General features: G+C 41.3%; 106 protein-coding genes and 3 pseudogenes (1 of these 109 only partly in view). 46 read left to right on the top strand and 63 right to left on the bottom strand.

Annotated elements, in window-relative coordinates; all coding sequences use genetic code 11:
* On the top strand, positions 1-61 hold the 3' portion of the coding sequence (locus N475_RS09565) for a hypothetical protein (protein ID WP_081232406.1). The gene continues 431 nt to the left of window position 1, outside the view; the window shows 61 of its 492 coding nt (coding positions 432-492); its start codon lies off the left edge, out of view; it ends in the stop codon at positions 59-61.
* Positions 62-508: 447 nt separating this feature from the next.
* A complete protein-coding gene (locus N475_RS09555; RefSeq protein WP_063365147.1) occupies positions 509-1042 on the top strand; it encodes a hypothetical protein in 534 nt (177 codons plus the stop codon).
* Between the two features lie 21 nt (positions 1043-1063).
* Here N475_RS09555 and N475_RS09550 read toward each other — a convergent pair whose 3' ends face one another.
* From N475_RS09550 to N475_RS09505, 11 genes are read right to left on the bottom strand one after another with little or no spacing between them, the layout of a single operon-like run.
* A complete protein-coding gene (locus N475_RS09550; protein WP_063365146.1) occupies positions 1064-4006 on the bottom strand; it encodes a tape measure protein in 2943 nt (980 codons plus the stop codon).
* Complete coding sequence (locus N475_RS09545; protein WP_063365145.1) at positions 3966-4307, bottom strand: DUF1799 domain-containing protein; 342 nt, start codon at positions 4305-4307, stop codon at positions 3966-3968. Before N475_RS09545 ends, N475_RS09550 begins: the two co-directional genes overlap by 41 nt.
* Positions 4308-4327: 20 nt before the next feature.
* A complete protein-coding gene (locus tag N475_RS09540; protein ID WP_063365144.1) occupies positions 4328-4654 on the bottom strand; it encodes a hypothetical protein in 327 nt (108 codons plus the stop codon).
* A gap of 5 nt (positions 4655-4659) precedes the next feature.
* Positions 4660-5556 (bottom strand): hypothetical protein, encoded by an 897-nt coding sequence (locus N475_RS09535; RefSeq protein WP_063365143.1) that lies wholly within the window; start codon positions 5554-5556, stop codon positions 4660-4662.
* Positions 5553-5714 carry a hypothetical protein gene (locus tag N475_RS25440; protein WP_155732559.1) on the bottom strand — a complete coding sequence of 54 codons (162 nt, stop codon included), beginning with the start codon at positions 5712-5714 and terminating at the stop codon, positions 5553-5555. Before N475_RS25440 ends, N475_RS09535 begins: the two co-directional genes overlap by 4 nt.
* Complete coding sequence (locus N475_RS09530; protein WP_063365142.1) at positions 5711-6148, bottom strand: phage tail terminator protein; 438 nt, start codon at positions 6146-6148, stop codon at positions 5711-5713. The genes N475_RS25440 and N475_RS09530 overlap by 4 nt, the downstream gene beginning before the upstream one ends.
* A 14-nt stretch (positions 6149-6162) precedes the next feature.
* Positions 6163-6585 (bottom strand): phage virion morphogenesis protein, encoded by a 423-nt coding sequence (locus N475_RS09525; RefSeq protein ID WP_063365141.1) that lies wholly within the window; start codon positions 6583-6585, stop codon positions 6163-6165.
* 3 nt (positions 6586-6588) lie between these two features.
* Positions 6589-7059 carry a phage protein Gp36 family protein gene (locus N475_RS09520; RefSeq protein WP_063365140.1) on the bottom strand — a complete coding sequence of 157 codons (471 nt, stop codon included), beginning with the start codon at positions 7057-7059 and terminating at the stop codon, positions 6589-6591.
* A 57-nt stretch (positions 7060-7116) separates the two neighbouring features.
* Positions 7117-8049, bottom strand: a complete 933-nt coding sequence (locus N475_RS09515; protein WP_063365139.1) for a hypothetical protein — start codon at positions 8047-8049, stop codon at positions 7117-7119.
* A gap of 11 nt (positions 8050-8060) precedes the next feature.
* A complete protein-coding gene (locus N475_RS09510; RefSeq protein ID WP_063365138.1) occupies positions 8061-8441 on the bottom strand; it encodes a hypothetical protein in 381 nt (126 codons plus the stop codon).
* Complete coding sequence (locus N475_RS09505) at positions 8441-9607, bottom strand: hypothetical protein (protein WP_227008409.1); 1167 nt, start codon at positions 9605-9607, stop codon at positions 8441-8443. The genes N475_RS09510 and N475_RS09505 overlap by 1 nt, the downstream gene beginning before the upstream one ends.
* Positions 9608-9827: 220 nt before the next feature.
* On the opposite strand from N475_RS09505, the gene N475_RS09500 reads away from it, so the two are divergent.
* From N475_RS09500 to N475_RS09485, 4 genes are all read left to right on the top strand, one after another.
* Positions 9828-10694: a DUF4747 family protein gene (locus N475_RS09500; RefSeq protein WP_081232405.1), complete on the top strand. Its 867-nt coding sequence runs from the start codon at positions 9828-9830 to the stop codon at positions 10692-10694.
* A 13-nt stretch (positions 10695-10707) separates the two neighbouring features.
* Entirely contained in the window at positions 10708-11277 is a 570-nt protein-coding gene (locus tag N475_RS09495; protein ID WP_063365136.1) for a hypothetical protein, read from the top strand.
* Between the two features lie 391 nt (positions 11278-11668).
* Positions 11669-12745 carry a nucleoid-associated protein gene (locus N475_RS09490; protein WP_063365135.1) on the top strand — a complete coding sequence of 359 codons (1077 nt, stop codon included), beginning with the start codon at positions 11669-11671 and terminating at the stop codon, positions 12743-12745.
* Positions 12727-13932: a hypothetical protein gene (locus tag N475_RS09485; RefSeq protein WP_063365134.1), complete on the top strand. Its 1206-nt coding sequence runs from the start codon at positions 12727-12729 to the stop codon at positions 13930-13932. The genes N475_RS09490 and N475_RS09485 overlap by 19 nt, the downstream gene beginning before the upstream one ends.
* Positions 13933-14161: 229 nt before the next feature.
* Here the strand turns inward: N475_RS09485 and yecR are convergent, their stop codons facing one another.
* The 4 genes from yecR to N475_RS09465 all read right to left on the bottom strand — a co-directional run bounded on the left by yecR (position 14162) and on the right by N475_RS09465 (position 18313).
* On the bottom strand, positions 14162-14482 hold the full coding sequence (yecR, locus tag N475_RS09480) for a YecR family lipoprotein (protein WP_063365133.1): 321 nt from the start codon (positions 14480-14482) through the stop codon (positions 14162-14164).
* A 63-nt stretch (positions 14483-14545) separates the two neighbouring features.
* Positions 14546-17236 (bottom strand): sensor histidine kinase, encoded by a 2691-nt coding sequence (locus N475_RS09475; RefSeq protein ID WP_063365132.1) that lies wholly within the window; start codon positions 17234-17236, stop codon positions 14546-14548.
* A gap of 50 nt (positions 17237-17286) precedes the next feature.
* Positions 17287-17808: a hypothetical protein gene (locus N475_RS09470; protein ID WP_063365131.1), complete on the bottom strand. Its 522-nt coding sequence runs from the start codon at positions 17806-17808 to the stop codon at positions 17287-17289.
* 10 nt (positions 17809-17818) lie between these two features.
* Positions 17819-18313, bottom strand: a complete 495-nt coding sequence (locus tag N475_RS09465; RefSeq protein WP_063365130.1) for a hypothetical protein — start codon at positions 18311-18313, stop codon at positions 17819-17821.
* Positions 18314-18452: 139 nt separating this feature from the next.
* On the opposite strand from N475_RS09465, the gene N475_RS09460 reads away from it, so the two are divergent.
* The 10 genes from N475_RS09460 (at position 18453) to N475_RS09415 (ending at position 25837) form a co-directional block, all read left to right on the top strand.
* Positions 18453-18776, top strand: coding sequence for a hypothetical protein (locus N475_RS09460; RefSeq protein WP_063365129.1), 324 nt, complete (start codon positions 18453-18455; stop codon positions 18774-18776).
* 29 nt (positions 18777-18805) lie between these two features.
* Positions 18806-19228 (top strand): hypothetical protein, encoded by a 423-nt coding sequence (locus tag N475_RS09455; protein ID WP_063365128.1) that lies wholly within the window; start codon positions 18806-18808, stop codon positions 19226-19228.
* 61 nt (positions 19229-19289) lie between these two features.
* On the top strand, positions 19290-20189 hold the full coding sequence (locus N475_RS09450) for a hypothetical protein (protein WP_063365127.1): 900 nt from the start codon (positions 19290-19292) through the stop codon (positions 20187-20189).
* The gene (locus N475_RS09445) at positions 20189-21835 is read left to right on the top strand and encodes a Mu transposase C-terminal domain-containing protein (RefSeq protein WP_063365126.1); all 1647 of its coding nucleotides are present in this window, start codon (positions 20189-20191) and stop codon (positions 21833-21835) included. The genes N475_RS09450 and N475_RS09445 overlap by 1 nt, the downstream gene beginning before the upstream one ends.
* Positions 21828-23066: an AAA family ATPase gene (locus N475_RS09440; RefSeq protein WP_063365125.1), complete on the top strand. Its 1239-nt coding sequence runs from the start codon at positions 21828-21830 to the stop codon at positions 23064-23066. The genes N475_RS09445 and N475_RS09440 overlap by 8 nt, the downstream gene beginning before the upstream one ends.
* A gap of 47 nt (positions 23067-23113) precedes the next feature.
* A complete protein-coding gene (locus tag N475_RS09435; RefSeq protein WP_063365124.1) occupies positions 23114-23470 on the top strand; it encodes a hypothetical protein in 357 nt (118 codons plus the stop codon).
* The gene (locus tag N475_RS09430) at positions 23467-23853 is read left to right on the top strand and encodes a phage protein GemA/Gp16 family protein (RefSeq protein ID WP_063365123.1); all 387 of its coding nucleotides are present in this window, start codon (positions 23467-23469) and stop codon (positions 23851-23853) included. Before N475_RS09435 ends, N475_RS09430 begins: the two co-directional genes overlap by 4 nt.
* Positions 23846-24037, top strand: a complete 192-nt coding sequence (locus N475_RS09425) for a hypothetical protein (RefSeq protein ID WP_063365122.1) — start codon at positions 23846-23848, stop codon at positions 24035-24037. The genes N475_RS09430 and N475_RS09425 overlap by 8 nt, the downstream gene beginning before the upstream one ends.
* Positions 24030-24446 (top strand): Mor transcription activator family protein, encoded by a 417-nt coding sequence (locus N475_RS09420; protein WP_063365121.1) that lies wholly within the window; start codon positions 24030-24032, stop codon positions 24444-24446. Before N475_RS09425 ends, N475_RS09420 begins: the two co-directional genes overlap by 8 nt.
* Positions 24447-24550: 104 nt before the next feature.
* Positions 24551-25837, top strand: coding sequence for a HEPN domain-containing protein (locus N475_RS09415; RefSeq protein WP_063365120.1), 1287 nt, complete (start codon positions 24551-24553; stop codon positions 25835-25837).
* 316 nt (positions 25838-26153) lie between these two features.
* Here the strand turns inward: N475_RS09415 and N475_RS09410 are convergent, their stop codons facing one another.
* On the bottom strand, positions 26154-26765 hold the full coding sequence (locus N475_RS09410; protein WP_063365119.1) for a hypothetical protein: 612 nt from the start codon (positions 26763-26765) through the stop codon (positions 26154-26156).
* 227 nt (positions 26766-26992) lie between these two features.
* Between N475_RS09410 and N475_RS09405 the strand changes: the two genes are divergently transcribed.
* The 9 genes from N475_RS09405 to N475_RS09365 all read left to right on the top strand — a co-directional run bounded on the left by N475_RS09405 (position 26993) and on the right by N475_RS09365 (position 34771).
* Positions 26993-27409 carry a glycoside hydrolase family protein gene (locus tag N475_RS09405; RefSeq protein WP_063365118.1) on the top strand — a complete coding sequence of 139 codons (417 nt, stop codon included), beginning with the start codon at positions 26993-26995 and terminating at the stop codon, positions 27407-27409.
* Positions 27399-27650 (top strand): hypothetical protein, encoded by a 252-nt coding sequence (locus N475_RS09400; RefSeq protein WP_063365117.1) that lies wholly within the window; start codon positions 27399-27401, stop codon positions 27648-27650. Before N475_RS09405 ends, N475_RS09400 begins: the two co-directional genes overlap by 11 nt.
* A complete protein-coding gene (locus N475_RS09395) occupies positions 27650-28150 on the top strand; it encodes a DUF1804 family protein (RefSeq protein WP_063365116.1) in 501 nt (166 codons plus the stop codon). The genes N475_RS09400 and N475_RS09395 overlap by 1 nt, the downstream gene beginning before the upstream one ends.
* Complete coding sequence (locus tag N475_RS09390; RefSeq protein ID WP_063365115.1) at positions 28150-29889, top strand: hypothetical protein; 1740 nt, start codon at positions 28150-28152, stop codon at positions 29887-29889. Before N475_RS09395 ends, N475_RS09390 begins: the two co-directional genes overlap by 1 nt.
* On the top strand, positions 29882-31354 hold the full coding sequence (locus tag N475_RS09385; protein ID WP_063365114.1) for a phage portal protein family protein: 1473 nt from the start codon (positions 29882-29884) through the stop codon (positions 31352-31354). The genes N475_RS09390 and N475_RS09385 overlap by 8 nt, the downstream gene beginning before the upstream one ends.
* A 4-nt stretch (positions 31355-31358) precedes the next feature.
* Entirely contained in the window at positions 31359-31973 is a 615-nt protein-coding gene (locus N475_RS09380; RefSeq protein ID WP_063365113.1) for a DUF3164 family protein, read from the top strand.
* A 7-nt stretch (positions 31974-31980) separates the two neighbouring features.
* Positions 31981-32430 carry a hypothetical protein gene (locus N475_RS09375; RefSeq protein WP_063365112.1) on the top strand — a complete coding sequence of 150 codons (450 nt, stop codon included), beginning with the start codon at positions 31981-31983 and terminating at the stop codon, positions 32428-32430.
* Positions 32423-33565, top strand: coding sequence for a phage head morphogenesis protein (locus N475_RS09370; protein ID WP_063365111.1), 1143 nt, complete (start codon positions 32423-32425; stop codon positions 33563-33565). The genes N475_RS09375 and N475_RS09370 overlap by 8 nt, the downstream gene beginning before the upstream one ends.
* Before the next feature lie 363 nt (positions 33566-33928).
* Positions 33929-34771 carry a flavin monoamine oxidase family protein gene (locus N475_RS09365; RefSeq protein WP_081232404.1) on the top strand — a complete coding sequence of 281 codons (843 nt, stop codon included), beginning with the start codon at positions 33929-33931 and terminating at the stop codon, positions 34769-34771.
* A gap of 260 nt (positions 34772-35031) precedes the next feature.
* Here N475_RS09365 and N475_RS09360 read toward each other — a convergent pair whose 3' ends face one another.
* The 9 genes from N475_RS09360 to ggt all read right to left on the bottom strand — a co-directional run bounded on the left by N475_RS09360 (position 35032) and on the right by ggt (position 44153).
* Positions 35032-35544 (bottom strand): hypothetical protein, encoded by a 513-nt coding sequence (locus tag N475_RS09360; protein ID WP_063365109.1) that lies wholly within the window; start codon positions 35542-35544, stop codon positions 35032-35034.
* Positions 35545-35634: 90 nt separating this feature from the next.
* Complete coding sequence (locus N475_RS09355) at positions 35635-36207, bottom strand: MiaE family protein (protein WP_063365108.1); 573 nt, start codon at positions 36205-36207, stop codon at positions 35635-35637.
* Positions 36208-36290: 83 nt separating this feature from the next.
* Entirely contained in the window at positions 36291-36926 is a 636-nt protein-coding gene (locus N475_RS09350; protein ID WP_063365107.1) for a sulfotransferase, read from the bottom strand.
* Complete coding sequence (locus tag N475_RS09345; RefSeq protein WP_063365106.1) at positions 36923-37297, bottom strand: MAPEG family protein; 375 nt, start codon at positions 37295-37297, stop codon at positions 36923-36925. The genes N475_RS09350 and N475_RS09345 overlap by 4 nt, the downstream gene beginning before the upstream one ends.
* Before the next feature lie 96 nt (positions 37298-37393).
* On the bottom strand, positions 37394-38092 hold the full coding sequence (locus tag N475_RS09340; RefSeq protein WP_063357633.1) for an SIMPL domain-containing protein: 699 nt from the start codon (positions 38090-38092) through the stop codon (positions 37394-37396).
* A 149-nt stretch (positions 38093-38241) separates the two neighbouring features.
* Complete coding sequence (locus N475_RS09335; protein WP_063357632.1) at positions 38242-39048, bottom strand: hypothetical protein; 807 nt, start codon at positions 39046-39048, stop codon at positions 38242-38244.
* 510 nt (positions 39049-39558) lie between these two features.
* Complete coding sequence (locus tag N475_RS09330) at positions 39559-40389, bottom strand: ABC transporter substrate-binding protein (RefSeq protein ID WP_155732558.1); 831 nt, start codon at positions 40387-40389, stop codon at positions 39559-39561.
* 133 nt (positions 40390-40522) lie between these two features.
* Complete coding sequence (locus N475_RS09325) at positions 40523-42217, bottom strand: NAD-dependent malic enzyme (RefSeq protein WP_063357631.1); 1695 nt, start codon at positions 42215-42217, stop codon at positions 40523-40525.
* 172 nt (positions 42218-42389) lie between these two features.
* Positions 42390-44153, bottom strand: coding sequence for a gamma-glutamyltransferase (ggt, locus tag N475_RS09320; protein WP_063365170.1), 1764 nt, complete (start codon positions 44151-44153; stop codon positions 42390-42392).
* A gap of 88 nt (positions 44154-44241) precedes the next feature.
* Here ggt and rrtA point away from each other — a divergent pair, with 88 nt between their 5' ends.
* The gene (rrtA, locus tag N475_RS09315) at positions 44242-44835 is read left to right on the top strand and encodes a rhombosortase (RefSeq protein ID WP_063365105.1); all 594 of its coding nucleotides are present in this window, start codon (positions 44242-44244) and stop codon (positions 44833-44835) included.
* 42 nt (positions 44836-44877) lie between these two features.
* Here rrtA and N475_RS09310 read toward each other — a convergent pair whose 3' ends face one another.
* Together N475_RS09310 and N475_RS09305 are read right to left on the bottom strand one after the other, a co-directional pair.
* Positions 44878-46137: a hypothetical protein gene (locus tag N475_RS09310; RefSeq protein WP_063365104.1), complete on the bottom strand. Its 1260-nt coding sequence runs from the start codon at positions 46135-46137 to the stop codon at positions 44878-44880.
* Positions 46138-46271: 134 nt separating this feature from the next.
* On the bottom strand, positions 46272-47162 hold the full coding sequence (locus N475_RS09305) for a LysR family transcriptional regulator (protein ID WP_063365103.1): 891 nt from the start codon (positions 47160-47162) through the stop codon (positions 46272-46274).
* Positions 47163-47302: 140 nt separating this feature from the next.
* Between N475_RS09305 and N475_RS09300 the strand changes: the two genes are divergently transcribed.
* On the top strand, positions 47303-48286 hold the full coding sequence (locus N475_RS09300) for a zinc-dependent alcohol dehydrogenase family protein (RefSeq protein WP_063357627.1): 984 nt from the start codon (positions 47303-47305) through the stop codon (positions 48284-48286).
* Between the two features lie 64 nt (positions 48287-48350).
* Here the strand turns inward: N475_RS09300 and N475_RS09295 are convergent, their stop codons facing one another.
* The 4 genes from N475_RS09295 to purE all read right to left on the bottom strand — a co-directional run bounded on the left by N475_RS09295 (position 48351) and on the right by purE (position 53751).
* Complete coding sequence (locus N475_RS09295; RefSeq protein ID WP_193343314.1) at positions 48351-50837, bottom strand: prolyl oligopeptidase family serine peptidase; 2487 nt, start codon at positions 50835-50837, stop codon at positions 48351-48353.
* Positions 50838-51115: 278 nt separating this feature from the next.
* Positions 51116-52072 (bottom strand): YeiH family protein, encoded by a 957-nt coding sequence (locus N475_RS09290; protein WP_063365102.1) that lies wholly within the window; start codon positions 52070-52072, stop codon positions 51116-51118.
* Between the two features lie 46 nt (positions 52073-52118).
* Entirely contained in the window at positions 52119-53267 is a 1149-nt protein-coding gene (locus N475_RS09285; RefSeq protein WP_063357624.1) for a 5-(carboxyamino)imidazole ribonucleotide synthase, read from the bottom strand.
* A gap of 1 nt (position 53268) precedes the next feature.
* Positions 53269-53751 carry a 5-(carboxyamino)imidazole ribonucleotide mutase gene (gene purE, locus N475_RS09280; RefSeq protein ID WP_063357623.1) on the bottom strand — a complete coding sequence of 161 codons (483 nt, stop codon included), beginning with the start codon at positions 53749-53751 and terminating at the stop codon, positions 53269-53271.
* A gap of 547 nt (positions 53752-54298) precedes the next feature.
* Between purE and N475_RS09270 the strand changes: the two genes are divergently transcribed.
* Both N475_RS09270 and N475_RS09265 read left to right on the top strand, forming a co-directional pair.
* Positions 54299-54823, top strand: a complete 525-nt coding sequence (locus N475_RS09270; RefSeq protein WP_063357621.1) for a TetR/AcrR family transcriptional regulator — start codon at positions 54299-54301, stop codon at positions 54821-54823.
* A 101-nt stretch (positions 54824-54924) separates the two neighbouring features.
* A complete protein-coding gene (locus N475_RS09265) occupies positions 54925-56712 on the top strand; it encodes a sensor domain-containing diguanylate cyclase (protein ID WP_081215965.1) in 1788 nt (595 codons plus the stop codon).
* A 36-nt stretch (positions 56713-56748) separates the two neighbouring features.
* On the opposite strand, the gene N475_RS09260 is transcribed toward N475_RS09265, so the two are convergent.
* The 8 genes from N475_RS09260 to msrA all read right to left on the bottom strand — a co-directional run bounded on the left by N475_RS09260 (position 56749) and on the right by msrA (position 66069).
* Positions 56749-58365, bottom strand: coding sequence for a PepSY-associated TM helix domain-containing protein (locus N475_RS09260; protein ID WP_063365100.1), 1617 nt, complete (start codon positions 58363-58365; stop codon positions 56749-56751).
* Complete coding sequence (locus N475_RS09255; protein WP_063365099.1) at positions 58362-58670, bottom strand: hypothetical protein; 309 nt, start codon at positions 58668-58670, stop codon at positions 58362-58364. The genes N475_RS09260 and N475_RS09255 overlap by 4 nt, the downstream gene beginning before the upstream one ends.
* A 460-nt stretch (positions 58671-59130) precedes the next feature.
* Positions 59131-60501 (bottom strand): cytochrome P450, encoded by a 1371-nt coding sequence (locus N475_RS09245; protein WP_063365098.1) that lies wholly within the window; start codon positions 60499-60501, stop codon positions 59131-59133.
* Positions 60494-61750 (bottom strand): condensation domain-containing protein, encoded by a 1257-nt coding sequence (locus tag N475_RS09240; RefSeq protein WP_063357616.1) that lies wholly within the window; start codon positions 61748-61750, stop codon positions 60494-60496. Before N475_RS09240 ends, N475_RS09245 begins: the two co-directional genes overlap by 8 nt.
* 6 nt (positions 61751-61756) lie before the next feature.
* A complete protein-coding gene (locus N475_RS09235; protein WP_063365097.1) occupies positions 61757-62479 on the bottom strand; it encodes an SDR family NAD(P)-dependent oxidoreductase in 723 nt (240 codons plus the stop codon).
* The gene (locus N475_RS09230; protein ID WP_063365096.1) at positions 62476-63117 is read right to left on the bottom strand and encodes a cupin domain-containing protein; all 642 of its coding nucleotides are present in this window, start codon (positions 63115-63117) and stop codon (positions 62476-62478) included. The genes N475_RS09235 and N475_RS09230 overlap by 4 nt, the downstream gene beginning before the upstream one ends.
* Positions 63104-63757, bottom strand: coding sequence for a non-canonical purine NTP pyrophosphatase (locus N475_RS09225; protein WP_063365095.1), 654 nt, complete (start codon positions 63755-63757; stop codon positions 63104-63106). The genes N475_RS09230 and N475_RS09225 overlap by 14 nt, the downstream gene beginning before the upstream one ends.
* A gap of 1103 nt (positions 63758-64860) precedes the next feature.
* Positions 64861-66069, bottom strand: a complete 1209-nt coding sequence (gene msrA, locus N475_RS09215) for a peptide-methionine (S)-S-oxide reductase MsrA (protein WP_063357657.1) — start codon at positions 66067-66069, stop codon at positions 64861-64863.
* Between the two features lie 398 nt (positions 66070-66467).
* Here msrA and N475_RS09210 point away from each other — a divergent pair, with 398 nt between their 5' ends.
* The 8 genes from N475_RS09210 (at position 66468) to N475_RS09175 (ending at position 74619) form a co-directional block, all read left to right on the top strand.
* Positions 66468-67982: a leucyl aminopeptidase gene (locus N475_RS09210; RefSeq protein WP_063357611.1), complete on the top strand. Its 1515-nt coding sequence runs from the start codon at positions 66468-66470 to the stop codon at positions 67980-67982.
* Between the two features lie 168 nt (positions 67983-68150).
* Positions 68151-68807, top strand: a complete 657-nt coding sequence (pxpB, locus tag N475_RS09205; RefSeq protein ID WP_063357610.1) for a 5-oxoprolinase subunit PxpB — start codon at positions 68151-68153, stop codon at positions 68805-68807.
* A complete protein-coding gene (locus tag N475_RS09200) occupies positions 68801-69736 on the top strand; it encodes a 5-oxoprolinase subunit C family protein (RefSeq protein WP_063357609.1) in 936 nt (311 codons plus the stop codon). The genes pxpB and N475_RS09200 overlap by 7 nt, the downstream gene beginning before the upstream one ends.
* Positions 69733-70476, top strand: a complete 744-nt coding sequence (locus tag N475_RS09195; protein WP_063357608.1) for a DUF969 domain-containing protein — start codon at positions 69733-69735, stop codon at positions 70474-70476. The genes N475_RS09200 and N475_RS09195 overlap by 4 nt, the downstream gene beginning before the upstream one ends.
* The gene (locus N475_RS09190) at positions 70473-71495 is read left to right on the top strand and encodes a DUF979 domain-containing protein (protein ID WP_063357607.1); all 1023 of its coding nucleotides are present in this window, start codon (positions 70473-70475) and stop codon (positions 71493-71495) included. Before N475_RS09195 ends, N475_RS09190 begins: the two co-directional genes overlap by 4 nt.
* Positions 71488-72150 (top strand): pyroglutamyl-peptidase I, encoded by a 663-nt coding sequence (pcp, locus tag N475_RS09185; RefSeq protein WP_063357606.1) that lies wholly within the window; start codon positions 71488-71490, stop codon positions 72148-72150. Before N475_RS09190 ends, pcp begins: the two co-directional genes overlap by 8 nt.
* Positions 72151-72355: 205 nt before the next feature.
* Positions 72356-74026, top strand: coding sequence for an asparagine synthase B (gene asnB / locus N475_RS09180; protein WP_063365094.1), 1671 nt, complete (start codon positions 72356-72358; stop codon positions 74024-74026).
* A 119-nt stretch (positions 74027-74145) separates the two neighbouring features.
* Entirely contained in the window at positions 74146-74619 is a 474-nt protein-coding gene (locus tag N475_RS09175) for a peroxiredoxin (protein ID WP_063357604.1), read from the top strand.
* Positions 74620-74947: 328 nt separating this feature from the next.
* Here the strand turns inward: N475_RS09175 and N475_RS09170 are convergent, their stop codons facing one another.
* The gene (locus tag N475_RS09170; RefSeq protein ID WP_063357603.1) at positions 74948-75400 is read right to left on the bottom strand and encodes an Lrp/AsnC family transcriptional regulator; all 453 of its coding nucleotides are present in this window, start codon (positions 75398-75400) and stop codon (positions 74948-74950) included.
* A gap of 97 nt (positions 75401-75497) precedes the next feature.
* Here N475_RS09170 and N475_RS09165 point away from each other — a divergent pair, with 97 nt between their 5' ends.
* Positions 75498-76088 carry a LysE family translocator gene (locus N475_RS09165; protein WP_063365093.1) on the top strand — a complete coding sequence of 197 codons (591 nt, stop codon included), beginning with the start codon at positions 75498-75500 and terminating at the stop codon, positions 76086-76088.
* Positions 76089-76271: 183 nt separating this feature from the next.
* Here the strand turns inward: N475_RS09165 and N475_RS09160 are convergent, their stop codons facing one another.
* From N475_RS09160 to N475_RS09120, 9 genes are all read right to left on the bottom strand, one after another.
* Positions 76272-77138 carry an MBL fold metallo-hydrolase gene (locus tag N475_RS09160; protein ID WP_227008408.1) on the bottom strand — a complete coding sequence of 289 codons (867 nt, stop codon included), beginning with the start codon at positions 77136-77138 and terminating at the stop codon, positions 76272-76274.
* 144 nt (positions 77139-77282) lie between these two features.
* Positions 77283-79181 carry an ammonium transporter gene (gene amt / locus N475_RS09155; RefSeq protein WP_211270610.1) on the bottom strand — a complete coding sequence of 633 codons (1899 nt, stop codon included), beginning with the start codon at positions 79179-79181 and terminating at the stop codon, positions 77283-77285.
* A gap of 116 nt (positions 79182-79297) precedes the next feature.
* Positions 79298-81169, bottom strand: coding sequence for a DUF885 domain-containing protein (locus tag N475_RS09150; protein ID WP_063365092.1), 1872 nt, complete (start codon positions 81167-81169; stop codon positions 79298-79300).
* A gap of 204 nt (positions 81170-81373) precedes the next feature.
* Positions 81374-82000: a LysE family translocator gene (locus tag N475_RS09145; RefSeq protein ID WP_063357599.1), complete on the bottom strand. Its 627-nt coding sequence runs from the start codon at positions 81998-82000 to the stop codon at positions 81374-81376.
* A 119-nt stretch (positions 82001-82119) separates the two neighbouring features.
* Positions 82120-82554, bottom strand: a complete 435-nt coding sequence (locus N475_RS09140) for a GNAT family N-acetyltransferase (protein WP_063357598.1) — start codon at positions 82552-82554, stop codon at positions 82120-82122.
* Positions 82555-82582: 28 nt separating this feature from the next.
* Positions 82583-82972 (bottom strand): MmcQ/YjbR family DNA-binding protein, encoded by a 390-nt coding sequence (locus N475_RS09135; protein WP_063357597.1) that lies wholly within the window; start codon positions 82970-82972, stop codon positions 82583-82585.
* Positions 82972-83391, bottom strand: coding sequence for a DUF3574 domain-containing protein (locus N475_RS09130; protein ID WP_063365091.1), 420 nt, complete (start codon positions 83389-83391; stop codon positions 82972-82974). Before N475_RS09130 ends, N475_RS09135 begins: the two co-directional genes overlap by 1 nt.
* 229 nt (positions 83392-83620) lie before the next feature.
* Positions 83621-84124, bottom strand: a complete 504-nt coding sequence (gene def / locus N475_RS09125; RefSeq protein ID WP_063357595.1) for a peptide deformylase — start codon at positions 84122-84124, stop codon at positions 83621-83623.
* 193 nt (positions 84125-84317) lie between these two features.
* A complete protein-coding gene (locus tag N475_RS09120) occupies positions 84318-85313 on the bottom strand; it encodes a D-cysteine desulfhydrase family protein (RefSeq protein WP_063365090.1) in 996 nt (331 codons plus the stop codon).
* A gap of 209 nt (positions 85314-85522) precedes the next feature.
* Between N475_RS09120 and N475_RS09115 the strand changes: the two genes are divergently transcribed.
* Complete coding sequence (locus N475_RS09115; RefSeq protein ID WP_063365089.1) at positions 85523-86401, top strand: alpha/beta hydrolase; 879 nt, start codon at positions 85523-85525, stop codon at positions 86399-86401.
* 58 nt (positions 86402-86459) lie between these two features.
* Here N475_RS09115 and N475_RS09110 read toward each other — a convergent pair whose 3' ends face one another.
* Positions 86460-86873: a GFA family protein gene (locus N475_RS09110; RefSeq protein ID WP_063357592.1), complete on the bottom strand. Its 414-nt coding sequence runs from the start codon at positions 86871-86873 to the stop codon at positions 86460-86462.
* A 128-nt stretch (positions 86874-87001) separates the two neighbouring features.
* On the opposite strand from N475_RS09110, the gene N475_RS09105 reads away from it, so the two are divergent.
* The gene (locus N475_RS09105; protein WP_063365168.1) at positions 87002-89494 is read left to right on the top strand and encodes a cation:proton antiporter; all 2493 of its coding nucleotides are present in this window, start codon (positions 87002-87004) and stop codon (positions 89492-89494) included.
* A 51-nt stretch (positions 89495-89545) separates the two neighbouring features.
* Here N475_RS09105 and N475_RS09100 read toward each other — a convergent pair whose 3' ends face one another.
* Positions 89546-89833 carry a YciI family protein gene (locus N475_RS09100; RefSeq protein WP_063365088.1) on the bottom strand — a complete coding sequence of 96 codons (288 nt, stop codon included), beginning with the start codon at positions 89831-89833 and terminating at the stop codon, positions 89546-89548.
* Positions 89834-89922: 89 nt separating this feature from the next.
* On the opposite strand from N475_RS09100, the gene N475_RS09095 reads away from it, so the two are divergent.
* From N475_RS09095 to N475_RS25955, 4 genes are all read left to right on the top strand, one after another.
* Positions 89923-90252 (top strand): winged helix-turn-helix transcriptional regulator, encoded by a 330-nt coding sequence (locus N475_RS09095; RefSeq protein ID WP_063357590.1) that lies wholly within the window; start codon positions 89923-89925, stop codon positions 90250-90252.
* Between the two features lie 150 nt (positions 90253-90402).
* Complete coding sequence (locus N475_RS09090) at positions 90403-91680, top strand: FG-GAP repeat protein (RefSeq protein ID WP_081215964.1); 1278 nt, start codon at positions 90403-90405, stop codon at positions 91678-91680.
* A 520-nt stretch (positions 91681-92200) separates the two neighbouring features.
* On the top strand, positions 92201-93373 hold the full coding sequence (locus N475_RS09085; protein ID WP_211270609.1) for a caspase family protein: 1173 nt from the start codon (positions 92201-92203) through the stop codon (positions 93371-93373).
* A gap of 5 nt (positions 93374-93378) precedes the next feature.
* Complete coding sequence (locus N475_RS25955) at positions 93379-93951, top strand: hypothetical protein (RefSeq protein ID WP_193343312.1); 573 nt, start codon at positions 93379-93381, stop codon at positions 93949-93951.
* A 366-nt stretch (positions 93952-94317) separates the two neighbouring features.
* On the opposite strand, the gene N475_RS09080 is transcribed toward N475_RS25955, so the two are convergent.
* The 4 genes from N475_RS09080 to N475_RS09065 all read right to left on the bottom strand — a co-directional run bounded on the left by N475_RS09080 (position 94318) and on the right by N475_RS09065 (position 97037).
* On the bottom strand, positions 94318-94512 hold the full coding sequence (locus N475_RS09080; protein WP_063357136.1) for a hypothetical protein: 195 nt from the start codon (positions 94510-94512) through the stop codon (positions 94318-94320).
* Between the two features lie 174 nt (positions 94513-94686).
* Positions 94687-95268: a hypothetical protein gene (locus N475_RS09075; RefSeq protein WP_063365087.1), complete on the bottom strand. Its 582-nt coding sequence runs from the start codon at positions 95266-95268 to the stop codon at positions 94687-94689.
* Between the two features lie 492 nt (positions 95269-95760).
* A complete protein-coding gene (locus N475_RS09070; RefSeq protein WP_063365086.1) occupies positions 95761-96255 on the bottom strand; it encodes a 2-thiouracil desulfurase family protein in 495 nt (164 codons plus the stop codon).
* A 101-nt stretch (positions 96256-96356) separates the two neighbouring features.
* Positions 96357-97037: an alkylmercury lyase family protein gene (locus N475_RS09065; protein WP_227008403.1), complete on the bottom strand. Its 681-nt coding sequence runs from the start codon at positions 97035-97037 to the stop codon at positions 96357-96359.
* Positions 97038-97272: 235 nt separating this feature from the next.
* Here N475_RS09065 and N475_RS09060 point away from each other — a divergent pair, with 235 nt between their 5' ends.
* Complete coding sequence (locus N475_RS09060) at positions 97273-99276, top strand: alpha-amylase (protein WP_063365085.1); 2004 nt, start codon at positions 97273-97275, stop codon at positions 99274-99276.
* Positions 99277-99609: 333 nt separating this feature from the next.
* Here the strand turns inward: N475_RS09060 and N475_RS09055 are convergent.
* A pseudogene (locus tag N475_RS09055) lies at positions 99610-100122 on the bottom strand (putative oxygenase MesX); the annotation flags it as partial.
* A gap of 184 nt (positions 100123-100306) precedes the next feature.
* On the opposite strand from N475_RS09055, the pseudogene N475_RS26050 reads away from it, so the two are divergent.
* Positions 100307-100590, top strand: a pseudogene (locus N475_RS26050) (sulfite exporter TauE/SafE family protein); the annotation flags it as partial.
* Positions 100591-100708: 118 nt separating this feature from the next.
* On the opposite strand, the gene N475_RS09045 reads toward N475_RS26050, so the two are convergent.
* From N475_RS09045 to N475_RS09015, 7 genes and pseudogenes are all read right to left on the bottom strand, one after another.
* Positions 100709-101275, bottom strand: coding sequence for a hypothetical protein (locus N475_RS09045; protein ID WP_063357141.1), 567 nt, complete (start codon positions 101273-101275; stop codon positions 100709-100711).
* A 156-nt stretch (positions 101276-101431) separates the two neighbouring features.
* Positions 101432-103981: a glycoside hydrolase family 3 protein gene (locus tag N475_RS09040; protein WP_063365084.1), complete on the bottom strand. Its 2550-nt coding sequence runs from the start codon at positions 103979-103981 to the stop codon at positions 101432-101434.
* The gene (locus tag N475_RS09035) at positions 103981-105237 is read right to left on the bottom strand and encodes a sugar MFS transporter (RefSeq protein ID WP_081232403.1); all 1257 of its coding nucleotides are present in this window, start codon (positions 105235-105237) and stop codon (positions 103981-103983) included. The genes N475_RS09040 and N475_RS09035 overlap by 1 nt, the downstream gene beginning before the upstream one ends.
* A 93-nt stretch (positions 105238-105330) precedes the next feature.
* Positions 105331-108294, bottom strand: coding sequence for a TonB-dependent receptor (locus N475_RS09030; RefSeq protein ID WP_063365083.1), 2964 nt, complete (start codon positions 108292-108294; stop codon positions 105331-105333).
* 574 nt (positions 108295-108868) lie between these two features.
* A pseudogene (locus tag N475_RS09025) lies at positions 108869-111526 on the bottom strand (family 16 glycosylhydrolase); the annotation flags it as partial.
* Positions 111527-112163: 637 nt separating this feature from the next.
* Entirely contained in the window at positions 112164-114170 is a 2007-nt protein-coding gene (gene asnB, locus N475_RS09020) for an asparagine synthase (glutamine-hydrolyzing) (protein ID WP_063357145.1), read from the bottom strand.
* Between the two features lie 17 nt (positions 114171-114187).
* Entirely contained in the window at positions 114188-115261 is a 1074-nt protein-coding gene (locus N475_RS09015) for an aspartate/ornithine carbamoyltransferase family protein (protein ID WP_063357146.1), read from the bottom strand.
* Positions 115262-115343: the final 82 nt, after the last annotated feature.

Below are 115343 nucleotides of genomic sequence, written 5' to 3'. Positions count from 1 at the left end.
ATTTGGTCAAGCGGCAAGGGACGAGCTTATAGCAGCCTTAATAATGATCCCAGAAAAGTGAGAGCGCCCCATATATGTGCGATCGCCTTGTTATGTGAGTTATTAAAAATAGTTTAAGCCTTAGTCGTTAAGGGGGACTTTGGTGGATTTGATATTTGGAGTTTTATTCTCTTTGGTGGGGTTGATGACACTCCTATTTTTAGCTGTATACTGGAAAATAATATTCATATTTTTCGTAACAATGCTTACTGTTTGGGAGCCAAAACTAGGAGTGCCAATTACGTTTTGCTGTTCTTTCTTGTCGATTATTTGCATTGAATATAGGAACGTTGGCGCTAAGTTGTTTATTTCAGCCTTAAAATTCTCACTCTGTGTGACGATAGGTGCAATTGTTATTGGCTTTATTATCAATTCAGTTTTTGGTACTGGACCAGATAATACGTTGTGTTCTCTTGGCAATCCAACCGGTTGCTAATAATCCCATCGAAACTATTAATAAGGGGCTCAAATGACTAAATTTGAAATCGCAATAACGACATTGTTTACCGGATTTGTCATTGGTCAAACGACTGACTTTATAAAATACAAATGGCAAATAAGTAGGCAAAAAAAAGCTTTGAAGTCGGAAATTAAAAGTATCCAATCAGACTTTAGTGAAAAAGCTGAAAGGATAAAACAAGTTGCTTCGGAATTAACTAGATTTCACATTGGCTTTTCGGTTCCTGGAAAGATAAGCACTCATATCTTTGAAAAGTGTTACCCAGAAGTTGCGCCATACCTGTCTGAGAATGAAAGGAAGTCAATAATAACTATTTATAACCATGTTCAGCATTTCAATGATGAAGTCGCTAAAGAGGACAGGACGACACTAGAACAAGCACAGAGATCTTTGGTTAAAATGTACAGCCAAGTGGTATTTGGGTATGACACAGCTAGTCACTTTTTAGAAAATGGCGGAGATAAACTGTTTTTACAAGAAACTGATAAAATTGACAGAATCAACGATGAAATCCAAAAATTTGCCAATTCTTGGCTTTTGTAAAAACGGAAGAGAATGTGTTAGCTAACCAACACTCCTAATCGCCCTAAACACAGCCCCACGAGAGTTCACACTCTCAACAACAACAGCTTCAATCTGCCGAGCAATGTTTGCACCAATCACATTGCCTTGCTCGGCATTTGCCGCACCTTCTACTGTGATCTGATTGGTAATATTAAACACTACATTTTGGCCAGCGGTTTGGCGGTTACCTGCATTGTAGTGTCTTGCCATATGGCTGATTTCGACGTTTTGTTTAGGTGAAAGGACACGTTCACCGCGTTGCAGGATGTAGGTGCTTTCGTTTGGCACGTAGTCTAGGCCGCCGTGCGCGATACCAGCGGGTTGTTGTGATTTAATCATCCGAACTTGTTGCATACCCATGGCAATGGCCGCAGCTGCAGCGGCAGCACCAAGGGCGGGACCGACGATTGGAATAGGGGCCAATGCGGCAAATGAACCAGTTGCCGATTCATAGGTTTTGATTAGGGCTTGAGTGATAGCAAAGGCTTTGTAGAGTTTAAACGCGGTTTTACTTTGTCCTGCCATGGCTTTAAAACCTGCTGCACCAAGGCCGACTACTGCTGAGGTTTTCTCCCGCGCGTTTTTTGTCTCCCAGTTTGCAAACTGCATTAAGTGTTGTTGCATCGCACCGGTATTATGGGTGCGCGCCTGCATGAGCCGTTCTTGATGGGCGTATTCATCTGCTTCTCGTTGACTATAAAAACCCCTGGCTGCGTTTAGTTCTTGTTGGCGTTCTAGGTTTCGAATTTGATTGTCGGCGTTGTATTTGATTTCACCGACTTCATCATTTGCAGCAAGACCAAGCATGCTCCTGCGTTTGGCATCGATGCGCGCTTGTTGTTTGGCTTCTTCTACGCGTATTTGGCTATCATAAGCGGCGAGGGCTTCGCGGTTACTGAAGCCTTTGATTTGCGCGATGCGGTCTTCTAGTTCTTTGCGTAAATCATTGCGGCGTTTTTCTTCTGCTTGGTTTTGGATGCGCGTTTTTTCGGCTTCACGCTTTTTGATTAGGGCTTGTTGGTCAGCATCCAGTTTAGTATCGAGTTGCTTTAAAATGGCATCGTATTTGGCTTTGTTACCCAAGTCGTTTTCGCGCGCTTGCATGACCATTTCTTTGCGTTTTTTATAGCTGGCTTTGAGCCTGGCTTCTTCACCCAATAGTGAAAGCTGCAGCTGCTGAATGTTTTGGGGCAGAGCGTTTGTCGCTTGTTTGGCGTTATCTGCTATTTGCTTCCAGTCCAGCGCCTTTAGGTTTTGTTGTAGGTTTGCGGCTTGCGCTGCGGTTTTCATAGATTCGGCGCGGAGTTTTGTTTGCTCGTTGATGTAACGCTCAATGCCTGCAATTTGGTTTTGATAGGTGAACTTAGCGCGGTCACTGCCCGCATTATTCATTTGCTGGCGCAGCTGTTTAATGCGTTTGTATGCGTTTTCAATGTTGTTTGTGTAGTTGATGGTTTGTTTTGAAGCCGAGGCAATTTGTGCTTTAGCGCTGATATTACTCACTGAGTTAAAGGCGTCACCTAAGTCATAGAGGTGTGTTTCAAGTCTTTTTGAGCTGGTACTGGCTTTATCACCTTGAGTAGCAAAATAGGCAATGGCTAAACCAGCGGTCACGGCCAAACCAACAGGGCCACCCATGAGGCGCAATACACTGCCTAATGCTCTACTGGCAATTGAGGCTCTCGCAGCCGCTGCCGTATAAGCATTGGTTGCGGTTGTTAATGCGGCTTGTGTTGCCGTCGCACGCGTATTTGCCGCTGCGAGGCTTTGCGTGGCCATTTTTCTTACGTGCATATTACTCGCAAGTTGTACTTGCCGCCTTGCAGCGTCGCGCTCTTGTATTGCTTTCGCGTGCTCTGTTGCAGCCAATTGTTGATTGGCAGCCACAAGCTGTAGGTTGGCTTGCGCTGCTTTGTGTGACGCAATGACTTTCGACCCCATTATGGTGGTCGTTTTTGCTATGTTCCCTGCCAATTTACCACCCATAACAATAGCCAAAGCCGTTGCCGAGGTAGTTAACCCTTCAACCAGTTCTTTGTTTTCTCTTAGTTCTCGCATGCCAGCGGTCACAGCATTGGCCACTTCAACCACTGCAAAGCTAACTGGCTTTTCATACTCACGAATAAGACGCTGATACTCGTTGCTCATTTCAGCAAACGAGGCGTTTATTTTGCCTTCAGTCGCCTCAGCTGCGCCTGCATACTCATTGAGTGCTTTAATTAAATAGCGTTTAAACATTTGGCTGGTAATACGGCCATCGTTGACCAATTGCCTAAAACCACCTGCAGCCACGCCCGCTGCTTTATCAAGCTTTTGTAAAAGCCCGGGTAAAGGTTCCGTGACTTGGTTGAGTTCTTCGGCTCTTAGCACGCCTGCTGTCATACCTTGGGTCATACCAAACAAAGATTGCTCCAGCTGCACATTGCTTGCGCCTGTTTTAGCGGCGGCATTGGCCATACCTTCGAGAATTGCTTTACCTTGTGTTTGGGTCACAATGCCGGCTTGTTGCAAGTTGAGGATTTTTGAGTAGGAATCAGCGAGGGTGGTGTATTGCGTATTGAGCCTGTCTGCGGTTTCAAATAGATAGTTTTGTACTTGTTGGTATTCACGCGTAGAATCCGTTAACCCTTGCAGGCGTGTATCTAATTGCTGTGCTGCGCCTGTATCGCGAATAAACATGGCGGCAGTGCCAATGGATGCAACACCTGCGAGGGTCACTCCCAATAACTCATACCCTGATTGTAATAGGCCAAGTTGTCTACCCATGGCGGTTTGTTGCTGCATCACTTTTGTTTGGCTTACGCCTAAGCGCTGATTCGCAGCCACCTGATTTTGAATTGCATGAGGCAGGCGGTTTAAGTCCTGGACGTTTTTGTTGGTGCCTATGGTTACGGCTTTGCCGTCATACTTTAAGCGAAGCGCTAGGTTCAGTTGGTTTTTCATCGGGCCGCCTTAGTAGTCCTATTACAGTGCGCTCTAAGAATTGGAGCTTGTCAAAATCAGTGGGGGTAAGGGCAATGTCGCTATAGCGCCAAGCAATTTCAGCCCTGGCATAATCAAGGGCGAGCTCGATGCCGTCTTTGCAGTATTGCCATTGGGTATTGGCAGTTGAAAGCGCCTTAACCGCTGCCCAGTTTTGTGGGAGTACGTATAAATCTGCTTTGCTTTTTTCAACCTCAACCGGTGCACCGAAATGGGCTAAATCATCGTCTAAATGTTTGCTATGTGTTGCTAGGTCGCCCAAAAACCACCTAGCAACGTCGATTAGTTTTTTTCCTGTACTCGATACTGCGCATTAATACACTCGGCAGACAACCGCCCAGTAATGCCGCCAAAACACAGCATTTCATCTAACACGTCTTTTGAAAAGGTGATGTCTTTGCCTTCATCAATAAAGCCATCCCACCCAATCAGGAGTTGCTCAACGATGGCTTTATCCGTTGTGCTTTGCGGGTTGGTGAGCGTTTCAATGTCGTTTTCAGGCACCAATTTAATGTGTGCATTGAACTTAAATTCCACACCACCATATTCAAAATGAATGGGCGCATGGATGGTGGCGTCTTTTAACTTCGCTAATTTTTTTAATTTCATTTGGATCACTCAAATACTAAGGTTAATTCATCAAAGCCACTGTCTGAAGGCACCAGCTTTCCGTCCAGTTCGTAGCCTGTGAGCTCGCTTTCTAAGCTTGCATACTTGGGTGTGGGCATTTGAAAGCGTCCTAACAGCGTCACTTTATTGCCAGCACCTTGCCCGTGGTTAAACTCAAAAGGCTGAATGCTGCCAGCCAATTCAAACGGGTTGAAGATAGACAAAGAGTCACTGGTAACAGTTATGTTCGCCGTGGATTCATGACCGGTGATGAGGATTTCTTCATGATTGATTGCCCGGTCAAACACCACATTATTACCTACATCAACGGTGAGCTTGTGCAATGTGCGTGATAGACCATTTAACTTAAATGCACTGCTATTGTTTACACCCAGCGTTGAAGGCTTTTTCCAGCGAGACCAATCAACCGTTGGCGGGCCGCTAGATTGTATCGGCGCACTAAACAACCCTTTAAATTGCCAATTAACCATAGGCTGGCCTTTTTCCAAGTTAATGCTGAAGGTGCCAAGCATCTCAGTAATTTGATGGGTGTTTTGGCCAAAGCGCATAAGGCAGGTTGCTTTAGTAGCCGCACCTTTTGTGAATGTGACTGCGTTCGCGCTAGAGACTTGCACCATGCCGCATGCTAACAGCAAAGGCGCAATCGCCGGGGCCGAGCCTGCGCTGCCACTCATGGCCAGCGGTGTTTTAAAGTTCAGCGTCACGTGCTCGCCATAGATAATCTCAAGGCTTGCGCCAGAGTGAGCACGCTCAATTTCGTCTTTTTCGGTTTCGGCTTCAATGTTGAATTCAACCTCACTGGCATATATCGCATGGTTGCCTGTAAGGGTGGTCCCGAGAGAGTCGGCCATAATTAGCCTGTCTTTAAATCGCCAGCTCATTTGCTTGCTCCTGGTTTAATCGTGTCGCCATCGAGTACAAAAGCACCAGCGGCATTACTGCGATTGCCGCTTTGTTTAAGGGCCTGTTGTACTTGCTGTGCAATCTCCGTTGGGCTGCTCGATTTGGGTGGCAGGTCTGTTTCTTTGTTGGCTTTCATGTTGGTTCCTTGGTGTTGATGGTGATGTGCCCACTCACTGAAAACTGGCACTGGTAAATGAGGTTGTTGGTTTGGACGTTGAGCTCCACCATGCGACCGCGATGCAGCTTAATGGGCTCATAGGGCGCAAAAGTAAGGCCTGCGAGGGCCGTTTTGACTCGCTCGCGGAGTGTTTCAATTTGTTGGTCGGTTTTTCTATTTGCGCTGTGGCAAGGAATAACAATCATCACGGCAAATAGCTCCGTTACGGCGTATTCGTCTTGGCCTGTAATACTGTTGGTTGGCTGATAGTCTTCATCCAGCGGCAATACATACAGCAAAGGTGCGTGCACTGATTTACTGCGCGCCTGATTAAAGTCTTGTGCAAAACCCACCTTGGCAATGCGCGCGTTATTTAAAGCCTTTTCAATGTGGTTTAAATCAAAATTAAACATGCTTTAAGCTCCGTTTAAACCAGCCAGTCGGTAAGCGTTTCAACAATGGCTCCGGCTTGATATTGCTCGATGCCAATGATTGGTTGAGCAGGGAGCGTAATAGCATGGCCACGGCCTGTTTTGCCACCAAAGTGATGTATGGCAGCGTACTTCTCACCCAAGCCATGTATCAATTCATCGCCTTCAACCTTGTGTGTGACAGAGCCAGCTAAGTTACGTTGGTCGGTGAGCGTTAATCCTTTGCGCGCTTTTGCAGCTTCGGATTGTTCCCAGCGGGTGCCATCTGGTGCCAGTTCGTTTAAAAAGCGGGTGGTCACGTCCATATCTAAAAATGCGCCTATGTCATCCAATACATCTTCAGGGACTTGGCTTTTACGATTGAGCACTTGCAACTTCTCTAACGCATCGCCCGAGATATCAATGAATACGCCTGCCATGACTTAGTACCTTTGCCAATCAAAATTGCTCGCTAAAGGCTTGGTTTGAATAGGCCCAGACGCCATAGGCGAGGGCGCTTTAATTTGAATGGTCCCCGCCTCAATTTTACCAAGTTCTAACATGGCGTTTTTACGCCTGGTCATAAGCCCTTCGTCGGCATCGTTGTTACATAGCTCATAACGCATTAAGTCAGCGGCTAAACCCAATAAGGGAGAGGCATCCACTTCAGCCTGTGTGAGTTCAAGCTTTGCCACGTAACCCGCTATCGTGTTATTCACATTGGTAGAGGCGGTGTTAAACCAATTTAAAAGGGTGGTTTGAATGTCTGTTTCTGGTGTGGCCAACAAGGCTTTATTTAAATCATCTTCAGTGATTTGCTGGGCATCATACGCAAGGGCAAATGTGCCATTAGCAAACTCCAACAAGCGACTTAACCCAATTGTACTGATTGTGTGCTGTGCATTTACAAACATCGTGTTGTCCTTAAGGTAAAGGGGCCGAAGCCCCACAGGGAGTTAATGGCTAAGTGGTTAAGCTGTCAGTACATCGGTTAGTAGCACACCACACCCTTTGGCAATGATTTGCTCTTCGACTGATTCACCTACAATGACCTTGGTACCGCCACGTAAACCCGCAGATACCGGCTTGCTACCTGATTCACGGTTCTTGTAACGGGCAGTGAGTCCAAAGGTCATACGTTTGTTTTCAAAACTGGCCAGTGGGTCATGGTAGGTAAGCGCAAGGTTGTCGCCCCATGCACGCTCAAAGACTGGTGCTTTGCCTTTTTTAGCAATGTTTAACCGTGCTTGGCCAATATTGATATGCTCTATTTCAAGCGCTTCTTTTATGTAGGCCCAGGGCACTAGGCCTTCGTCTCCAGTCGTGCCGTTATAGCCTTTCAGTAGCTTTTTGTTGGTCCTAAGTGCGGTTGCCACTTTAAATGACATGGTCATGCAATTTGGGCGCATTAATGGCTCATCGAGTAAGTTGAGGAACCAACGCAATATATCCAGCTCAGGGTCATCTAGCTTTTTTAGGCCTGCCGTGCCAAGCTTTTTGTGAATACCAAAGTTATTGGGATCAGAGAACTTTTTAGCGACGCGTATTTCTCGCCCAAGCAATACCAAGTCCGTAATGTTTTCGGTTGCCACATTCAACGGGCTGTGGTTTGGTGGCGCGTTGGTGATATCGTCGTTTGGTACAACATCAGATAAACCATAATCAGTCACAGAGCCGGTTCTGTCGTCATAACCAAACTCAACTTGGTTTGGCTCTGACTTACGGCCAATCTTGGTATCTGGGACCGTGAACTTATCCGCTAGATTGTACTCACCCCATTTGTATTCGCGTCTGTTCACAGATGCGTAGGGTAGTAACCTATCGGCTATTAACTGACGATTGGTATAGGCAATTGCTATCGCAGTTTGCTGCACGTCGGGGGTAAATGGCATACCATCACTCATGGCAATGCTCCTTATTTAATGATCACAAATGGGGCGATATGAATATCGACAATGGTGCCCGCGTCGCCTTTTTCGAGTACCTTGCCAGCTACGTGGATTTCGGTATCTTCTGTATGAGCGGCTGGGTCTAAGGGTATTGCGCGGCCTTCGCTATCGCTCACAGCGTATTCACCGCCCGCAAAGTCGCCACCTAGCTCTATGGGTGCAAGCTGTGTCATGACCACATCAACGCGCAACTTTTTGTCTGTGCCTTGCTCAGTAACACCTAAAATGGGGCTTTGTATGCCTGTTGCATTGGTTGCCATAAAGTCGCCAATATCAGCCGCGACAAAACGGTTTGCAGGCAATGGGGTGTCAGACTCAAAGTTTCTAATTAATCCTGGTATGGCCATTAGTTTGACTCCTGCGTAACGTGGTCCATGGCTGTACTTAGGCTGATTGTCACGCCCTTATTCGCTTGCGCACTTTGATACTCCACAGCTCTTTGAGCCAGTGCATCAGCTGAGTTATCAATCTCGGTTTCGTCGTTGTCGTCTTTGCGGCTGAATTCTTTGGTAAGCCCACTTTGCTCGGGCAATGAAAGCAGCAAGGTTTTAAAGAACTCTGCGGGGTTGGCCGAAGAGGTTTGGTTGCCATCACTTGCAGCAAATTCAAACGTGCTTGCTGCACCTGTTTCAAGGTGGGCCATGAACTCGGCCAAACCGTCTGTTTTGGTGATACGCGGGGCGTTGCCACCATTGACCTTGGTATCAATAAACGTTTGCGCATCAAACTTACGTTGGTTGAATTCATGTTCAGCGTTACGCTTGTTCGCCGCGTCCAGTTTGGCCTGCAATGCTTTCTCGGTGTCGGTGGGTTCGTTTTTAGTTTTGTCACTCACTTCTAGTTCCTCTAAGTTATTTGAAGGGGCTGCGAATTCAGGGTTTGCAGCGAGTTCTTGACGCTGTTCGTGCTCAGCAAGCGTGACTTGCTCTTGCAGATATTCGGCTTCCCATTCAGAAAACACCTTATCTGCATGTTCAGCACCAAAGCGGTCAGTAAAAAAGGTTTTAAGATTCTTAACGAGGTGGACAACGGCCTTTGTTGTATCAATGGTCATTCGCTCGATGCGTTCACTGGCAGCAAACTCTAATATCACGCACTCTATACCGCTTTGCTCTTGGCTAAATTGCCATTTCATGCCATCTAATGCAGGGGCTTTACCACCTAAAAAGCCAATATGCGCAAGCTCATAACCGTCTTCACCCTTTGTGAGGCGAACAGAGCGGTTTGGGTATCGCTTGTTTTCAACCGCATTCGCAAAATCCTGATCTACTTCTTCTGCTTGCGCGAATAGCTTATCGCCTTCTACTTTGAGCGCACTGGCCCAGCCCCACGCTGGGTCATCGGTTTTAGGGTGACCAACCACCAATGGACTTTTTTGAGGTGAGAAATTTTTAACAACAGTATCTAGATCAGCAGCTGTAAATTCCTGTGTATTGCCGCTTGAATCGGTGTGCGTACCTGTACGAAAAATCTCAAACCAATTAAAAGAAGTATTTTGTTTGCTTGCCATCATGTTCACTCATTAAGAATCAATGAGCTCAGAATAGCGGGGGAGAAAAAGAAAATTAGGCGTAAAAGGTTTTACATATAAGGTAGTTAGAACAATTTAATAGACTAAACAGGCTTTTGCGATCGATCAACTTAAACAATAATAAATTCCTATTTGAATTGACTGTAATTAAATAAATCATGTAAATTTATCATTTAGTTAACTATAAATTCACGGTTATTTTATGAAAAAAAAGGTCGAGGTTGGCGTTATTAATATTACTATGCACCCCCATAGTCCTGAAAAGTATGTTGAATTAATAAGGAGTGCACGAAAGTTAGATAAGCCCATACACCTTATGGGAACTAGTTGGGCTGAGTTAACTGATGTTCATCAACTACAGTTCAGCGAAGATCAAATCAAGCCAATCTATGGTGATATATATAAATATATAAATTTTGATAAAGATTCAGAGTGGTTCAACAAAGAAACAAAGCAACACGCAACTGATAAGGAAAAAGAAAAAACGAGAGAAATAGAGCACCTTAGACCTAATTCAATTAGATTCACCTTTATGCTTTTCCCTGAGTTACATTTAATTGTTTATTCAGCATATGAGAACCAGAAAAGATTAACGCCAAAATTAGCAACCATTTTTTTTAACAAACTATTGAATCACCCATCTCTCTTTGAGGTGTACGGGCCAATCAATGTCACGCACATGCCAACGGAGAGTGTTGTAGAAGACATAATAAAGTTACCGAAAAAAAGAAAGCTTGAACTTGTTATCACTAGGCCGAACGCGTTAAAGAACACTGAGCAAAAATTCTTAGAAAAAATGAATGCTCAAAATGCCCAAAAAATAGAGCAAAATTACACTGCCGTGCCAGACACTTCTCTAAACGTTGATGAATCATTGAAAGAAAATATTCAGATTGCAGCTAAATACGGGCATGCTAAAGTGAGTGGTAGGGATGAGCACGACCATAGTGTTACAATTGATACCAAGCAAGTACCATTTTTAGCTTCTGATATATATGATGATAAAAACACTACTTCTATGGATGCATTTAGAAGGCTTGCAGAAACCGTTGTAGATTTTTTCAGATAATTCGAGAGAACCAGTGAGCCAATCAAAAGATGATAGCCAGTCCTTAAATATACTAACTCGTTATTGGCGCAATTATGGAGGCTTCAAAGCACTCCTAAAATCATATTATTTTTTATCAGCCGTTGTACTAAATATTTTGCTTTGGCCACACTGGACCACCCATGGTTGGTGGGAATCCGTACTTAATTATGTCCCCAACTTACTCGGGTTTTCCCTTGGTGGTTTTGCTTTATGGATGGCAATTGGAGACGAAAAATTCAGAACCTTCTTGGCTCAATACCACATTGCTAAAGATGGCAGCCTTAAAGAAACTACCACTGAGTTCTGCGACATCAATACAGTATTCGTGCATTTTTTGGTGCTACAGTTAGCTGCCATAGTATTTGCTCTGCTAAATCAAGCATATTCCGGATTTTACCTTTATGGCTTAATTCCTTGGTGTAAAGAAGTTGTCTGGGCTATTTGGGGAGTTTCCTACTTGTTTTTCACTTACTCTATAACGGCTACGTTAGCTGCTGTGTTGGGGATATACAGAGTCACTAACATGTATGAAATGTTCGTCAACTTTAATAAAGATGAATAGCAAGTGGTAACTTTCACCCGTAAAGTTACCACCCAAACCCGAAACAAGCCTGTAATCTAGGCTTAAACCATGTTTAAAACCGCTTTAAAAACGCCTCAGTTTGTTTAAACCAATTTGAAATGCGCAATCCTACGACACTATCACTAAAAGTGCCTAGAATTGCTTTCTGTGTGTTTTTTCTGATTCGAGGTAAATCTACTTTATATTTTTACTTTTAAACGAATTGATTACATTGCCTAGCTTACAAAGAACGAATAAAAACATTTATATATGTTTAATTTTTGTGTACATTTTATTTACACTAAAATCACAAGCTTTTAATCAAGGTAAGGATGACCTTCTATTTGCGCTGTATTTGAAGTCATTCTAATAACGTTTAAATAGGAAAAGCATGGCAATTAAGCATTTGATAGTTCACGTAGTGAAGCGTGATAAAGATGGCGAAAAGCTATTTACACAACACAAAGAAGAAGAGAATAAATTAGATGACAGCTCTTCAGTGCTCACTAATGGACTACTAGATATATTTAAAAGCGCACACCTAAACATAGGTGAGTTCGCATTAGATGGAGATACAGAGAGTACCCCTATCTTTGAGAAGCGCCTGTCTGAATACTACAAAGAAGACCACGACAAACTGCAATGTACAAATTTTGTTGAATTGACAACAAGGCTAGCAAAACACTTTGAACATGTGCTGGTACAAGACAGCCTACACTCAGTGAAAGGAGGTTACCTTGTATTTTACGAATATGAGCAAAGTGGCCATCAATGGCTTGCAGTTGCAATACTCACCAAAAGTGATGGCGTCGATATATCAAACAACTTGGAAGTAGTGCTCAGTCAAATTCTCGACTTAGGCAAGCTACAATTAGGGGCAACTGTTAACCTGACCCAGTGGCACGACCAGTTAACGAGTCGATACATTAAATTTAGAAAAGGAGTTGGCAAAGAGTTTCGTGACTATTTTGAAAAATTTGTTGGGTGTCAACGGGACAAAGATGCTGCTAAGCAAGAAACTCGGTTCTTAAAAGCCGCAATAGAGGGTTATTCGATTCAGTCTGGCTTTTCTAAGGAAGTTACCTCTCAAAAAGTAGAAAGAGCCCACTCACACATTAAAGAGTGCATTAAAGAAGGAACTACCGTCACGCTCACGGGCGTTGCTAACGCAGTATTCCCAAACGAGTCAAACGAGTTCTCTATTTATGCGAAGCAAGAGCACAATATCTCTGAAGAAGTAGCAATCGACAACTCAACATTGAATACCTATTTAAAAATATCCGGTAGAGGTAAAGGTATTTCTATCAGCTTTGATAGAGAATTGTTGGATAACGTAATAAAATATGAAGACGATAAGCTCATATTTGAACAAATCCCCGACTCATTAAGAAAAGATATTGAGCAAGAACTTGAAAAGCGAAAACAAGACCAAAAAGTACTAGAAGATAAATGTCAGCAAGCATCCTAGAAGTATATAGCCATGTATTTTCACGCTTAAAAAGCGTGGAGATACTTGATAAAGAAGTAAAAGGTAAGCTAAATCTCACTGAAGAATTGGCTAGTAACCTTATGGCCCTTGAAAAAGAAGGGCTTACTTCTGGTGCGTATAATTTTACCAAGCGAGGGAAGTCAGCTGGGACGGCTACCCTAGGTGAATTAAAACCAGGACATTATATTGATGATGTTGAGTTTGAAATTGATCTGTCCGGCTTCCATGAAACCGGTACGCTATTTGTTTGTAGAGACTGGAACGAATTCTTATCTTATTCAAATGTTATGGAGTCTCCCAAAAACCAAGTCTTTTTTACTTCTACGGGAGAGTTGTTAAGCGCTTCGTCTAAGATTACCAAATTCGAAAACTACCATTCTATGGTAGAGGCCTATCAATTTATAAAATCACTGGCCAATTCGACAGAAGGTGGTAATGACACCATCATTTATGAGCGGCCTCTTAAATTTGACTTTACTTTAACTGAAGCAGATTTAGAGCATCCAGTAAATATCGATGCACTTAAAAAGCTCCAAAAAAAGGACCTACACACCGAAGCAATCCATTGCCTGATATGCCAAGAGCTAGTGAGTTTTTTAAAAGATAAAGACGTAAAAAAACGGTTTAGCTACCTTGTTCAAAATATGGACTCATTAACCTCTAATATACTCTTAAGTTATCAGAGCTACGTTGAAAATTACACGTTTGATAAAGTTAGAAAAGAATATTTAGAGAAGCGGACTGAGTATATCAGCAAAGTACATGATACTTTCGATTCGGTTGCAACTAAGTTGCTCTCTCTTCCTGCTGGGGTTTGGTTTGCCACCTCTGAAATAGAAGTTATACCTGTTAAAACTGGGTTGGAAAGTTTTGAGTTCGTTAAGAATGTAGCGGTTTTATGTACCATGGTATTAGCGGTTATCTTACTTACAATAAACTTATTAGGTCAGTTTTCTAGCCTGAGAGCGATTCGTGGTGAATATACAGAAGTGTTTAAGAGCCTTGAACACAGTTTTGAAGAAGAGAAACAAAACATAAAAGAAGCCTTAGCAGGGATTGAAAGTGCCCGTACACAGGTATGTATTAAACTTGGCTTTTCAATATTCGCTTCAATTTCATTACTTGCCTTGGCCATTTGGATTTTTTGCAAGGCATATCCTTGGTGATACTACGCACGTAATAAAAAATTATAGGGTCACTAAAAGGTAAATGAAAAGTTACCGGGTAAATTAACAAATGAAACTTTCATTTATGACGAATAGATTAGTTTAGTTCACTGAGAGTAATCAAGAGTTTAATTCTTCTAGGCAGGCTAGGTAAGTTGTAGAACATTTTACAGTGAAATCAAAAAAGCCGCTAAATGCGGCTCGTTATTCAAGCAGCTTGTTAAGCAAGTTATTGTTGAAGTTGGCCAGTACACTGGTACTCTTTTGTAATCAACCAAGAGTTACAACCATTGGCCGATGGAGAATTACAGTTTTTTGTTACTCCACCGAACGCCTCTGCGCTTGAATACCCCCATGCCTGGCATCTTTTTGACGCTACTCTTATTGCTTGCTCTTCGCTTACCGTTGGCGATTCAAATAACCCGTGTTGATAAGAGAGCTTTACTGTACCGTCAGATTTACTTCCGCCTGTAGCAGACCAGTCTTTTTGAGTCGACATACAACCCGTTGCTAATAAAGCTACTAGTGATACAACCAAATGTTTTTTCATTTCTATTTTCTCCTCGTCCTATGAGTGCAGAGTTATTAGGTTGGACGTTAACCCTAATAATCATCACATCCTCTCCCTAATCTCTCTCTCAATGTCTTCCTTACTCTTTCTATCTCTCTCAATGAGCGGGAAGACGATCTGAATCTTGGTACCTTTGCGCGACGACTTAAGCTTAAACTTAGTTTTGTATGACTTGGCTACATCGCTCATTTTGTATAGGCCTTCGCCGAAGTGCAGGCGAGAACGTAGCGGTATGCCAATGCCGTCGTCTTCAATGTTTACGTGAATTTTAGATCTCAGCTTGTGCACGAATACGTTAACCTCAGTGCCTTCTGAGTGATGCACAGCGTTATGAAGGCCGTGATAAACAACGGCGTAAATGTCTTGTTCTAGCTGCGGGTCGAGTTTGATATTGCCAAGCACAACCTCAAAGTTAACTTTTACTTTGGCTTGCAGGCTTGATTGAACTTGCAATAAATCAACACCAGAGGTGAGCTTTTGATCTCCGAGGTAAGGGCCGTTGTTAACTATGGGCGCTACAAGCTCAGATATTTTATCTAGCTTAACTAAGCCCTCAGTAAACATAGTGTCATCACCGGAGCCAATAAGTACTTTAGCTTGCTCATTTAACATGGCTATTCGGCCAACATTACTGCTTTGGCGCTTGTATTCATTCTGGCGGTAAACCCGTCTGAATGATTGAATCCAAAAGTAGGTATAAAACGCTATCGCTGCCACCACAAACACCGCTATTGCAAAGTAAACACTGAATGCCTTTGGTGAGTTATACCACTCAGAGCGCACTTTAAACTCATATGTTGTGGGTTCGCTTACTGTATTACCGAGTACTTGGCGAAACTGAATTTGGTAGTTATTTGGCTTTAGGCCATTTAAGTGCAACTCGGCGCTATTAATTGGACGCCACTCATTGCCATTAAATTGATACTCAAAGTGTACACCTTCATTGTTTGCATACTGAAGGTTTGAAACCGACACAACCATCCATTCGCTATTTTCAATTTCGAGCGCATCATCTTTAAAATGAATACCGCTCGGGGTTTGTATAAAGCTCACTACGGGTGGCGCTAATTCGTGAAACTGTGTTTCGGTCAATTCTATAAATGCTTTGTCGCTAATCGCGATAAACTGGTCATCAACAATTCGTAAGCTGCCAACAATAAAGGAGTGGTTTTGCGTTTCTCTAATAAGCCTTGTAGCGTTGTATTCACTACTAAACACATGTATTCCGTTATTGGTTAATAAGTACAGCTTGTCTCTCGCTTCAACTATTTCTCTAATATGCGAAGGCGAGGGGATCTTAGTCCATTCATTGTTGTTTCTAACTAACAGCCCATCACCATATGTAGACATATACAATTGGCCGTTTAATTCTGCCGCGTCGGTGACTTTATGGTCTCCCTGGTACAACTGAGAAACCCCACTTTTGCCTACAACTTTATCCAGGCCTGCGGCAGTACTAATGTATATATCGCTACCAATTTGGGTCACGTTTAGGACTTCTTCACTGATCAAAACAGAGTTGATGGCATTAATATCTTCATACTCAAGCTTCGCGTTGAGGCCAACAATTGCGTCATCATTAGTCGCCAAATAGAGCTTTTCATCAATCACGGATGAATTTAAAACATATCCAGCATATATCTTATCTACTGTTTTAAGCTCTGGAGATACCGCAAATGAGCCAATACTAGTAGATACAATCAACTTTCCTGCAAAGTAAGAAAACGCTGTAACTTCAAACTCTTTACCTTGGCCAATCGCATCATTTACCCAAGTTACAGGCGCTTCATCTACATAAATGCCTTTCGTACTGCCAATCCACCAACTTTTGCCCACCCGCTCAATGAGGTTGTAAGCGGAGCCAAGCCTTAATGGTGTGGTGCGACTGCTACCTTCAACAACCCCAAATTCGTTGATGTTTAAACCCCAAAGTTGCTGGCTCTTATCAGCAAAAAGTGAGAGGTAAGATTTACTCGTTGAGCTAATGTCTGTTCTGGTTTTTTCTAACGTAGAAAGCGCTACTTCGTTTACTGTGTCACGGTCTGTGTAGTAAACAAAATAAGGGGGAACGTAAGTTAAATTACTCGCGTTAGAAATCTTCTCGTTTACGAGGGTAGTGTCTTGAAGGTGTGAATAATAACCCAGGTGATCATTGGCAAAGTAAACAGCACCGTGTGGGGTGACTTCTAAGTTACCTTTATTTACTTGCTTTGGTACTACGTTTTCAGCGTCTACTCGTTTTATGTGGTACAAGCCATCATTGGCTAATGCATATACACTTTCGTATCCAGTATCAATATCAAGGATATGCTCTTTACCAGACAACCTAACCGAAAACGTGCCTGTTACTAAGTCGTATTCAGTGATTCGGTTACGTTCTTGCGCAAATAATGAATCTTTGGTGATCTCGATGTTAGTCGCTGTCGTTTCTGCAAACTTTTTAGAGTTAAGCGTTTTAAGATCAATCGACCAAACCTGCCCCGATGTATATAAAACATAGGCTACGTCGGTTTTGCTGATCTCAATGTCATTAGCCAGCCCTTTAGGTAAATTTGAAAATTCACTTAAGTTTAAAATATGCTGACCATCGTATCTCAACAACCCTTTATGAGATGGAAAGTAAATAAAGTTATTGCTGTCTTGAGCTACGCTGCTTAAATGCTCTAAATCCAACGCGCAGGCTAAGCCACTTTGCATTGCTAGCGCTGCAATTATTGTCCTTGCTGGTAACATCGCTAAGAATTCCTTCCTGCTAAGGGGTGAACCTTCACCCCATAAATGCGTTATTGAACCTGTTGAGAATTATGGTTTCTTACACCACAACCAGCCAATACTACAGGTATTTGCGGTTTAGTTTCTGATGCTTGGTCCAAACTATTTGTTTCACTTATACTAACACGTGATAATAAATTGTTAAGTTTATTCGCTTTATTTGCTTTCCAATTGATGTCTTGCTCTCGTGGAGCGAGGATAAATAGGTAGGTTGGCTTACGTGGGTCCGAGGCATTTTGCTTAGTTTGCCAAGTATCCATAACCGCTTGGCCAGCGGCCTCGCCGTAAAGGTGGGTGTATGCAGCGGCGATTAACTTAGCGCCAGAGTCGCTCATTACCATAACTGCGGTGTTTTGGTAGTCGCTACCACAATCAAACGACACATCAACATTAAGTGTGCTGCCATCTGGTAGTAACAAATCGGTATTCATGTGCTGTACACGAGCTCTGTCTGGTAACGGTTCTAGAGCGAGAGAGGGGGCAGACAGCAATCCAAACGTGAGCATTGCTGTGGCAAGTTTTGTTTTAATCATAATCTATCCTTTAAAAGGCCATATAGAGCGCTCCTTCCGCAATGGTTTTAACCATGACTTCGTTAAAGTTATGCTCAAATGTTTTTTCGATTAACATTGGCCTTAACTTTTTACGGATCAGAAGTTCACGCTCTGCATCCAAGTTTTTAGGGTAAAGTAAATCATCTATTATCTGTTCAACAAGCGCGATTGCAGCTAGCGCATCTTCAGCACTATTTCTGCTTACTTCTTCACTCTTTGTTGGTTCTTTTTCTTCCGTAGAGCTACTGCCAGATGCTTGGTCTAATTCAATGCCAAACACCTCATCCAAGGAAATCTTATAGTGAATACAGCCGTTTACTATTGGTCCATAAGGCAAAGTACCTTTCTTTCTGGCCATAGCAACACCACTATGCGACAAACCTAACTTTTCAGAAAGTGCTCGATTACTCTTAACGCCAAGCTCTTTTCTCAAGCGTTCGATCACAAGATCAATCTCTGACTCTGAGATACTATCGATAACCATAGTTTACAGTCAATACCTTTCAATAATAAAAAACAAAATAACTTTCCAGTTGACAGTAAGGATATTTGTCACTAGCTTAATATACGAACACTGGCAAATATAGTTACCAATATTAATTTACAACACAGGTAAATCTAACATGACTTACACAACAATGTCATATGAAGACATAAAGAAAGAACTATCAAACAAAGACATACAGATTGAAGATATAGCTAAAGCGAAACGAGTCTCCAACTCACACGTCGCTAACGTCGCAAAAGGCGTTGTTCAATCTTTCGTTATCGCAGAGGCAATCTGTTTAGCGTTAAACAAGAAACGCACAGAAGTCTTCGGCGACAAATACCTTACCAAGCCAAAACGCGGCCCAAAAGATCGGTCGCATAGGCGCTCAGAAGTTATTAAGGCAATTCAAGCTGGCAAACCTGTGCCCGATCCAAGCATGAACCTGCCAGCTAACTAAGTCTAGGTTAATTTAAGGAGATTTTTACCATGTCTGAGAACCAAGATTCCATCAACATTTTAGATAGTGAGATTCCGCCTGATTGCGAAATACTCCATCACTTCAGCCAGTGCGTGAATGCGTGTATGCGTAGGTGTGGTTTTACTCGCCAAGGCTTAGCGCGGCGTATGAATGAAGCTTTAAAAGTAGAAGTGGTAGAGGTTGACGAAGGAAAGCTTAATAAGTGGTTTGCACCAAGCCAACCTGCATCGATGCCTATACAGTACCTACCAGCTTTATGTTGGGCGATTAAAAGTGTAGAGCCTGCCAATGTGCTACTCATGCCACTGATGTATAGCGCTTCAGACGAACGTGCCAAAAAACTGCAAGAAGCCTCTGAGTGTGAGGTGCAAATGCGCGAACTACAAGATAAGCGCGAATCCATTCTCGAAGAAGTCAAAATCAATACCTAATTTCGGAGCTTAAAACCATGCCTATCAAAGACCAAGATCTGCCTGAAATTCGGAGTTTGTTATGAGTTCTGACTTAGTGTGTCCTGAATCAGCAGAAGAGATCGAGTACCAAATAGGTCAGCTTGAATCTGTTTTGTATGTCGAACTACCTGCGACAATTGATGAATGTATGGACCAAGTCGCATTTTTAGCGAACAGACAATTCACTGACGCCGCAAAAATGGGCGTACTGTTGCTTTGGCTAAAGTCACAAACAGAACATGGACGTTTTAACTCTCTATTGCATGAAAAAAGCATCCATAGACGAACTGCGAGCAGGGCCATGGCGATAGCGAAAATGTTAAAAGCTTTGCCCAAAAACAAAGTGGACAAATTGTCCATTTTGAATATGAACACACACCAACTTAACGAACTTACTAAAGTGCCAATCGAAACGCTTAAAGAGCTCGACGATGAAGACTATGAAGTACTGGCCGAGACGTCGGGTAATGCCATTAAGCAGCAAGTTGCTGATTTGATGAAAGAGCGAGACGACCTACAAATAGCAGCAGCTCAAGCCATTAATGACTTGCAGCATGAAAAGCTGCGCAAGGTGCCGCAAGTACGTTTTGACATGCATGTGTTTATTAGTGAGATACGCAAAGACGCCATATGTAACACAGAGCTATTAAACGAAGCGCTTGTAAACACCATTACACAGATCACGCAATTGTGTGACAACCGCCAATTGGACTTAGATTCGCGCGTAAGTGCTGCGCAAGTACTGCATCACACCTGGGCTGCAATCTACACCCAAATAGGCACCGCGCTTGAGCGTTTAAGTGGCGAATTTGCTGGGCATATTGAAGGCATAGAGCACCTACCGAAATTTACCAAAGCTGAGTGGCAATACGTGGAAACCGAGCGTAACCGGCTGCTCGAACAATTTTTAGTAGAAAAGCAAAGCAAGGAGATTAAGTAATGCATCCTGCTGTGATTAGATTTAACAACTTACCAGCCATTGTGAGCCAAAGTGCATGGTCAGAGGCCAGCGACAAAGCACGCAAAACAGCACAAAACCGTACTGCACTGGTAAAGCATTGGCTCTCTAGTGGCTTAAGTGTTGATAAGGCAAGAACAGCACTTATTGAGTCAATAAATAGTGGGTTGGTAACACCCGCCATACACCAAGCTGTGACCGACCTTGGCAAAGTACCAACACGTGCAACAGCCTTTAATTGGGTTAATGCCTATAAACTTGAAGGCGTTGAAGGGTTACTACCCAAACATAAAGGCCGCATGCCCGCGCAGCCTAAATGGGCAGCAAGAGCGTTGGAGCTTTACCACTGTATTAACTCGCCCAGTTTTGCACTGGTTGCCGAAGACTTAAAAAAGCTGGGTTTTGACGCAACAGCAAGCCAAGTTAGGCGCTTTATTAATAGTATGCCGCACGAACTTGGCCCGCAAAGCCCTTACCGTATGGGCGCAAAGCTTTACCGCGAAAAGCACAAAGATTTTATTATCCGCTCGACTGCTCATATTGCCCCTGGCTTTATTTATAACGGCGACGGCCACCAAGTAGATGTGTATGTGGCTCACCCAAAGACAGGTAAAGCATGGCGCTTTGAGTTAACCGCGTTTCAAGATGTAGCAAGCCGCTGCATTGTGGGGTGGGAGATCAGCGAGTCTGAAAATGCCATTGCCACCATGACGGCGCTAACCCGTGCGATTCAAACCCATCAACACATTCCTAGCATGTTGTATGTCGATAACGGCAGTGGTTATAGGTCAAAAATGATGTCTGATGACTGCTGTGGTGTTTATGCCCAGTTTGATATTGAGGTCATTTTTGCCATACCCGGTAATGCCCGTGCCAAGTGGATAGAGCGCTTTTTTAAACATATGGAAGAGCACGTAGGTAAACGCTTTGAAAGCTACTGCGGCCCAGACCACAACGAGCGCGAAAAGCTCAAGCTGCTTAACGATGTTAAAAAAGGCAAGCGTGCGCTGCCATCTTTAGACCAATGGATTGCCGAGTTTAAAGCCTTTTTAGAGCACTACCACAACAGCCCACACCCAGAAATAAAGGGCAAAACCCGCATGCAAGTATGGGAAGAAGGGCTCATTCAAGAGCAGCCAGCAATAGCTGATTTTGTGGTCCTGCCAAGAACCAAAGTTAAAGTGGCCCGTGGCCAAATCAAACTACACAAACGCGTTTATACCGCTGATTACTTATTTCAATTTAACGGTAAAGAGCTGGTTGCAGGTTATGACTTGCACGACGACACCTACCTTGTGCTGTATGAGCAAACTGGCGAATTCATTATGAATTGCCGCATTAAAAACAAGGTTGAGGCATTACCAACAAGCCGAATTGAAGAAGCAGACCTTAAGCGACTGCAAGGCCAAGAAAAGCGTATTCAAAACCAGCTTTCTGAAAAGCGTGCAAGAGCCGACCAAAAACGTGTGATTGACGTAGACGCCGTTGAAGAACTGGCCGCAGACGTTGACGCCATTCCTGAAATTGAACCTGAAGTATTAAACATGGACCTCTCTGACTTTGAGGTTGAACACTTTGAAGCCGCTCAGGCCAATTACCAAATAGATTTAGGAGACCTTCATGAGTAATTTCACAAGCCATTACAGCGACGAGCAACAAATTCAAGTAAAGCTGATAAACGAAGAAATCGAGTTTTATGCCTTAGGGCCAGAAGACTACTGCCTAGGTTATGACTTAAACCAAGTAAATGCGGTACTGAATGGCAAGTCGCCAATAAACCCTAAAAAGCTATTGAGTGTTTTGTGGGCGCACTTTTTTGGTGACTTTGACCCTAAAGAGTTTAGTACTGAGAGCGGCTTTTCGGATTGTTACAACGCCAATGACAAGTTGCTTGTTGCGCGTATTAAAAAGCGCATGACCGATGAAGACATTGTAAACCAAGGGGTAAACAGCACTTATATTGCCAAGAAGATTAATAAGTCGGCCTCGACAATTAGTCAGTTGCTCTCTGGTAAGTATGCAGCAAGCCCAACTAAGTACTTACATGATATATACGCCATAGTCGCCCCCGCTGGGACCGATGCGGCAGATGATAGTGAAAGTGACGACAGACCCGTTATTACCATTCGCTACGGCGAAGTACCGTTTGTGCCTACCAGTGTTGCAAAGATGATTAGCATGGCGTGCGAACACGCGAGAGCAAGGCGGCGCTTTGCGGTGGTTGCTGGCCAAGCGGGGATAGGTAAAAGCAAAGGGCTAGAGCGCTACTGCGAAGAAAACTCACAAGCCATTTTGATTGTGGGCAGTGAGCAAACGACCAGTAAACATGTGATCGAAAACCTATGCAGTGCTTTAGGTTTACCACGCAAAGCCAGTGTGATTAAAAACATTGAAAACATCATAAGAACCATCGAGAACACCGAGCGCATCATTCTGTTAGATGAGGCCGACAAATGTAAGCCTAGTGCGTTAGACCCACTTAGAACCATTTCGGATGCTGCAAAGGTTGGGGTGTGTTTGATTGGCAATATTCAGCTAGTAGACAAACTGCAAACGAATGAGCGTTACGAGTTGATTTCGTCTCGAGTGTGCTTTTGGCCAAAACCCATTGGTGAAGTACCCGTAGAAGACATCAAAAACCTATTCAATGAACTTACCCAAGGCACCGTGCCGCTTGAGTCGAACGACGAGCAATGGTGGCAATGGTTGCATAAAAGGGTAGAGGGAAATTCGAGGCTCCTAGTCGAAAACCTGCTCCCTCATATCCTGAGTCACAGCCGGAAAAACCCAAACAAAAAGTTAGACAAGCTCTTGGTGAACTCAATCTTCGCCAATGTTCTGAATCAACAAGCTGTATAAAGCAACGAGCCTAGCTGCAACTGGGCTCATTAATTAAGGAAAACACCATGTTAAGAGTAAAGATATATCACCATACCTTTGGCGGTCATTTTGTATTAAACGACACGCTTACCGACCAACACATGCTGAGTGTTTTAGCCTCTGAGGACCCAAGCGGGACCATTTTAGATGGCGTAAACGGCAATGTACCAGCGGCGTTTTGTATTTTCCTAGGGCAAAGGTTATATCAGTGCAAGCAGATAGCCAAGGTTAATTTAGAGGTAAGTTTTACCAAAGAATTTACCAATCGTTTTGGGCACATAGCGACTTTATGCATTGATGACACCAAACCTTGGGACTTTGATATTGAGGAATTTGCGGTATTTCCAGAGCACCGAGTAGAACGTGTGGAGAATGCAGCATGAACCCTATGATTAAAGCAATCAAAACTGCGCAGCGAGCAGCAGGCATTGACCAGGTATGCCATGTGAAAAACGTTAAGCAAATTAGTGGCGGACTAACCAATAGCTGCACGGGGCTGACTCAAAACCAGCAACGCGCACTGCTCAAGCGCTATCAGCAAATGGTTCCTAAGCAAGAATTGCCAAAGCAACTCAAGCTAATTTATAGCCTTTGGGGCCAGCTGGCCCGCGCGGGAAAAGTGAAACAAGACTCAAAACAAGCATGTGATGCCTTTTGTGAGAAGTTTTGTGACGGTAAGCGCCTATATAATGCCGAAGGTCACTGGCAAGCAGTGACTGAGATATTAAAACAGTGGTTAAATCGTAAGGAGACGAATCATGCCTAAAGGCGAATCAATTGTTATCAACCCAGACAGGCCGCTTTTTGAAGAAGCGCAATACGACAACTTACCGCCAAGTATTAAGCGTATTGGTAAGCTTAGGACCAAATGGGATGAAACAAGAGAAATGCAGGCCGCATCAAATGAGTTCAGCATTGAGTCGCTCCTAGAGGAATTAGACGATGGCTGAGCATGAGTTAGATGTGTCTTTGCTACCACATGGGCTTAGATTATTTGTAGTAACTATGGGGCTGGATGATGCAGTAAAAGCCTTAAGTGAAGAGCAGGGCAACTTGTTTTTTATTCCCGATAAGCCAACGCCTAACCACGAATTTTGTAAGCGGTTTAGCGTTGATATGGCAAGGGCGTTATCTAACCATGCTGGTAGTACTTACCAAATACCAAAGTTGGACAAGATTTTAATCCAGCTAAGAAACATCAAGATAAGACAGGAGTTTAAGCAGGGCGCTTCTGTCCAAGATTTGGTTCGCCGCTATAAGTTGACCAGACAAATGATCAACATAATAGTGACCTCCGAAGCCAATGGCGCACCGATATTAGTAGGCGATGCGCACAAGCAAATGGAGTTGAAGTTGTAGGTGACAGCCCCAATATTTTTCAGTATTGGGGCCGCTCCATTTCAATTATTAGAATAACTAATATAAAATTCCTCGTCTCTATAAATATTACTGACGGCTTAAGGATGATTTCAGCACTTTCAAATATAGATCAAGATCAACTCAAGAAAGTTTCAACAAAAATGTTGGCTATTACCAGATGTGTTTTTCTTCAAAAAAACGATGCCCAAGAGATGCGCGAATTTAATTCAAATCACTTCTCTTGGTGGTATTCGTCTAAGTTCGATAAATACTCATTTGACCTGTCGATTATAGTCTGTAAACTACTTGGTTTAGCATGGGGGAGAGATTACGAGATAGTTAATAAGACTATTGAAGACTCATTGTACGAATCAGCTCAGAATAGACACCTTTTTTACACAGACGATATATTTCTGAAACAAAAAAAAACGTTGTTTGACTGTAAAGCTGTTGAAGACGCAACAAAATTTGGTTACTACCTAGCCGTCGGACTTATTATAAAGATGAAAGAATCATTGTTAGATTGGTGTGTCTTATACACTGCCCCTAGAATCTCTGGCGAATCTTTTAGCATTGCTTCTGAAAACCTTCATATTATCAATCGTTATGATAAAACTAAGTGGGATAGTCTTTTGAACAAAGGATTTCGTGTAGATTTTATCGACCCAGAATCAATGAATTACATAAATGGAGAACCTTCAAAACTTAGCCGATATAACTATGATTATATCTTCGTTTGTGAAGAAAAAGGGACTTTACAAGGGTCTAACTTTACGGCTTCAGTAAAATTGAGGATGCTTTTCTCTGTAGTGACCGCGATTTCAGAAGAACACCCTCGTATAAGATGCATGGAAGAGCCTCATTCATTATCTTTACAGCTAGCTCATTCGAGTAACTCATCTCACAGTATAACCACTAGAGTAATTGGTAAACTTTATCCTTACTTCGGTGAACAACTCATAATAACGCAACAAAGGGTTCAGAAAGTAAAGTTATGGTATGAACAGTTACGTAAACTTTCTAAGGAAGAACAAGATAAAATATCGAAATGTGCTCACTTTATTAATAAAGGTATGATGTCATCTGAGATAGAAGCATTTATCCATTTTTTTGTTTCCCTAGATGCTTTATTTGGTAAACAAGGTGAAGTTGAGAAATCAATTAAGATTGGCGTATCAAAGCTACCAAAAGAAGGTGGTTGGGATAAAAAAATAAAAGCATTGTTTAAATTAAGGAGCGACTTGGTTCATGGCGGCAGTCGTTTTATAGAGGAATGGGATGGGTACCTAAACTATAAATGTGAGCATAAATCTGAACCACGACAAGATGTTGAAAGCTTGGCTTACTTAGCTCTAGCCAAATGGCCGAGCATTGCCTTGTCTTTGAAGTAGGCTATTGAATTAGTTCCCAATTAACTTTAGCCTAAATCAGACCGCTGGTTTTTGTGAAACATTTTGACCTCATTTCCCACCTCTAATCATTCGGGTAGTACTTACCAAATACCAAAGGTGGTCAAGATTTTAGGCCAGCTTAGAAACACAAAATAAGACAGAAGTTTAAGTAGGGCGCTTCAATCCAAAATTTAGTAAGACGCTATAAGTTGACCAGACAATTGATCAACTTAATAGTGACCTCCGAAGCCGATGGCGCACCGATTTTGGTTGGCGATGCACACAAGCAAACGGAGTTTAAGTTGTAGGTTTGTGTTCAGCCTTCGTTGTTAGGTGTGGGGGCTGGTTCTGTTCCTAGTTCTTCAAGTACTTTGTTTACAAAGCTAGCATATGTGGACTTTGCTTTTTCACTATTTTGCTCGTGAATAGTTTTATACTCATCTGGGTCTATATCTAGACCAAGCTCAGCTCTCATACTTAAAATGATATCAGGCATTAGACTTGAAATTCGAATTGATTCATCAATACATTCTTTACTAAAAGCTAAGGTTCGGCGTTGAAATTTATCTTTGTTAATGTTTAGCTTGTCAATATAGCTTGGTGAAAAGTTTAGCTCCTCCAGCATCTTATCAGTCTCTTCTTGATCTTCTGGGGATTGCATTTTTAGTTTAAGTAGTTCTGCTACTTTTTCTTGGTGCTCTTTACACTTGACTGACAATTCATCTATGTGATTTTTTAGGTTTATTAAAGCTTGACGCTCCCAGATCAAATCTAAATGCTTGATAGCAATTTCTCCCCAAAACTGATTAATTGAGTTAACTGTTTCACTATCGCCAACCAATTGCACTTTTGCAATGCACTCAGAACAGTCTTTAGTTATATTAGAAAACTCATCATTTTCCTTGCTGAGTATGTGAAGAGAAGACACAACACTCCACTGATTATTGCACCTAGACCATATGGCGTCAAAATAGGTAGTAATTTTTCGAAGCTCATTGATGTTCCTTTCTGATATTTATAGATTGAGTCATTTTTGAATTTCAATTAATCTAGTTGAATTGTCTCTTAACATCAATTAAGTAAAACATTTTACACCTAAATTCCAACCTCTAATTTGCCAGACTAGCCATGTGATCAACCACATGTGGAAATGGCATGGAAAAACTAAAACAACAACTAATTGGCCATGAAGGATACGAGCATAAAGTCTATGTTTGCCCAGGTGGCTACCAATCGATAGGCGTTGGCAGAAACCTAGAGCACAGAGGGCTGACTGACGACGAAATCAATTACCTACTTAACAATGATATTGCCGATTTTACTGCCCAAGTAGAAAAGCACATTGATACCTCAAAATGTAACCCAGCCCGCAAAGCTGTTCTGATAAATATGGCCTTTAATCTTGGCATTCATGGCTTGTTAGCTTTTAAAAAAACCATCGCAGCTGTAGAGCGCGGTGACTGGGATAAAGCTGCAATTGAAATGTTCGATAGCCGCTGGGCTGTGCAAGTTGGTGAGCGAGCTGACCAGCTGGCTGAGCAAATGAAAACTGGGGAATGGTATGACGCCTGAACAAGAGAATCAGCTGTTCCAATCAATTGGCCAGATACAAGCTACTCAAACCTCTATATTAAACGAGGTCAGGCAGATTAAAACAGACCTCAATGCTCGCGTAGATAAGCTAGAAACACGCGTTGAGAAAATCGAAGACAAGGTAACGCACAACCGAATTAAAATTGCATCGATGGGTGGTGGCGCTGGGTTAGTCGTAGCCATAGCAGCTGAAGCGTTAAAACTCGGTGGGGGCTCTTGATGGCGCACCCAGAAGATAAAAAGAACGCGGTTAGACACAGCTATGTGAATGAGCTTTTGGCTTTATCGGTTGCAGCGATTAAACACACCGTTGCAGACAGCACAGCGAGGCGCTGGAAAAGTGAAGCCAAAGCGGCGGGTGACGATTGGGACTTAGCCAGAGCAGCCGCTCGCAAAGCAACGGGTCCTGCAGGTGAATTTACTCAAGACTTTATTGAAGAGTTTACCATTCAAACCAATGCGACCTTTGAGCTAATCAAACAAGACGAAGGGCTATCAATTGATGGTCGTATTAAAGCCCTTAATCAACTCAGTGATACATATACAAAAATCATGAAGCTCAGTGGCGGTAATAAGTCCATTGAAAAGCGTGCTGTTGCCGCCGATGTGCTTAAGAAACTCGCAAGCTTTGTATCTAAATATCACCCTGATTATGCGCAGCAATTGGTCGAGATTTTAACTGCGTTTGGTCCTCAACTTAGTAGCATGTTGGACGACTAATGGCCGATATCAGTAACAAAGAGTTCTTAGAAGAACTAGAACAAATTACAGCTGCGCTTAGGATTGATATTGAAGCTAAGCAACGCGATATTGACCCAAGCCCAGAAGCGATTTTAGAGCGAAGACAGCGCGTATTGGGCGGTGATTTTGAGTTCTTTGTTTATACCTATTTCCCGCATCATATGTGGCTAGATGAAGGCCAAAATCCCAGTGAGTTCCAGCAGTATTTTATGGATTGGTTTCCTGAAGCCATTGCTTTAGAAAACGGTTGGAAAAACTGGTTTGTAGCACCCCGAGGCGAAGGAAAATCAACACTTGGCGTTAAACTCGCACCTGTTTATGTCGCTGTTTTGGCGTTACTTCAAGACGAGGCAGTATGCAATGAACTAGGCCTTACAAAGCCTGAACTGTTTATAGATTACGCCATTTTGTTTGGCGCTGAAGCCAAAATGCCCGCTAAAACACTTGAGGTGGTTAAAACCGAGTTATTAAACAATGGTAACTTAATGCTCGACTTTCCGGAGGTTTGCCAAACATCACCCGTTTGGAAAATTGGTGAGTTTGTTACTGCACAAGGCGTTCGCTTCGAAAGCCGTGGTGCTGACCAGTCTGTTAGGGGCGCTTTCCATGGCGCAAGCCGCCCTAAGTTATTGCTGGCCGATGACATCATCACCGATAAAGAAGCACGCTCAGCAACTGAGCGGGATAGCCGCTGGGCTTTCCTTGAAGCCGCTGTACAGTACTTAGGCCCACCAGATGGTTCGGTTAAATTTTTAGGTGTTAACACCGTACTCAATAGCGACGACCCCATCTCTCGTGCAGAGCATGCACCTGGTCATTTAGTGCATAGGTTCAAGGCTATTTCACAGTTCCCAGAAAGAATGGATTTATGGGAGCAATGCCGTGAGCTTATGCTTTACAAAGACAAAGAGTTTGAGAAAAAGGCAGCAGCCAAAGGCCGAGCTGTTTCAAAAGAAGAAAAGCCCAGCTTTAAGTTTTGGCTCAAAAACAAAAGGCAGATGTCCAAAGCAGCTAAAACCAGTTGGCCTAGCGTACGGTCTCTGTATGACCTAATGGTGATGTGGGCATCGAACAAACGCGAATTTAATCGTGAAATGCAAGGTATAGCTAAATCAGACGAGGAACAAATTTTCTATCAATTTGAGTTTTGGGTAGACCGACTTAATCTCTGGAAACCATATGGTGCATGCGACCCATCAATGGGTAAAACCGCAAGTGCAGATCCAAGCGCATTAATGGTAGGTTTTTGGGCTCCTGAGCTTGCAAAACTGCATGTCGAACACGAAAGCCGCAAGGTACGTGGCCCAAGCAAATTACTAAACGATTTAATACGGCTGCAACGCGACTACAACTGCTTGGTATGGGGGTTTGAAAATAATAATGCGTTTGAATACATGCGCCAAAGCTACATAAAAGAAGGCCTTGAGCAAGGTATTGCATTACCACTTAGAGGCATAACTGCAACCGTGCCACAGGAAGAGCGGATCGAAAGCTTAGAGCCTTATATAACGAATTCACCAGCCCAAATTGCATTCCATAGCCGATGTAGGCAAACCATAGACGAGCTCGAAAACTGGCCTGATAAACAGAGTACCCACCATTACGATTTAAGCTGTGCACTCACACTACTGTGGATGGTTACAAGCACAGGCGCTGGCGGCATTCCAAAAGTGAGAAGTCGAAAAGTGACCAAACCAATAGGGGGCTATCATGTCTAAACCCCACCTTTCATACAAAGGCTATCGCGCACTACAAAAAGCCTTTTCGATGAGTAAAACAGACCCCGCTTTATGGGCGATGATGCGCGAATTGCCAAACCCCGACCCGATCTTACGAAAAGCGGGTAAAAGCTCGCTGATATATGACGAGATAGCCCGTGATGCACATGTAATCGGTGAATTACGCAGTTTGCGCTCTGGTATGTTCGCATTTAACGCGGAACTGGTGCCAGGTGGAGATGATTCAGCAAGCATGAAAAGTTATGAGATTGCCAAAGCATTAATGGCCTCAAGCCCAGCTAAAAATACACAGTGGATGGACATTGATTGGCACAACTACATCGCGATTTTACATGGCTTTGCGGTCACACATTTAGGCAAGTTTGAGAAAAGCGACAATGCCTGGATACCCAGTACGATTGAGCAATGGCCAGCAGGGCGCTTTGCTTTTAATTCAGATCACGAGCTCCTTGTTAAAACACGTGAACACCCAGAGGGTGAGCCCATCAATGAGGACCGCTGGACATGTGTTAGGCATATGCCAGAGGCCAAAAACCCCTATGGTATTGCGCTTTTAAGTAGCTGCTTTTGGCCTTGGATGTTTAAGCATGGTGGCTTTAAGTTTTTTGTTCAGTTGTGTGAGCGTTTTGGTGTGCCGTTTCCCGTTGGGAAATACCGCCCAGGCATGCAAGACAAAGATATAGATGAACTGGTTGAGGGTTTAGCAAAGCTGCTGACTGACGGTATTGCCGTCATCCCAGATGATTCGAGTTTAGACATTATCGAAAGCAAAATGTCGGGTGAGCCAGTCCAGTTGCAGCTTATCAATTTATGTAACTCAGAAATGAGTAAAGCGCTGACTTCTCAAACGCTTGCCACTGAGCAAAAAGCCGGTGCCCGTGCTGCCAGTGAAACACATGCTAAACGTGCAGGTGAAAATCAACGCGCTGATAGGGCGTTGGTTTCTGGCTATCGAAATCAACTACTCGAAACCATCCATAAAGTGAATTTTGATGGGGGTGAACCACCTAAATATGTCTGGCGAGACAAGAAAGAGATCAACCTAGAAACGGTTAACGTCATTCGTGAATCAGCCAAAATGGTGCCTGTTTCAGAGGACTACGTTTACAATACTTTGGGCATTCCAAAGCCTCAAAAAGGCGAAGAACTGTTAGAAATAAAAGACGATGGTCAAGGCATCGCTAGCGCACCAAAGCAAGACTTTTCGAGTGACAAACAGGGCGCTGACATCCCTAATTTTGATGAGTTTGACCAGGCAACTGACGCCGAAATAAAGAAGATTTTTGAGTTTGCCAAACAAGCAAACAACCTCGACGAACTAAAACAAAACATCCTCAATGAGTTCCCAAATATATCTAATTCAGCCTTAGCAGAAGTAGCCACAAAGGCCCTTGAATTGGAGGTTTTACAAGGAATGAGTGAGGCAAATCAACAGGAGATTTAACCTTATGAATGCGATTCCCGAAGGCTTTTTAAAAGATGGTAAAGGCAATTTAGTTGCACTCGCGAACGTGAAGCAAACTGACCTAATAAAGGATGAATTTGTCAAAAAAGCCATTGAACTTGCAGAGAAACAGCAACAAGCGCTCGCCGATTTTAAGCACCAACAAATGGAAGAAGCTGACGACTTTTTAGAGCTGCTCGCACAAGAGCATGGTGTAAATTTAGGGGGCAAAAAAGGCAATTTAACACTGCGTTCTTTTGACCATTCATTGTCTGTGAAAATACAAATTCAGGAGCGAATTGAACTGGGTCCTGAGCTACAAATCGCCAAAGAAATGATAGATAAATGCATTAGCGAATGGACTGAAGGCGGCAATCAAAACATCAAAGCGATCGTCAATAAAGTGTTCTCAACTGACAAGCAAGGCACCATCAATCCGCAGCGTATTTTGAGTCTTCGTAAGCTAGAAATTCAAGACGAAACAGGCAAATGGCAAAAGGCCATGGACATCATTGCTGAGTCTGTAAACACAATTGATAGCTGTCGATTTATCCGGTTTTACAAGCGAGATGAGCAGGGCGCTGATCAAGCAATTTCTCTAGATATAGCTAAATTGTGAGGCTGATATGACCATTAATAAAGAAGCATGGGATGTAATTACAGAACACCTTGCAGGCCTTTTTCCAACAGTCGAGTTCCAACTGGGCAGTTATATAATTAAGGTAAAGCGCAGCTTTCCTACTGAGTCAACATCAACGTTAGCTGTTTATATTGACGACTTCATTAAAGGTGAGTGGATACACAATACTGAAAATCGGCCTACTTGCATTGAATCTGTTTGGAAGAAAAAAACTAGAGCATATTACACCCCCAAACAGGTCAAAAGGCTTGAGAAGGATTTCGGCAAAAGAGATGCAAAAAAGTACTTCCCAAACTTACATAACAAATATGAATATCTTCACCCATATTTTTCGACATCAAACGTACTAGTAAATCAATTCAAGAAAATTGAAGGCCTTAAATTGCTCTCAATTGATTGCGAATCTTACGAAGAATATGTAAGTCATCATGCCTGATACAACACCTCAATATGGCCAACTCGTAAAATTCGACGAGGCCATTTCAAATCTAAAATCAAAAGTTCAAATACCAACGGAGTCATATAAAGATTTACTAGGCCACATTCATGCCCGTGCATTTACCGTTGCCGGTGCAACTAAAACTGAATTGTTAAACGACTTATATAAAGCCGTACTTGCAGCGATTGAAAATGGCGAGACGATCACAGAATTTAGAGCGCGCTTTGATAAAGCAGTTTCAAAACATGGTTGGTCATACAATGGAAAACGCGGTTGGCGTACTCAAGTAATTTATCAAAACAATAAAAACACCGCGCGAGCTGCTGGCCGATGGCAACAGCAAGAACGATTAAAACATCGCAGGCCATATCTTTTATATTTAACTGCAGGAGACTCGCGAGTAAGACCGCAACATAATGCTTGGAATTATATACTTTTACCAATTGAACATAATTTCTGGAACACGCATTATCCGCCGAACGGCTGGAACTGCAGGTGTAAAGTAGTGAGCTTAAGTGATGCCGACATCAAACGTATGGGGTTAACTGTTACACCAGATTCCGCACTTAAGAATTATCAAAAACCATTTACTGAAGTTGACCCAACAACCGGTGAAGAACTGGAGCGATTGCCAGGCATTGATCTCGGTTGGGATTACAATCCAGGTCTGGCATGGTTGGGCGCAGACAAAGCAACGGGCCAGATGTTAGCGAAACTCGATCACCAAATAAGAGAGGTCGCCACACCGATTTTTAATAACGCTATTAATGAAGGCCAAAGTTATTTTAAATCTCAAGTTGCGACGATTGCAGCTAAGCAGTCACTTGGTAAAGCAGAGTCTGGAACAAAATTGACGCTAGGGCACTTACATCCAAATTTATTTAAAACCGTTTTGGATATTGCGCCCGAAACAAAAAGCACTTTGGTAGTTATCGATGAAGCCATGATAAAAACGGCGATTCAATTAATTGGGTTTGAGCAAACCACACAGTTAATGAAGCTAATTCAAACTCAAGCCGATTCCACATTTAACCAAAGTGTTGTGCAGTACGTGGTAAATGGAATTTTGATTACCGTTGAGGTTGGCTCGGATATGAATCGCGTGGTCGCTGTTAAACAAGTTGATGTTTAAAGCGTATTTAAAGTCAGTTTAAAGGGCGTTTAAACGTTTTTAAAAATGGCGATTATTAGTCTAATTCTAAACGTATTGTGAGCAGGAATGAGCGCAGAATGATATGGAATGAGCGGGTTTTGTCTAAAAACAAATGTATTTTTGGTTTTTGGGATTTTGACTCGAAAATTTCAGAGGTCCAGTGATTATGGGGCTTTCAGAGGAATCGAAAGTTGAATTTCATAGTTTGGTTAATTCTAGAAATGAACGACCCCTTACAGCAGGATAAAGCATACGACTGAGTTTGCAAACTTTCCAATTCCTTTAGGTGCAGAGTGGATTCATGTAGACACAAAAGTTCTAAAGGAAATAGTTGATAATGATTTGGTTGATATTGATATAAAAACGACGATGTATGATCCGGGAGTTGACTATGTTCTCTACGAAGGAGAACGACTTAGCCTAGATACATTTGGGGTGATAGAAGATAGTAAGTTTGTTAACTCGACTTGGTTTGACTTTTTTAAACGCTACATTGTACCGTCTGTTGAGGAACATATTATATTTGATTCTATTGTTACTAAAATTGATTACTCAAATGAAGAAATCAAAGTAGCAACGTCGAATTCAATTGATTCTGCATCTCGAGTTATTGTGACTGTTCCTGTTAAAGTACTACAGCAAAACATGATTACGTTTGTTCCTAAGTTGCCACTTAGAAAACAAAATGCGATTGATAAAGTAAGTGTCTGGGGTGGGATTAAAACATTTATCGAATTTTCAGAAAAGTTTTACCCAGCACTTATTGGTTTTGAAGTTAACGCATCGTCCGGAGAAAAGTTGTATTATGATGTTGCATATGGACAAGTCACAACTCAACATATTCTAGGACTGTTTGCTGTTGGCAATGAGTCATCTCCCTATGTTGAATTAAGTGACGACAAATTAATAAAATACATTCTAGATGAACTAGATACGTTGTTTGATGGCAAAGCAACGGAGCACTATATTAAACATATTTCCCAAAACTGGAATGAAGAGCCAAACGTACATAGCGCCTATGTATCTAACAACGAGAGTTGGCGGACAGTAAAAGAACTTGGAGCAAATGTAGATGGGCGATTATTTTTTGCTGGCGAGGCATATACAGATGGTAAAGATTGGGGGTCGGTTCATGCTGCGGTGTATTCAGCGAAGCAAGCAGTTAAAGAAATTGTCCATTCGTAATTCATAAAATGGCAACGCCTCATTAATGTCCGATACCGTCTAGTATAGGACATAGCACACTCAAAAAACATTGCTGTACGTTCATATGGTAAGGGTATAAGTTTGACACTTATTGCATTTATATGATTTAACATAATATAAATTATAGGATGTAAAGTGTGTTAGACTTGTACTTTTAACTATGAGACCTAATACCTTCTTTTTGACATCACTTAAGTCAAAAATATCTTCGAACTTTCCTCCAATACTAAACTGCATTTTCACAAGTCTTTATTTTTATCAGCGTCCTTATACTTATGAATTTTACTACTCTTGAATTTCCAAGCACTACTTAACCAATCAGATAAAAATATAGCAAACTGTTTCCTGTTGACTGGTAATGATTTACAAAGCCAAAAATATACTTCACAGTCTTGAGCAGCATCTTCACTTGGATCTATATAAACGCTACCAAAACATTTCTTAGAATCAATACTGATGACTGAATAAGCAAAAGCTTTTTCTGATTCAAATTCCAAATGGTGAACGCGCAAACTATTTAAGTTTTGTTGAAAAGTCATTTTTGGGTCTGGCCAAGGATCGTTGTCTCCAAAAATACCCGTCAGTCTATCCATGTTTAACAAAACAGCTGAATAATCAATCTCCGCAACAGAAGCGTTAAGAGGTACCAGCTTCAATTGATGAGCTATGTTTTTAATATCTGTTATTTTAAAAATATGATTTTGTGGGACTTGTACTTTATTACGTGATAAATGTTTTGAAAATTCTTGCATCACTACATCCAAACTTAAACAAATAGCTCTATTTAACATAAATAAGAGCGCGTATGTTTTTTATTCTATACGTGCTCTTTTCGTGAGCATTTAGTGTAATGCAGCACTAAATGGGATGCTTTCACAAATTTGCGCTTCAGCAATTAATATTTCTTCTAGTCTTGCGTCAATCACCGCTTTGTCAAAATATTCATACCCTAGCTCGACAAATAGGTTCTTATGCTTTTCTTCAGACTTTGCAATTGCCACGTAGAAATCTTTATCTTTGCCTTCAGGTAGAGCTTCGGCAACCAACGAAAATCTCTCGTGTCCTCTTGCTTCAATTACAGCTGCAACCAACAAACGATCAATTAAGAATTCATCACTACCTTGGCGAAACAAACCTCGCATCTTTTTGATATATGGGTCTTGCTTGTCATTTCCTAATGCCAGCCCTCTTTCATTAATTAATTTTAAAACTTGCTTAAAATGTATCATCTCTTCAATTGCAAGATCAGCCATTGCTTTAACAAGTTTTGTTCTATCAGGGTAATGGCCTAGCATAGACATAGCCATGCCCGAAGCTTTCTTTTCTGCGGCAGCATGATCTTGTAAAAAAGTAACAAAATCTTCCATTACTTTATGAGTCCACTCAAATGGTGTGTGGTACTTTAATTCAAACATTCTCTATTATTCTCAATAAGGATTAATGGCTCTATTGTACTCAACACAGCTCAATTTTTTAAGTTACATTTTAGTATCGGACATTACTTTTTAAAGCAATAAAGAGTAGAGTCTTTGTCTACTTTCCCAAGCCGAGTTGACTCTACTTTTAGTGGATGCCTGATTTCATTCCAGGCTGTGACCTTTCCCATTTTATTTAAATGAGGAATATCTATATTTGATACATTCAAAAACTCAGCTAATTTTTGACCACTATCTTCATGGGCCAAATTTACAAACAGGCAGTCAGCATTTGTTTTATTTATAAATGAAGTAACATTAAGCTTATGATTGTTATAACAATTGATTAGATACGTATCATCTAAAATGTTGTCAGCATTCAGGTTTGGAAAGGTGTTCAAATAGCAGCGCTTGAGAGTCTCATTAAAGCCCCCTCCTTGCTCAATTAGCTTAGGTAGCATCCGAGTTAGAAGTCTTTGAATAGATGGCACCCACAAAGACAGATCCCTCTCGAGATAGATAAAACGACTGTTTGGAAATAATTGATAGAGCTTTTCAAAGTCGTTAAACACTGGTGTATCGGCGATAAGTTGAGCGCTTTTAATGGCGCTCTTTGTATATGCGGTATGAGCTGTTTTAAAGCCCAAACCTAAGCTTGCTACGCAAAGACTCGTTGTGCCTGTTCGTGGCAAGCCTAAAACAAAGTATTTGTTTTTCATGAAAAGTATAAAAAGCCATTAAATAGCGCTAAGCCTATGAGCGTTAAAAATGTCATAAGCATTCCTATCACTCGAGTTTGTATGTAAGACTTATTTAGTGCCAAAGCGTGTAAAAATCTACCAATTAGAAATGTGCTAGCAAAAATAATCAACCAAACCGAACTTACATTTTGATACTCGAGGATAAAAATCAAAATAACTGCTAAAGGTGTATATTCAATAAAATTGGCATGAGCGCGAATTGCAGTAATTAAATCACTGTGACCAGCATCCCCAATTCCAACTTTATATCGTCTTCTAAGCTTTATCACATCAAGACTGAGTTTAATGTAAAAGAGAGTACAAATTGCAGCAAATAAACCTGTAAACATGATGATATCCCCTATTCAATTTCCATATATATAATTAGTAATTATTGTATAGGGGATTGTAGATTTATTGGCAGCTAAATAGAACCAATTTTATAATTAATCTATGTAATAAACCGCGTAAACTTCGGCTTTTAGTGTTGTGTCACCTACATTATAGGCATCTTTCACACTCATTGTTTCTGCAGCCATCATTTTTCCTCTTGCATATGGTTGAACAGGTACGTTCATTGGAGAAAATGAGACTGAATACAAATCACCAACTTTGACACCAAACCCGTCTGCTAATTCTTTAGCGCCCAGTCTTGCCTGTTTAATTGCAGACGCTTTTAGCTTTTTCATTACCTCTTCTTTGTCTTCAACAATAAATTGAGTATTGTTAAACTGATTGATGCCACTATCGACAAACGCTTGTAAAAGCTCAGGATATCTTTCAACTTCTTTTAATCTTAAAGTTAAATTTCTCGATACTTTAAAGCCGTCAAACTCTTCTACGTTAGTGGTCCTATTGTATCGAGTTTGTTTATATACATTCAGTTGTTCAGCGTAAATATGTTTGCTCTCAACTCCAAAGCGTTTTGCAATTTCTATTGCGCGCGCCATTACATCATCTACTTTTGATTTCGCAAACTGCAGATTTTTGTTCTTTTCATTAATCGCTACATTCACAATTGCAGTATCAGGCGCTACAGCCTGCTCAGCATAACCTTTTACATATAAATGTGGTGAAGTAGGAAGGCTTCCTGCAATTGCGGAAGTGCTTAATAAAACAGACATAACGGCAGTAACTAATCGCATGGGTGCTCCAAATATACTCTAGACAGTTTACTATTATGGACCCTATTGAAACATATACCCATTAATCAACCCTGAATAACCATTAATCCCTTTAAGCGCTCTAAACAAAAAAGGGCCAGTAAGGCCCTTAAGGTTGAGTTTTGGACAAATTACTTGTAGCTAGTGTGGTCAACTACTAAGTTAATGTCGTTTTCTCCTGTAATTTCCCAAACAGTAAGACGCTCAGTCGTACCAGCTGGGTTGTTGCAAGAAACTTCTTGTCTAAAAATGCGCGAATTTGACTTATATAACACGTCACTTACCGCAAAGTGGTTAGTGTGGAAAAGCGGCGTTGAGTCATAGCCATTAAACACTTTTGAGTAAGAACCTTCGCCTGCTGTTGCAGTACAATAGCCATCTTTAGTGCCGTTATTGATATGAAGCGACGAAGTGTAACTTACCTCGTTGTACCAACCTGCTCCGCCGCAGTGTTGTGCAGGACCACTGCAATCTGGCTTGTTCCATGGACCAACGCCTACTAGCTGTGCATCCCAAGTAATTTTTGGTAGTGCTGGAATTTTGTGTTTAACTACAAATTGTTCGCCACTCGCTGATTCACAATTCATCGCTAATACGCGAGTACGTTGTAGTTGCTCGTCAGTGAAGTTACCTTGTAGGAAGATTGAATCAACAGTATACGCTTGTGCTCCACCAGGAGTTGTGCCAACTGGAGCAATTACTTGACCTGTTATTTCGTCGTAAACAACACCAGTCTCACATTTGTCGTAAGCATCGTTACGGAACAACCAACCATTAAATGTACGAGCGTGCAAAGAATCAGTAACGATACGATTCACTACACCTGCTGTGTACTTTGACTCACGATTGTATCCATCTAAATCTTCTACTGTAACGCTAGCTACTGCGCTATCTACTGCTAGTAAAGAAACCATGGCTGCGAGAAGTTGGATTTTCATTTTTTATTCCCTATATAACTTTAAGTTACTAAAATAGTCCTTTCAAAATAATGAAAGGTGTTTGCTAGAAATTAATAAGCGATTGCTCTTAATCTTGTTTAAATCACGTCGAGTTATTGCATGCTCGGCGTTAAGTTCGAGATGAAATTTAGCGGTAAAAAATTTGACTGTAAATGGCATAAAAATATGATGATGAGCTGTTCTAAAAGGTAAAGCGAAGTTAAATTTGAAATATTATTTTCGTGATAAAAAAGAAAGAAAAACCAATTATGAAATAAGAAAAAGCCTATTTTTCATTGTCTTAAGTGAGAAGATAAGGAAAAGGACACAAATATGTATATTCTGGAATTGTTAGTTTTATAAAATTGAATAAGTATTGTGATTATGATCTAATTATACGATCTTCGCAGTTTGTTTATAAAACACTTGCCAAATTAAATTAAAAAATAATATTGAGACCTTGACTCATAATATTTAGTAATGTGTTCAAACTCAACTACCTTTAACAACTCAATCTTTTTCAGTTTTTTGTATTCCGTAGGCGTTTTTTAATGAGTTAGAAATGAAGACTTCTTCTTGAGGTAGAAATAAATTTGCGTGGGCACTAATAACTTGATCTTGTATAAGTGGCTTTTGCAAAGCTCGTTCGAATAAATCTACAGCTTGCCTACCAAGCTTTGAGTCAGAGCAAGCAATGTAGCCAAAAATTGTTGCATGTGTGTCGCCTATTGCATGAAATGAGATATCCTTTAGAACATCTTCTGATGGATAGTCGTTTACAAATACCGAACTATATTCAATTACGCCATCCAAACGCCCTTGTACAAGCATTTTTCGCAAACGAAATGCACTATCATTGCCTTCACCTATAAACAGGCGATCTGCATTTGTTTTGATAAAGTCATCTATTTCGAGTCCGTAGGAGCGGCCCTTTGTAACCCCAATTCTTAACCCTAGTGAGAGTGCTTTTTCAAGCGTTACTTCGGCCGATACAAATTTTTTATTTCTTAAAATAAGCCGGTTTGAAGGAAAAGCCATTAATGGGAGTGTAACGAAAAGTGCTTTTGCTTCTCGCTCTGGGGTTTTAACTTTATTGTATAGACAAATGTTGTCGTGATGCTCTAACTCTCGCCACTCACGCAAGCGACTTGCTGGGATAAAGTCTATCGCCATTTCCCCTTTTAGACTTCGAGCAATAATAAGTAATAATTGGGTTGCCAAGTCCCCAGGAGATTCCCCAAAAGATGGATTGTAGTCAGAAAGAATTTCTATCTTGATAGGCTTTGCAAATGCAATTGTTGAAACGGACAATAAGAGGGGAAACAAAATTTTTAACAGCATACAACTTCCTACTTGGAGCATTCCATGCTGCGATACACCCTTTAAGTGTAGCTAGAAAGTCAATCTTACGCTAATTCTTAAATATTTTACCCTAAAAAAGTAAAAAGCCCCTTTAGTCAGGGGCTTTTTTGGATTAGATACTACAACGCTTGTAGTTTCTATACTCAGGCATCCAATAATTCTTGTCTATCGAACTCCAAATCAGTTCATCAGGCATATCAAGTGCAACGCCTTCTTCCATAGCTTTTCTTGCTACTGTAAATGCAATACGCTTACTTAGTTGCTCAATCTCAATCAGCGATGGCAATAAGCTACCTTTGCCAGTGTTAGCCCAAGGCGACGATTCAGCAAGCGTTTCACTTGCCACCATCAGCATTGACTCAGTAATGCGAGATGCTTTAGCTGCTAGCACTCCTAAACCAATTCCAGGGAATATATAACTGTTATTACACTGTGGGATAACGTAACTGTTACCATTATATTCAACTGGCTCAAATGGACTACCAGTTGCTACAATCGCATTGCCTTCTGTCCATGTAATTACGTCTTTAGGGTGTGCTTCAACCTGACGAGATGGATTGCTCAGAGGGAAAATTATTGGCTTATTACAACCTGAGTGCATCGCTTTGATTACTTGCTCAGTAAATAACCCTGGCTGTCCTGAAACACCAATTAGAATATCAGGCTTAGCACAATGCATTACGTCGAGAAGTGAAGCAAACTCACCACTGTAATTCCAGCTCTCCAAATTTTCGTTTGATTGAACAAGTGCAGCTTGGAAGTCACGCAAACCTTCCATACCTTCTGTAAGTAGGCCATATCTATCAACCATAAATATCTGGCTACGTGCCTGTGCGTCAGAAATACCTTCAGATACCATTTGAGCAATGATTTGCTCTGCAATACCACACCCTGCGGAGCCTGCACCAACAAAAACAACTTTTTGATCGGATAGCTTAGCCCCTTTAACACGACAAGCTGCCAATAAAGAGCCAACTGTTACCGATGCAGTACCTTGAATGTCATCATTGAAACAGCAAATTTCATCGCGGTATCTTTTAAGTAATGGCATTGCATTTGGTTGAGCGAAATCTTCAAATTGAAGTAGCACGTTTGGCCAGCGGCGCTTAACGGCTTTAATGAAAAGATCTAGAAACTCATCGTACTCTTCTTGGCTAATGCGTTTGTGTCTTGCGCCCATGTACATTGGGTCGTTTAGCAGTTTCTCGTTATTGGTACCAACATCAAGCATTACTGGCAAAGTGTATGCTGGACTAATACCGCCACATACTGTGTATAGAGACAATTTACCAATTGGAATACCCATACCGCCGATACCCTGATCGCCTAGACCAAGAATACGTTCGCCGTCAGTTACAACGATAACCTTTACTTTGCCTTTTGTTGCATTACGCAAAATATCATCGATGTGATGTCGATCTTCATACGAAATAAACAAGCCACGAGAACTACGATAAATGTCAGAGAACTTTTCACACGCGTCACCTACAGTAGGCGTGTAAATGATTGGCATCATTTCTTCAAGGTGATCTCTAACTAAACGATAGTAAAGCGTTTCGTTGTTATCTTGAATCGCACGTAAGTAAATATGCTTATTTAGGTTGTCTTTAAAACTTGAAAATTGCTGGTAACAACGTTCTACCTGCTCCTCAATTGTTTCGTAACGAGGAGGAACTAAACCGGCTAGGTTAAAGTTTTCACGCTCACGCTGGCTAAATGCACTGCCTTTGTTAAGAAGAGGCGTTTCCAATAATGTTGGGCCAGAATATGGGATGTAGAGGTAATTAGGATCGGTTTGTTTAGTCATATTTACAAGCTGTGACTCTTAATTTTTAATATAAGGGATAATTATTGCCTAAGTACACAAATTTTCAATGACTTTAGTGCACGTCAGACCAATAAAACGACCCTGTAAACGGATTAGCAAAGCGTAAACAGGGTCGTACATTATAACTGAATAATATTGAATATCCTACGTTTTACTCGCTAGATTCTCCAAGCGCTACACCTTCTCTTCGAGGATCTGCCCCGCCAAACAAAAGTCCCTCTTTTATTTCAATTGCGTGAATGCCAGAGTTTAAGTCAGATATCCTCACAGTGTGTCCTTTTGATTCAAGCCAAGGTTTGATTGCCTTTAAGCCGGTGCCTTTTTCAAGTGTCGTATATTTATTTCGATTAGTAATACGTGGCAAATTGATCGCTTGCTGAGGGGTTAATCCCCAATCAATCACACCAATCACTGTTTGCGCTACATAATTAATAATTCTGCTACCACCTGGTGAACCAACAACAAGCTTTAAACTGCCGTCTTTGTTAAACACCATAACCGGAGACATGGAGCTTCGTGGTCGTTTATTTGGTTCTACCCTATTTGCTACCCACTGCCCACCAACTTTGGGAGAAAGAGAAAAGTCAGTTAATTGGTTGTTCAGTAAATACCCATTAACCATGACTGTTGAGCCAAAACCCATTTCAATTGAACTGGTCATTGAGACAGCGTTACCTGCGCTATCCACAATTGACAAATGCGACGTAGATGGTAATTCGAAACTATCGTCTTTAGCATAAGCGACTTCACCCATTGTTGGGTCGCCAACAGGAAAGTTAGGATTGTCTCGGTCGCTAATGAGTTTGGACCTTGACTTCAGATATACCGGATTGAGTAACCCTTGAGTGGGCACATTTACAAAATCTGGGTCTGCAATAAAGTAGTTCCTATCAGTGAATGCTAGCCTAGAAGCTTGTGTAAACAGGTGCACAGCTTCCGGCGAGTTAGGCTTATACTGAGCAAGTTTTTTACCTTCAAGCAATTTTAAGATTTGCAGTACCGTTAATCCACCACTACTTGGCGGCGCCATGGAGCACACTTTATATTCGTGGTATGACGTACAAACTGGTGCTCGCTCTTTACTTGTATAATTTGCTAGGTCAGTCATTGACAATAAACCAGGTGCAATTTCAGACTGTTGAACAGCTCTAACCATGTCCTCAGCGTACTTTCCTTCATAAAAAGCCTTAGGACCAAACTCAGCAATTTCTTTGTATATTTTAGCCAGTTCTGGATTTTTAACTATGGTGCCGATAGCTAAAGGCTTACCATTTGGGTAAAAATAATCTTTCGCGGGAGAAAGCTTCGTAAGACCAGGGTTAAACTCTTTTTTCAATAGCATATGTAGTCTTGGAGAAACAGCGAACCCTTTTTCAGAAAGCGCAATTGCCGGCTTAAATAGTTTTCTCCATTTCAGTTTCCCATATTTGTCATGGGCTTGCTTCATCGCATGAATTATACCCGGAACGCCAACTGAACGCCCTCCTACAACTGCTTCTAACCACCTGACAGGTTTGCCTTCTTTATCTAAAAACAGTTTATGGTTTGCTTTTTGTGGTGCAGTTTCACGGCCGTCAAATGTCGTAAGGTAATCATTATTTTTGTCATAGTGAAGAATGAACGCGCCTCCTCCAATACCTGATGACTGAGGTTCAACTAATGTCAAAACAAGTTGCGCAGCGATAGCTGCATCAATTGCATTACCACCTTGTTGCAACATTAACTGTCCTGCTTTGCTCGCATGTGGATTAGCCGCAACAACCATGTACTTTTCGGATATTTTTTCCTTTTTTAAAGTAAAGCCAGTGGAAGCTTCTGGTTCTCTTACTTCGCGTGCTTTGGCTGGCTCAGCTTGTACAACTGCAGGAAGTGCTGAGGCTAATAAAAAGGCAATGAGTGAGCGCTTGTATTTCATATTCATATTTATTAATTTTCAATCGTCGTTGGCATCATAAAAGTTAACAGGCACAATATGTAAAAATAGATAATATTGTGAACACAGAATGTTTGGTTTAAACCTGCCCTTAAGTCGAAACTATATACTCCCACCAATTGTTCTTTCGGTTATTGCCATATTGCTTATGGCTCTTGATCTGAGAGATATGCTTGAATTTCATCGCCAACTTATTAGTGAAGGCGAATTTTGGCGTATTTTAAGTAGCCAATATATACACACTAATTGGACTCATTTGGGTTTAAATCTAATTGGCATACTGTTTATTTGGATACTTCATGCTGAGCACACCTCTACGTCTCGTTATTTTACCCACATTATTTTACTGGGTATCTGGACGGGAGTTGGTATTTGGCTATTTTGTCCTGATATCAAAGTATACACGGGCCTCAGTGGATTGCTACATGGAATTATCGTCTGGGGAGCATTAAAAGATATTCAAACAAAAGAGCCCACTGGTGTACTTTTATTCTTAGGCATTGCCGGAAAGCTTGCGTGGGAACAGTATGCAGGGCCTAGCGCTGAAGTCGGTAACTTGATTAATTCGCGCGTTGCTATCGAGTCACATTTGATTGGTGCTATTGGTGGCGTGGTTTTGGCGATCCCTCTTTTCAAGGAAAAATTTGGTTTAGCTAAAAATTAAAATTTCAGCGGCCTTTTAAAAATAAAGGCCGCCTTACAAGTGTTAGTCAGAAATAATCTCAAACAACCTACCGTTTACCCCCAACCCCTTAGAATCCCACACAACTAAATGAAGCTTATCGCTCACTTTGGAAATAGAGTGGAAATTTTGATTATCTTGTACAGTTTGCTCTATGGGAAATACAGAAGACTCGTCAATGTAATCATTTTGCAAAAACTCTACTATCTTACCTTTTACACCGATTTTTTCTGGGTATCCATATTGTGTCCAAATGAATAATACCTCATTGTCATTTACGACGCTCAAATCAACTGGCTCAGAGCCTTGGACAAAATGATCTGAAATCATGAATTCAGATGCAAAGTTTATAATTCCTGTGTTTGTTAAACTACCAATGCGACCAGAAGCATACATTTGGTTATTCCCACTGCCATTTTGTTTATAGCCTTTCCAAGAAAACACGAGCCTGTTGTCGCTAAGCACAAGTATATTTGGATAAAATTGAGCACGAACCTGTTCCTGATTTACAGTAAATTCATTTTCAAACTTAACGCTACCCAATGTTGAAAAGTCTGCAACTCTAGCTGCAATACCAGAACCCTGACTGTCTGCACTTGGATCATTTGTTATCCAAGTGAAAACAACTCTATCGTTAGCCATTGCTGCAACGCGAGGCGCATTTTGAACACTCTGAGATAGTTGGTTAACTTGAAAGTTATCGTGTTCTACAAAAACTCCGTTAGCATTGACTACACCAACAGATGCTGAGATTCCAAAAATTTGCTCATCGTAGCCAGTCCAAGCAACCACCAGTCTACCATCAGACAACACCGCTGCGTCTGGTTGTGGTACAGATGATTGCTTCGAAATAATCTTCTGCTCGGGTCCTAAGTGCCAGCTACCGTTGGGGTCAATGGTTAAAACTCTTAAATACACTTCATAAGTGTTACTCCAGATAACAGCTACACGTCCATCATTCAACAGCTTAGTTTCCGCAGGAGTCCATCCTCCTAGTCTATAGCTATCTGAAATGTTGTTAACGCTTCCAAGCGAAATACTGTTGTCTAAATTAATGGTCCCTACTCTGCCTTTAACTTTATATGGGTAGGAAGAATCGGCCCATGAGAACAAGACTCGATTTCCATCTAAAGCAACAACATTGGGCTTGACTCCCTTACTCCATTCCCCCTCTGTCACTAGGAATTCGTCAAACGCGTTTACTTCAGATGCTTTAGTAACAGGTGAAAGATATATAAAACAAGCTACAAGGATATACAAAAAGGTTGTGTTTAATATATACATTGAATTTCTCCATTAGTGTTCCTTACTACATGATGAATTTCGCTTAAAAACATATCTTCAGGCTCTATAATCACTATCGAACCTAATTAAGGTAAGCTTGCAAATTCTATGTTCTAAACATGACAGTTATGTTTTTATGACTGGATATTATTGCTCAAAAAGTCTAAAAACGCCCTCGTTTTTGGCGCAACTAGTTCTCGCTTTAAGTAAATAGCGTATGTAGAACTAAGCGTTTCATAGGGACTAAATGTGTATTGGGGTAATATTTGAATCAAAGTCCCTATTTCTAATTCTCGCTTAACTGCCCAGTGAGGGATCAGTGCTAGTCCTGCACAATTCAAAATTAACTGCTTTTGCCCGTTGACTGAGTTAATCGACAAACTGTCTCCAATTGAAATTTTTTTAGAGGGATTGTTGAGCCAATACCAATCTTTCCAGCCTCGATAGCTATACTTAATGCAGGTAAAACGTTCAAGTTCCTCTGGCGAATTTGGAATACCGTTAGCTTTTATATAATCTGGGCTCGCACAAATCACAAAGTTGTTTGCCATTAAATGTTTTGAAATCAAACTAGAATCTGGAAGCCTGCCACTTCTAATTGCGATATCTATATTTTCGTCAACAAGGTCGACAACTCTTTCTGTCAGTTCAATTTCAATTGCGATATTAGGGTATTGCTGTTTAAAGTGCGGGATTAGAGGCAAGACCACATATTCTCCGAATCCAACAGTCATGCTTAATCTTAAAGTCCCTTTTGGGTTCTCCTGCAGTTCATTAATAACATGTTTTGCTTCTTCCAGCTCTGCAACAACTCTATGCGTGTACTCATAGTACTTAGCACCTGCTTCAGTGAGTCCGATATTTTTGGTTGTCCTGTTTAAAAGTCGAACTCCAAGTTCGTTCTCGAGTGCATCCAGCTGCCTTGATATAGATGATGGTTGCACATCTAAATACTTGCTAGCTAGTGAAATGCTTTTCTTTTCTACAACATAGTTAAAATAAATAAGCCTATTTATAGTGCTCATACTTTTGCTTTTAATTAATGATAACTGTAATAGCCTAATGCTACTTTGCTTTTAAGACAAAAGTTATTTGCGCTTTAGCGCATGGATTGAGAGCGTGGCAATCAATACACTTACTTTCAAATTAGTGAAGAGGATACAAAATGAAAGCGATGGTAATTACAGAGCTAGGTGATAGCAACGTCTTTAATTTACAAGAGCGCGAGACCCCAAAGGTTAAACCCAATCATATTTTGATTGAAGTAAAAGCCACGAGTGTCAACCCTTTAGATACGATGCTACGCGCTACACAAACACCTTGGTCTGAAAACTTACCTGAAATATTACACGGTGATGTAGCTGGTATTGTCGCCGATGTAGGTGAAAACGTGAAAAGCTTTAAAATCGGTGATGAAGTATATGGCTGTGCAGGTGGTATTGCTGGAATTAATGGCGCACTAGCACAATATATGTTGGTAGACGCAAGCTTGATGGCCCTTAAACCTAAAACGCTGTCGATGAAACAAGCCGCAGCACTCCCGCTTGTTTCTATTACCGCTTGGGAAGCCTTACACGACAAACTAAAAGTTGGACCGCAGGACAATATTCTAATTCATGGCGCAACTGGTGGTGTTGGCCATATTGCTGTACAACTAGCAAAAGTATTTGGTGCAGTTGTTTCGGCAACTGTGACACCTCGCAATCTAGAAGTAGCTAACACGCTCAATGCCGACAATATCATTAATATTGAAGAGCAGTCAGTAGCTGACTATGTAAAATTGTATACTCAAGGTGTTGGCTTTGATGCTGTATTTGATACGGTCGCTGGAGAAAATATTCAGCGAAGCTTTGAAGCAGCGCGCTTTAACGGTGATGTTGCAACGATTCTACCCGTCGAAGACACCTTGCAAGTAGCACTAAAAAGTTTGAGTTTTCACAGTGTTTTAATGCTTATTCCGCTGGTTCACGGTATCAACCGTGCTTACCACGGGCAAATATTATCAAATATCGCCAATCTTGTGGATGCAGGAAAAATTAAGCCACTAGTTGATCCGAGTGACTTTTCTATTTGGGAAGTTGCCAAAGCTCATGAACATTATCACTCAGGTCGGGCAGTTGGAAAAATCACGATGACAATGAAAAACTAAGCTCCGTTACCGCGACTGACTTTGGAAGAATGTAAAAAGCCAGCTTAAAGCTGGCTTTTTAGTTTTATAGGTTCTCTTTGAACAGCTTATAGATACGGCGGTATTCGTCTAACCAACTTGAAGGTTGAACGAATCCATGAGGTTCTACTGGGTAGATTGCCGTTTCATAGTTTTCTTTCTCTAACTCTATTAAACGCTGCACTAAACGTACAACGTCTTGGAAAAACACGTTGTCATCTATCATTGGTGCGTTAATAAGCATTGGCTTATTAAGGCCTTCCGCGAAATAAATAGGAGAACTACGCTTGTATGCAATTGGATCATCTTGTGGGCGGTTAAGGATGTTTGAAGTATATGGGTCATTGTAATAAGCCCAATCCGTAACCGGTCTAAGCGCCGCACCAGCTTGGAACAATTCAGGCTGAGTGAAAAGCGCCATAAATGTCATGAAGCCACCGTATGAGCCGCCGTAAGTACCAACAGAACCTTCATCGACGTTGACATTTTGCGCCATCCACTTTACGCCATCTGCCAAGTCTTGAATCTCAGGCGTACCCATCTGGCGATAAATTGCTGTTCTCCAATCACGACCATAGCCTTTAGACGCGCGGTAATCCATATCCATTACGACGTATCCTTCACTTGCTAGAAGAGAATGGAACATAAACTCGCGGAAGTAGACAGACCAACCCATATGAGAGTTCTGTAAATAGCCTGCACCATGGTTAAAAATAACTGCCTTACGCTTTTTGCCTGTTTCACCAGGCTTATAGTCTGCTGGGTAGTATACTTTTGCGTAGATTGGCTCGTCCGTATGGCTAGATGGTACTGCTACAATCTTCGGAGCAATGAGCTTTTTATTAAGGAAGTTATCTGAAACTGTGTTCGTTAAACGCTTAGGTTGAGTGTCTGGCTTCGCATCAGCAACATAAAGCTCAGTTGGCATCATGATGGTTGAATGCCTAAGTAATAGCTTAGATTCATCTGGGCTTAGCGTGAAATCAGTCATACCGTTTAAATCGGTAATCGCTTCTTTTTTCTTGGTTGCTACATCGACAGAGTAAACTTCGTAAATACCAGGGTGATCGACGTTCGCTTTAAAGAAAAACTTGTTGTTATCTTTTGTAAGCTTTGGATCTGATACAACAAACTTACCTGACGTTAGTTGTGTCGCCTTGCCGTTAACTGGCTTTACATATAAGTGGCTATAGCCACTTTCTTCTGACAAGAAGTAAAGTGAATCTTCACCATTCAGCCAGCCAAAGTCATTGTATGCATAGTTAACCCATGCACTGTCATGCAGCCTGTGTTGCGGAGTTAATTCACCTTTTTCAAAATCCATTGTAGTAAGCCAACGGTCTTTGTTATCCCATGCTTTAAACATCAAAGCAACTTGGTCACCTTCACTATTCCATTGAATTGGAGATTGAGACCAGTACCAGTCACGCATAAGTTTAATCGCACGAGGTGATTTTTCAGATTTATAGCTCTCACCTATTGCTTCAGCGTTTTCTTTTCTAACAGAAGCAAGAACATCTTCGTCAAAGCCAGGTAACGTTTCAAAGCCAACTGATTTTTGTTTGTCGGTTGCCAAATCGACATAGATAACTTCAACTTCCACAGGCTTGTTGTCTGCTACACGGCTACGAGCTGGAACTGGGTCGATGTTGCCATCTTGACCAATGTAGTTAGGCATCATGTCTTTTTCTGTCGCTTGTGAATAAACGTTATGCTCACTAACAACGACAATCAACTTGTCCCCTTTAGGAGATAGACTTGCCTCTACAAGGTTATTACCTTCACCAATATATATGTGCTTGTTTGCAATCGACTGATTCTGTTTTTCTATATCGGCTTTGCGCGCTTCAGCGTCTAATGCATTTTTGTGTGTCAGAGCAACGTAATCGATAAGTTTGTGCTGTTCTTTAGCAATATACGTATCAGGCTCTTGAGTCCCTTTTGGTTTATTGCCGTTATGAATCTTAACTAACTCAGTTGATAAACCAGTCTCAACATTTACAGAAAAGAATGTATTGTCTACGCGATAAGCCAATTCGCCAGACAACATAAACTGTACAATACGTTCTTGCGCAGAAGTCTTTGTTAATTGCTTAATTTTATTAGTGCGAAGATCTTTTACAAAGATATTACCTTTGAAAGTATAAGCTTGGAAGCGACCGTTAGTTGAGTAAATCGCATTGCCATTACCAACTTCGTGTAGGTTACTTAGTGTAACTTGTTTAATACCTTTAGCGCTATCGATGGCAAACTTATCTCTTAGCTGATTTCCTTTTTGCTTTTGGTCGAAATAAATTGTACTGCTATCTGCACCCCAAAATGCATTTTCGGGAGTACGGCTTATCCAATCTGGATCGGCCATTGCCTGCTCAAGTGTTATGTTTTCACTACCAAAGTCTAATGGGGTTTGTACAACTGGCGCTACCACTGGCGCAATTGAGGTAGCAACCTCTGTATCTGAAGTTTGACTTGTTGTTTGACAGCCTGTCAGCAGTAAGCCTGCAACAGCAATGCTCAAAAGGGATTTTTTCATCAGCGCTCTTCTTTTAATTTATAAATCTGGTTAATTTAATCAGAAGTTCGAGCAACATTCGACTGCTTTAAGACAAATAAACAAAGTTTTTAGCTTGTTTGCAGAGTTTGGGTTGGGGGAGATATTTTTTAAACAAAAAAAGGCCAGTATAGCTACTGGCCAAATACTCTCTGCGCTCACATAGTCGTTGATGGACAACGAGTATGAATTGAGGCATATCCAAGCCTCAATAACTCTGACTGGGGCAAAATTAAAAAGTTCAAAAAAATTTAGTAATTTTATTTAATAAATCCGTCAAAGATGAGCAATAGCAAAATTGAGCTCACGATAATCCATAAAACTGTTGCCATAGCAAATGGTTGCCAACCACATTGTTTAAGGACTTGTTTGGAAATACCTGCGCCAATTAAAAATAGCGTGCCTACTAATAGCTCTTTGCCAATCACGTAACATGTATGCCAAATCGCTTCAAATTCCGGCAGCAGCGTATTGATTGCGGCAGCCATCAAGAACCCAATAATAAACAGAGGAATACTTGCACGCTCTTCAGAGCGCCAAAACACGCCTGCCAACGCAGTATATGGAACTATCCACATCGCTCTGGTTAATTTAATCGTAGTTGCCATTGCAAGCGCTACCGGACCATATGCTGCTGCTGCACCAACAACGCTACTAGTGTCGTGAATAGCCTGCGCGCTCCACAGCGCAAATTGGCTCTCGGTTAATTCAAAATAGTGACCCAGCCAAGGAAATATTAATAACCCTATTGCGTTTAAAGAGAATACGATTGCTAATGCGACGGCGATTTCATCTTGCTTGGCCTTGATCACAGGCGCCATCGCTGCAATCGCGCTACCACCACAAATTGCTGTGCCAAATGAAATGAGTGTACCGGTATTTCTACTCAGTTTGAAAAGCTGGCTTAAGATTTCCCCTAGTCCAATTATAGCGGTAATACTGACGATAGTAAGAACCAGAGAGCTTCGGCTCACCTCTATGACCTGCATGACATCAACGTTAAAACCCAAACCTACCACAGAGATTTTGAGCAGCCATTTCGACAACGTCGCACTTTGCTGTTCAAATGGATTTTTGAAAAAAAGAGCAAAGCCTATTCCCAAAAATAGCGCTAAGGCAGAACCCACAAAAGGAGTTACACAAATTAAAAATAGTATTACGAATGAAATTCTAACTATCAAAGACTCATTTGAATTTAAGAAGTTGCTCTTTTGCATATCAGTTACACTTGTAATAAAAAAGCCGAGCTTTCGCTCGGCTTTTTTAGTTAAGAATTAACGCGTGACTTGTGTCCAGCACACCAGGGTAGTCATCCTCTGGCAGAATTTCTGCAAGCTCCGATAGCCGTTCACCTAGCTGATGAAGGTTATCTGCTGAGATATTAATATGCCCCATTTTTCTACCAGGTTTTGCTTCTTTACCATACCAGTGGCTCGTACAACCAGGAACCGTCAAAACAGAATGAGGGATTGATGCCTGACCAAGCACATTAATCATTGCTGTGGGACGAATTAGGCTTGTGCACCCTATTGGTAAACCAGTAATAGCACGCATATGATTTTCGAACTGGCTTGTATGGCTACCTTGTTGAGTCCAGTGGCCAGAGTTGTGAACTCGAGGAGCAATTTCATTGACTAAAAGCTGACCATCCACGTCAAAAAACTCAATCGCTAGTACGCCAACGTAATTAAGCTCAGTTGCGAGCTTCTCAAACGCAGATTCAGCTTGACCTTGAATTGCAGCCTTTTCTTTGCCTGCTATTGATAAAGTCAATACACCGTTTGTGTGCTGATTTTCGGTTAAGGGATAAACCTTACAGTTGCCGCCTTTATCTCTAACTCCAATGATAGAAACTTCTCTATCAAATGGGATCATCTTCTCAGCGATAATTGAGTGAGGTGCAGCCTCAGTGCCAGATGCAATAAAGCCTTCCATTTCAGACCAAATTTGATCAATCTGATCCGCAGATTTTAATCTCCATTGGCCCTTACCGTCATATCCTGCTTGGCATGTCTTTATAACTAGCGGCATACCCAGTTTGTCTGCGGCATCTATGAAGTGGCTTTTTTCAGTTATCAAAGCATATGGAGCACAAGGCACTTGCGCTTTGTCTAAAAGAGCCTTTTCTTTGCTGCGGTCTCCGCCTGTGGCGATAGATTGAGCACCAGGATAGAATTTTCCGCTTGATTCGCATAAAGCCAACACATCTTCTGGAATATGCTCGAATTCGGCAGTGATGGCGTATGCACGCTCTACTTCTTGCTCAAGAGTCGTGTTTGATACTTCAAAAGTTACAGGGTTAATAACTTGCTTTGAGCTAACATCATAAGCCAGTACTTCGATACCAAGATGAGTCGAAGAAAGACTCATCATTCTTGCCAGTTGCCCAGCACCTAATACTAAGACTTTCATATTATTCTGCTGGATTTGGGTTAGCTAAGATAGTTTCTGTTTGCGCTTTACGGAATGCTTCAACTTTTTCAAAAATCTCAGGCTGTTGACAACCTAGGATTTGAGCTGCTAATAAGCCTGCGTTCGCTGCACCAGCATCACCGATTGCCAACGTACCAACTGCCACACCTTTGGGCATTTGACAAATTGATAACAACGAGTCTACCCCATTTAGTGTTTTTGATTTTACAGGTACACCCAGAACAGGAAGGCTCGTAAATGCAGCTGCCATACCAGGAAGATGTGCTGCGCCGCCTGCGCCTGCAATGATTATTTTAATACCACGCTCTGCTGCCGTTGATGCATAATCGGCCAATAATTGAGGAGTGCGATGAGCTGAAACAACTTTCGTCTCATATTCGATACCAAATTTATCTAACATATCCGCCGCATGTTGCATTGTAGGCCAATCTGATTTTGAACCCATAATAATGCCAACCGTCATAATAATTCCTCAATTCTAAATTAAACGATACTTACTACAGCGCTGAAGGGGTTGCGCCGAAATCGCGAGTATTATACCCGAGAGGAAAGTTAAAGCGAACCGCATAAAGATAAAAAACCGCAAAGTGCGGTTTTAGATTATAAATAGCTGGGAATTCTTCGGTTTTTCCCAATTCCCACTCTTGATCGAGTATTGTCTATGCCATTCTCTCTTGGTTATTGTTTTCTTCTTTGTTTGAACTCGAAAACGCCTGCTTCCAATGTTCTTTGAAATCGCTTGGTCCCAGTATCAAATAAAGTAAAGCAAGCCCTCCGGGTAAGAGGACAACCTTAAGCGCAGGACCTAAAACATAGCTATAGAAAAATATAAAAGGTAAAAAAATTAAAGAACCCAAAATCCGCATTATCATCAAATTATCTCCACTATAAATTGAGCGCGCTCAAATAATTTAATGAGCACGCTCAATTTAGTCAAGTTAAAGATATATTAATTACAATCTTGACGTTTTGTGGTATCCTCTCAATACTTTTCAAAACATTGATTTAATATGAAAAAAAGAGAAAAAACAGCACAAAAAATTCTTGATGTTAGCTGGCAGTTATTTCAAGAACTGGGCTACTCAGAAACAACAACCAGACAGATAGCAGCACAAGCTTCTGTAGCCACAGGTACTGTTTTTAGTCATTTCCCTAATAAGATCGATATTTTGAAACAAGCTATGCATCAGCAAATCGACTCAGTTATTGCTAAAGCCCATGCTGAAAATGAGCAGTCTAGCCCTAGACTTAGGTTGCGGCACTACGCTAAATATCTGTACAGTTTTTATTGTGAGAACAGAGCCTTCAGCAAAGAACTACTTAAAGATCTAATGTGGCATAGCCAGTATTTCGAACAGCAAGTAGACAGCTTTAAACAGATGCTTTTTGAAGGGCACAAATACGACGATACAAAGGCCTCAGCCATGATGGATTGCTACTTCATGACATTACTTTATGGCCTAAACAATGAGCATCTATCCCCTGTTCAAATGGTTTCAATTTTAACTTCAAAACTACAAATGATTCATACCTAAAATCTAGATTGATGTGTTCTCTATTACCAAATTAGATTGCCCAATCTTAAATCCCTTTCTAAGCTTAAACGAGCGCCGTAAGACAAAAATTAATTTCTATTGTGAAAGTACTACTAGTGTTTTTACTGTGCTGCGGTTGGGTTGTTAGTGGCAGTGAGTTTATAAATACTAGCCAAACCAATAAGTACGTAAACCTCAGCTCTCAAAGTAAATATATACAGGACAATAACTTTGGTATTGTTGACGTACTGTCATTGCCTAAAGCAGCTTGGTTCGAAAACAACGCCGACAATTTAAACCTAGGCTACACAGCTCAAAGTTACTGGGTAAAAGTCAACTTTGTATTACCTAAAAACACGCAGCCCCACATAATTGAAATAGCTTACCCAGTATTGGATAGCCTCAAGCTTTACTTGATGGCCGAAGACACAGTAATCAGTTATGCAAAGTTAGGCGACAAACAAGCATTTTCAGATAGGCTGATTCAACACCACAACTACTTGGTACCAATAGAATCAGATATATCTGGCGCACATGCTCTATATATAAAAGTTAACTCTTCAAGTGCCCTTCAATTGCCAATTCGTCTATGGACTGTACAAAAGTTTTATGAAACTGATCAGTTCAATATGTTGTTTTTAGGCATTTATTTTGGATTAATGAGTGTTATGGCAATCTATAACTTGCTCATGTACTTCTCTTTACGGGATAAGACCCAACTCTACTATGTTGTCTATGTAAGTGCGATTATCGCTTTTTATATGAGTTTGTCTGGGCTTGGGTTCAGATACCTTTGGCAAAACAGTTTATGGTGGAATGATCAATCTATTTTATTCTTTCTAATCGCAGCCGTATTAGCTGGTACGTTGTTTATTGTCAGGCTGCTAGAGCTTAAAAAAAATAGTAGAACGCTATACTACGGCTGTGTCTTCATCGCAGTCATTGGCATCATGCTATTGTTTTTATCGATGTATTTTTCGTACGGCGTTATGATCAGAGTCATCATCGTATATGCATCTCTGGCATGTTTATGGGGAGTCATAACCAGAACTGTTAGGCTATTCGAAGGTTCTCATTTTTCCACATATTATTCGCTTGCTTGGAATGCCGCTTTATGTGGAGGTATCATTCTCGCAGCAAATAAATTCAACTTTTTGCCTAGCAACTGGTTTACAGAACACGCATTGACCATTGGTACTTCAATCGAAGTTGCCTGTTTATCTTTCGCCATGGCTGAACGTATTAATTCTGAAAGAAAGAAACGCTTTATTGCACAAGCAAAGAGTATGTCAGAAATAAGAAAAGCCAATCAATTACTTGAAATTGAAGTGGAGTCTAGAACGAGAGAGCTTCAAGATGCATATGATAAATTAAAGCATACATCTAGAATTGATGAACTCACACAAGTTTTCAATCGCCGCAGTCTCAATGAAGCGCTTAATACAGAATGCTTGCGAGCCAAAAGATTTGGTCACTCAATAAGCGTTCTAATGGTAGATATAGACCACTTCAAAAAGGTCAATGATACATATGGCCATCAATGTGGCGATAAGTGCCTCTCTCAGGTTGCCAATGTATTGAAAGGTGCGTGTACCAGAGCGGGAGATACAGTAGCTAGATACGGCGGCGAAGAGTTTTGTATTTTATTGCCGGAATGCAATGAACATGACGCATTGGAACTTGGAGAAATCATTCGCAAGCGAACGCAAGCCACTGCTGTAAGGTTTGAAGACCGAATGATAAAAATGACGGTAAGTATTGGTGTTACCACTGGATGGGGACGTGACCTAGAACCCCACAAGCTTATAAAGCAAGCAGACTTGGCACTCTATTTTGCAAAACAACATGGCAGAAACCAAGTATCATTAGGCTCTACATTAGATACATAGCAAATGGCGAGTCCTTAACCCGCCATTTGAGTTTAGTTAAGCTAAGCTCGCTGATGGCTGTTCAGAAGTATATTTAGAGCAATACCAAATGCTATTTTTTTCTCCTTCGTATACCCTTTTCTTGACCTTTTTCGCAGCTAACATACTCGCAATTGCAAAGCCAATGGACCCAATTTCGACCCCATAATCAGATGCAGACGTTGGTAACCAAATACCAGTTTGCGGTATAAAGCCAATCAAAGAGGTTATTGGTATCATCAAACAAAGTGCCGCAAGTCCATAAAACCCAAAAATGCTAAATCTTGCAGCACCAAATTTGAACGCAGTAAGTATTGAAGTCAGGAAAAGAGCGTAATAGACCCACATGTACGCGACATTGATATTCCAATCGCCGAGCATTAACCATTTACTCGCAGCAAATGCCCCGGCAATGCCAATTGCGCAACCCAAGCAAACACCCGCAGTAAGATTTGCCATAAAGTGACTAGACTTGCTTTGCTCAGTACTTTGCTTTTTACGGCGTTTCTCCAACCAGATTAAGTTACCGCTATAGAATAAAAACGCACCACCAAGACCCATAATAAAGTACAACCAACGCCCTAGTTCCCCACCATAACTGCCAAAGTGCAGGCCAAAAAACGTTGTTACAACAGCCCCCCAAATGCCCTGTTGCCCATTCCCATTAGTTACACTGCTGGTATCAATTTCCAAAGTATATGGATTCATAAATAAAAAATCATTGTGTGGACCTCTCATAAAAGATTTGTCATTTACTATCGAAATGCTTGCAGAGGGATGCTCTCCAGTTAACCCCCGAAAATTGATGCTAAGGATCGAAAAACCGGGCGCATATTGAGCTACTTTGGCATGAATCTCATTTAAAGTAGGCAAATCTTCTAGTTCATAACGAACTTCATGGTGTTTATCCTCACCTCCGAAAAGCGGTTTATTACCATAAACTTGACTTAAGCCACTGTAAAATAAATCATGAAATGAAAAAACAACTACGGTTATCGCTATAATGATATGAAATGGTAAACTGGCGATACCGACTAAATTATGACTGTCTAACCAAAATCGATTGGCTCCCTTTTCTTTTCTTAATGCAAAAAAACTCTTCACAAGACTAGGTAACAAGAAGATGAGGCCAGACATTAACGCAATAAAATATAAAAACGCAGCAATACCTAAAATGTAAACTCCAGCTTGGTCATGACCTATTTCTCCCACAATGCCTGCACTGCGATGTAAATAGTCAACTAACATAGAGAGTTCATTAACGTGTTTTAGTTCCGTAACTAGCTGTCCATTTTCATCCAAAGTGCCATGCCACATTTTATCGTCGAGGGAAAAACCACGAGCTGAACCACTGCCATACCAGTATATGGGCGAACTATTAGATTCATAGCTAATCGTGACATTTTTCACGGTCTCAGGATAGTCAGCAAAAACTTGGTTTAAAAGCTCATTATGTAGTTCAGGGCGTATTTGTTGCAGTTGATAATCAGGAGGCGTTGCCCAATCGTCTATCGCGTTACTAAACATAGTCAAAGAGCCGGCAAAAAAACCAATAAATAGCAATAGCCCAGCGGTTATCCCGGTCCAAGTATGTATCGTTTGATAGGTTCTCAAAACATCCGATTTTATCTTCATAGCATTTCCCTTAATATCGCAATGATTATGAGAGATGTGCAGGCTGCTCCCCCCAACCAAGTCCAGGCTTGTCGACTTGTTTTAAATAAATACACAAAGCTCAGTATGAGTAGCCAAATTGGAGTAATAATCCACATGTTAAATTGCGTTTTCCATAACCTTTGTTCTTCTGTAATTTGCTGAGTTAGTCCATCTGGACCGAGCCAAGCAAAGATACCGACGATACCAATACTTAGAAAAAAACCAGCAAAGATACCTGCCAAAGTTTTACCCCACCAATGCGGTTCTATTTTTTTGCAATTCATAAACTTAACTCCTTTTCAGCAATAAAATTGCGAGAGGAATGAAAAATAGAGCTACCATTAAAATCATTAAAAACAGGAAGATGCCTGCTGACAATGTGAAATAAAACAGAGCATTAATAACACCTAAAAATATCAACCCTAAACCAACCTTTTTTAAATTTTGGTTAAGTGGTTTGTTCAATAAGCGCTGATGGCGATTAGCTAAATACAAAAATAACGTACCTGTCACTACAAAAAGTACGATAAGAAAAGAATACAAGTGCGAGCTCCCAGTCCTTAGTAGTCATATTAGAGTCATAGAGCAATTATATACATAATAGGAACTAGAGTGCACGACAAACTGTAGTGATAATGGTTTTTATTTGTATTAATTAAAATGAATCAATGCAGTATCAGGATTTCAAAATTGAAAACATATAAGCCAATATATCGAAGTCGTACAAGTTGGACAAAAACACAATCAAACTGAACTTTTAGAAAATGCAGATACCTTGTCTAATTCAAAACTTTTATTAACTTTCATCGTCATTCCGCCGAAATTTGAAAGCGATGCATGTGCTTGAATGTTTATAGGGTCAACTGACTTATCAATAAACTCAACTCTTGCTACTCTAATAAATGTGACCAATACAGTAAGTATTTCCCGCAACGCAAAGTGTTGGCCAATACAATTTCTGTGGCCTGCGCCAAAAGGGATATATGCACCCTTTTTATAATCAGCTCCTTCCCATCTTCGTGCATCAAATTGGCTCGGTTTATTGAAGTTACTCTCTAGTCGCTGTACAACAAAGGGAGAAATAAAAACTCTATCATTTTTTTTAAACTCAAAGCCGCCTATCACAACGTTTTGTGCCGCTTTTCTCGCGCCAATAAGCCATACAGGCGGAAACAGCCGCAGTACTTCTTTTATAAAGGCATGGGTTTTGGGGTAGTTGCTCAGAGTAAGCGGAACGTCTGATTTGGTACCAATAATTTCTTGGTAGACATTTTGCGCTTGCCGTTCAAATTTAGCTAAACAATACCAACTCCAGAGTAAGGTATTTGAAGTAGTTTCATGACCGACAATAAAAAATGATACAAGATGATCTTTTATATTTTCGTTTGTCAGAGAGTGTCCCGCATCATCTGTAGCCTCCATTAACGAGGACAATAAGTCGCCATGATCCTTCAAAGGCATACTTCGTCTTTTAATAATTATCTCTTCAACAATATCATCAATGACTTTTCTCGCCCTTTTGATCTGTAAATTTAGCGGTGAAGGAAACCACGCTGGAAAGTTAACAAACCCTTCGAAATTTTTACTAACCAGTGCATTTAACTTGCTGATAGATTTGGACACATCTGTTGTTCTTTGTAAATCTTCTTTATCTAACCCAAAGAGTGTTTTGCATGTTATTTGAAGAGATAAACGTTCCATCTCTCTTGCGATGTTCACCGTTTGCCCATGGTTCAACTTATCAATACTGTCTTGAGCATATTTTTCAAAAATCGTTTGATAGCCAACAATGCGGCGATGCATAAAGGAGGGTTGTGCAACTTTCCTGAGTGGCTTATGTGTCTGTTGATCTGCCGTAACAATACCTTGACCTACAATCTTACTCAAGATGTCTGTATCCCTCTTTGCCTTGGGAAACAGCTTAACTTGCGCGATTAACATCTCTTGGATTATTTCAGGGTTTGAAATCAAAACCACTTTGAATGGACCAAGTTTAAATTGTAAAACGTCGCCAAACTTTTCAGCGAGACTGAGTAAAAAAATAGCCGGGCTTTGCATGAAGGTTCGCCCAAGTGACTTTACTTCTTGTTTTGAAACAACAGGGATCTTATTCATTTTCTAATACAGTATTCGTTATCGTATCAAACAGACATTTGATGTGTGCCTTTACTTGGGACTCTGTTATGTTTGCCGGGTTATATTCGATTAAAAAGTCAATATGATCAACACCATGAAAATTAACAATATTGAGTTGTAAAGGCAGGATATGATGTAGGTGCGACTCGTAGCTAAAAGATTCTGGCAATCCCGGTTCTTCACTCAGTTTTTCAAGTTCTAAATAGCCAAACCTGAACTCACTTAAAGGCATAGGACTCGGAACGTTGAGCTCATCGTATAATAACTCTGGCGGTAACTTTTTATGACGATATGCCTGCTTTAGCTGAGCAGCGACCTTTTTTGTGAGTTCTATTATCCCCAGTTCTATTTCTATATCAAACTCATGGACTAGCATGTTCGCTTTAAAAACAATGAGATCTGATTCATTTTTCTTTCTACCATGAACTGGCAAACCAATTCTTATTCGGTTGCTGTCTTTTAGAGGAAAATCGATATTCAATTGCTTCATCCATAGTGTCAACAGGAAGGTAGAGAGATTTACTTTTTGGCGGCTGATACACTCGGTCAAGCCCTGAAATTTTTGTCTTGGCAACGAAAACTGAATTGCCTTACTCTGATGTTTATTGGCTTTAGAAAATAGCCTATATTCCATTGGCTCACTTAAGTGTGACAGCCAATAAGCTCTATCTTTTTCATATTGTTTAGAGTTTAAGTATTGTAACTGCTCTTTTGCCAAGTCAACAAAGCTGACAGTTGTATTTTGTGGCAAGGTGCCATTTTCGTAATACTCCACGATCTGCCTTAGGTAAGCAAATGCACTATACCCATCACAAATTAAATGATTAGCCAGAAACACCAACCAAACTTTGTCATTAGGTAGTAACAGTAATTCATTTCTATGAAGCGGAAAATTAAAAGGACTAATTGGTATAGTAAACAACCTTATTATCGTATCATTTGCCCTTTGAAATGCCTGCTTTTCACTGAGCTCTGATAAATCAGTAACGAGAAAGCTCGGATCTTGCTCATCACTTTCGTGCTGAACTATGCCCTGCGCTGTTTGTGCGAAATAGAGCTTAAAACTTTGATGACAAGCCATAATCTCGCGTTGAGCGTTAATCAGTTTTTGTGAGTCAATTTTTTCAAAACGGATCACACCACCTACATTTGCGATAGGTAAATCTGGTGTATTTGAGCAAAAAGACAACATCATATTTTGTAACAGCGTAATTGGTATATTTTTCATATCTTTTTAGTTTAGTGTCAACCCGCCATCAATTTTGATGACACTGCCTGTAGTCCAAGGCTGGTTTAGAAGGTTTATAAGTACGGAAGCGACTTCATTGGCTTGTCCCAAGCCAAATGGATGTATTTGTTCGAGCTGCTCTAGTCGATGTTTTTTATCTAAATCATCAGCTCTTGGTTTTACGAGCATAGAGGTGTTCACGCAGCCAAGAGAAACTGCGTTGACTCTAATTTTTTTTTCTGCGCCGGCTAAAGCTGACGCTTTTGTGATCTGCTCAAGCCCGGCTTTAGATGCGCTATATATAGCACTAGTAGATATCGGTTTCTCCGCTAGAGTAGAACTAAGAAGGAGAATAGAGCTCTCCTTTGGCATATGCATAATGGCTTGCTCGCACAAGATGAATGCTGAAATTAAGTTCACATTTATTTGCTCAATCACTGAGCTTAGCTTTGTACTGCCAAATTGTTCGTGGTGACAGACACCAGCCGCATAAACCAAGGCATTAATTTCTCCAACACTTGCTTGAATTGATAAAAGCAAATCGGCTACTTCATCTATTTTTGATAGGTCACAACTCCAAGCAGTAAAGTTAGCATAGCTATTTAGTTCGTGCGTTGAGTTTATCGACCTACTCAACCCTACGACATTGTGCCCTGCTTTTAACAACAATAGACAGGTTTCATAACCTATTCCCGAGCTAGCGCCGGTAACTAAAACTGTTTGTTTCATGCACCAGCCTCACCAGTAAATTCTTTTGACTTAAGATCATCTTGAAGGTTTGCAACGATAATTTCGTCACTGGGTATAAACTTGGGAGAGTCTATACAAAGCACTGTTGCTACTTTATCGCCCCGATTTTGGTACCCGTGAATAACCCCTTTTGGCCAAGAAAACGCGTTGCCCGCTACTATTGGCTTATTGTCCAAATACAGCCCACTGTCCAAAATGAGTTCATGCTCTTCCATCTCCAGATGTATATGATTAGGTATCGATTTTCCCGGCTCGATATTCAGCAGATATACGCCAAACTGTGCTTCTTCAAATAAGATATCGACTTTGCCAAAAGCCTGAGACTCAAATTCAACATGCCCTCTTACGAAACTTTTATAAAAAGGTATTTCATCCGTTTTAAATTTGATTTCTATCTCAGCTTGTTCAATGCAATTACTCCTGCAAAACACTAAATTAGCGGTGATGTCAGAAAGTTTTTGAACGGTAATCGTTGCAATGTTCTCACACAAAAAATGTAGTTGTGCTTGGAGTTCCATTCGGTTCAAGGAAGAAAATGAATTTTTGGAACGTAAATCAATACAGATCTCACCGACATTGGCAATAAACAGAGCTATTGACTGGTTAGAGCACTGCATAATTACCTCCTAAAGATTGTGTTTGGCTGATAGCAACAGGAGGAGTTTTGAACAGTTGCTTTGTTAGTAAGTGAAACGCCCTGGCACGAGGTATCAGCATATCCCTTTGAGGTAAAGCATATTCAGCTAGCGTTTTCGTCCCACCAGAGGGAATAAAAATAGGTTCAAACCCTATATTATTTTTACCTTTTGCGCGCCAACTGATAGTGCCCCATACTTCCCCTAAAAATGAATAAACAGGACCATCAGGAAAAGCCAGGCTCAAGGCACATACCATGCTAGCTCGTCGATTATTCACCGATTCTAAACGTTCAAGCACATGATCTATTGCTTGATTGTACCCACCTGCCTGCCTCGCCCACCTTGCTGTATGTAAACCAGGTTGGCCATTGAGTGCATCAATACACAACCCGCTGTCGTCTGCTAGCGCTGCACACCTACTTATGTTGGCTGCACTTGTTGCCTTTTGTTCTGCGTTTTCAATAAACGAATTGCCGCTTTCCTCGGGTTCAGTTAACCCTAGCGATTTAGAAGAAGTTATATCCTTAGAGTATGGCTTCATTAGGTTATACAACTCAGAAATCTTACCGCAATTATGGCTTGCAATCACAAGGTGTTCGTACATAAGTTGGTGACTCATAGGAGTCCTCAAATAGGCATAAAAAGATGTAAACCTGAGATTAGAAAGGAACTGTGGAAGAAATATGTAAACTTGATGTTTAAAATATTAAGTTATATAAACCAAGATCTCTGTTAACGCCGCACCTGTATAGGTAAAGTCAACAGAGACCTCATTTATTGAAGTTAAAATTGACTCTAACTTCTTTAGACAAAAACTTTTTGAAAGGAAAACAAACAAAATAAAAATTAATAAGTGTCTGGGTAAACATAGCAGTGAAAAAGTAAACGAATCTGAAGTTTTCAGTTATTTCATACCCTCTTAATATAAATTGCGCAAAGCAAAGCGTCAGGTTACTTATTAAAAAATACGCAAAAACTTTTGATGTAAAACAGACTTTTATGCGGGTTAATTTATGCAGTGCAAACAGAGAGATCGCAACAAGTGTTGAAACACTCATTTTGGCCATATAAAAAACTTTTCTTCTTTCTAAGTAGTGTAAATCTAGTGAGATAATAAACCTATCAACAAAAAGGCTCACAACCCAATTTATTAATACAAGAAACACCACTAAGCTCCAACACATTTGCTCGTGATATCTCAATTCAGCTTTGCTTTCACGACCAGTATTAGTGGACTGCTTATACCATTTCAAGAAAAAATATGGCAAAAATAAAAAGAGTAGGAATATAAATATGCAATTTGCATAGTAAGATGTACTCCTAAATAATTCAAACGAATCTAGCAAACCAGCTACCCTAATCCAAATCGTTTACGCTAATGGACTTAATTGCACCATGAGCAACATGGAAAATAATAGTAACAAAAACAAAGAGAAACGCAATTGAATAGATGTTATTTGTTTACGAGTTCTAAAAAATTTCAATAGCTACAACAATGGCGTTGTTAAATTTATAGAATAGCTAAAACAACTGAAAGAAAATTTACGAACAAACACAATGTTAGCGCAAGTATGCTTTAGTGGAAACAACCTAAATTGGAAAGTGTATTATGAATAAATATTAAATTAATGCAGTTCGTAAACTCAATAAATAAACCCTGAAAATACAGTAAAGGTTGAGGCCAAGCCGTTACTGGCAAAGCCCCATCATACTGTAAATATATCAACTTCGTTTTTTAAAATCTAAAACAGTCGCATTGATGCAATATCTATCTGTGCCATTTGGTCCTTCTTTTTTGAAAACATGCCCTAAATGTATACCTGATGATTTTGAGCGTATTTCAGTCCTTACCATCCCGTGACTTAAATCTTTGTGATATGTCACACTATTTTTTACCGGATATTTAAAAGATAGCCAACCAGTTCCAGAGTTAAACCTATCTTTTGTATCAAATAAAGGGGCACCGCTCAACTTGTCAACAAACACTCCATCAGGTGTATTTTTGAAGATATCGTATTGCTTACAAAAAGGCCTTTCAGTTCCCTTTTGGAATGCTATATCAAATGCTTCTGAGTCTCCTAGCTTAAATGCGCCAAGTACTTTATAAAATGTTTCGCGATCCATGTACCCCTGAAAACCCTTAACTTCTTTTCCATTTTCAATCAGGATAATGGTTGGAGTTGCCCAAGTAGCAGACATTATATCTAGCCCTTTCAACTGATCAGCATATCGATAATGCAGTGGAATCGACCCTTGGTAATCATTTACAACTGTACTTTTAAACTTTTCGCAGTAAGGACAATAACTTCTCGAATCTAGAACAACAATATGCTTTCCCTGTGTCAGTTCGCTGTTGTCCACAACTGCTTCAGTACTTGCTTGGTCAAATGTCACCCCGGTACTGTGATCTGGACAATAACCATTGGGGTTTTTAGCTAGATAATTCTGGTGGTACTCTTCAGCAGGGTAAAATCTTGTTAATGGCTTGATTTTAGTCTGTATATCCCCATATCCGCTTTTTTGTAGCAACATTTGATATTCAGACTTAAGAGAAAAGGCTGTTTCTTTTTGCTCATTATTCTCAAATAAGATAATTGACCGATATTGCGTTCCTACATCGTTACCTTGACGATTTTTTTGCGTTGGATCGTGACTTTCAAAATACGCCTTAAGTAGCTTTTCTGTTGAAAGCATATTGGCGTTATAAGTGACCTTAACTACCTCTGCATAATTGTTATTATCAAATCGCCTTTGCGAGCTGATGATGTTTTTGTAGGTTGCTTTAAAGCCTTTACCATCAGCATAACCCGACTCAGCATCAATCACACCTGTCATTGCTTCGTAGCGCTTTTCAGGCCCCCAAAAACACCCCGAACCAAGCACAATACTCTGTACATTTACACTCGCATTGTCCATTTTGGGTTTTGGCATCTCAGTGCCAAAAGTACTAAAAGTGAAACCGCCTAGTAAAAAAGCAACTATCAGATTACTCTTCACACATATGCTCCTTAATTTTGTTTATCTGACTAATCAGACCGTATAGCGAGAAATTCCATTTCAATTTCTCTTTGTAATTTTGGGCTCAAATCTTACTTTGACCAATTGTTAAAGCTAAACCATGAGGAATTACACGTGTTACCTCATATTTTGTTATTTGAATTCATCTGCCAACAACAAATACAATTGGTTGCTACAATCAACACATAACCAATTAGGAGTCGCTGCCCTTGCAACTCACCCTAGAATCCGAGCAGTTCAACGACATTCAATTAATATGCTATTGAAAATAAGGTAAAACGTTGTCACTCAATATCCAGAGGATTTTTATAATGTCTATTATTTCTCGTCTTTCAACTGTTGCTATTGCATTAGGTGCTTCACTATCTGCGCACGCAGCTGATATTCAATTCACTTCAAAGCTACAAGATGCAAAGTCATTGGTTGTTTTTAAAGCCGAAGACCAAAAAGCTTCATTCAAGTTTTTAGACAAAGCAACTAGAACACAACTGTCTAAAGCGATAGAAACAGAAAACTTTGAAGGTAAGTTTGGCAAGACTGTAGAAGTAATAGCTCCAGTTTCCTCTGACTATGCGCGTATTTTAGTTGTAGGTCTTGGTAAAGAAGACGAGCTAAATGCTAGCAAAATGACAAAGTTAGGTGGCAACCTGCACGCTAAACTTGAAGATAAAAAGTCGGAAACAGTTGCAATTTCTTTTGAAAGCTTTGAAGGTGAAGTTAATAACTCTGAACTAGCAGCGCAGCTAGCTCACGGTATTAACCTGCGAGACCATACTTTTGAAGTTTACAAAAAGGAACCAAATACTTTTAACATTAGTTACAGCATAGACGTAGATAGCAAACGTAAAGCGGCAAAAGAGTATTTAACACTTGAACATATTCAATCAGGCGTATTTTTGGCACGTGATTTAACATCAGAAATCGCGTCTGAAATGACACCGGTAGACTTTGCAAATGCTGCAAAGCAACTTGAACAATACGGCGTTGAAGTAAAAGTATTAGAACCTGCTGAAATCAAAGAACTTGGTATGGGTGCTCTAGAAGCAGTTGGCCGCGGTAGTGCACAAGGGTCTAGACTTGTTATCGCACACTACAAAGGAAACAATGACACCCCAATCGCATTAGTTGGTAAAGGTATTACGTTCGATTCAGGTGGTTACAATGTTAAAACCGGTAAATCTATCGCTCTAATGAAAGTAGACATGGCAGGTGCTGCGGCTGTACTAGGTACGGTGCAAGCAATGGCAAAAGCTAAAGCTGACGTCAACGTTGTTGCAGTTATGCCTATGGCTGCGAACATGGTTTCTGAAAATTCGTTTGCACCAGGAGACGTATTACGTACAGCAGAAGGACTAAGTGTTGAAGTTCTAAATACGGATGCCGAAGGTAGATTAATTCTAAGCGATGCCCTTTGGTATGCACGCCAGTTCTACAAACCTGAAATTATGGTCGACTTAGCAACACTAACTGGCTCAAAGATCAGAGCGGTAGGCAACAACTATTCGGCAATTTTTTCTGAAGACGACCAATTAGTTAAAGAGTTTACACTGGCGGGTAAAACTGTAAATGAACAGGTGTGGCGCCTTCCACTTGGTTACAAAGACGCATTAAAGTCAGATATTGCAGACTTAACTAACATAGGTTCTTATGGGCCTGGTGCGACAACAGCGGCAACGTTTTTGCAGCAATTCGTTGGCGACACTCGCTGGGTTCACATTGATATTGCTGGAAATGCAATCTCTAAAAAAACCAAAGACGAGGTGCCTGCAGGCGGCACTGGCTATGGTGTAAGAATCCTAAGTGAGTGGCTGTTAAGCGGCAACTAATCTAGCTAAAAAGGCCATGCTAAATGCATGGCCTTTTTGTATGTGTTATACCCTTTTATCGTATGGTCACACTTCTTCCAAAAATGTATATTGAACGCGCAAGAAAAATGTAATGACAACGTAAATATAATTATAAAGTCGTGTTCTAATCACTGTAAAGACTATTGAATGACAAACAACAAGACCTATATATTGGGCGAACGTGCACTCGTTATAGAAATTGCCCAATCGACCCTTACACCACAGCAGCAAAACAAGTTATTTGCTCTACACACTTGGATGCGCGAGCAAAAGGTATTTATCGATATAGTACCTGCGAAAACAACCATTACCGGTTACTTAATGCATTCACAAGACCCAGAGTTTTGGCTAGAGCAAATGCAAGTAGCTTGGGAAAACATCGAACCACAAGAGTTCAAACCGACTACACACGAAATTATCACACATTATGGTGGTCAATATGGCCCGGATTTAGAGGAAGTAGCACAGCTATTAACCTTGTCTGCGGCACAGGTTATCGAGTTACATTCATCTTGTACTTATCAGGTTAAGTTTTTAGGCTTTTTACCTGGCTTTGCCTACTTAGGTGACTTAGATAAACAGCTTCAGCTGCCAAGGTTGGCTTCCCCACGGACACATGTACCCAAGGGTTCTGTGGCTATTGCAGAAGACCTTACGGCCATATATCCGAGTGAATCTCCAGGAGGCTGGAGACTCATTGGTCACACAAGTACAAATTTATTTGATCATCAATTAGACACACCTAGTATTTTTCAACCGGGAGATATTGTGAAGTTTATACCCAGCAAGGAGAGCGCATGTTAAAAACTCTTAAGGGAGGCATTCAAGCTTGCGTACAAGATTTAGGTCGTTCAGGTTACAGGCATTTAGGCGTTTCTCAAGCAGGTGTACTAGACCCTCTCGCAATGCAATATGCAAATACATTATTGCATAACCCTGAATACACATCAGTAATTGAAATCACAGTAGGTCTTTGCCAATTCGAGTTTTTATTGGATACAAATTTTTCGATCACTGGCGCAGATCTAGGCGCTAAATTGAATGGACAGAACCTAGACAGTAATTGGCGGTATGCTGTAAAGGCTGGAGACATACTCAGTTTTAGTTCTAGCAAGGATGGACTAAGGGCCTATTTAGCAGTGCAAGGGGGTTTTCAATTAGATGCTGTTCTTAATTCCTACTCTACAGATCTTCAAGCTGGGTTTGGAGGTTTAGCAGGTCACCAATTAAAAGATGGTGATGTACTTAGCTACGAGTCATTCCCCCCACTGTCTAAAGTTGGGGCTGCACTGCCGAAATATAACAATAGAATTAGAGTGTTAGAAGGCCCTCATTGTGAATTGATTGGCTCATCTAAATTACAAACATTCATCGCGCAACAATGGCAAGTTCTTCCGCAAAGCAACAGAATGGGTGTTCGACTAGAAGGCGAGCAAGACTTAAGTCATACACAAAGTATACCCAGCCAAGCTGTAATGCCGGGCATCATTCAATTGCCCCCTAACGGAAAACCCATTATTCTGGGTAATGATTGCCAAACCACCGGGGGATACCCAATCATTGCACAGGTGATCGAAGCAGATTTAAGACATCTAAGCCAGTTGGTCGCAGGGCAAAGTTGTACATTTGAGCTTGTGACAAGAGAAGAAGCCAAACAAGCCACCGAGCTTCAGGCTAAGCATCTAGCTCAGCTCAAGATCGCCATAAACAATAACGATAAGAATACAAAATGAGTGAACTTAATTTATTACCCCTAACGGGGATACTTGTTGTCGTATTAGGCTTTGCCTTTCGCTTCAACCCATTACTCGTAGTCACTGCTGCTGGCCTAATTACTGGCTGGGCAGTTGATTTAAACTTTGCTGAGTTGCTAGCCACATTTGGTGAAAAATTCATGAACTCGAGACAGCTGGCAAGTTTTCTTTTGATCTTGCCTGTCATCGCAATTTTAGAGAGGTATGGTCTACAAAATAGAGCCAAAAGCTGGATAGCTAGCATTAAAGGCGCCACCACGGCTCGTATCTTAAGCGTTTATTTCGTTGTTAGGGAAACCTCAGCTGCCCTTGGGTTGCTCAGCCTAGCAGGTCAAGCACAAACGGTACGACCATTATTAGCGCCTATGGCGCTTGGCGCTGCTGCCAATGTACACGGCGATTTACCTAAAGAAGTCAAAGATATGATCAGCGCACATTCAGCAGCTTGCGACAATATCGCGGTGTTCTTTGGTGAAGATATATTTATCGCTTTTGGCGCTGTACTTTTGATGGATGCGTTCTTAAAAGAAAACGGTATCGCAGGCATCGAACCGTTACATATTGGCTTATGGGCCATTCCTACAGCTATCGCTGCGCTGATTGTTCATTTATTTAGACTCGCACGACTCGAAGCAAAAATTTGTAATAAGATTGCCGAGCTTAGGAATACCCCTACAAATTACAGTGATAAATCAATCGACAGTAAGGAAACAGCATGAGCGCAGTAAGTACTGGTGCACAACAGGCTCAGCCAGCAATACTATCAATTGATAATATTTATTTGTTGATCGGCTTTGTTGTGTTGTTCTTGGTAGTTAAGACTCTACAAGATAAAAAGCACCCAAAACGCTTAACTACAGCGTTATTTTGGATGTTGTTTGGCAATGTCTTTTTATTTGGCGACTTATCGATTGCTCTGTTAGGTGAAACAATCACCTATCAATGGGTTGGGATCAGTGTATTGCTTATCGCTGCCCTAGCCGGTTTGGGCTTGGTCTCAATGGGTACTTACAACATGCCAAATGACGAGGAACTTGAAAAACACGCACAGAGTATAGGTAACAAATTATTTGTACCTGCTGTTTTAATACCTATTATTACTGTCGTATGCACTCTGTTTTTGGGCGGACTTAATTTCGGCGGGATATTTTTACTCGACCAAAACCATTTAACACTGGCATCACTTACCCTCGCTTGCGGTGGCGCTTTGCTTGTTGCATGGAAGTTTACATCTGGAAGCCCGTTTATGGCGCTAAGTGAGTCAAGACGATTAGTCGACTCGATTGGTTGGGCCGCTATTTTACCTCAAATGCTCGCTATGTTGGGTGGCGTTTTTATCGTTGCTAATACTGGTACTGCCATACAAGACATTGTGACGCTGTTTATCTCACCAGACAATCGGTTTATGCTTGTCGTGTTGTACTGCGTAGGAATGGCACTGTTTACAATGATAATGGGTAATGCTTTTGCTGCATTCCCTGTAATGACAGCTGGCATCGCGGTGCCATTTTTGATCCAAGGACATGGCGCTAGCCCGGCCCCACTCGTAGCAATTGGAATGTACTCAGGCTATTGCGGTACTTTAATGACCCCAATGGCTGCTAATTTTAACATTGTACCTGCTGCACTTTTAGACTTAAAAGACAAATATCAAGTTATCAAAGTTCAAATACCAACTGCAATTGCGCTGTTGATTATAAATATCTTCCTCATGTATGGAGTGATTTTTAATGACTAATACAAACCATCCTACGGTTTTGATCACTGGCTTTGAGCCTTTTGGTGGAGAAAAAGTAAATCCTTCATGGCAAGCCGTACAGCAGCTAGAGGGGCTGATAATTGAAGGCCACATCGTAATTACAAGAGAGCTTCCTTGTGAATTTGATACATCTTTAGAAGCGCTATACAACAACATTGCCCTACACGACCCTGCACTTGTTTTGTGCGTAGGTCAAGCTGGGGGCAGAAGCGATATTAGTATTGAGCGCATTGCTATCAATATCAATGATGCTCGTATTCAAGACAATGCAGGCCACCAGCCAATAGACACTCCTGTAGTTAAAGGCGGGCCAGATGCCATATTTGCCAAGTTACCAATTAAGCATATGCTATGGGACTTACATGAAGCACTGATCCCTGCCAGTATCTCAAATACAGCAGGGACTTATGTTTGCAACCATGTTATGTATGGGCTTTGTCATTACATTGATAGTCACAAACAAAACTTAAAAGGCGGTTTTGTCCACATCCCCTATTTACCAAGCCAAGCAGTGCACCACAGTGGTGCACCAAGCATGACACAAACAACCGTTATTTCTGCGCTAAAATCCATGATTTCGTCCGCTTTAAGGCACGATCAGGATCTCGCAATTGCAGCGGGAACTACACACTAACCTCACATATACCGTTTTGGTGCAAACAAGCACCAAAATGGTCTTACTTTCCCTTTCTTTAGTTGCTAATTTTGTGTGTGACTTATACAAAGTTTTCTGATAGTTATATCTTTAAAGCAGTTAAAAAATATCACTACAACCATACTGCTGCGTATAAATAAATCTATGTGGTACATCATCATACACAAACAGGAATGAGGGTAATATGTGTTCAATATTTGGTGTTTTAGAACTAAAAAGTTCACCGGACAAGTTAAGATCGCAAGCAATTGAAATGTCAAAAAAGTTAAGGCATAGGGGGCCCGACTGGTCTGGTGTTTACTCCAGTGACAAGGCTATATTAGTCCATGAAAGATTAGCTATAGTTGGTGTTTCAAGCGGTGCCCAGCCTTTGTACAACCCAGAAAAAACCAACGTTTTAGCCGTCAATGGGGAAATTTACAATCACAAAGATTTAGCTGAAACCTTAACGGTGCCATTTGAGTTTCAAACTGAGTCTGATTGCGAAATCATTTTAGCCTTGTACAAACAGAAAGGCCCTGAATTTTTGGATGAGCTAAATGGTATTTTTGCGTTTTGTCTTTACGACGAAGAAAATGATGCATATTTAATTGGCCGCGATCATATTGGGATCATCCCTCTATACACAGGTAGAGATCAGCACGGTAACTTTTATGTTGCCAGTGAGATGAAAGCACTCACACCAATTTGCAATCAAATAGAAGAATTTCCCCCTGGCCACTATCTATATTCAAAAGAAGGATCTTACCATAAGTACTACCATCGGGACTGGCAAAGTTTTGATTCTGTTAAGGACAACCCTGCCAGTGTGCAAGATGTAAAAAATGGGTTAGAGTCTGCGGTTAAGCGCCAGCTAATGTGTGATGTGCCCTACGGTGTATTGCTTTCAGGTGGACTAGACTCCTCTGTTATTTCAGCTATAACGCAGCAGTATGCAGCTAAACGAATTGAAGACAATGACGCCAGTGACGCTTGGTGGCCTAAACTTCACTCCTTTTCAATTGGTTTAGAAGGTTCGCCTGATTTAGCAGCTGCACAAAAGGTTGCGGATCGTATAGGTACTATTCACCACCCAATCCATTTTACAGTTCAACAAGGTTTAGATGCCCTGCGAGAAGTGGTATATCACCTAGAAACGTATGACGTGACGACAATTCGCGCCTCAACCCCCATGTATTTAATGGCTAGATGTATTAAAGCTATGGGCATTAAAATGGTGCTATCTGGTGAAGGTGCAGATGAGCTATTTGGTGGCTATTTATACTTCCACAAGGCGCCAAATAGCAAAGAGTTTCATGAAGAACTCAATCGCAAGGTGTCAAAGCTGCACATGTTTGATTGCTTACGTGCAAACAAATCAATGGCTGCTTGGGGCGTTGAAGCACGCGTCCCATTCTTAGACAAAGAGTTTGTTGATGTTGCGATGCGTACCAACCCCGAATATAAAATGTGTAAAGATGGCCGTATCGAAAAACACATTATCCGAGAGGCGTTTGACGGTTATTTACCGGATGATGTGTTATGGCGACAAAAAGAGCAATTTTCGGACGGTGTTGGATATTCTTGGATAGACTCATTGCGAGAGTATGTTGACGGACAAGTTTCGGATCAAGACTTAGCGAATGCACATTACCGCTTCCCGATTAATACCCCTGACAGTAAAGAAGCATTTTTTTATCGCACGATATTTGAAGAGCACTTTCCAGGAGAAGCAGCGGCTAAATGTGTCCCCCACGGTAAATCTGTCGCGTGCTCCACTCCTGAAGCATTAGCTTGGGATAAGAGCTTTGAAGAAAATGCCGACCCTTCAGGGCGTGCAGCTAATGTACACAACGACGCATATCACAGCGATTAAGATTTGGCCTGCAAAACACCATTGCAGGCAACCTTTTATCATAACCCTGTTTATTGTCGGTGTTTATGTCCTTTGTAAAGTAATAAACTAGCGTAAATCTAATTTAAAGAGAAAAACATATGATTGAACAAGGCCAAAAGATTCCTGCGTCAACCTTATCTGAATTAACGGCAGAAGGCATGCAAACGCTTTCAACAGACACCCTATTTGCAAACAAAAAGGTTGTTGTATTCGCGGTTCCTGGCGCTTTTACGCCCACTTGCTCAGCGTCACACTTACCGGGCTTTGTCACATTGGCCGACAAAATCAAAGCGAAAGGTGTCGATGAAATTTTCTGTGTATCTGTAAACGATGCATTCGTCATGAAGTTTTGGGGCGAGGCACACAATGCAGATGAAATTAGAATGTTGGGCGATGGTGATGCAAGCTTCACAAAAGCACTTGGTTTAGAAATGGACACAGAGGGATTTGGTGGTGTGCGATCACAGCGCTATGCAATGATTGTAGAAAATGGCGTTGTAACACAGCTGAACTTAGAAGCGCCAAAATCTTTTGAAGTCAGTAAAGCTGAGGTTATTTTAACGCTTCTATAAGCCCATCCAACAGCCACTTTGCGTGATTGAGTGGCTGTTTCATTATTTCATGTTGGCCACGTAAATGAGGCCAACATGCACCGCTCACATTTGGTATAAATAGAAGTGTTAAACTTAGGTATTTCACTTTGTCTTTTACCTTTTTACGCATATAACTGTGGCACGTGACGAGCTGAGGCTTTGTACATTAAAAGGCTTATTCGGCATGGATTAATACTTCCCAAGTGCTTTGTATCAATTAAACAAAGGAAGTGCACAATGATTCACTTTACTTAGTTTGGCTTCGCCATCAGGTAAGCAACCCAACAAGTTAAACTAGATGGCACATTTACGCTCGGTCATCTTTAGTTGACTCCATGACGACATGAGTCGTAATGTTGCTAACTTGGGGGATTGCCCCAAGCACATCTGCATGAAATGCTTTGTACGCTTGCAAATTGCGCGTTTCCACCCTTAATAAGTATTCAAAGGTGCCTGTGACGTTGTGGCACTCTTTCACCTCTAACGCACGTTCAATTGCTGCTTCAAATGCGCTTTGCGACTCCATTGAGTGATCTCTTAATCCAACACCGACATACGCAATAAACTCAACGCCTAATAAGGCACTATCTAAGACAGCCCGATAACCCTTGATAAGTCCCTTGGATTCCAACTCTTGTACTCGGCGCAAGCACGCCGAGGGGGAAAGCCCTATCTTTTCTGCAAGGTCTACGTTTGAAATGCGACCATCCACCAAAAGCGCCTGCAATATAATTTCGTTATATCTATCCATAGCCACCATTTATTGTTTTATTGGTTCAATTTACCAGCTAATACGCTGAACAATTGTGCATCAATACGAATAAAATTGCTCTAACAATATCCAAAGAGTATACACAATGACTATAGAATTGCTATCTGCTTTCGCACTATTTGCATTTGTATCTTCAATTTCACCGGGCCCAAATAATTTAATCCTGTTGAGTTCAGGCATTGCTTATGGTACCAAACGGAGCCTCTCTCTGTTATTTGGTATCAATATTGGGTTTATGGCCATGATCTTGGCAATCGGTTTGGGTATTGGAGAACTGTTTGCGACTTCACCTAATCTATATACATGGTTAAAGTGGATAAGTACTATTTATCTGTTATATCTAGCCTACAAAGTGGCTCGTTCATCAACCATCCAAACTCAGCAGCCTCATAAAGCCCCCATGACTTTTACTCAGGCCGCACTTTTTCAATGGGTCAACCCCAAGGCTTGGTCCATGGCATTATCTGCGATTGCAGTATATGCGCCTTCCACCAGCATGGAATCGACAGTACTTATTGCCGCCGTTTTTGCGGCAATTAATCTACCTTGTATTTTATCTTGGTTATTGGCCGGCGATAAGCTCTCAGAGCTTCTTAACGATGAAAAGAGCGTGCAGTATTTAAATTATTTCCTGGCTCTATTGCTGGTTGTTTCTGTACTTCCTACAATATTTTGAAACGGCCAGTGATTATCGTAGAGGACGCTCACTATCGAGCGCCTCTAAACTACCCAGTTGACTATCCCAATGGCTAACCGCTTGTTACAAACTATCCTGACTACGCTTCAAAGGCGATACACTATAGTGATGGCAATTCTTCGGCCACCTTTGATTAATCACCTATCTTTTCCATAGGTACACTTAAAGTGCGCTAGATGCCCACCTGAAAATATTACTTATCGACTTTTGTAACGTACTCATCGGCTGCACAACAAATGAATTGAATACCATTTTCTGCGCCTCTTCACTTTGCTGAAGCTTTGCATTTAATGTGATTAAGTCCTGCACTGATAGCGGGAGTGCAGTTTCGTTAGGCTGATAAGTGGTGCCTATGGGGTAATATTTTCCAGGTTCTTGCGACATTTCGATATGGCCTCCTAAGATCACCTTAACTTCATTTTGTTTTACAAATTCAGTCAGCTTATTAATGCTTTGCCGGTATGCTTGCCAATCTTTTACGTAAATCAAACCTGGGTATAATGTATCTCCTGTAATGAGCCATTTATTATTGTGATCATAAATCGTGATGGCCTCTTCCTGATGCCCCGGTGTCGGTATTAACGTAACTTTTCTGTCGCCCAAGTCCAAAGTAACTTGTCCATGCGGCCAATCATTCACCCCTAAAAACTTGATTACCTGATCTAGTTTTGGTGCGATCACTTGGGTGTTGTTCAAGCCCAGAAAACTTGAGTCGCCTTGATGATGATCGCTATGACTGTGCGAGTGGAGCACTATGACTTCTTTATCTTCAAAGCTACTGTGCTTCATGATTTCTTTTGTCGCTTTAGCAAAAGAAAAACCGCTTTCATCAGGCAACGCACCAGTATCGATTACCAGCACTTTCTCACTGCCTACTAATACATAACTAAATGGGGCCTCAAATGTCAGGCATTTGTTCTGTCGAACAATAGTTGAGCGAGTATCGTAGTGAAAAACATCTAAAACCGGATGATTATCTTGAGCACAATCTTCAGCGCCATGATGCCAAGGTACTGCACCTAATGACAAAGCAGCCGGTTGATGTAATTTAAACGTTGGCCGCTCAAGCAGTTCTGATTTTCACATACTTGTGCTACTACACCCAGATATGAGTAGGCAGGTAAAGAGCGCTTTTATTTTCATTATTAGTCCTATTTTTCTTATTCGGATTACTTATTCCTCCCCAGCAAAAATAACTTGGTTTCTTCCCGCTGCTTTAGCACGGAATAATGCCATATCTGCATCATCAAACAATTGCTGAGGGTTGACCTCTTGGTCCGATGCCCAAGTAGCGCCTCCTATACTGACAGTAACAAACTCGTCTTTACCGCCACTATGCGGTATTTCTAGTGCTCGTACCGCTGCTCGAATATCCTGTGCGATACTCGTCGCAGTTTTTTGACTCGTATTGGGCAAAATAATGGCAAATTCTTCTCCACCTATACGTGCTAACAAGCCTTTTTTAACTCTTAACTTACTTGATAGTGCTTGGCAGACATTTTGTAAGCAATAATCACCGAGCTGATGACCATAATGGTCGTTGTATTGCTTAAAGTTGTCTACATCAATGACCAATAGGCAAAAGCTCGTCTTTTGCTTTTGCGCTAATTCAAAGGTTTCTGCCATTACTTGCTCGTAAACCCGCCTATTCGCAATTCCGGTCAATGGATCTAAACTGGCAAGTCGCAGCAACTCGTCCTCTCTAGCTTTAAAGTGTTTGCTTGTATGGTCTAACAAGTAGTTATAGGTCATACACAAAGAAGCGTTATTAGATCCATGCTCCACATTGAGATGCTTTAGACTACTTTCACTATTTGCAATTTTGTCGAACTGTTCCATCAAATCAATGAGCTCATCTTTCATGCCATGCTCACCAAAATTCAAACCAATAGTTTCCGTTTGGGCTGAAACACGTAAAGGATGAATCTGATTAACTAGCCATAAAAACCCAAAACCAATAGAGCAAACCCAAACCGCGCAAGCAAAAACGCCTGTTAGTTGTACAATAAGTTGTTCTGTGTGGGTATTAAGCTGTAATTTTTCTAATGGTACAAATAGAGCGACAGAGATTGTACCCCAAATTCCCCCACCTAAATGCACTGGAACCGCACTAACTACATCATCTATATTTAATTTTTCCAGCAGATCAGCCAACAGAACACTAATGCATCCGGAAATCGCCCCAATGACGATTGCCGAAGGTAAATTGACTAAATCTGCACTGGCTGATATTGCGACAAGGCCGGCTAATAGCCCATTGAGCACATAGCGTATCCCTTGCATCGAATGTAAATTCCAAGACAATAAGAGCGCACTCACGCCACCAGCACATGCTGACAGTGCCGTATTTGAAAATACCCTTGCAAGCTCTGTACTAGGACTACTTACACTCCCTCCGTTAAATCCAAACCAGCCGATAAACAACAAAAACGTACCTAGAGCTGATAAAGGTAGGTTTTGACAAAACATTTCTTTTGGTTCACCTTCTCGGGTGAACCTACCGAGTCTCGGCCCAACAATTATCAGCGCTATCAATGCTATCCAACCGCCCACAGAATGAACAACTGTCGCACCTGCATAATCGATGAAACCAAGCTCTAATAACCACCCTAGCGGGAACTGCTCAAAGTGCTTTCCGTGCCAAATCCAATGACCAACCACAGGGAATAAAACAGTAGCGGTAAGAAAAGAACAAATTATGTAACCAGAGAATCGCATTCGTTCAGCGACAGCCCCCGACAAGATGGTCGCTGCGGTACCACAGAACATCATTTGAAACAGGAAATAAGCTAAAACAGAGGGATCATCAAAACTGTCTAATGCAAATTGGCTCGTACCAAAATAGCCATTTGCACTTGCACCATACATGAGCCCATATCCAATCAACCAAAAACAAACACCGCTTATACAAAAATCAGCAACATTTTTTAAGGCAACATTGATATTATTTTTGTTACGAACTAGGCCACTTTCTAAACAGGTAAACCCCGGTTGCATTAGTAGCACAAGCGCTGTACATAATAGCGTCCATGTAATGGAGATTGTTTGTGGGTCTATCTCGATGTTTTGCAAAGATACCCTAGCCTGTTAATTTGAGGAGTATTAAAGGAGCTTAGCCAAGCTCCTTTAATTTCTCCACTTGTACTGGGCTTTATATACTTTCTCTATGTAGTTTGGATACTTAGATGCTATTTGCCTTTTCGCGCTTCCACCCAATTGTTTACGCGCTTCTCCAGAATTGACAGAGGCATACCTCCACCACCAAGAATCGTGTCATGGAAACCTCTTATATCAAACTTGCTACCAAGCTCTTTCTTGGCATTTTCACGCATTTCTAAAATCTTGTTCATACCAATCTTATATGATGTAGCCTGACCAGGCATAATCATATAACGATGCACCTCAGAACGAATTGACGTTTCTTGAATCGGTGTATTTTCTTTGAAATACGCCACAGATTGCTCTTCTGTCCATCCTTTGGCATGTATTCCTGTGTCAACTACGAGCCTGACAGCACGCCACATTTCATTAACTAGGCGGCCGAAGTCACTGTATACATCCTGATATGCGCCCATTTCTTTCGCCAATAGCTCCGAGTATAAACCCCAGCCTTCTGAATAAGCGGTAAACATGGCTTTGGTCCTAAATTCAGGGATCCCTTCTAGCTCCTGAGCAATAGACAATTGCATATGATGGCCAGGGTTACCTTCATGATACGCAATGGCTTCCATGTTGTTTTTTGGCATGCTCGTCATGTCGATTAGATGTGCGTAATAAACGCCTGGTCGTGACCCATCTTTCGTGCCTGGCATATAATGCTGTGCAGCGCCAGGGCGCTCTCTAAATGGCTCTACCCTTTTAACTACCAGCTTAGATTTAGGCAAAATACCAAAATAGTCTGGTAACTTTTCATTAATCGTGTCTAGATAGGCAATCGAATCATCAATGTATCCTTGTCTGCCTGCATCATTGTTTTCATAAAAGAATTGCTCATCGGTACGGAAGAATTTAAAGAAAGCTTGAAGGTCGCCTTCAAATTGAACCTGGTCAACAATTTTAAGCATCTCTTTTTTAATTCTAGCAACTTCTTCTATGCCAATTTGATGGATTTCATCGGCAGTAAGATCTGTAGATGTTTGGTTAGCCAGTCGGTAATTATAAAACGCCTGACCATTTGGTTGTTCGCCAACCCCATAACCATCTTGTTGCTTGAGGTTTTTGATATCTTGTTCAAACCAACTTACTATTTGTGAATAGCTCTGTTTGTATTCTTTTATTAAAGCTTTTTTAGTATCTTCAAGTAAGCGGTCTGCTACAGCCTGAGTAATCACTTTGTTTTCAACCAACTTGGCAACTTTACCTTTTGCATCGGCCCATAGCGGTGCATCTTTTTCGCTTTGTGTGAAAGGTGCCCCTGTGATCATCGCTTTTGACTGTTCAATCACACCATCATATGCAAACTTTGGTGGGCGAACTCGTGACTTTGCCCGCTCTTGTGTTTGTGATAGCAGTTCATTCAAAGCGTTTGAAAGTGCAATTAAACGCTTATTGTAATCTTCCATATCTTGTAGAGTATCCACTTTGTGGAAATTCATCATAAATGTCGTTGCCCAAGATTGGATGCCGTACATATGCGTAAATATGTAGCTATTGTTTATAAACTCTTGCTGCTTTTTCTGCTGCTCATACTCGTATATCCAGAGGTCATAAGATATTTGAGCTTCGGCATCAAGCTTACTGTAATCAAATTGTGACCTTAACTCTGCAACAGTACCAGCTAGCCAAGCTAGTTGACGTCGAGCGCCTTGTATCGTCACATCGTCAATTTCGCTGTATTTATCTTTTCGACCGTACATAGTCATGCGCATTGGGCTCATTTGTAGCTGCTGTTCATATTTTTCAGCAAACCATTGATTTATTCTTTGTGTCTCTTTTTCAACGCTACTAAGCACCACAGGTGCTTCTTGGTGCGTTTGCTGGTTAATATGGTTTTGTGACACTTTAGCCTGACAGCCTGCTAGAACAGCGACCACTGACAGCGCAACCAAAGATTTATACATTTATTATTCTCCTGACTCTTTTTTAGATACAGTAATGTTAAAACTGCGACTCGCCAATACCTAACCTGCTGTAAAATGTAACGAATCATTAAAGTTGAAATACAATTAAATGGTTATCTTTGTTTAAGGAGGGGATTAAATAAAAAAGGGTAACCGAAGTTACCCTACAAGAGCTTACTAGCTCAGTTTACTTAACTAAATTGACTACCGTTGTTTCATGAACGCCACCGCCAATCCAGCGGATACAAAAGTAAACCCTGCTGACACATTTAATCCACTTATCAACTTGGGTTTGCTTTGTAAAACTCGCTTAAGGCGATGCGAAAAAATACCCATTAGAGAAAACCCAATAGCTGTCATCATTGCAAACCAGAGACCATAAACAATCATCTGAACAGATACACTCCCTAGTGCTGGATTAACAAACTGCGGTATAAAAGCCATTACGAACAGACCTGGTTTAGGGTTCAATGCCGCCGATAAAAAACCAGTCATAAAAATACTACCAAGTGGCTTTTTCTCAACGTTTTCAATCGCAATCAAATCTCGCCTACGCAATACTTTAATACCCAACCAAATTAGATAGCTGGCACCAATAATTTTCACGATGTAAAACGCGACAACTGACGTTTGAATAAGCAATGTCAGGCCTGCTGTTGCTGCGACAACATGAAATAGAATGCCCATTCCTGAGGCAGAGCCTGATACACACGCAGCTAATTTACCCTGACTTAAGCCTCTCGCGATTGCTAAGATGTTGTCTGGTCCTGGAGATAAAATCAGTAAGATACATGCCGATGTATACGCTAAAAAGACTTCTATGGGGAACATTACAACCTTTCCTTGTAAATATTTAATCTATTCGAACAAAAAGAGACGTTAAAGTTCCAATCAAAATCAGGAATTGTGCAATTGAAGGTGTTGGATCAACGACTCTGACCCCATTGATTCTAAAGATACTTAATATATTGCTTTGATGTTTTACGCTCCGCAAAGCCAATTTGCTTGTAAAATTGATGTGACCCATCGCGATTCACATTTGAGCTGACAATGACTTTATCTAGTTGCCTAGCCTTTGCCCATTCGAGTACGCTTTGCACTAATTGTTTACCAACACCTAACCCTCTAGCAGAATCAGATACAACCAACCCTGTAATCTCTGCTCTATCACCTCCTTCAAGCGTAAGTCGGTGTTCTATTACAACCCACCCTAAAACCAGAGTATTTTCGTTTTGCGCTACTAACACTTTATATTTATCCGATGATAAAAGTTTTGCTAATCGCTTCGCTAGTTCACCTTCTGTGCTGTGGTAACCCAGTTGCGAAGTCAGCTCTGTAAGCTTTTCTGTATCATCCATTGTTGCTTGCCTTACAATCAACTCCATCGTCTCATATCCTTTATATATTGATAATTTAAGTATCAAGATGCGGAAGTATTGAACGTTGTTCTGTTTTTCGCATCTTTTGAACAACCAACAAAAACGAATTATCAATCATACGCTCAATTTCGCCTTGTGGAATGGAGCCGTCTAAAATAACCGTATTCCACAGCCGTTTGTTCATATGGTAGCCGGGTATAACAGCATCAAAGATGTCTCTCAAAGCTTGTGCTTCATCAGGGTCGCACTTAAGATTTAACCACCAATGGGTCTCGTTTAGCTTATTTGCATTCATTTTTGCCAAAGATAAAGTTGCAAACATCTTATCTTTTACTTTGTAAACATCCACTTCCGGACCAAAGGGTTGGCTAACACTTGCATATGGTTTTGTCATTAAGTATTGATGTACTGCCTTGCTGTCCATTACGAAGGCTCCTTTGAGACAAACATTATTTTTTCTACCCCTAACTGAACAATTAGAACTGAATCTTGGTTAAACATCTCACAGTATTTGCTAGCAAGTGATTTAGCCGCAGTAATGTCTTTAGGTGTCACTTCATACAAAGTGACAATTTTGGAGCCTTCCTTTTTACCTTTGTAATAGCCAGCACCAGTCACCAAATTGAATCCAGTAAATGTTTTGGCAAGATGTTTGGTCTCAAACTCATGCCATTGCGCATTAGTTATCACACCACCAGTTGGCTTTGATAAACCAAAATACATTTGAAGACCTTGGTGGCGACTTGATTCAACAAGTTGCTGTTCTGACTGAGTGTAAGAGCTTACGGAACAGCCAGAAAGAAATACCAAAACGAGAAAAACAGACAGCGTGCGAACCATCATTATGAGCTCCTTTCTTCAAGCTAAATTCAAAATTACTTAGATGTATGCTTTGCTATGTTGCTACATTAACCGTTCATATACCAGCGTCAATCAATTGAGTGTTTTAGTACATATCTAAGAAAGCTTTTGTTTGATGTTGACAATGCTCATGTAGAAGCTGAAAGCAAAAAGCCAGTTCTAAACTGGCTTTTAAAATATTTAATCATTAATTTGGGCGATGAAACTTACTTTAGGCATGAAGTTTTAGATATTTCTTCACCTTTTTCATGGCCATTTTTTGCTTTAAAGGCGACAAATAATCAATAAAAAGATTGCCGTGTAAATGGTCTATTTCATGTTGCATTACAATAGCCAAAAACTCATCACTCTCAATTTCTATTGAATCGCCATTTCTGTCTTGCGCTGTAACTTTTACCGAAGTATAACGCTCAACTTCAGCAAAATAGTCGGGTACAGACAAGCACCCTTCTTGGCCTTTTTCTTTGTTTTGTCCCTCACTTACTTCGGGGTTAACCAGAATTAATGGGTCATTGCGTTCGTCGGAAATATCTATAACCACAACGGCTTCTTCTCTACCGACCTGGGTAGCCGCCAAACCAATGCCATTGCTAGTCGCATACATGGTTTCCAGCAAATCATCAATTAGAGTCTGAATACTCTCGATGTTGTCTACTTTTTTTGCTTTGATTTTAAGTCGCGGATCTGGTGCAGTTAAAATTTCTAAAACAGCCATAATATATACATTCTCTTATATCCTTTAAACTATGCAGTTTTGCATAGTTTGAGTAATCTAATAAATGCGTTGGGTCCGTGTAATTCAAGGCTTTGCTAGCTATGATTACCATCAGTGGATCAAGCTGAAGACCGGATTATACTATGGTTCGGCCAGATAAATACAACTCATTTATCGTGGCCTTGATTATTAGTCAGTTGTCTAGTTTGTTTGCATAGGAAAACAGTGATGGCGCGCCACCTGTGTGCCAGAACAACACCTGCTTTGAGTTGCCAAGTTGGCCTTTTTTTATTTTATCTATTAGTGCCGCCATTGCACGACCTGTATAAACAGGATCTAGCAAAATCCCCTCTGTACGTGCTAAAAGCTCGATCGCATGCCGCTCTGGCGCACCAAATATCCCGTATCCATCGCCCAGATACTGATCGTCCAAAAACACATCGCTTAGCCCATAGCGTTGCTCCAATCTTAGAAAACCGCTCGTTTTATTCGCAAGTTCAAGTACCTGTGATTTAAACGAGGTGGTATTTACCTCATCTTTATCGATTTGCACACCCACAAGCTTATGAGTAGCGTTTAAAATTGAATTTGCCAGCATTAAACCTGCATGAGTGCCCCCTGAGCTAGATGCAAAAAATACATGGCTCAAGTTATAGTCCTGTATTTGAGTCGCCAGTTCCAAACCAGCACTAATAAAACCACAGGCTCCCAATTCATTGGACCCTCCATAAGGAATAACGTAGGGCTTTTTACCTTGTTTGACTAGCGCATTAACAACGCAGGGAATATCTTCGCCTTTGCGGTTTTGCTTTGTCCAGTGTATGTTTGCGCCAAACAGTTTATCTAATAGTAGATTCCCATTTTGCGCTTCAGGCTGAGTTCCACCCAATAATAAGTGACATTCAAGGCCCAACTGAGCGGCAGCGGCAGCAGTCTGCCTACAATGATTTGATTGTTGCGCTCCTGCCGTAACCAAAGAGTCGTAGCCCTTGCTAACGGCATCACCAATAATGAACTCAAGTTTCCTTGTCTTATTACCTCCAAGTGCTAGCCCTGTTAAATCGTCTCGCTTCATGAGGATGTCAGGACCGCCTAAGTGGCGAGATAGATTCTTTAAAGCGACAACAGGTGTTGGGAAAAAGCCAAGTTGAGATTTTGGTAATTCACTTAAAACATTGTAATTTTTCATACCTTTAGTCCCTGTATTTTTTACCTAATATTACCCACCTCCTGTGAGTTTTCAATTCTACCGCTTTCAATAAAGACACAATTACACTCTACATGACGCTCAAACAAACTTAATTACTGAGATGTAAATACATTTGCATAATCAATTTCGATTAAAAACCTCATTATGACGTTCGTCCTAGGCATAACAAAAACTAAAGGAGTGAATTTATGAAGTATTTTGTGTTTATCTTACTGTGTCTAATTAGTGGTTTTTCTCAAGCCTCGTATCTAAATTACAAGTACGAACATTTGCCAACAGAACACACGATTGTTTCTTCCTCTTTGAATAATGAAGCAAGAAAAGTATGGGTTATGTTGCCAGAGGGCTATCATGCTGCTGAAAATAGCGAAAAGAAGTATCCTGTTGTTTATACCACCGATGGCGAAAACCTACAGTATTTGACGGGTCACAATATGTGGTTCTTAAACCGCATGGGAATGCTGCCTGATACCATTTTAGTTGCTATCAACACTCGACACCATCGAGCGAGGGATCTTACTCCCACGGCGCCAAAAGACAGCCCGATCCCAGCATTAACAGGTCAAAGCAGCCAACTCAAAGCATTTATCACAGATGAGGTTATTCCATTTATTGATGACACTTACCGTACCGATGACTTTAGAGTGTTATCTGGCCACTCGCTTGGTGGACTTTTTACCATAACAAGCTTACTCTCAGATCAAATGCAGCCTTTATTTAAAGGCTTTGTCGCCATTGACCCTTCGCTTTGGTGGGATAATGGCATCGTTGCCAATTGGGTAGAAGACGCCGAAGATACCTTTGATGAAAAAGCGTTTGCTGTTTATATTGTTGCAGCTCATGAAGACAATGTCCCCCCTGAGCATGAGGCGCTGTATTTAAAACACATTCATGCCATAGACAAAGCGGCCCAAGTTTTAATTGATACTGATGCTACAGCTATTCGTTATGACATTACAACAGACGAAAATCATGGCTCAGTCCTCCATGTTGGGGTTTTTAGAGGGATCCGTGAAGTATTTAAATGCTATCCAAATGTTTGTCAAAAACCAGATAACGAAGAATAGTTAAAGCAAATAATCGTGCCACCGTCGATTAGGTGGCGTGTCACGTGAACACTTTGATTTAGCGAATACTACATTGGTGTTGCTCACCATCATCACCAATGTCATCCCAGCTCGCTTTTGAGTCTACCCACAGATGATGTGCAACACGTACTCCGTCTAAATAGATATTATCAATGAGCCCAACAGGAATATACATTCGTTGTTCATCATTTTGTCCAGGTAAACTTGAACCACACTCTTCGCAAAAGCTGCATACCCAGTCATGTGAAGGCTTGTGCCAATATTTAACTTTTTCTTTGCCTTTAAGCCATTTGAAATCAGCCCGGTTTGCTATCATTACGGCAACTCCATTTGTGCCAGTTGCCCTTCGACAAATAGAACAATGGCACATATAAATGGCTTGCTTTTCCGTTGGGACATTAAACTCAAAGTTCACCGCGTTACAATTACAGTTACCTTTTATGTTACCCATTATTCGACCCCTTCATGTTATTCTGCATTACTGATTATATCTATGTAACTAAAAAGAATACAATTTAGCCAATAGCGCATAACTTTTCTAAACTTACTTACATCACATCTTATGAGAGAATGTTGGTTATGGACTTTAGCACTGGTTTGTTAGTCCTGCTTTTTGTGATTTTTGCGCTATTTACGGGGGCGTTTGTACGCCATATATTGAAGGGGACGCAAGTACCCTACACCGTTGCTCTTTTGCTACTGGGAATTGCCATCGGATTGCTACAACGCGCAGATGTATTTCAATCTGAAGCACAAGCTTTTGGCGAAAGTCTTGCGTTAATCGCTGAAATTGACTCACATTTATTTCTGTACTTATTTCTTCCCACTCTCATTTTTGAAAGCGCATTTGCTATGGAAGTCCACTTGTTCAGGCGAATGTTTACACAAATTGCGTTGCTTGCAGTACCCGGCCTGATGCTCGCTATTTGGCTCACTGCCGAACTTATATTTGCAATTACACCAGATTCTTGGCAGTGGAGTTGGGCAATATGCTTAATGTTTGGCGCACTCATTAGCGCGACAGATCCAGTCGCCGTCGTGGCTCTTTTAAAAGAAGTCAGTTCTCGTAAAAGGTTAGAAACACTTATTGAGGGAGAATCACTGCTAAATGATGGTACCGCAATTGTGTTCTTTTCGTTGTTCTTTACCTGGGTCACGGCAACATTTTCGGGCGCCATGGTCGATGGGATCACCTCTCCGTTGCACGTTACCCTAGAGTTTGTAAAGGTAGTTTTGGTTGGATTAATAATCGGCCTTGTAGTTGGGTGGCTTTGTATTTTATGGATAGAACGCGTGTTTAATGATCCAATGATTGAAATTTCCCTCACCATTGCTGCCGCCTACTCAGTTTTTTTTATCGCCGAAAACTTTCATGTGTCTGGCGTCGTTGCGGTCGTCACGCTCGCTATTATTTTTGCCAGTATCGGCCGAACAAGAATTAGCCCTGAAGTAGCAGGGTTTTTGCATCACTTTTGGGAAATGATGGCGCATATGGCTAACACTTTAATCTTCTTGCTTGTTGGTATTTTAGTTGCAATTCGAGTACCTCTTAATGACATACAAGCCTGGCAAATGCTCTTTGTACTCTATGGCGGAATTTTAGTGATCAGAGCAATCTCGATCACGGTTTTTATGCCCGCGCTAAAACGTTTAGGTATTGGAATTAACTTTGCAAAGGCCGCGGTCCTTTGTTGGGGAGGACTGCGAGGAGCGGTGTCGTTAGCATTGGCTCTCGCAGTGGTCGCAAGCGACATTATTCCAAAAGAAATTGGTGACCGGGTGTTGTTTTTATGTGCAGGAATAGTGGTGCTCACCATTTTAGTGAATGGCTCAACAATGAGCCTACTACTGAAATTGCTGGGGTTAAATTCGCTCCCTCCGGCAAAACAAGCCACCGTAGATAAAGCGCAGACTAAAATTAGTGCCGAACTCCATAGCATGTTGCCCGTTATGATGACAAACGAGTTTCTAAAAGGCGCCGATTGGGAGGTTGTAAAGCAAAAGGCACAACTTCAACTTTATGATGAAACAATAGATAATGAGTCCATATCAGAGCATGAACTCAACGTTGCATATAAACGAAGACTGTTAGAGACAGAGAGAAAGCACTACTGGACGCAATTCGAACAAGGCATGTTAAGTAAGCAAGCAACCTCCAAACTAGTAGAAGCGGTTGAAGCAGCACTAGATGGAGAGCCATGTATTGGCCCAAGAACCTTTATCGATAAAACTTGGCAAGTACCTTCTTGGTTTGCGTCATTTAGAAGCTACCAATGGCTCAACAGGCTGTTACTTAAGTTTTATTTTAATAAGCTAGCTCTAGGGTATGATATTGCCAGAGGGTTTATTCATGCGCAAGAGGCCCTAGAAAGTCATATACATGCGTTAGCGCCCAATGAATCATCGGCTGAGGCCGTAATGGACATGGTTGATGCAAACAAAAAGAACACACTTGAAAAAATAAATGCGCTACGCGAGAGTTTTCCTGAAATCATACAATCTCTGCAGTCTCAAGCGGCCACTAGAATGCTGCTTAACAGAGAACGTGCAGTGATCACGGAGCAACTAAAACAAGCAGTCCTAGACAAGCCTGAAGCGCAGAGACTACTTATGTCCGTTGAAGACAGAATGCAAGCGCTGCAAAAACAAACCATCTTTAAATCGACTCAAGAGCAAAGGCTAGTCAATGACATACCTTGGGCTAGAAGCTTATGTCAAGAAACACGCGAACAGCTCTCTACTTTAATTGAGCACAATGTGTATGAGACAGGACAAACAATTTGTAAAACAGGCCAACCCCTTAACAAAATAGGTATTGTTAGCCGAGGGAGTGTAAAAGAGCATTGGTCTGTGATGAATAATGAAGCGCAGCGCCAAATTTGCACTAACAAGGGACCTGGTGAATCAATTGCGCTTTTAGCATTGTTCACATCTATGAGTAATACGCACTGTGAGAGTGAAACTCCATGTGATGTGATGTGGATACCTTGTGACAAGCTAAAGCAATTAATGCAAAAAGATAACCAGCTAACACTCGTGGTGTGCAAACTTATGAAGGATTATTCAATATAAAAATCATAACGGGTTCAAAACTTGATGAACCCGAAGAAATATAACTAAGTACTATGCCAGAAGGTGCGCATAGTCTCGAGAGGCCATAACAGGCACGAATTCAGTAATCGTATAAGTGACAGCGCCACTTTGGACGAATGGGTCTGAAGCTAACACTTCTTTAATTTGCTGCTCATTATCATGCATTGAAATCAGTATGCCACCTGTTCGGGGTACTTTTCGACCCCCAAACATGAGCGTATTAGCTTCATATTGCTTTGCCAGATAACATTTGTGCTGCTCAGTTAACTCCGGTGTGATCTTTTCCAAATCTACAAAGTTCATATCAACTAGAAACATAAATCCCTCGCTTTTTTTACTGGTTCATATAGAGTTGCTACTTATTTCGTAGCGAATCGTATCGCTACTATTTTAGAAGCGCAAGAGTTATGACTACCCCATTACCAAATAAATCAGTGAGAGGTTCAAGTTCTGGTGTCGCCATCATGGCTGTATTTGACCTCCTTGGACGTAAGTGGAATATGAGAATCTTATGGGAGTTACACAAAACTTCTCTGAGTTTTAGAGCTTTACAACAGAGTTGTGATGGTATGTCGCCCTCTGTTCTTAATACTCGAATCAAACAATTGACAGACGCCAAACTGGTTATCTCTTCACCAGAAGGTTATAAACTGACCGCACTGGGCACCTCGCTCATGGAAACGTTAGATCCGTTGAGAGATTGGTCTGCTCAATGGAAGGAGCAGCTATCAAAATAACACCCACTTGGTTCAAATTAGCTTACTAACCAACTGGTTTTTATATAATAATCAGATAAAAATTGTTTCTTCATCGATTATTACTTGTTATGTTTTAGCCCGTCCAATAATGTATCCTGAGAATAAAAAAAGAACACAAGGAAAGTAGTAATGACACTTAGTTCAACTTATAAATTCTTCTCCTCAATTGCACTCATTGCCATGAGTTGCACTTATGCAGGTACACAAAAGCTCTTGCCCGATGATGGAAAAGCGGAGGATCAGTTTGCTTTTAGCGTCGCAATCGATGGCACAACCGCTTTGGTTGGCGCACACAAATCCGATACTCAGCAAATTACTGACTCTGGCGCTGCTTATGTATATTCACTTGGTCCAAATGGTTGGCAACAACAGGCTAAACTGATTGCCAACCCCGCTTATGCGAATGATACCGTTGGTGGCAATGTTGCATTGAAAAATAATAGTGCCCTGCTTGGCGTCATTAAACGAGATGATAAAGGCGAAGATGCTGGTGCGGTAGTAGCCTTTGAACGACATAATAAATCCTGGTCTCAAACCCAGATCATAACTGCAATTGATGCAAAGTCTGGAGACGCATTTGGACAGAGCATCGCGCTCACGGAAAGGTTTCTCGTGATAGGCGCGCCCCACAGCGACGCACCACACATCGACTCTGGCTCTGCGTATGTATATGAACGAATAAATAACAAGTGGGAATTCAAAGCCAAGCTCACTGCAAAAGACGGCGCCCAAGGAGATCTATTTGGCATAAGTGTCGCCATAGATAACGACACAATTTTAGTCGGCGCAGATCTACATGATCAGGTAGCAGAAAAAGCAGGCGCAGTATATGTCTATGTGTTTAATGGTAAGCAATGGAATCAACAAGCCAAGTTGGTCGCAGCAGATGGCGCAGATACAGATATTTTTGGTGTCAGGGTCGCACTTATTAAGGATACAGCTTTAATCTCTGCCAGAAGAGACGATATTAAAAGTGCCGGTATTGACGCGGGGTCTGCTTACATATTCCAGCGTTCACACGGTAAATGGATTCAAAAGCAAAAGCTAATAGCGCCTGACGGTCAGGCTGATGATAGGTTTGCTCGAGGAGTCGCTTTGTCTGAAGATACAGCTTACATTACAGCTATGCACCATGATGCAAAAGGCAATAACGCAGGCGTACTTTATATATTTAAAAAGCACCTTGGCAAATGGCGATTCAATTCGAAAGTATTCGCACCAGACGGTGCCCCTGAAGATAGGTTTGGCTGGAACGTCGCCGTGTCGGACACTACTGCTATTGTAGCTACCCCCCACCGAGACGACAATGGTAATGGTTCAGGTGCTGCATACATCTTCGACTTTTCTGTACCAAAGTCTTCATTTAAAGATCAGGATGCTACGAAAGCCTTTATTCCTCAAAAATAGGCTAGAGTCCACAGAGCGCAATTCTAGAATTGCGCACATGTAATAATGCCAGCTAAGTCTCTTAAATTTATACGTTTACCTGTACTTGCTCATACCTGTTCTTACAGTTTCGATGAATAGGTTAAGACTTCATCTAACAAACAGCTATGAGCGTTTAAGAGACGGTAGTCATTATATGGCCATGTTAGCTTCACTCTAGAAAGCGATCGTTCAGCTAACTAATTCCTACCCCATTGTGAGTTAACGTTAATATACTAAAGGCCTGTTTTGAGCGAGGAACGGCCGTTGGTAGAGAGCAAAGTTATGCAGTTTTACAAAGAACCTGATTTTGTCCTATTACGTTACTACTAACCGTTTTGGGGGAAAGTGGCAAACTGGAATTTGCCACTATGTTATATGCCTGTTTACATTAGCAATTGTTAGTGGAATTATGAAGGTATGTAATATGAGCCGCTTTGGTGTGTTATAAACTACAAAAGTGGAAAAAATAAGCTATTAGAGCACACAAGGAATAAATTCAGTGCGTGATTTGAAATATATACTTCAGCAAAAGTATGAGACCAGCAGAGCATTGGTTATAGGGATAAACCAATATGCAAATGCTTCTCCCTTAGGGTATGCGGTGAGCGATGCTGATGAAGTGCGGAAAATTCTCATAGATGAACTTGGTTTCGAAGACCAGAATGTTTCATACCTTGCAGATCAAGATGCGACAAAATCGAATATCCTAAAATCATTTCTACGATTTACAAAAGACGACGTTAAAGTAGACGACCGTTTATTTGTCTTCTTTGCTGGTCACGGCCATACAAAAGCTGGAATAAAAGGCGAAGTCGGCTATTTAGTTCCCTTTGATGCAGATATGAATGATTACTCGACTTTCATCCGTTGGGACGAGCTAACACGAAACGCTGAATTAATTAGAGCCAAGCATATACTTTTTGTAATGGACGCTTGTTATGGGGGGCTTGCTGTACATAGAGACCTAAGACCTGGTAGCAGCAGATTTCTAAGAGATATGTACCAGAGGTTTTCTAGGCAAGTAATTACTGCTGGTAAGGCAAACGAAGTCGTAGCGGACGCAGGTGGTCCTTTGCCTAATCATTCAATTTTTACCGGTCACTTTATTGAAGGGATTAGGGGCAAAGCTGCGAATGAATATGGAGTTATCACTGCTAGCGGTTTAATGGCGTACGTTTATTCAAAAGTAGCGAATGACATAAAGTCGGAGCAAACACCACATTATGGTCAGTTTGACGGCGACGGCGACTTTATCGTAACAATGCCCGTTAGCGAAAATACAAAAGATGATGAAACTAGGGATACAGATGAACTCATTACAATACCTTATGTAGATGAAATAAGGACTTCAAAGACAACAGATGAAAAAATCGAATACACCAAAGAATTGATATCTTCAGTTAACTCACAGATTAAACTCCATGATTTTGCAATCGAAGAAGTTCGTCGATTCTTATCCGCAACAAGCGAAGATAGCTTTGCCACTAGCGTTAGCTTTTCTAATGATGAGCTTCTTGAACGTATTTCATCCTATGAGCTTCACACCAAAGATCTTTCAATGATTTTGGCTTGCTTGTCTTATTGGGCAAGTGAAGAACAGTTGGGTTCACTTACGAAAATCATCTCAAGGTCTTGCGATCGTTTACTTGAGAGTCGCGGGGGGGGGGGGTAGCATGGGTGAACCTTAGATGGTACCCGCTTCTTTTGGTAATGTACCATGCAGGGATCGCTGCATTAGAAGGAAAAAACTACAAGAGTCTTGCGTCAATTTTTTACACTAAACTTGGTTTCTCTGATTACGATAACAAAGATCCATTTTTTGCTCTTAGAGTTGCTAACGCTGCAGACGAATTAGTTGACGTTTTCAAAAGAATTCCTGACCATGAACGAAACTACACACCAATTAGTGAGTACCTATATAAGCTAATTCAACCAGAGCTGGATGATATGCTTTTTCTTGGCAAGGGCTACGAGGAACTATTTGATGAGTTCGAAATATTATTTGCGTTAGTTGTGGCTGATCTTAATAAGCAAGACGATAGATACGTATGGGGCCCTTTAGGGAGATTTGGCTGGAAAAACCGCAGGCATGGAACCTCTCCATTTGAAAAATTGAGAAAAGAAGCCGCTCGTAGCAAAAACAATTGGGGGCCAATTAAAGCCGGCATGTTCGGCGGCCGGTATGAAAGGTTCGAAGAAGTGGCTGAACAATATAAAAATGAAATTTTGGCAAATCTGCGATGGTTCTAAGCTCTAACAAGTCGCTGCTGTCGGACAAATTTTCCGCTGCGCTCCAAATTTGCTGCAGAGCACGGCGTTACGGTTTTAGGTGAAATATTTGAATTTAGATCGCTGGAACAACACGGAAAGCCTGGTTATCTCAAAGTAAATTCATGATGTTTTTCAGACGGCTGCGCTGCGCGCGCTTATCTTCTGGCAAACCTATTACTTGTGTCAAAGTCGCTTGTATTATATTAGATAACCGCGCTTTGATAGGGTTCAATTGTGCTTCAATACCGTAAACAGCAATCATCATTCATCCCAGAATATCATGTGTGCATACTCATTTAACAGTTACCTAGCACCTCAAAACATGCACACTGTTCTTGAGCTTTTTCAGCTCGCCTTTGATTTATTTTGATTAGATAATCCAAGCACCAACAGTGGGATCCCAGCTCCAACGCAACCTAATGCAGGTCCCCAAAAGGAGAATGATTGCAAAGAGAGTGCAATAATCGAAAAGACAACACCATTGGCAACTAGTACTGCGCCTACAACACTCATTGACTTCCATTGTTTTTTTGAGTCCATTCTATTTCCTTGTCAGTATAAATATATACGCTTTCGACCGTTACATCTTATAAAAAGAAAGCAAGCCACGCTATCAAAGCCGTCTTAAAAACAAACAACATCATTGTCAATTGTGAACCAGAACCTTATTAATAAATTCCTAAAATTGGCTTTTACAGCATGACAAACTGCACTTTAAGGAGAACCAGCGGCCATAATAGTCGCTGCCAAGAAAACCGCAGGTACAGTGACAACAGCATCGATTGTTATCGTAGCCGGCGTCGCAATTATTCTTCCGGCTGTTTGAGTAAATGTTCGAGGTTGCGCTATTAATATAGGATATTCATTTTGCAATTTTTCAAGTGGAAGTTCCCCTTCTATTAGATAACGCTTTCCAGTTACTTGGCGTTTTAATTGTAATTTTTCTTCAGGGTTGTTCTTGGTAAAGCCTAGTGATTCTAGGTGAGAAACTAACTTTGGTGACAATTCTTTCTCTGCAACAGTTAAAGTAACGCTGCCTTTCACTCTATTTTTACTATCAAGCTTAAAGTCATCGAAATGAGGAATAAACTCTACCTGACGAGACAACTTTAGGGCTTCCCCAAATGCCTCATCAATCGCCAATAGATAGGCTGTTTCTGTCGTTGTTACAAATAGCTCGCGGGTATCACTTTTAACATAAAACCCGTTAAGACTTTCTCTTTGATATTCAGGCTCCCACAAGCTCGCTGTACAGCCGCTAATAAGCAACACTAACATAATTAGATATTTATACATTGATTCTCCTTATTCTTATAAGTTTTTATTTTTCACAATAACAAGCAGCTATACGGTTGTCACCTTTTAAGATATGTTCTATTAAATGCAAAAATAAGACGAGCGAAATACAATTGCGCCATTTAAATTTATCAATTTAACTTCACTAGCCACCTCGATGCCTAACGCCGTTGTAAACATAAACCCTTTGGCCTATCAAAAAGGTTACAATCAACAATGATGATTTTTGCCTGCTTGAATGTAAAAGTTGGTAAGTACTGTAAAAACTGAGTGCATATACAAAACGTGTCTGTTGAAGAAACTCAAACTCAAGCTTCCACCCTACCCCCTATTTGTATCGCTGATTCTTTTTCTATGGCTCAAATCTCATAACAATCGATATCTGTGCTACAGCGATAGTTGCATCGAACGCTTAGCTGCTAGTTTCTTCGGGTTTAAATATTTAAAAACAGGATTTTTTTCAGAAAATAATACGGTATATCAAGCATCTTATTATTCGCCAAGGGCCCCTTTTAGCTTATTTATTAACTGCTCAACGTTATATTGGCTGTATACTTTTATGCCATGCGAAGACAGCAATTGAGCAGTAACGCCTGCTCCTGAGATTTTAGTACCTGTAAAAGTTCCATCGTAGATTTGCTGACTTCCACAGGATGGGCTACCTTCCGCCAAAATCGCATATTCAATACCATGTCGCTGACAAAGCCCCAAAGCTTGCCTTGCTCCTACCAGAAATTCGCTCGTCACATCAACTCCATCATCGCCTATAACACGTGCTGTACCATCAATTACGTCATTGCCATAACCCCCCAGTATTTCCGCAGGCGCTCTCGGAATTGGCAGTCCAGCAGATACTTCAGGGCAAAAGATCATAAGCTCTACATTTAGGTCCAACCACTGTTTATCTGTTTTTTCTAAACATAAGCTACTGCCGTTGTATCTGACTTTATTACCAACCAAACATGCACTTACGAAAACTTTTTGCACTCGTTTTTACTCCGCTGACTAAATTTAATAATACGCAACTATGATACAGAAATCAGGGCTTAACCGGACTTTATGCGACCAAATTATTGGTGCGATTACTCTTAAAAACGTTTGTTTTCATCAGGTAGCGACCAAATTTCGTGGTGAAGGTTGAACCGCTTAAAAATTGCCTTTGCTTCTGAAATAGTCCACTTTTTCCACGCAGGGTTTAAATGGTTACCATACCAAACCTTTGCAAATTCCCAGATATGCTCAATGGGTTGCACATCCCCTTTCTCTATTTCGTGCCTATAACACCAATCATCAATTTGTGTCTGTGATTCAAACAACAACATGGTGCTACAGGTGTAAATCACGTTGTCCCATGCAGCCTGCATCGGAATCGGAAAATGAACATAGAGGTTGCTCGGCTCTAATTTCCCGTTTTTAACTTCAATCACTACCTGCTGCCCTTCAGCCCCTAGCGTTGTTGTAATACTAAGATCTTTATTTAGTAAAAAAGCAGCACCTAACGCGCACCATGCACAGTTTCCCCACCATGATTTGTCACCAGACTGGATGTAAAAGTTAGTAGGTGCTGTAGAGAATGGGTGCATGACCCATATTTCACTGGAGTGCGGATGTAAAACCACACCATGTATCTCTTGTAGCGCCTTCAATGCGCTTATGACATCATCTGGCGATCGTTCAAAAGCCTGAGCTATCTGAGAAATTTTAGGGGCGCGCCCTGTTTCTACAAGATTATTCATGATATGAAAATGCAGTGTTGAATTATTTAGCAAGGTATACACTCCTTGAGTAATTCTGCAAAAGAGAAATTAATTTTAAATTTACCGCTTGCTAAGAAAAATTCAAATATACAAGCCTAAACTCGCTGAAAACCAGCTTAAAAATACATATTTATTTCAAATATATCGATTTTAGTAGATATAAGAATCATTTATTGCATACGTATTCAATAGAATGTTCTGCAAAGAACTATATATTGTAAATCTCATGTAAATGAGAGGCACAATAATGAATAAAATAAAATTACCAATCGCCGCAAGTTTTGCAGTACTTGCCTCAACAAGCGCCTTTGCTGCACCTAGCAGCGTTGGCGAACCAACTACATTTGTTCACCTTTTCGAATGGTCTTGGCCAGATGTAGCCAAAGAGTGTGAAACCTTTTTAGGTCCACAAGGCTATGCAGCAGTGCAGGTTTCCCCTCCAAATGAACACATTACCGGTAGCCAATGGTGGACTCGATATCAACCCGTCAGTTATCAACTCACCAGTAGAGGTGGAGATAGAAACGCATTTATTGCCATGGTTTCAAGATGTAAAGCAGTAGGTGTTGATATTTATGTTGATGCAGTAATAAATCATATGGCCCATGGAAGTGGTAAAGGGGTAGCTGGAAGTACATTCGCAAATAAACAATATCCTATTTATAGCCCAAATGACTTCCATCAAACCTGTGCAATTAATCCTACAGATTACGGCAACAACGCGTGGCGAGTTCAAAACTGTGAACTCGTTGGCTTACACGACTTAGACACGGACTCCCCTTACGTTCAAACTCAACTAGCCAATTTTTTAAACGACCTCCTTTCAGTGGGTGTTGCAGGATTCCGACTTGATGCCAGTAAACATATGCCTCCCTCAGATATTGGCGACGTGCTAGCAAAATTAAATAAAGAGTCGGTTGTATTCCAGGAAGTTATAGATCAAGGCAGTGAAGCCATAAAAGCATCTGAATACTTCCAAAATGGGCTGGTTACTGAGTTTAAATACAGCCTTAAACTAAGCGAAACATTTAAAACCGGCAAGCTTGCCTGGCTTAAGTCTTTTGGCGAGCAATGGGGTTTTATGCCAAGTTATAAAGCAGTGGTATTTACTGATAATCATGACAACCAAAGAGGCCATGGAGGTGCAGGCTCAATTGTTACCTTTCACGATGGAAAACTGTATGACTTAGCAAATGTCTTTATGTTGGCTTTTCCTTATGGCTACCCAAAGGTGATGTCAAGTTACGAGTTTAATGGCGACACTGATGCAGGCGGACCAAACGTCCCCGTTCATCAAGGTAACACGCTAAACTGCAATGCTCAGCAATGGCAATGCGAGCACAGAAGGCCTTTCATTGCAGGAGCGATGCGTTTTAGAAATCACACAACTGGTAACTGGACTGCTTCAAACTGGTGGGACAATGGCAATAACCAAATCGCTTTTTCTAGAGGTGATCAAGGATTTGTTGCTATTAACCGAGAGTCTTCGAGCATGTCAGTAAAATTACAAACTGGTATGAAACCTGGAACATACTGTGACGAGTTAAGTGGAGGAAAAAATTCAAATCAATGCGTAGGAAGAAGTGTTGTTGTTGACCAAGACGGCAATACGCAAGTTTCTTTGGGCGCGATGGACGCGATTGCCATTCATCACGATAGTATTACCGATGGGCTTCCAACAACAGGCGATTGGCAGCGCACTATCGTTTTTATTAAGGCCGAAACTCAAGATGGGCAAGACATGTTTGTTCGAGGTGGCTTAGATCACAGTGAAGCAGCAAAACGTGGCATGGATTGCCAAGCCAACCCTAATCTATGCCAAATTCCAATCAAACATCTAAACTTGCGCAACACCACAACCGCGCCTTGGAAAACTGGTGACTTACATTTAGATTGGCAAGCATCTGAGAGCGGACAATCGGCCCAAGCGCAAGGCACTGCATTAGATTGGACGACTAATCAATGGCCACTTCAATGGGGCACCAAAAAAACCTATAACCAACATGGATTTGGAGAGTCAAGTCTAAATCAGTGGGGACCACACTATTGGAAGTTAGAGGTTGAGATGGATTGCAGTAAAACTCATCAAGGCTGGTTTGAACTTAAAGCATACGTTAAAAATGGCCAAGGCTGGGAAGATAATATTGCTCAGCAAAATCGCCCGTACAACAGTAATAACCACTTTGCAAAATGTGGCATGTTAAATATGTTTGAATTTGGCAGCAACCTGCATTTTGTTCAAGCATTATAGGTCTGTTTGTTACCGAATTAGACTGAGAACCGATTAATCTCCCTTAGGTTATCAGCCCCAAGCAACCATTGCTGAGCAATGGTTGCTTTTTTGAATAACTTCAATAACTAAAGTCTATAAAGCAGCAATTTCTTTACAAACAATTTCAGTACCATCACTAAGTGCTCTTAATTCGCCTTTCGCCACTGAATGCGATAATGGCGCTAAGCCACAGTATGAGCAAGGGTACAACTATTGAGCGTATCTTAAACGCAAATTTCGTTTCTAAACCTGCCATACGTGTACTTAGTTTAAACTAAGCACTCGCCCTACTTTAACTCTCTCATCAAAATATTACGCGTAGCTCGCTGACCACTGCTCAAGAATCGTTTGGTAAGGTTTGATAAAGTTTTCTTCTGCAAACTTACCCTGCTCTTTTGCTAAACGACTGCGCTCTTCTCGGTCATAAACAATCTGAGTTAAAGGTTAATCTACGTTTTTTAGATTCGGCTTATAGCACGTGCCAGCGACTGCATTTGCGTTATAAATTTCAGGACGATAAATTTTCTGAAATGTCCCCATGGTACTGATAGTGCTGATTAATTCTAGGTTACTATAATCATTCAGCAAATCTCCAAAGAAGTAGAACGCAAAAGGCGCTACGCTATTTGGCGGCATAAAATAGCGAACCTGCAACCCCATCTTCTTAAAGTATTGCTCTGTTAAAGACGACTCATTAGGTAGATATTCAAACCCGAGTACTGGATGTTGATTCTCCGTTTTATGATAGATTTTATTGTCTGAAACACTCAAACAAATAACCGGTGGTTTTTTGAAGTTATTTTTATATGTACCTGAATTAATAAATTTGTATCAATCACTTACGTTCTTTAAAATACATAACCCCCATTTATGATAACCAATATACTTAAAAGCAACATGCTGAGATGACTATTTCACTCAGGTAGCATTACATCCTCTAATTGCAAAAAAGTTGAATGGAATAAGTGAAGTACTGTTGTTGATTTTATACTGTGCACTATTAAGTAGTGGGCGTGCTTTACAGGTTTCTTTGTTGACTTTCTTCTCTACAAACATGGAAAAAGCAATCAGATGTACTTCTGAATGCGGCATCGTGCGCCGTTTGGCTCAATCGGCTATATAAGTCTGGTAGCAGACAATTTGATTTTAAAGATAGATTTGGGAATTGTATGTACTTCTTGGTTCACGACCCCCATTGGAGCTAACGCAACGAATTACTTGCCTGTACCTACAGTTAAAAAGATCTTTGCCATGTTGCTTGTCATCATGGCTATCAATATGATTTTTAACTAGCAACCAAATATAAAAAGGACCAAAACATTCTGGTCCTTTTTTGGCGTTTCTTGGTACTTATGTTTCGAGCCCTTTATAAATTGCTCTTAACGTATACCTAAATTCAAGAATATACCTATCACTGTGCGGTAATCGCAAAAGTACCAATAATCAGGAAGATCCAAAACACAAGACCTATAAAGATCCACACGAAATTCAATAATGTGAATCTATCATTTTTATTCCCATTTGGATCCGCACTGGCTAAATTAATCAGTGACTGCGCTTTGTGCAAGCAAAAGCTTGAAATAATTAAAGTTATGTACATAGAATACATCGTATACGGCAAGCCTATTTCGTTATCAGCAAGGCGACTACCTATATTTCCCAGTATTGATGCAACAACAAATAAGGTCGCGTAATGAAATATTCGGCTTGGTTTTGCTTTATGTTGTATTTCGTACTTTGTTTCCATCAGAGAAAACAAGGAATGTGCAAAAAATATCGAAAAGATACCCCTTGCGATCGGCCATAAGTCTTCCCCAGTGCTCTTTTTGTATTCTTGCCAGTGTTTAAAAAACCAATACACGGAGTAAAAACCGAACGTCATTATATTCAGTGTCCAAAACTTTCTTGGAGAAACAATATAAAATTGCATTTCTGCCAGCTCATCGGTGATCGACTTTGGTAAAACTTCTTCTGTCATTGCATCCTCATTGCGAATCTAACTCAGTGTAAAATTGACTTTAAACCATGCCACGCAAATGCGTTTTTTGCAATTAAAGGTTACTTTGTTGAACAAAAAACGCACCAGCGTTCAATTGGTTGTTGAACGCCGATATTAAAATTGAGCAAGCTCACTTTAGTCACATGCAATGACTATCGCACTCGAAGCTGTGGCACGTAGAGCTATTTTCCCCAACCCGACTTGCGCGTCTCCAACAAATGATACCTTAAATGGTGATACAGTCTGAGATAGCTTAGCATCTAGACTCTCGAAACACGTTAGAGGCACAGCGACCTCTTGCCAATCATCAGTTAGCGCATTCAATATTTTTTCAGGTAAACTGACTTGCGAACTGCATTGTTTTTCTCCTACACAATTCATCCCTATAGAAGTTTTTGAAAGTGAGCCTGATTTCAAAGAGATATCAAATGTTAAGTAGGCATTCGATTTTACATATGCACTCAAGTCTTCTGGGAAGCCATGTTTACTGAGCAATTGAATTCCTGCAATATCTGAATTAGTAAAAGACAATTGAAAACTGTCCTCCTGAACAAAACGATCAATGGTTCTAAATTCGACTCCATTTAGTTGCTCGCTATTCGACTTAACCAACTTGTTCTCATTACGTTCAGTTAGGTACAGTGCCCATGGCTTTTTAGGCTGAACGTCGTATAAAAACTCTACTTCATTGACACTTGAGCTAATATCAAACTGCTCATTCAAGTTGTCTTTCAGAGTGTCTGTTGTCGCATAATTCAGCCCATAGCCATATTCGAATAACGGGGCTTGTCCATCAAATCGATTTACATGTTGAGTTGGTGCATTGGGCCAAGAAAATGAAAGTCTTCCTGAAAAATCGTGCTGAATATGGTTATTACCGTCTCTCAAAATCACATCAGCAATACCATCACCTTCTGAGCCCGGTAACCATAGAGCGACAAAGGCATCACTGGCATTTAGCTGCGCATTGACCCACATAGGACGACCGCTGATAAACAAGGATACGACGGGTATACCTTGCGCCTTCAATGACTTTATTAGCTTCAAATCCTTGTTTGTCCCATATTGATAAGCCAAATGAGGCCTATCTCCTTGCCCTTCAGCATAAGGCTCTTCTCCAAACACGACAATCGCTATATCAGGTTTGTCATTGTTTGCGAAAGAACCATCAAGACTCAGTGTAATATTACCTCCAGCTTTCACCACCTGCTGTTTGATACCTTCATAAATTGAAGTACCGCCCGGAAAGTCTGAGTTTGCGTTATTAGTCCCCTGCCATGTAATGGTCCACCCGCCAGACTGCTTACCAATGTTATCTGCACCATCTCCGCTAATTAAAATATTTTGTTTAGGCGATAAAGGTAAGATCCCAGCCTTATTTTTGAGCAGAACCATTGATTTTCGTACTGCTTCTCTGGCTAACGCTCTGTGTTGCTGATTGCCCATAATTTTACTGTCGCCAGCGTAAAGTCGCATTGCAGGGCTTGGTTTATTAAATAGACCTGCGCGTAATTTCACCCTAAGAATACGACTTACTGCATCATTTACTCTAGTTAAAGGTATCGTCCCGTCTTCAACCTGATCGACGGTATTATAAAATAAAGGTTTCCAACTTTTAGTTGGCGCCATAAACATATCTAAACCAGCATTGATCGCTTGTGGACAACTTTCATTGGAACACCCTTCGATTTGCCCGTGACCGTTCCAATCTCCTACAACGAATCCATCAAAGCCCATTCTTTCTTTTAATACAGTCGTTAATAGGTATTTGTTGCCATGTATCTTATCGCCATGCCAACTATTAAAGGACGCCATCACAGATTGAGAACCGGCTTTTAAACCGCCAACGTAACCCTGTGCGTGGATCTTAAACAAGGTTTCTTCGCTAACAACATTGTCGCCTTGGTCATCACCTTTAATTGTGCCACCGTCACCAACAAAATGTTTAACGGTACTAATAACATGTTGTTCTTTGAATACTTCGTTGGATAGCCCATCACCTTGCAGTCCCTTTACAATTGCATAGGCATAATCTCTGACGATTTCTGGAGCCTCTGAGTATCCTTCATACGTTCTTCCCCACCGGTCGTCTCGTACAGTGGCAACCGTTGGTGCGAAAATCCAGTCTATTCCTGTCGCGAGAACTTCTTTGGCCGTGGCCTGAGCAATTCTTTCTATTAACTTAGGGTCATTTGCAGCGCCTAATCCAATATTATGCGGAAACAAAGTTGCGCCAATAACATTGTTATGGCCATGGACCGCATCTGTTCCCCACATAGTTGGGATCGTCGAGCCATCCAAAGATGCATCAATTGACGCTTGATACATAGACTCCGCCAACATAACCCAATCAGTCACAGTTGCGTGCTTATCTCCATTAGGAAAAGCACCACCTCCGTTTAAATATGACCCAAATCCATATTTACGCATGTCTTCTACTGTGATATCGCGTATTTCTGGCTGTATCATCTGTGCTACTTTCTGCTCAATCGTCATGTTGGCAAGAAGCTGAGCTACACGTAATTCAACATCTTTAGATACAGGGATCTCCGAGGTAATATTGGGCCAAATAGATGGGTCTTTCCCTTGCTCGGTTTCAGTTTCAAGCCTTTTAGACTGCCCGCACGCGCTAAGCAGAGTTACCATGCAAACAGATAGTACTGTTTTTCGTTTCAACTTATTCATTACTCAGCCTCCTTACCTGATTTTTTATGACATCCCCAAAGACCAAAATAAGTAATGAAGATATAGCACGCTGCGGGTAGGAAGAATGAACTCTCCAGCCCGATATTGTCAGCAAGAATACCTTGCCAAATAGGTATGATTGCACCGCCGACAATCGCTAAACACAATAAACCAGAGCCACGACTTGCATCTTTACCTAGGCCCGAAATCGCTAAACTAAAAATCGTAGGAAACATAATCGAATTGAATAAACCAACCGCGAGCATCGCCCACATAGCAAGTGCGCCAGTTTGATTCACTGCAAATATAATCAGGCCCATAGAGACAACAGCATTAAATGCGAGCACCTTTCCACCAGCAATTTTTTGCATCACGGCAGCACCAATAAAACGCCCAATCATTGCGCCTCCCCAATAATAAGCAATGAGCTTGGCTGCTTGTGCTTCATTTAATCCAGCAATACTTGGTTGATGTAAAAAGCTCACCAAAAAACTACCTATAGAAACCTCAGCACCCACATATAAAAAGATCCCAATAGCTCCTAGCATCAAATGAGGATGATCTGTCAGAGGTCTTGTGTTCGTTGATGACTCTTCCTTTGATTCAACAAGCTTTGGCAATTTAAGCACAGCAAAAACAACCGCCAGCACGGCCAATGTTGCCGCGAGTATTAAGTAAGGTACTTTTACTGCTTCGGCGCCGTTCGATACGGTACCTTGCTCTGATGAGAACAAAAGGTAAGCACCAAAAAATGGCGCAATGGTAGTACCCAAAGAATTAAATGCTTGCGTAAGCGTTAATCTTGACGGTGCTGTTTCTGGTTTTCCAAGTGCGCTTACATAGGGATTGGCCGACACTTGCAATACAGTTATGCCAGACGCCAGTACAAACAGCGCTAGCAAAAATACTTCATATAGCCCGATAATTGCCGCAGGCACAAACAAAACACACCCCAATGCAGCAATCGCAAGGCCGAGTACGATCCCTTTTTGAAAGCCAATTTTACCGACCAGATTTCCAGCTGGAATAGATACAATAAAATAGGCGCCAAAAAAGCAAAACTGAACCAGCATCGCTTGTGTGTAACTTAACTGAAACGCCCCTTTAAGGTACGGAATTAAAATATCGTTCAAGCAGGTAATAAACCCCCACATGAAAAATAGACTTGTTAGCGCAGAGAGTGCAAAACCAATATTTTTTGGGTAATCAGAAGATTGGTCCACATGCGCAGCTTTTGAAGCAAACTCGGTTGCCATAATAAAAACTCCAACCAGCATCGAGCCAATGCAACAGCGTCTGTTGCATGCTCAATACTTAAAAATAACTAAGAGATAAAAAAGTGATTAGATTTATTGAAAGCTGTATCTCACACCCAAGGTATATCTTGGACCGTACTGCCTTGCGAATAAGAACTGTCGTTCATACCGACCAAAGCCTTGTTCAGTTTCATCGTTGAGGTTTATGCCCTCAAAAAAAACCGTCCAGCGTTCATCAAGGTCGTAATTTACGCTGGCATCTAACTGTGCATAAGTTTTGGCAAACTGTGGCGGATTATCAGCCGAACCTTGATCTTGGCCAACACCTATCAAGTATTCATCACGCCACGCATAAGTCAGCTTGAGAGACAGGCCATCTTTCTCATAAAAGACTTGTGCATTTGCAGAATCGCTTAGTCCCGTAAGCGGTGTTTGCTGATCTAAGCTATTCACATCAAACTCTACGTCGCCATCCACAAATGTGGCATTGAGCCCAATGCCGAAGCCACTTTCACCAAACACATGTTGAAATGCCACTTCGAAGCCATCAACATGTTTAGTGTCTGTCGCATTAAATGGCTTAGTTATCTGCCAAACTAATGACGGGTCATCATCGGCGGGCTCTATGTAACCTTGTGAATTAAGCGTCGCGCCATTGGCCTGCATTTGCAGAAAAATCGCATCGCTAGATGCTTTTTCACCACGTGCTTCAATATCGGCAACAGCTTGGTTCCATCTCGGACCTTGATAGATATCTTTAAATCCATCGATGATTGTTTTGTTAACCTCATTGCCAACAAAGTTTTTGACTGATTTTTTAAAGTAACCTATTGCCGCATAACTACTTTCATCATAATAATATTCAACGCTTAAATCTAAGTTTGTAGATTCAAATGGCTCTAGATTCGTATTACCCTCATTGCCGTTGCGAGATCCTATTTTAGGGCTACCAGAGAGCACGCGCCCGCCCGCCAAATCTCCCAAAGGTGCACGTGTAATGGTTTTTCCCCAAGAAACTCGGCCTACCAGCTCATCGGTAATATCTACTTTTACATCAAGCATTGGCAGTAGCACATCATGCTGCCCTTCAGAAGTATAAGTATTATCCTCTGGGAGATATTGTGTGTGCCACTCACTGCCACCTAACCACCAAACCGAAATCGGAATTTGTTGTTCATCAACACTTGTTACATCTGTCTCTTCATATCGAATCCCGATGTTTAAAGCAACTGGGAATGAGGCGACTTCAAACTCCCAAGCACTTTGAACATAAAAGCTCATTGCCTCTTCTTGAACAGAGCTTTGAGAAAAGTTGCCCAAATCATGGTAAGCCGTAGTGGCAAAATAATCGTCACCACCGAGCACGTCATTGGTAAGGAATGCTTCAGAGCGTGCTACGACCTCGTCAAAGTCAAAGGTATAGTAGTAATTCGGGCTCAAATTTGCACCACCGCTGGCAAATGAATCCAGAAAATCATTGGTATTGTTTCTCTTAAACATGCTATCAGGGAACATTTGCGGCCATGCCGGATTAAATAAAAACCCGCCAATTAAACCACTCCACGCGTTAGAGCCGCCCATCGTTTGATCCGTCATAGCAACACCAAATTTGACATCAATCAGTGGAATGTCAAAGCGGTCATTTTCCCATGTTGCATCTATTTGTAGCTGCTGAACCTCTGCCTTTCCGGGCGAGTGAACAAACTGGCTAAAGTGCGAGTCAATTTCACTTTCAAGCAGTGTTGTAGAGCCATTCAACCAATGTATTTGCGCATGTGGAATATCACCAAACCGGTAATCATAGGTTTTAGTTCTGAGCTGATCTGACCCCAACACTAAAGACCCTTCACTGCCGATCCCCTTATCTACACCATTATCAGTTTCACTCGAGGAGTCGTGATAGTCCAAAGATACGTGCCACGCGTCATTGATTTGCCAATCAATATTGATTCCAGCTGATTTTTCAATGACTTCGGTTGTTGATCGCGACGCAGTAAAAGAACCATCATTACCGCTGATGTCTGCGAATACCGCTGTGCCATTTTCATCTAACTCATAGGCATTGATATTGCCGCCATATTCATTCCACATCCCCCAACCAATGCCATTTTTGCCTGTTACGGCTTTGGTATGGGTATAGTCTACAGAGAGCACTAGGTCATCCGTAGGCGCATACTGAAACACAATATGTCCGTTTGTTCGATCCCTTTCTAGATCTTCAATGCCATAGTTTATGTCTCTAGGAAAAAAGTAATCTCCTACTCGTTTTCCTTCGTTATCTAGTGGCCTAGGATCGATCACCTTGCTGTCATCAATATTACCGGGCAAATCAACATTGGCTTGCCAACCCTGAATATGCGCTTGCTGTTTTTGAAAATCTCTCTCATGGTGTGTGAGAGAAAATGACACTCCAAACGTATCGTCAATAAAGGTATTTGAATACAGCGCAGACAGTTCTGGCGTCACATCGTCATTGACGACATTGGATGAATCATGAATCGCCTTTGCAGAAAAGGTATAACGTTCTCCGGGGCTTGCAAGAGGCTTTCTTGTTACGATATTCACTGTTGCACCTAGACCACCACTTGGGTTTTCCGCGCGTGCTGTTTTGAATACCTCTAATGCCATTACACCATCAGCAGACAAATTCTCAAGGCTGTAAGACCTTGAGTTACCAGTGCCTGGCATTTGTCGACCATTTAACGTAATTAAATTGAAATCCGGACCAAAACCTCTGACTGTGATCTGGGAGCCTTCACCATTACTTCGACTGACCGCAACACCAGTAATACGCTGTAAAGATTCAGCCAAGTTGGTATCAGGGAATTTCCCCATTTCCTCAGCTGAAATCGCATCGACTACCCCAGATGAGTTTCGTTTAAGGTTCATTGCACGGGTCAAGCTCCCTTTGATACCACGGATCTCAATCACTTCTATTTCTGTATTTTGTTCTTCTGCCTTTATGGCTGCTGATTGCTCTTCGGCAAATATCTGCCCTGACAGAGCTAATGACACACACAAAGCCACGCGCGAAGATACAAATTGAACTTGTTTCATAACTAACCTACTAAATTCTGTGTTCTGGGGGAATATTCCCCTTGTATTTGCCGCGTTACGGCACGGTGATTTCTGCGTTATCGACTCTGTAAACCGCACCTTCTCCAGTGCCCCATGCAGGAAACATCATAACGACATTTATTTTTGATACATCCAAGCCTGCGTCAGCCAACGACTGTAGAGAGTAGGTATACGTTTGCCACTGCCCAACCACAGGTGTTTGCGCTTCGATGCTTGCATTTAAGTCGAGTTCAACATCTGTTTCAGCATCAAGCGATTCAATTTTGAATTTCCAAGTACTACTCGTATCATTAGGAGCATTGACCACTTTCATATCAAAACGTATAACACCGCTGGCAACTAAATCACTGGCATCAAAGTGAGCACCATCGTTTGCTAAGAACCCCATTACCGTGGGTTCTGCGCCTATTGAAAATTGCGCAGTTACACCGTGATCAGCATCGTCCTGCTGCTCTGATGGAGTCGAACCACCACAACAATCCCACATTGGCCAACTGCTGTTTTGTCCATCTTTGAACAGGGTTAAGGACTCTGGCTGAGGTACTGAACTTTGATTGTAAATAAGCACATTATCTAGTCTAAATACTGCACCTTCTCCGGTACCCCACGCTGGAAATACCATCACAACGTCAATCTTAGTCACGTCTAATCCAGCAGCGACAAGACTTTGCAAAGTAAACGTGTACGTTTGCCACTGACCAACAACTGGGGCTTGTCTTTCTAGACTTGCCGTTAAGTCCAGCTCGACCTCTGTCGTCGCATCCATTGATTCAATCTTGAATTTCCAAACAGATTCTGCGTTATTCGGCGCATTGACCACTTTCATTTCGAATTGAATGACACCCGATTGCAAAAATGCGCTGCTGTCGAGATAAACTCCATCATCTGCAAATAAACCAACCACTGTCGGTTCGCCACCGATGGTATATTCCGCCGTCATGCCATGTTGCGCGTCGTCGTTAACAATAGTTGGAGTAGTTCCTCCGCAGCAGTCCCATAACGACCACTGTGTAAGCACATCATCTTGAAACAACACATGCCCTTCAAATGTTGGCGCGTCTGTTGGTTGATAAAACTTTAAATTATCGACACGATATAATGCACCTTCACCCGTCCCCCATGCTGGGAAGATCATCACCACATCAATCGCACTCACATCTAACCCAGCACTAGCTAGATCAGAGAGCTTAAATGTATAGGTTTGCCACTGCCCAGTTACAGGCGCTAGTCCCTCTATACTGTTGTTGAGATCCAGCTCTGCCTCTGTCTCAGCATTATTGCTTTCTATTTTTAGCTTCCAAACAGACTCTGAGTTGGCTGGGGCATTGAGCACTTTCATCTCAAACTGAAACATACCATCAGCAAACATCGACGACGCATCAAATGGCATTGGCTCAACACCTTCTGCAACGATATTTTCTGCACGCGAGATAAACCCTAATACTGTCGGCTCGCTACCCACTGAAAACTCTGCGACATTGCCATGCTCTGCATCGTCTTCAACGATTTGTGGTGTTGTACCGCCGCAGCAATCCCATAATGGCCACGCTGGATTCACAGAGTCGTCAAAGATGACAAAAGACTGAGGTACCGACACATTGTCGCCTGCAATACGCATATTGGTTACTTGATATACAGCGCCTTCACCACTGCCCCAAGTTGGAAAAATCATCACAGCATCAATAGCACTGAGGCTCAAACCACCATTAGCCAGAGCTTGCAACGGAAATGTATACGTTTGCCACTCTCCCAAAGCAGGCGCTTTACCTTCAATGCTGGTGGTCAATGCCACTTCTACTTCTGACGATGCATCCACACTTTCAACTTTGAGAAGCCATGGTGTATCAGCTGCGCTGGGCAAACTGACCACTTTCATATCAAAACTCAGCGTACCATTATTGAGTAGTGGGCTGGCATCAAAAGGTGATGCGGTGCCAGCCTCGTCGGTAATAAACTCTTCACGAGAAATAAACCCGTTCACTGTTGGGCTTTGACCAACCACAAACTCATAGACAGTGCCTTTTTCAGCATCATCGACTAAGGCTGGTGTTGACCCGCCACAGCAGTCCCAAGCTGGCCAGTTCGGATTGGGTGTACCGGCAAATATATCTAGATTCTGGGCGATACCGGAAGAAGGAGGGATTGGCGTGGGCGCTTTGCCCTCGACTAATGCATCCTCTAAACTATCAAACCCTCCGCGCACTGTGTCACAACCTTTGCCCGTTTCTGGGTTAATTTGGCATTGATACACACGCACGTAATCGATTTCAAAATGCTGCCCATTGGCAAAAGCAGAGGCATCGACGCCTAACTCATTGACACTTTCAGGCCAATCTCCCCCAACCGCAAGATTGAGCAACATATGGAATGCTTGGTCATACGGCGCATTATCCCAATGTGTCTCTAATTCTCCTGAGTCTTGTCCAAAGTACTCAGTAAACCATCCGCGAAAAATTAAGCCACGGGCAATATCATCGCTGTCGTAAAGTACCTGTGAGCGCCTTTGGGTCTGATAAAGGAAGCCATCAACATACCAACGAATTTCTCCTTCTTGCCACTCTATTGCATAAGTATGAAAATCGTCTGCTGGGTTCATGTCATTAGGCAATAGATATTCTTTGCCGCTGGATTCATTGTCAGGCCAATCTTTGCCATAGTGCAAAGTGCCATATACATGGCGCTCTAAAGTGCCATCATCTCGTTTTGCTTTGAGATTTACCGACTCAACAACGTCGATTTCACCAGACTTTGGCCATCCCCCGTATACCTCATCCGTGGGTAAAAGCCAAAATGCTGGCCAACTTCCTTGGCCAGATGGCAATTTTGCACGTACTTCAAAACGTCCATACTTGAAATCTGCTTTGTTTTTAGAGCTTAGCCTAGCTGACGTAAAGGGCTTTTTCTCTCCCTCAGCAGCGGGCAAAGCAACAATATGGAGAATGCCATTTTCAATATAGGAATTCTCATTGCTGGCAGTGTAACACTGTTGCTCATTGTTGCCGCCGCCGTCACAATTGACTTCATGCAGCCATTTGTTGGCATCAATGGTGTCTGTTTCGAACTCATCACTCCATACGAGTTGCCAATCAGATACGGGAACTTCTGGTGATATTTGGCTGGTATCAGTGTTCGTTTCAGCGCCCCCGCCACACCCTTGCAGTGTCGCACTCAGCAGGCAAACGCCAAACACTTGGTTTACTGTTGGTTTCATTTCATCACTTCCACATTTGCTCACAGTGCATACGTGATAGTTTCTTCTCTAGAAAACATCACACTGTGAACCTTGGCACATTTATCGTTGTCATTTGGCCAAATGCATTTATTTTAAATGCAAATTAAAAATGTAAATTTGGCAGTTAAAATATTGATAGAAAGATAATATTGTGACAATTAAAATGCGCTATCGCGGTGCAATTTTGCGTCAATGCTGGTGCAGCTGCACCTCGTACGACAAGACGAAACAATTACACGATGAAATATGAGGCATAAATGTGAACAATTGCCGCCATGCAATTGTCAACCTAACAAGTTCCAGCATCAAAACTTGAATCAGTCACATATTCATTGTCTTTTTCTGCAATGCAAATAACCCCATTGAAGAAAAAGACACATACACCAGGTTTTGTCTCATGCGACTCAATAATTACAATACGAATTGGATTAAAGTTAGCACCTTAATAAAGTCGCCCCTTACGTTGATTCTCCCTAATACGAGTAATTAAAGTCAGAAAGAGTTGATGGAGGTAAAAACTCAACCACCTCTTTTATGTTTGCAACAGCATGAATTTAATATTGATTATCTAGATTAAGTCACATCCAAGCATTGTCAAACTCGTGGATGACATAACCTATATCGTCCAACCAAGTGCGTGGGCTTTATTATAAGCTTTTTGACTAATATCTTGAGCAACAAAATGATGATGCAATATCATCACACCTAGCACATGATTTAATAATGCATCGTTTTGTATTTTTTCTGCATCACTAGTAGTATCGCTTTCTTGACGTTTAACTAAGACTTCCAAAAACCCCGGATCAATTAGCTTTGCTTCTTCAAGTTGTACAGGAGAAGCAAACCTATCTAAGAGAGATTTTAACTTTTCCCACTTTTTGTTATCTGTGTGTGCTGGAGGAGCCATAAAAGCAAATTTTTCACGATTGTATAGAGTTTCAGGGATAACGCCTTTAACTGCTTCCCTTAATACATGCTTTTCCCTTGTACCTTTGATTCTCATTTCTGGTGGGATTAATGTCGCAAATTCAGCTAGTTTATGGTCTAAAAACGCTGGCCTAGCTTCCATTGAGTTAGCCATATCGACCCTATCACCACCCCAAGTCAAAATTTGACCTTCCAACATTGTTTTTATCCAAACATACTGGGCCTTATCAAGTGGGTGACGACCCGATAGATACTTTTCGTCAAGTTTTTTGGCAATAGCTTTACCTGGCTCATATCCGCTTAACTCTTCCCTCCTCGAATAGTGCACCAATTGTTTTGCTGTATCAGTACAACCTAACCAAGGTTGTAAACAGCTGGGAGTAAAGCCAACTTTATCGTTAATTTGTTCAGAGGAATACTCGTCCTTTGGCAGCATCGCCCCTTTGAATAATTTATTGCTTTCTTCCAGCGCTTTTTGCCAAGCTTTCGCTTGTTCGCTGGTCAAGCCATCCATACCATGCAAAAACATATCCTTTCTAAAGGCAGGATAGCCTGCAAACAGTTCGTCAGAGCCTTCACCAGTTAGTACCACTTTATAGTTAACATGTCGTACTTGCTGAGACATCATCAGTTTAGCAACTGCTAGCGTGTTATAAATAGTACGCTCGGTATGCCAAATGGTGCGCTCGAAATTGTCGTATAACAGTTCTGCATTTAACTCGAGTATTTCTTGGTCCGCACCAACGGATTCCGCCATTTCCGTAGCGATCGGTGTCTCGTCATAATCTTTATTATCAAATGCAATCGTAAACGCTTTAAGCGGTTCTTGGGACGCCGCAGAGGCTAGACCTAATATTGAACAAGAGTCGATACCACCAGATAGATAGCAGCCAACAGGTACGTCAGCATTTAACCTTAACTGAACCGCTTCTAATAAATGCTTTCTAACACCGGAAATATAATAGTCATCTGAATGTTGTAGACGCATCCCAAGCTCTGGAAAATTTATATCCCAATACTTGGTGGTTTCGATTAAAAACTCGCCATTATCTCTAGTGATTTTGAGCATATGACCTGGCTCAACCTGAGAAATACCTTTGAAGGCAGTAGTACCAGGCACCATAACCTGTATTAATTGATGGAAAAGTCCTTGAGTATCAATTTCGGCTTTAACCTTTGGATGTGCAAGCACGACTTTGACTTCTGAGCCAAAAACAATCTCTTCTCCTGTATTCGCCCAATATAAAGGCTTAATACCAAAACGATCTCTGACTAAATAAAGCGCATCTTCTTGTTCATCATAAAGAGAAAAAGCAAACTCTCCCCGTAGTTGTTCCAATGCTTTATCTATGCCTTCTTTTTTGAATAACCATGGAACAATTTCAGAGTCACTTTTTGAAGAAAAATTCAGTCCCTGTGCCATTAAATCTGCTCGAATACGTTGATAGTCATAAAACTCTCCGTTATGCGAAAAGATTACAGTCCCCTTGAGAAAAAACGGTTGTCGACCCCTCTCTTCATTTAAGTCAATAATTGAAAGGCGAGAGTGACTCATACCAATACCTAGATTGGCTGGATTACAATAACCATAGTTATCGGGGCCGCGATGGTGTTGAATTGCAGCCATATTTACTAAAATTTGTGAATCAATGGGGTGACTTTGAGAAGATGTAAAAACACCTGCGATACCGCACATAAAAGGCCTCTATAAAATTAAATAATATCAAGAACACGTTCGGCACGACGAACGAGACACGTTAAAAGTGCTTGTCTTAAGAAAACGGCGCCACGCGCCTGGGCAAAATACCAATTGTGGGGTGTAACGTCGAGTGAAGTACACAACTCCTCGCCACGTGCTAGAGGATGTAAAATAATAGCATCTGGCTTTAAAGCAGATTGGTTAGAAAGTTTATATTTTGTACCGTATTCCTTAAATGTATCTCCCTCCCAAGCAATAGCATTGATATAAACAACGTCTGCAAACTGTATAGTCTCAGCAAATGCACTAGTAACCGCAATGTTTAATCCTGCCTTTACAAGCTGCTCTTGCTGGTCTCGATTAAACACACTACTTTCTTCTTCGTTGGCAATTATGGTGACTTTAGAAAAAGCCTTAGGAAATTTGGCAATTAATTTTAAAAGACTTCTAACCGTTCTCATTTTTGAAGGCATACCAATGATACAAATATCAATGGGATCTTTAGGGTGCTCTTCGATCAACTCTGGCCGCCACTTGAAAATAGTGTACAAGTCGGCAAGTGCCTGTGTTGGATGTTCATCTAATCCATTGCCCGCATTGATGATCGGAACCCTCAAGGTGTCCATCATCTCTTTTACCGAGCCCTCATTCGAGTCTCTTAGCACAACGCAGTCACCATAGTTGTTAAACATTTCAGCTACGTCACTTAAGCTTTCACCCTTCGCAATGCCTGTCGTGGAACGATCAGTAATTGACATAATATCTCCACCTAAACGATGCCAAGCACTTTCAAACGACAAGCGTGTTCGCGTACTTGGCTCATAAAATGCTGAAATTAATATTTGCCCTTGTAACGATGTAGAAAATCTACCTGGGTTCGCTTCGTATTTGGCTGCCAGCCTAAATAATTGCAATAAAGTTTTACGATCGAATTGATCTGAAGAATAAACATGCTGATTGGTCAGCTTTTCTAGATGCTTACCATCTTCCATAATTGAACGTAACAAACTTTTGGGATGTGCGTTGCCATATACGTCGGGCTTTTGTCGGTCAAACTGCACGATGTCTTTAAGCTCTGAATCTACCATAAGGATTTGCCTTTAAAATCTTTGAATAAAAAGTAAAGTAACAACAGTGGTGATATAGCAGTCATGGCCAAAGCACCATAGA

The organism is Pseudoalteromonas luteoviolacea DSM 6061 (assembly GCF_001625655.1).
Taxonomy (GTDB): domain Bacteria; phylum Pseudomonadota; class Gammaproteobacteria; order Enterobacterales; family Alteromonadaceae; genus Pseudoalteromonas; species Pseudoalteromonas luteoviolacea.
The sequence above is the reverse complement of the archived record's forward strand: the minus strand, read 5'-3'. Positions and strand labels throughout refer to the sequence as shown.

Excerpts from the sequence above, each read along its gene's own strand:
- N475_RS09415 (WP_063365120.1), top strand. The coding sequence starts at position 24,551 with ATGATTTCAGCACTTTCAAATATAGATCAAGATCAACTCAAGAAAGTT.
- asnB (WP_063357145.1), bottom strand. The coding sequence starts at position 114,170 with ATGTGCGGTATCGCAGGTGTTTTTACATCTTCTCAAAGTCACCCCATT.
- N475_RS09535 (WP_063365143.1), bottom strand. The coding sequence starts at position 5,556 with ATGAGCTGGCGATTTAAAGACAGGCTAATTATGGCCGACTCTCTCGGG.
- N475_RS09375 (WP_063365112.1), top strand. The coding sequence starts at position 31,981 with ATGACCATTAATAAAGAAGCATGGGATGTAATTACAGAACACCTTGCA.
- N475_RS09285 (WP_063357624.1), bottom strand. The coding sequence starts at position 53,267 with ATGAAAGTCTTAGTATTAGGTGCTGGGCAACTGGCAAGAATGATGAGT.
- N475_RS09060 (WP_063365085.1), top strand. The coding sequence starts at position 97,273 with ATGAATAAAATAAAATTACCAATCGCCGCAAGTTTTGCAGTACTTGCC.
- N475_RS09520 (WP_063365140.1), bottom strand. The coding sequence starts at position 7,059 with ATGTTTGTAAATGCACAGCACACAATCAGTACAATTGGGTTAAGTCGC.
- N475_RS09515 (WP_063365139.1), bottom strand. The coding sequence starts at position 8,049 with ATGAGTGATGGTATGCCATTTACCCCCGACGTGCAGCAAACTGCGATA.
- def (WP_063357595.1), bottom strand. The coding sequence starts at position 84,124 with ATGGCTGTTTTAGAAATTTTAACTGCACCAGATCCGCGACTTAAAATC.
- msrA (WP_063357657.1), bottom strand. The coding sequence starts at position 66,069 with ATGCCAAAACCCAAAATGGACAATGCGAGTGTAAATGTACAGAGTATT.
- asnB (WP_063365094.1), top strand. The coding sequence starts at position 72,356 with ATGTGTTCAATATTTGGTGTTTTAGAACTAAAAAGTTCACCGGACAAG.
- N475_RS09100 (WP_063365088.1), bottom strand. The coding sequence starts at position 89,833 with ATGTTTCTAGTTGATATGAACTTTGTAGATTTGGAAAAGATCACACCG.
- N475_RS09235 (WP_063365097.1), bottom strand. The coding sequence starts at position 62,479 with ATGAAACAAACAGTTTTAGTTACCGGCGCTAGCTCGGGAATAGGTTAT.
- N475_RS09490 (WP_063365135.1), top strand. The coding sequence starts at position 11,669 with ATGGCAATTAAGCATTTGATAGTTCACGTAGTGAAGCGTGATAAAGAT.
- N475_RS09445 (WP_063365126.1), top strand. The coding sequence starts at position 20,189 with ATGCATCCTGCTGTGATTAGATTTAACAACTTACCAGCCATTGTGAGC.
- N475_RS09230 (WP_063365096.1), bottom strand. The coding sequence starts at position 63,117 with ATGCAGTGCTCTAACCAGTCAATAGCTCTGTTTATTGCCAATGTCGGT.
- N475_RS09090 (WP_081215964.1), top strand. The coding sequence starts at position 90,403 with ATGACACTTAGTTCAACTTATAAATTCTTCTCCTCAATTGCACTCATT.
- N475_RS09260 (WP_063365100.1), bottom strand. The coding sequence starts at position 58,365 with ATGAAGATAAAATCGGATGTTTTGAGAACCTATCAAACGATACATACT.
- N475_RS09140 (WP_063357598.1), bottom strand. The coding sequence starts at position 82,554 with ATGGAGTTGATTGTAAGGCAAGCAACAATGGATGATACAGAAAAGCTT.
- N475_RS09195 (WP_063357608.1), top strand. The coding sequence starts at position 69,733 with ATGAGTGAACTTAATTTATTACCCCTAACGGGGATACTTGTTGTCGTA.
- N475_RS09095 (WP_063357590.1), top strand. The coding sequence starts at position 89,923 with ATGACTACCCCATTACCAAATAAATCAGTGAGAGGTTCAAGTTCTGGT.
- N475_RS09470 (WP_063365131.1), bottom strand. The coding sequence starts at position 17,808 with ATGATTAAAACAAAACTTGCCACAGCAATGCTCACGTTTGGATTGCTG.
- N475_RS09150 (WP_063365092.1), bottom strand. The coding sequence starts at position 81,169 with ATGTATAAATCTTTGGTTGCGCTGTCAGTGGTCGCTGTTCTAGCAGGC.
- N475_RS09175 (WP_063357604.1), top strand. The coding sequence starts at position 74,146 with ATGATTGAACAAGGCCAAAAGATTCCTGCGTCAACCTTATCTGAATTA.
- N475_RS09405 (WP_063365118.1), top strand. The coding sequence starts at position 26,993 with ATGGAAAAACTAAAACAACAACTAATTGGCCATGAAGGATACGAGCAT.
- N475_RS09530 (WP_063365142.1), bottom strand. The coding sequence starts at position 6,148 with ATGTTTAATTTTGATTTAAACCACATTGAAAAGGCTTTAAATAACGCG.
- pcp (WP_063357606.1), top strand. The coding sequence starts at position 71,488 with ATGACTAATACAAACCATCCTACGGTTTTGATCACTGGCTTTGAGCCT.
- N475_RS09430 (WP_063365123.1), top strand. The coding sequence starts at position 23,467 with ATGAACCCTATGATTAAAGCAATCAAAACTGCGCAGCGAGCAGCAGGC.
- N475_RS09435 (WP_063365124.1), top strand. The coding sequence starts at position 23,114 with ATGTTAAGAGTAAAGATATATCACCATACCTTTGGCGGTCATTTTGTA.
- N475_RS09300 (WP_063357627.1), top strand. The coding sequence starts at position 47,303 with ATGAAAGCGATGGTAATTACAGAGCTAGGTGATAGCAACGTCTTTAAT.
- N475_RS09110 (WP_063357592.1), bottom strand. The coding sequence starts at position 86,873 with ATGGGTAACATAAAAGGTAACTGTAATTGTAACGCGGTGAACTTTGAG.
- N475_RS09105 (WP_063365168.1), top strand. The coding sequence starts at position 87,002 with ATGGACTTTAGCACTGGTTTGTTAGTCCTGCTTTTTGTGATTTTTGCG.
- N475_RS09330 (WP_155732558.1), bottom strand. The coding sequence starts at position 40,389 with ATGCTGTTAAAAATTTTGTTTCCCCTCTTATTGTCCGTTTCAACAATT.
- N475_RS09525 (WP_063365141.1), bottom strand. The coding sequence starts at position 6,585 with ATGGCAGGCGTATTCATTGATATCTCGGGCGATGCGTTAGAGAAGTTG.
- N475_RS09045 (WP_063357141.1), bottom strand. The coding sequence starts at position 101,275 with ATGACAGAAGAAGTTTTACCAAAGTCGATCACCGATGAGCTGGCAGAA.
- N475_RS09310 (WP_063365104.1), bottom strand. The coding sequence starts at position 46,137 with ATGTATATATTAAACACAACCTTTTTGTATATCCTTGTAGCTTGTTTT.
- N475_RS09440 (WP_063365125.1), top strand. The coding sequence starts at position 21,828 with ATGAGTAATTTCACAAGCCATTACAGCGACGAGCAACAAATTCAAGTA.
- purE (WP_063357623.1), bottom strand. The coding sequence starts at position 53,751 with ATGACGGTTGGCATTATTATGGGTTCAAAATCAGATTGGCCTACAATG.
- N475_RS09325 (WP_063357631.1), bottom strand. The coding sequence starts at position 42,217 with ATGACTAAACAAACCGATCCTAATTACCTCTACATCCCATATTCTGGC.
- N475_RS09380 (WP_063365113.1), top strand. The coding sequence starts at position 31,359 with ATGAATGCGATTCCCGAAGGCTTTTTAAAAGATGGTAAAGGCAATTTA.
- N475_RS09305 (WP_063365103.1), bottom strand. The coding sequence starts at position 47,162 with ATGAGCACTATAAATAGGCTTATTTATTTTAACTATGTTGTAGAAAAG.
- yecR (WP_063365133.1), bottom strand. The coding sequence starts at position 14,482 with ATGAAAAAACATTTGGTTGTATCACTAGTAGCTTTATTAGCAACGGGT.
- N475_RS09145 (WP_063357599.1), bottom strand. The coding sequence starts at position 82,000 with ATGTTCCCCATAGAAGTCTTTTTAGCGTATACATCGGCATGTATCTTA.
- N475_RS09120 (WP_063365090.1), bottom strand. The coding sequence starts at position 85,313 with ATGAAAAATTACAATGTTTTAAGTGAATTACCAAAATCTCAACTTGGC.
- N475_RS09200 (WP_063357609.1), top strand. The coding sequence starts at position 68,801 with ATGTTAAAAACTCTTAAGGGAGGCATTCAAGCTTGCGTACAAGATTTA.
- N475_RS09455 (WP_063365128.1), top strand. The coding sequence starts at position 18,806 with ATGTCTGAGAACCAAGATTCCATCAACATTTTAGATAGTGAGATTCCG.
- N475_RS09035 (WP_081232403.1), bottom strand. The coding sequence starts at position 105,237 with ATGGCAACCGAGTTTGCTTCAAAAGCTGCGCATGTGGACCAATCTTCT.
- N475_RS09400 (WP_063365117.1), top strand. The coding sequence starts at position 27,399 with ATGACGCCTGAACAAGAGAATCAGCTGTTCCAATCAATTGGCCAGATA.
- N475_RS09135 (WP_063357597.1), bottom strand. The coding sequence starts at position 82,972 with ATGGACAGCAAGGCAGTACATCAATACTTAATGACAAAACCATATGCA.
- N475_RS09245 (WP_063365098.1), bottom strand. The coding sequence starts at position 60,501 with ATGAATAAGATCCCTGTTGTTTCAAAACAAGAAGTAAAGTCACTTGGG.
- N475_RS09510 (WP_063365138.1), bottom strand. The coding sequence starts at position 8,441 with ATGGCCATACCAGGATTAATTAGAAACTTTGAGTCTGACACCCCATTG.
- N475_RS09360 (WP_063365109.1), bottom strand. The coding sequence starts at position 35,544 with ATGCAAGAATTTTCAAAACATTTATCACGTAATAAAGTACAAGTCCCA.
- N475_RS09385 (WP_063365114.1), top strand. The coding sequence starts at position 29,882 with ATGTCTAAACCCCACCTTTCATACAAAGGCTATCGCGCACTACAAAAA.
- N475_RS09450 (WP_063365127.1), top strand. The coding sequence starts at position 19,290 with ATGAGTTCTGACTTAGTGTGTCCTGAATCAGCAGAAGAGATCGAGTAC.
- N475_RS25440 (WP_155732559.1), bottom strand. The coding sequence starts at position 5,714 with ATGAAAGCCAACAAAGAAACAGACCTGCCACCCAAATCGAGCAGCCCA.
- N475_RS09345 (WP_063365106.1), bottom strand. The coding sequence starts at position 37,297 with ATGTTTACAGGTTTATTTGCTGCAATTTGTACTCTCTTTTACATTAAA.
- N475_RS09340 (WP_063357633.1), bottom strand. The coding sequence starts at position 38,092 with ATGCGATTAGTTACTGCCGTTATGTCTGTTTTATTAAGCACTTCCGCA.
- N475_RS09115 (WP_063365089.1), top strand. The coding sequence starts at position 85,523 with ATGAAGTATTTTGTGTTTATCTTACTGTGTCTAATTAGTGGTTTTTCT.
- N475_RS09335 (WP_063357632.1), bottom strand. The coding sequence starts at position 39,048 with ATGAAAATCCAACTTCTCGCAGCCATGGTTTCTTTACTAGCAGTAGAT.
- N475_RS09540 (WP_063365144.1), bottom strand. The coding sequence starts at position 4,654 with ATGAAATTAAAAAAATTAGCGAAGTTAAAAGACGCCACCATCCATGCG.
- rrtA (WP_063365105.1), top strand. The coding sequence starts at position 44,242 with ATGTTTGGTTTAAACCTGCCCTTAAGTCGAAACTATATACTCCCACCA.
- N475_RS09040 (WP_063365084.1), bottom strand. The coding sequence starts at position 103,981 with ATGAATAAGTTGAAACGAAAAACAGTACTATCTGTTTGCATGGTAACT.
- N475_RS09420 (WP_063365121.1), top strand. The coding sequence starts at position 24,030 with ATGGCTGAGCATGAGTTAGATGTGTCTTTGCTACCACATGGGCTTAGA.
- N475_RS09170 (WP_063357603.1), bottom strand. The coding sequence starts at position 75,400 with ATGGTGGCTATGGATAGATATAACGAAATTATATTGCAGGCGCTTTTG.
- N475_RS09255 (WP_063365099.1), bottom strand. The coding sequence starts at position 58,670 with ATGAATTGCAAAAAAATAGAACCGCATTGGTGGGGTAAAACTTTGGCA.
- N475_RS09240 (WP_063357616.1), bottom strand. The coding sequence starts at position 61,750 with ATGAAAAATATACCAATTACGCTGTTACAAAATATGATGTTGTCTTTT.
- N475_RS09210 (WP_063357611.1), top strand. The coding sequence starts at position 66,468 with ATGTCTATTATTTCTCGTCTTTCAACTGTTGCTATTGCATTAGGTGCT.
- N475_RS09355 (WP_063365108.1), bottom strand. The coding sequence starts at position 36,207 with ATGTTTGAATTAAAGTACCACACACCATTTGAGTGGACTCATAAAGTA.
- N475_RS09370 (WP_063365111.1), top strand. The coding sequence starts at position 32,423 with ATGCCTGATACAACACCTCAATATGGCCAACTCGTAAAATTCGACGAG.
- N475_RS09165 (WP_063365093.1), top strand. The coding sequence starts at position 75,498 with ATGACTATAGAATTGCTATCTGCTTTCGCACTATTTGCATTTGTATCT.
- N475_RS09395 (WP_063365116.1), top strand. The coding sequence starts at position 27,650 with ATGGCGCACCCAGAAGATAAAAAGAACGCGGTTAGACACAGCTATGTG.
- N475_RS09350 (WP_063365107.1), bottom strand. The coding sequence starts at position 36,926 with ATGAAAAACAAATACTTTGTTTTAGGCTTGCCACGAACAGGCACAACG.
- N475_RS09075 (WP_063365087.1), bottom strand. The coding sequence starts at position 95,268 with ATGTATAAATATCTAATTATGTTAGTGTTGCTTATTAGCGGCTGTACA.
- N475_RS09190 (WP_063357607.1), top strand. The coding sequence starts at position 70,473 with ATGAGCGCAGTAAGTACTGGTGCACAACAGGCTCAGCCAGCAATACTA.
- N475_RS09390 (WP_063365115.1), top strand. The coding sequence starts at position 28,150 with ATGGCCGATATCAGTAACAAAGAGTTCTTAGAAGAACTAGAACAAATT.
- N475_RS09425 (WP_063365122.1), top strand. The coding sequence starts at position 23,846 with ATGCCTAAAGGCGAATCAATTGTTATCAACCCAGACAGGCCGCTTTTT.
- pxpB (WP_063357610.1), top strand. The coding sequence starts at position 68,151 with ATGACAAACAACAAGACCTATATATTGGGCGAACGTGCACTCGTTATA.
- N475_RS09550 (WP_063365146.1), bottom strand. The coding sequence starts at position 4,006 with ATGAAAAACCAACTGAACCTAGCGCTTCGCTTAAAGTATGACGGCAAA.
- ggt (WP_063365170.1), bottom strand. The coding sequence starts at position 44,153 with ATGAAATACAAGCGCTCACTCATTGCCTTTTTATTAGCCTCAGCACTT.
- N475_RS09295 (WP_193343314.1), bottom strand. The coding sequence starts at position 50,837 with ATGAAAAAATCCCTTTTGAGCATTGCTGTTGCAGGCTTACTGCTGACA.
- N475_RS09015 (WP_063357146.1), bottom strand. The coding sequence starts at position 115,261 with ATGGTAGATTCAGAGCTTAAAGACATCGTGCAGTTTGACCGACAAAAG.
- N475_RS09500 (WP_081232405.1), top strand. The coding sequence starts at position 9,828 with ATGAAAAAAAAGGTCGAGGTTGGCGTTATTAATATTACTATGCACCCC.
- N475_RS09290 (WP_063365102.1), bottom strand. The coding sequence starts at position 52,072 with ATGCAAAAGAGCAACTTCTTAAATTCAAATGAGTCTTTGATAGTTAGA.
- N475_RS09485 (WP_063365134.1), top strand. The coding sequence starts at position 12,727 with ATGTCAGCAAGCATCCTAGAAGTATATAGCCATGTATTTTCACGCTTA.
- N475_RS09030 (WP_063365083.1), bottom strand. The coding sequence starts at position 108,294 with ATGAAACAAGTTCAATTTGTATCTTCGCGCGTGGCTTTGTGTGTGTCA.
- N475_RS09555 (WP_063365147.1), top strand. The coding sequence starts at position 509 with ATGACTAAATTTGAAATCGCAATAACGACATTGTTTACCGGATTTGTC.
- N475_RS09460 (WP_063365129.1), top strand. The coding sequence starts at position 18,453 with ATGACTTACACAACAATGTCATATGAAGACATAAAGAAAGAACTATCA.
- N475_RS09080 (WP_063357136.1), bottom strand. The coding sequence starts at position 94,512 with ATGGACTCAAAAAAACAATGGAAGTCAATGAGTGTTGTAGGCGCAGTA.
- N475_RS09130 (WP_063365091.1), bottom strand. The coding sequence starts at position 83,391 with ATGATGGTTCGCACGCTGTCTGTTTTTCTCGTTTTGGTATTTCTTTCT.
- N475_RS09475 (WP_063365132.1), bottom strand. The coding sequence starts at position 17,236 with ATGTTACCAGCAAGGACAATAATTGCAGCGCTAGCAATGCAAAGTGGC.
- N475_RS09465 (WP_063365130.1), bottom strand. The coding sequence starts at position 18,313 with ATGGTTATCGATAGTATCTCAGAGTCAGAGATTGATCTTGTGATCGAA.
- N475_RS09270 (WP_063357621.1), top strand. The coding sequence starts at position 54,299 with ATGAAAAAAAGAGAAAAAACAGCACAAAAAATTCTTGATGTTAGCTGG.
- N475_RS09225 (WP_063365095.1), bottom strand. The coding sequence starts at position 63,757 with ATGAGTCACCAACTTATGTACGAACACCTTGTGATTGCAAGCCATAAT.
- N475_RS09505 (WP_227008409.1), bottom strand. The coding sequence starts at position 9,607 with ATGATGGCAAGCAAACAAAATACTTCTTTTAATTGGTTTGAGATTTTT.